The sequence below is a fragment of the Kitasatospora sp. NPDC087271 genome, assembly GCF_044744605.1.
Classification (GTDB): domain Bacteria; phylum Actinomycetota; class Actinomycetes; order Streptomycetales; family Streptomycetaceae; genus Kitasatospora.
This window is the reverse complement of record NZ_JBIUYQ010000005.1, coordinates 57,326-139,867: the sequence shown is the minus strand read 5'-3', so window position 1 is coordinate 139,867 and position 82,542 is coordinate 57,326. Positions and strand designations below refer to the sequence as shown.

Here is an 82,542-nt window from a genome sequence, read left to right as displayed (position 1 = left end):
CCCACCCCGCGTCACTGGCCGCCCCCCCCCCCCCCGGGCGGGGCGCCCCGGGGGGGGGGGCCCCCCCCCCGGGGGGCGCGCCCCCCCCCCCTTCCGCATGATCTCGCCCGAACCCCGAACCCCGAACCCCGAACTCCGGGAGCCGGCAGGCCGGGCCCCTCAGGCCTGCCGTCGTACGGCGATGACCGCCGCACCGAGGACGCACGCGCCGGCGGCGGTGAGGTAGGCGAGGTGGTAGCCGGCGAGCTGGTCCGTGCCGGTCGCGGCGACCAGGACCATCACCGCGACGCCCGCACTGGCGCCGATCTGCTGCGCCACGACGTTCACCGCCCCGGCGACGGCGTGCTGCCGCGCCGGGACTCCGGTGAGCCCGGCGGACGTCATCGAGGGGAAGTTCAGCCCCTGGCCGATGCCGCTGAGCACCAGGCCGGGCAGCACGTACTGCACGTAGCCGCCGTCGTGCGGTGTGCCCAGCCACAGTGCGGCACCCCCGCCGATCAGGACGAGGCCGACCGCCATCAGCGTGCGCGGGGTGTACCGGGCCAGCAGGCGTCCGGTGGCGAAGTTGGCGGTGAGGAACACGGCCAGGGACATCGGCACCAGCGCGAGACCGGACTCGAAGGGGGAGTAGTCCAGCATCCCCTGGAGGTACAGCGGCGCGAAGAACAGCAGCCCGACCGATCCCATGTACTGGAGGAAGGCGGCCAGGCTCGCGGCCCGGACCGACCTGATCCGGAAGAGGCCGAGCGGAAGCACCGGGTCGGCGGTGCGGTGCTCGCGCACGAGGAACAGCACCAGGAAGGCCACCGCGGCGCCGAGGACGATCCACGCCGTCGCGCCGTCGCTGCTCACGCCGACGACGAGCAGGGTGAGTCCGAGCGTGCCCGTGATCGCGCCGGGCAGGTCCAGCCGGCCGCTGTGCCCGGCGCCACCGGGCAGTCCGGCGCGGGTCGCGGCCAGCACGGTGAGCCCCAGCAGCACCGAGAACCACAGCACCGAACGCCAGCCGAAGAACTGGGTCAGTACGCCGCCCAGCAGCACCCCGCCGCTGAAGCTCGCGGCGCCGACCGCCGCGTACACGCTGAAGGCCCGGTTGCGCGCCGGACCGGCCGGAAACGTCTGGGTGAGCAGGGCCAGCGCGGCCGGCCCGGACAGGGCGGCGCCGATGCCCTGGGCGGCGCGCGCACCCAGCAGCACCGCGGTGTCCGGGGCCAGCGCCCCGACCAGCGCGGACACGGTGAACAGGGCGACCCCGACCTCGAACACCCGCCGCCGGCCGAGGACGTCGGCCAGTCGGCCGCCCACCAGCAGGAAGCCGGCGAACGTGACGGCGTAGGCGGTCATGACCCACTGGAGCGTGGTCTCGTCCAGGTCGAAGCGCGCTCCGACCGACGGCAGTGCGGCGTTGAGGACTCCGAGACCGCTCACGTCCAGGGCGAGCGCCCCGGCCAGGACGCCGAGTGCCAGTCCCGGCCGGAGCGCCGGCTTGACCGCGGTGTCGGTGCTGTCGGTGCTGTCGGTGGTATCGGTGGCGTCGGTCATGCGGGCCTGCCGTCGACGTCGCGGCCGGTGGGACCGGCTAAGGAACGGTCGGCATCGACTGACGCCGAATCAAGATTCTCAACTGCCATGGGGGTCAGCTTGCATGGGGCGCTCAGTCGCTGTCTACCCCAATCGCGTGCCGGTGGAGCGCGCCTTTCGCGGGGTCGTGCGCCTATCCCGGCCGGGGCGGGGTGACGCGGGGGCGCTGCTGAGTCGAGGCGCCATTTCGGACCGCCGACAGCTCCAACTCGAACCGGACACTTGGAGATCAAATCTCGCCACTGCCTCAACCGGCCCTCGAATGGCGCTTGTCTCACCATTAACAAACTGGCACTCTGCTGTCCGCCGGTCGGATTAGCACTGACGATCCATTTTGCCTCAATCAGCATACTCGTCGCGCTTGACCAAATGGACCTTGGAGCCCATCGACAGTAGCCGCGCAGGTGAAGAATCCGCGTACGCGATCCTGTCGTCGATGCACCCGCGGACCGATGTGACCCAGAGATGCCCGTGATTTCTCCCGCGGTGAGCGAGCTGCGCCGCCAGCCGAAACAGCGGTACACGAACGGGAGTTCTCACTCGCTGTGAACGCGGAGATCGGAAACGCCGATCCCATCCGCATGCCGACCGTCGGCTCCACCCAGGTACTTGATGCGGCGAAGGGGACCCTCCGCGTCATGAGCCGCCCCCGTGTCCGGCTGCCCGGGTGCGGACCGAACCCCCCCGACCGGTCGGCCGTGAAGCTCCACCCGTCCATTCCATCCGCCCTGTTGAGGGAGTCGCCGTGCCCCGAGAGCGCGCAGCGCGAGACATTTCCGCCGTAACGGATTTCCTGCTTTCCCGTGTTGTCGAGCTGTTGGACGTGTCCGCGAGCGCGGTGGACCGCTCGGCGCCGCTGCACCGGTACGGACTGGACTCGCTGAGATCGGTGACGCTCGCGGCCTCGCTGTCCGAGTTCCTCGGCTGGCAGGTCCCGGCCACCTGGATGTGGCAGTACCCGACCGTCGACGGGCTGGCGCGTGCGCTCGTCGACGGTCCGCGTGCCGCGGAGCCCGCCCCGAGTGCCGAGCGCCGCCGACCGCCCTCGCACGAGCCCGTCGCGATCGTGGGCATCGGCTGCCGGTTCCCCGGCGGGCCGGACCCGTCGTCGTTCTGGCAGCTGCTGGTCGAGGGCGGCGACGCCGTCGGGCCGGTACCGGCCGCGCGACGCGAGCTGCTGAACGACAGGGTGCGCTGGGGCGGCTTCATCGACGGCATCGACCGGTTCGATCCGCTGTTCTTCGGCATCTCGCCCCGCGAAGCCGTCCAGATGGACCCCCAGCAGCGCCTGATCCTGGAGCTGTCCTGGGAGGCGCTGGAGGACGCGGGCATCGCGCCCCACAGCCTGGTCGACAGCGACACCGGCGTGTTCATGGCCTCCTGTTGGGGCGACTACGCCGCCCTGGCGCACTACCGCGGCCCCGACAGCCAGATCACCCCGCACACCGCGACCGGCATGCACGACGGCATCATCGCCAACCGGGTCTCCTACGTCCTCGGCCTCCAGGGCCCGAGCATGGCCATCGACGCCGCCTGCGCCGGATCGCTGGTCTCGGTGCACGTGGGCTGCCAGTCGATCTGGCTGGGCGAGAGCGACCTGGTGCTGGCCGGCGGCGTGAACCTGAGCTTCGTCTCCGACTACTACACCGCCATGGACGCGATGGGCGCGCTCGCCCCGGACGGCCGCTGCAAGTCCTTCGACGCCCGCGCCAACGGCTACGTCCGCGGCGAGGGCGCCGGCGTCGTCGTGCTCGCCCCGCTGAGCGTGGCACTGGAACGCGACCTGCCGGTGTACTGCCTGATCAAGGGCAGCTCCTCCAACAACGACGGTCTGAGCAACGGCATGACGGCGCCGAACCCCCAGGCGCAGGAGAAGATGCTCCGCACCGCGTACCAGCGGGCGGGCATCGCCCCGCACCTCGTGGACTACGTCGAGTGCCACGGCTCCGCGACGCCCCTCGGCGACCCGATCGAGGCCAACGCCATCGGCGCGGTGCTGGGCGGCGGCCGTACGGAGCCGCTGCGGCTCGGGTCCGTCAAGTCCAACGTCGGGCACCTGGAGGCGGCCGCCGGCATCGTCGGCCTGGTCAAACTCGCGATGTCGATGCGCAACGGCGTGCTGCCGCCGAGCCTGCACTACAGCGCGCCGAACCCGCAGATCATGTTCGACGAGTACAACCTCACCGTCCAGGACCGGCTGGCGCCGTGGCCGCGACGCTCCGACGCCCGCCGGGGCGGCGTCAGCTCGTTCGGGTTCGGCGGCGCGATCTGTCACGTCGCCGTCGAGGAACTGCCGCGCCCCGAGAGCTCGCTGCTCCTGCTGGCCGCGGACTCCCGGGAGGCGCTGGCCGAGCGGGCCCGGGCGCTGCGCGACGAGAGCGACCTGCGCGCGCTCTGCCGCCGGACGCCCGGCGACGGCCCGTTCCGGCTCGCGGCCACCGCCCGCGACATGCCCGAACTCCGCTCCCAGCTGGACGCCTTCGGCAGCGGGGCGACGGCCGCCGGGCTGAGCGTCGGGGAGCGGACCGGACGCAGGCCGCGGGTGGCCTTCCTGTTCTCGGGCAACGGCTCGCAGTGGGTGGGCATGGGCCGGCAACTGCTCGCCGGAATGCCCGTGTTCCGCCGGTCCATGATGAAGTCCGACCGGCGGATGCGGGAACTGCTGGGCTTCTCGCTCGTCGAGCAGCTGATGTCCCCGGACGGCCGCATCGACGACATGGACGTCTTCCAGCCGCTGCTGTTCTCCCTCCAGGTCGCGCTGGCCGAAGCCTGGCGCTCGCTGGGGGTGGAGCCGGACGTCGTCGTGGGGCAGAGCGTCGGCGAGTTCGCCGCCTCCCACATCGCCGGCGCGCTCGACTTCGACGACGCCTCCCGCCTGGCCGCCCACCACGGCCGGCTCCTCCAGCAGCTCGCCGTGGGGCGCGGCGAGGGCATCGTGGTGATGACCGCCGCCGACGAGGTCGGGCCGTACCTGACCGGCCGGCTCACCGTCTCCGGCCACAACGGCCTGAACTCCACCCTGGTCACCGGCACACCGCAGGAGATCGACGACCTCGTCCGGCGGCTGACCGCGGCGGGCGTCACCAACCACCGGGTCCGGATGGGCCACGCCCCGCACTCCCCGCTGGTCGACCACGTCCTCGCCCCGCTGAAGGTCGAACTCGACGGCATCAGGCCCCGGACCACCCGCATCCCGATGATCTCGACGGTCACCGGCGAACGCGTCGACGGTGCCGAGCTCGGGCCGGACTACTGGGCGGACAACCTGCGCCGGGAGATCCGGGTGGTCGACGCCCTGACGAAGCTGCGCGACCACGACGTCGACGCGGTGATCGAGATCAGCCCGCACCCCGTCCTGCTCAAGTCGGTGTCGGAGATCCTGACGGCGACCACCCTGCCCTCGCTGCGCCGCGGCGCCGACGAGGCCTCGACCCTGCTCGGCTCGCTCGGCGCCCTGTACACCGCCGGCCTCCCCGTCGCGGCCCACCCCTTCCTCGCGGGCGACCGCGGGCGGCACGTCACGCCCGGCCGGAGCGACGCCGCCGCCGACGAGCAGGTGCACCTCGTCCCCGTCACCGCCCGTACGGCCGGCGCGCTGGCCGACACCTGCCGCGAGCTGTCCAACCACGTCGAACGCGACGCGGGCCTGCGGGTCTCCGACCTCGCCTACACGCTCGCCGCCAGGCGCACCCACCACAACCACCGGATCGCCCTGTTCGCCCGCAACCGGCAGGACGTCCTGGACGGCCTCGCCAGGGTCGCCGCCGGCCAGCCGCACCCCGACGTCGTCACGGGCACGGTCTCCGGCACCGTCGACCGGCGGGTCGCGCTGGTGTTCTCCGGCGGCGGCACCCAGTGGGTCGGCATGGGCCGCGAACTCCTGCGCTCGCACGCCGGCTTCCGCACCTGGATGAACGCCTGCGACGCCGCCGTGCGCGCGGCCGGCGGCTGCTCGGTGCTCGACCGGCTCGCCGCCCCGGCCGACGAGGCCGGGTACGAGGAGATGGACTTCCAGCAGCCGGTGCTGTTCGCCCTCCAGGTCTCGCTGGCGAAGGTCTGGCTCGGACTCGGCATCCAGCCGACCGCCGTCGTCGGGCACAGCCTGGGCGAGGTCGCGGCCGCCTGCGTGGCCGGCGCGCTGTCGCTGGAGGACGCCGCCCGCGTGGTGGTCGCCCGGTCGCACCTGCTGGAGCGCAAGGCCGCCGCGGGCGCCATGATCTCGGTCGACCTGCCGGAGGCGGAGCTGCTGCCGCGGCTCGCCCCCTACGCCGCGCACGCGGCCGTCGCCGTGGTCAACAGCCCCACCAGCGCGGCGGTCTCCGGCTCGCCCGAAGCCGTCGACGCCCTGGAGGCCGACCTCAAGCGGGACGGGATCTCGACCCGGCGGATCCGGGTCGAACGGCCGGTGCACAGCCCCGGCATGGACCCGCTGCTCCAGCCGCTGCGCGCGGGCATCGACGGCATCACCCCGCTGACGCCCGGCATCGACTTCCACTCCACGGCACTGGCCGACACGGTGAACCCGGTCGCCGACGTCGACTACTGGGTGCACAACCTGCGCAACCAGGTCCGGTTCGCCGAGACGATCGGCGCACTGGTCGACCAGGGCGTCGGCACCTTCATCGAGATCGGCCCGCACGAGACGCTGCGCGGCGCGGTCGAGGAGATCGCGCTGACCCGTGGCGCCCAGGTGCACGCGATCAACTCCCTGCGGCGCGACGAGAGCGACGTCCGCTGCCTGCTGGGCGCCGCCGCGTCGTTGTACGTCAGGGGCCTGCCGCTGACCTTCGACCCGCTGTTCGCCGACGACGTCGAGGTCGTGGAGACGCCGCTCGTCCAGTGGCAGAAGGACCGCTACTGGATCGACACCGAGCCCCGCCCCGTCCGGGCGCCGGCCCCGGCCGTCGAAGCCGCGGCCGTGCCCGTGGCCCGTGTGGTGGTGGAGGAGCAGCCGACGGAGATCCGGCCGGTGGCGGAGGTCGTCCTCGCCGAGCTCGCCGACGCGCTGGGCGTGCCGGTGAGCAGGTTCGACGTGAACGCCAGCATGCTCGACTTCGGCCTCGACTCGATGCTGGCGATCCGCCTCGTCAACAGGCTGCAGTCGCTGTTCGGGCACCGGGTGTCGCCGGTGGTGTTCCTGGACGGCCGGTCCATCTCCGAGGTCGTCGGCCACTTCGTCGAGCTCACCGCCGGACCGGCCGCGCCCGCGACGGCACCGCCCGTACCGCCGGCCGCCCCCGCCTCGGCCTCCGCCCCCGCCCCCGCCTCGGCCCCCGAGGCCGAGCCGGACCGGACGTACCTCGACGAGCTGTCCGAACTGGACGCCGAGGAGCTGGTGGACGAACTGGACGCGCGCGGACTGCTGGAGGCCACCGACGCACCGGCCCTGGACCAGCTGCGCGCCGACGGCCTCGGCCTCGCACTGGCACCGGCCTCGCACGGCCAGGCCTCGCTGTGGTTCATGCAGATGGTCGCGCCGGACGCCGTGCCCTACAACTTCATGGTGACCGCCCGGATCCGGGCCGCCGTCGACGAGAAGGCCCTGGACCGCGCCGTACGAGCCGTGATGGAGCGCCACCCCGCCCTGCGCACCCTCTTCGTGGAGGCGGGCGGCCGCCCCTACCAGGTCATCCTGGACGAACCGGTGTACGAGTTCGTCGTGGCGGACGGCACCGACCTGGACGACGAACAGGCCCGCGAGGAACTGGCCCGCTACGGGCACGAGCCGCTCGACCTGGACAACGGGCCGCTGGTGCGGATCGTCCTCATGACGCGCGGACCGGCGGACCACTACCTGCTGGTGCTCGTCCACCACATCGCGTCGGACGCGGCGTCGGCCGACGTCATGATCCGCGAACTCCAGGAGTACTACGAGGGCGCCGACCCCGCCGACAGCGCGCCGGTCGCCCCGTACACGGAGTTCGTCGCGTGGGAGCGGCAGTGGCTGGCCGGCCCGGCGGCCGGCGCGGCCCTGGACTGGTGGTCGCGGAAGCTGGCCGACCCGCCCGCCCACCTCGACCTGTCCACCAAGGAGCGGCCGCCGGGCGTCACCTACGAGGGCCGCGACCTCGCCTTCCGCTGGAGTGCCGAAGAGACCTGCCTGCTGAGGGAGTTCGCGGTGCGCGAAGGCGTGTCGATCAGCACCGTCGTGCTGGCCGGGTTCTTCGCCACGCTCAACCGCGCGGTCGGCACCGAGGACGCCGTACTGGCCACCGCCATCGCCCAACGCGCCGAACCCGGCTGGGAATCCGCCATCGGCTACTACCTCAACACCGTGCTGGTGCGGGCGAACCCCGCCGGTGACCGCAGCTTCCGCGAGCTGCTGCGCGAGGTCCACGCCTTCTCGCTCGGCCTCCTGGAGCACATGAACTACCCCCTCGACCTGCTGGCCTCCCAGCTGCGGCCGCCGAGGGCCGAGGGCCGCTCCCCGTGGTTCGACGTGGTCGTCAACTGGCTGTCCTCGGACGCGTTCCCCCGGTCCGTCAAGCTCTTCCACGGCATCGGCGACACCATCACGCCCGACGGCGCGCTGCCGCTCGAACCGCTTCAGGTGCGCAGGCACCTCGCCAAGTTCGACCTCGAGATCTCGATGGCCGACATCGACGGCGAGGTGGCCGGCCACGTCCAGTTCAAACCGAGCTACCTGGAAAGGCAGACCGTGACGGCACTGCTCGCGCTGTACCGCACCGTGCTCTTCGACGCGATCGCCCAACCCGACCGGGCCATCGGCGACTTCGCGCCGACCGGCCTCCCCGAGGAGACGGACCGGTGACCGAAACCCTGCACTCCGCGTTCGTCGAGCAGGCCCTCAAGAACCCCGACGCGACCGCCGTCTACTCCGACGCCGGCGTCCTGACCTACGGCGAACTGAACCAGCACTCCCGGGAGTTGGCCGAACGGCTGGTCGCCGACGGCGCGGGCCCCGGCGTCCCGGTCGGCATCTGCGTCGAGCGCACCCCCGACCTGCTCGTCGGCATCCTGGCGGCCCTGCGCGCCGGATCCTGCTACCTGCCGCTGGACCCGAACTACCCCGCCGACCGGCTGACCTTCATGGTCCAGGACAGCGGGACCCGCCTGCTGCTCACCACCCCCGCGTCCCGGGCCAGTTGCCCGCCCGGACCGACCGTGGTCGTGCTGGGGGAGAGCGTGACGACCGAGCCCGGCGCGAAGCCCGTCGCGGTCGTGCCCGGCGACACCGCGTACGTCATCTACACCTCGGGCTCCACCGGCAGGCCCAAGGGCGTGGCCGTCCGGCACGGCGGCTGCGTGGCGATGCTCGCCGAGATGGACCGGGTCCTCGACGGCTGCGACCTGAGCGGAGTCTCGGCGGCGAGCTCGGTCTGCTTCGACCTGTCCGTGATGGAGATCTTCAACGCGCTGTGCCGCGGCGGCGCCGTCGTGCTCGTCGAGAGCGCCGTGCACCTGCCGGAGAGCCGGTACGCCGACCGGATCACCCACCTGAACGTCGTCCCCTCGGTCATGAACAGCCTGCTCGACGCCGGTGCCCTGCCGCCGAACGTGCGCACGGTCGTGTTCGGCGGCGAGGCCCTGCGCCGCAAGCTGGTGGACCGCACCTACCGGGAGACCGGCGCCGACCGGGTGTTCAACGCCTACGGCCCCACCGAGGGCACGGTCTTCTGCTCGTTCGGGCCGGTGCCCGAGGACGGGACCGACGAACCGACGATCGGCCCGCCGACGACCAGCGACCGGGTCTACGTGCTCGACGAGCAGCTGAAGCCGCTCCCGGCCGGCGAGCCCGGCGAGCTCTACCTCGGCGGCGCCGGCCTCGCGCACGGCTACGTCAACCGGCCGCGCACCACGGCCGAACGCTTCGTGCCGGACCCGTTCCGCAACGGCGAGCGGATGTACCGCACCGGGGACGTCGTCAAGTTCACCGACGGCGGCGAACTCCGCTTCCTCGGCCGCACCGACCACCAGGTCAAGCTGCGCGGCTACCGCATCGAGCTGGAGGAGGTCGAGGCCCGGCTGACCGGCTGCCCCGAAGTCCGGGAGGCCGCCGCCGTCGTCCGGGGCAACCGGCTCGTCGGCTACGTCGTGCCCGCCGGCGACGACGCGCCGCAAGGCGGCCCCCGGCTGGACGCCGCGCTCCAGAGCGCCGTCACCGGCAGGCTCGCCGTCGAACTGCCCGACTACATGGTGCCCGCGACGCTCGTGGTCCTCGCCGCCCTGCCGCTGGGGCCGGGCGGGAAGCTCGACCGCAACGCGCTGCCCGAGCCGCCGGCCGCCGACAGCGGCGGGCCCCTGACGGCCGCCGGCACGCCGACCGAGGTGGCCCTGTCGGAGATCTGGGGCCAGCTGCTCGACCTCGAACCGTCGAGCATCGACGTGCAGTCCGCCTTCTACGACCTCGGCGGGGACTCCCTGCTGCTCATCCGCCTCGCCCGGCTGATGACCCGGCGCTTCGACCGCCGCGTCCGGGTGCCCGACCTCTTCAGCTTCCGCGACATCTCCTCCCTCGCCCGCTGGCTCGACGACGAGAGCGGCGCCACCCCCGAGGCGGTCCAGTCCGCCCGTGCGCGTGCCAACACCCGCCGGGCCGCGCTGCGCGGCCGCGGCGGCGCCACCGGCCGCTGAGCCGCCGGCGTCTGCGTACAGCGGCCGCTGAGTCACCCTCACTCGAAACGAAGCAGGAGCCTCCCCATGACCGACAACCCCGAGCAGGAGTACGACCCGGGCGACGTGGCCGTCATCGGCATGTCCCTGCGGGCGCCCGGAGCCCGCACCAAGGAGCAGTTCTGGGACAACCTCGTCCACGGCCGGGAGTCCGTGTCGTTCCTGGCCAAGGACGACATCCACGTCGACGAGACCCTGATCCACAGCCCGTTCTACGTGCGGGCCTGCGGCGTGCTCGACACGTACGACAAGTTCGACCCGTCGGTGTTCGGCATCAGCGACCGGATGGCGGCCGCGATGACCCCGGAGAACCGGCTGTTCCTGGAGAGCGCCTGGGAGACGCTGGAGGACGGCGGCTACGACCCGGACCGGCTCAGGGCCGAGATCGGCATGTACGGCGCCAACAACCCGCAGACCGCCGCGCTCTACAGCTCCCCGCCGGACCGGGTGTCGGTCGGCCCCGAGGCGATCGAGGCCAGCCTGGCGTGGTCGCCGGACACCATGACCTCCAACGCGCTGTACTACATGGGGCTCATCGGTGAGGCCGTCACCGTCGCCGCCGTCTGCGCGGGCTTCCACTACGCGGTGCACCTGGCCTGTCAGTCGCTGCTGCTCGGCCAGACCGACCTGGCGATCGCCGGCGGCGCGATGGTCCGCCTGCCGCACCCGCGCGGCCACCTGTGGGAGGAGAACCGCATCCTGTCGAAGGACGGCCACTGCCGCCCGTTCGACGCCAACGGCACCGGCACCGCGCTGTCCAGCGGGGTCGTCACCGTGCTGCTGAAGCCGCTGGGCCACGCCGTCGCCGACCGCGACCACATCTACGCCGTGGTCAAGGGTTCGGCCGTCAACAACAACGGCGTCAGCGCGATGGCGTACGGCCTGGCCCAGCCCGAGCGGCTGAGCGCCTGCATCGCCAACGCCATGGAGGTCGGCGGCGTCACCCCGGACACGGTGTCCATGTACGAGGCCAACGGCCTCGGCCTGCCGATGACCGACGAGCTCGAAGTGCACGCGGCGACCATGGCGTTCGGGAAGCAGACCGCGACCACCTCGATCGGCGGGGTCAAGGGCAACGTCGGCCACGGCGGCGTGGTCTCGGGCGGCTTCGGCGCGATCAAGGCCGCGCTGGCGCTGCACCACAAGACGCTCCCGGCGACGATCAACCTGACCGAGGTCAACCAGGACCTCGACTTCCCCAGCACCCCCTTCGTGCCGCAGGTCGAAGGGGCGCACTGGGAGCCGGAGGCCGGCATCCGCCGCGCGGGCATCACCTCGATCGGTGGCGGCGGCTACAACGCGCACCTGCTGCTGGAGGAGGCCCCGACGGCCGCCGGACGCGCCCCCGAGGACGAGGGCCGGCCGCGGCTGGCCACCCTGTCCGCCCTGGACGACGACGCGCTGGCCCGCCAGCGCGCGCGGCTCAAGGACCGGCTGGAGGCCGACCCCGACCTGCGCCTGGACGACGTCTGCTTCAGCCTCAACCTCGGCCGCAAGGTGATGGCCCGCCGCTGGGCGGCCGTGGTCCGCAGCCGCGCGGAGCTGATCGCGGCGCTGTCCGACGACGCCGCCCGTGGCCCCGCCACCACGACCGCCGCCGCCCCGCAGACCGACCCGGGCTCCTTCTCCCGCTTCTCACGCAACGACAACGGGATCGTGCCGTCCGGCCAGGACGCGCGGGCGCTGTCCGAGCTGGCCGCCGCCTGGGTGACCGGCCAGCAGGTGGACTTCGAGGCCCTGCACCTGGGGGAGGCCAGCCGCCGCGTTCCGCTGCCCACCTACCCGTTCCAGCCGCGCCGGTTCTGGCGCACGGACTGGTGACCATGAGCACGCCGGCACCGGACACCGTGGACCTGGGCGACCCGGCCACCTTCGCGGACCACGACCTCGACGGGTTCTGGCGCACCCTGCGGGACACCGCCCCGATGCACTGGAACCCGCCCGTCGACGGCCGCCGGGGGTTCTGGGTGCTCTCCCGCCACGACGACATCATGGCCACCTACCGGGACAACGCGAACTTCACGTCCGAGCGCGGCAACGTGCTCGTCACGCTCCTGGAGGGCGGCGACGCCGGGGCCGGCCGGATGCTGGCCGTCACCGACGGGCCCCGGCACCACGAACTGCGCAAGATCCTCCAGCGGGTGCTCTCGCCGAGGGTGCTCGACGAGGTCGCGCGGACGGTCCGGGTCAACACCCGGCAGTGGATCCGCGAGGCGGTCGAGTCCGGCGGCTGCGAGTTCGCCGAGGAGATCGCCGGCCGGATCCCGATGACCACGATCTCGAACCTGCTCGGCGTGCCCGAGCAGGACCGGGACTACCTGCTCAGCCTGACCAAGACCGCGCTGTCGGCCGAGGACGAGGAGGTCGACGAGGTCGACTCCGAGATGGCCCGCAACGAGATCCTGATGTACTTCCTGGACGTCGTCGAGGAGCGGCGTGAGTCCCCGGGCGACGACGTGATCAGCATGCTGATCGGCAGCTCCATCGACGGTGTGCCGCTGTCCGACGAGGACGTCGTGCTCAACTGCTACAGCCTGATCATCGGCGGCGACGAGACCAGCCGGCTGACGATGATCGACTGCGTCCACACGCTCGCCGCCCGGCCCGAGCAGTGGCGGCGGTTCAAGGACGGCGAGGTCGCGGTCGAGACCGCCGTGGACGAGGTGCTGCGCTGGGCCTCGCCCACGATGCACTTCGGGCGCAGCGCCGTACGGGAGACCGAACTGCACGGCGTACGGCTGCGCCCGGGCGACATCGTCACGCTCTGGCACGCCTCCGGCAACCGGGACGAACGGGTCTTCGCGCGGCCCGGGGTGTTCGACCTCGGCCGCACCCCCAACAAGCACCTGGCCTTCGGCTACGGTCCGCACTTCTGCGTCGGCTCGTACCTGGCCAAGGTGGAGATCGCCGAACTGCTCACGGCCCTGCGGGACTTCACCACCGGGTTCGAGCAGACCGAGGAGGCGCTGCGGATCCGGTCCAACTTCCTGACCGGGTTCTCCACGATGCCGGTGCGGTTCGAGCCCGACCACCGCGGACTGAAAGAGGTCGACTGATCCGGATGAACATCTACATGTCAGGACAAGGGGGATTCGCGGTCGCGGTCGCGGAAGCCCTGTCGGACGACGGGCACAAGATCGTCGGCGCAGCCGCCCCCCGGCTGCGCAAGGGGAAGTCCGACGAGGGCGACGCGATGTGCTGGGACCGCCTGCGCTCCTGGGCGTACCACAAGGACGTCCCGTGGACGGACTCGGCCGAACTGCGCGCGCGGCACATCCCGGACGGGGTGGACATCATCGTCGCCGCGCACTCGCACGCCTTCCTCGGCCGCCAGACCCGCGCCCGGGCCGCCGTCGCCACCATCGGCTACCACCCCAGCCTGCTGCCGCTGCACCGCGGCCGGGACGCCATCCGGTGGACGATCCGCGACGGCGACAAGGTGACGGGCGGAAGCGTCTACCACCTCACCGAGCGCACCGACGCGGGCCCGCTCGCCGCCCAGGAGCACCTGTTCGTGCCCCCGGGCTCGACCGCGCAGAGCCTCTGGCGCGACCACCTGGCGCCGCTCGGCGTGCGACTGCTCCTGAAGGTGGTCACCGACCTCACCGCGGACCGGCGGATCGAGGTTCCGCAGGACGAGAAGCTGGCCACCTGGGAGCCCGCGATGGGCGCGCCACCGCTGTTCAAGCCCGAACTCATCGCGCTGCCCGGAACGGTGCAGGTCGACAGCAGCAAGTGGGCCCTGCACGAAGGGTGACGGCCAAGTGGCCTCTGGAACCGGTGCCCCGCACACCACGCGTGTGCGGGGCACCGGGCCGGTGGGTGAACCCGGCACCGGACTGGCCGCCGAGCCCGTCGTCGGAACTCGACAGCGTGAACGTGTACACCAGGGACGGCGATTCCGAGTGCCCCCCCGCGTACCTCTGCACCTTCACCGCGAAGGAGTCCCGACCATGCGGAAGTTCATCATCGACCTGGCCGAACGCACCGTCGCCACCTACGCCGTGGCGTTCCTCGGCCTGCTGCTGGCCGACGGATTCGACCTGACGTCGATCGGCGCGTTCAAGGCGGCGGCCGTGGCGGCACTGCCGGCCGCGCTGGCCGTGGTCAAGGGAGTGGCCGCGACCTTCGTCGGCGACCCGAACTCGGCAGCCCTGCTGGCCCGCCCCCACGAGTGACCGGCCCGGCCGGGTGCGCTAAGCCGGGAACTCGCCCTCGCGAACGGCCGCGGCAAAGGCGCCCCATACGGCGGCGGGGAAGGCGACATAGCCTGCCCGCTCCAGGTGCTGGACGTCCTCGCCGCCGAGCGTGACGGTCATGAAATGCGGACTGGGCTGCTCGCTTCCCTGCACGGTCAACGACAGCATCCGCCGCTTGCGCGGGCGCTGGATCCGGGAGGCCACCGCTACCTCCACCGGGGACGGGACTTGAGCGTCACCGTGGTCATGCGACCACTGTCGGCGCGACGCTCTGCGCGAGACCACCGGTAAACTGACGCCCGATGCCGACAACCCGCCATACTTCACCGCTGCCCGCCGATGCAGACGAGGAGATCCTGAAAGGCGGTGCCTGGCTGCCGCACGGCTTTCAGCTCGATCCACACAGCCACGTCCACGGTCAGCTGGTCTACGCCGCCGCCGGCGCCTTGGTCACGGCGACGGAGCGCGGCACGTGGGTCGCCCCGGCGGACCGGATCACCTGGACGCCTCCGCGCTTTGCCCACTCGCACCGCTTCTACGGGCAGACCGACGTACGGCTGGTGTCCGTCCCACTCGACTTGTGCGCCGTGCTCATCGATCACCCCAGCGTCTTCGCGGTAAGCCCGTTGCTGCGCGAGGCCCTTCTGGCGCTCACCGACGAGCCAGAACGGCGGCCTGGCGCCCACCGGCGCCTGCTCGCCGTGATCGTGGACGAGTTGGCCGACGCCGCCGAGACCTCCCTCCACCTTCCCGAAGCGAGCGACGACCGGCTGCGCGCCGCCACCGACCTGCTGCGCGCGGACCCCGCCCGGCCTTGCACCCTGGCCGAGCTCGGCCAGGCGGTGGGAGCCAGCGAGCGCACGCTCAGCCGCCTGTTCCACGCCGAGCTGAGCATGAGCTTCCACCGCTGGCGGACCACGCTGCGCATCCACCACGCCTTGGCGCACCTGACCGACGGGATGACGGTGACGGAGACCACGGTCGCGTGCGGATGGTCCAATCCGTCCACCTTCATCGACGCCTTCACCGAAGTCGTCGGCCAGACCCCCGGCCGCTATCAGGCCGGCCTGCGCTTCCACGCGCGCTAGCCCCCACCCGGGCGGTTCGCGCTGGTCAGGTGCACAGCGCGCGACGCCAGAGCCAGCTTGGCGGGTTTCCGGTATCGGGTGTCGACTTACCAGTGGTTCGCGGCCCGCCGGGTCTTCCATAGTGGACAGCGAGCGAGCGCCGGCCCTCCGACCTCACGGCCGCCGCCGCGACGTACGCGCTCGGCGCGTACCGACCACTGCACGGATCATGAAGGGCTCGCACGCATGACTGAGACACACGACGACACGGCCGTCGTCATCATCGGGGCCGGCGTCGCCGGTCTGACTCTCGGCAACTTCCTGCTGCGCAACGGCGTCGACTGCGTCGTGCTGGAGAAGCACCCTCGCGCCTACGTCGAGAAGCGCCAGCGCGCCGGAACGATCGACACCTTCGGCGTGCGCCTCCTCCGCGAATGGGGCCTGGAGGAGGTCCTCGCAGGCGACCCCATCCCGTACAGCGAGGGCGGCTTCTACATCGACGGCCACGCGATGCCGATCGACGTGGACGAGGACAACAACGAGAGCCTGTACTGCCCGCAGCAGGTCCTGGTGCGCAACCTCACCGAGGTCTTCCTCCGCGAGGGCGGTGACCTGCGCTACGAAGCCGCAGACGTCACCCTGGAAAACCTCACCCAGGGCCACCCCGTGGTGCGCTACCGGGACGCCGACGGTGCGGCGCGAGCCGTCGACTGCGACTTCATCGCCGGCTGCGACGGCTTCCACGGCGTCTCCCGCCGCTCCATCCCCGCCTCCGCGCTGACCGAGTACTCCCACGAGTACGGCTACTCCTGGCTCAGCGTCCTGGCCGCCACCGAGACCAAGCCCTCGGGCATGGCGATCCACGAACTGGGACTGGCCGGGATGATCCCCCGCGGCCCCGAAGCCAGCCGGATCTACTTGCAGTGCGCGGTCGACGACACCCCCGAGCAGTGGCCGGACGAGCGGATCTGGAGCGAGCTGGAGGCCCGCTTCGGCACGCCGCCCTCGCGCGGGCAGATCCTGTCCAAGCAGATCGTTCCGCTGCGCAGTGTGGTGTTCGACCCGATGAGCTACGGCAGCCTCTACCTCCTGGGCGACGCCGCGCACATCGTGCCGCCGATGAGCGCCAAGGGCATCCACCTCGCTCTGCACGACACCGAGGTCTTCGCCCGCGCAGTGATCCGCCACGCCAAGGAGGGCGACTCCGGCCTCCTCGACAGCTACTCGCAGACCTGCCTGCCACACATCTGGAACTACCAGGCGTTCGCCACGTGGATCACCGACACCATGCACAACGCGGGCTTCACCGGCTACGAGGGCGAGTTCAAGAAGCAGATCGCCCGCGCCGAGCTCCAGCGCCAGTTCGCCTCCGAGTCGGCAAACAAACTGTTCAGCGAGCTGACCGCCGGCACCAACTAGGGCGTGAAGGTCCGGGTCGGGGCGCGGGGGAGGAGCCGCGCGCCCGCGACACGCAGGGAACGCTACGTCGACGAACGGGCCCTTCCCGATAATGCAGGGGCCGCGCCCCCGGGCCGCGCACGTCCCCGTTCCCAGGAAGGCGCACGACCATGGAAGGCTCCTCCTCGACCGTGCTCGCCGACATCGCGACCATCCTGCTGATCGGGCTCGCCCTGTCGCCGCTGCGCACCCGCCTGCGCCAACCGGTGGTGGTCGGCGAGATCGCGGTCGGGGTGATCCTGGGGCCGAGCGTCCTCGGGCTGCTGCCGGGCGACCTCCCGCACGTCCTCTTCCCGCCCCAGGTCCGTGAGCACCTCTCGGTGATCGCCCAACTGGGCATCGCGCTCTTCATGTTCGCCGTCGGGTGGGAGCTCGACCTGAAGCAGCTGAACGGGCGGGTCCGCACCGTGGTGGCGGTCACCGCGGCCTCCGTCGCCGTGCCCTTCGCCCTCGCGGTCGCCCTGGCGGTCGTCCTCGTGGCCAGGTGGCCCCGCCTCATCGGTACGGAGACGTCCCCCGTGCTGCTGGCCGTGTTCCTGGGCATCGCTCTGTCCGCCAGCGCGCTGTCGGTGCTCGCGCGCATCGTGGGGGAGAACCAGTTGCAGGCGACCCGCACCGGGGCTATGGCCACGGCCTGCGGGGCGCTCACCGAGATCACCGCCTGGTGCGGCGTCGCCTGCATCGCCTCCGTGGCCCGGAGCGGCGGCTCGGACCACGTCCTCCTCTCGCTCGCCGAACTCGCCTGCTACGCGGCGGCGATGGCCTTCGTGATCCGCCCGCTGCTGCGACGCCTGCTGCGCCGGCCGGCCCGCGCCGACGGACATCCCCTGCTCGTCCTGCTGACCCTCGGCAGCGGGATCCTGCTGTCCGCGTGGACCACCTCGTGGCTCGGCATGCACGCCGTGATCGGCGCCTTCGCCTTCGGGCTGGCCATGCCGCGCGACGCCGCCGAGGAACTGCGGCACGCCGTCGAGGCGCCGATGCGCCACGCGGGGGCGCTGCTGGTGCCGGTCTTCTTCGCGCTCACCGGGCTGTCCGTGGACATCGGCGGGCTGGGTTCCGGAAGCCTGGTCGCGGTGGTGGTGTTCCTGGCCGTCACGTGGGGCGGCAAGTTCGCCGGCGCCAGACTGGGTGCCCGGCTGATCGGCGTGCCGCGCGGTGAGGCCACGACGGTGGCGGTCCTGCTCAACACCAAGGGCCTCGGCGAGGTCCTCATCCTGACGCTGGGCCGTGACCTCGGCATCATCGGCGACCGGCTGTTCACCGTTCTCCTCGTCACCGCCTTCGCCGCGACCCTGCCCGTCAACCCGCTCGTGCGGCGCCTCATCCGTGCTCCTGATGCCCGTCCCGGGACCGGGCCAGTCGCTCTGCCCCGTCAACAGCAGGACGCCGCCGCGAGATCGGGCATCGAGGAGGCCAGCGGCGCGTGACGCGCCGTGAGACCCGGAGCACCGGCGGGGTGGAGACTTCCTGCGCCTGTTCGACCGGCATCACCGCTGAGATGACCTCCGGTGTCTCAATGAAGTCTCATTATTAGCCGTTGTCTGGCGGCCGTTCTCGTGTCTCCGGCTACGTCGGCAGGTGGCGGTAGACCGTCGCCCGGGAGACTCCGAGTGCCGCCGCGATCTGCTCGGCGGTGCGGCCGGCCGCGTGCAGGCGCCGGGCGGTGTCGACCATCGCCGGGCTCATCGCGCTCGGTCGGCCGCGCCGCTCACCGCCGACGCGGCCGGGGCCGGCGGCGGGCGGTTCGGGGCCGTCCAGCAGCCGGTGCACCCCGGCCAGGACGCAGGCGCGCAGGTCCTCGGGCGGGGCGTCGGCGAGCAGGATCACCGGGTCGGAGAGCATGGCGATCGTCTGGGCGGCGCGCACCCGGGCGACGAAGTCCGGGCGGGGCCCCGCCACCAGGACGTTCGCACGCATCATCCCGTCGCGGAACCGCGTGAAGCCCGGGCCCGAGAGGCCCGGCGCCGCGTCGTACAGGCTCATCCGCAGCAGGTCGCGGTGGCGCAGCCAGACGTCGAGCAGCCCCTCGATCGCCGCCCAGCGGGCTGCGGCCGGATCCGGCGGGTCGGTGGGTGCCAGCGCGGCGTCCAGGTCGTCCAGCATCGGTTCGATCAGCGCGCCGAGGATGTCCGCCTTGCTGGGGAAGTGGTACAGCACCGCGGCCTTCGTCACGTCCACCCGTTCGGCGATCCCGCGTACCGAGGTGGCGTGGTAGCCGTGCGCGGCGAACTCCTCCAGGGCCACCGCGAGGATCCGTGCCCGAGTGTCGGGGTTCTCGGCAGTCATGGGGGGAGCCTAGTCGCTGTCCCTTGCCTGACCGGCGGTCAGGGCGTAGCGTCGAATTACTGACCGATGGTCAGTCCGGGAGCGTCGGCGCGACCGCTGACCGGCGACGGCTGCCGCGAGTCGGCCTGACCGTGATCAGGCGATGACACGCGATCAGGCGATGACAGAAGGAGCGTCCATGAACGCCTCGACCAAGACGGCCGATCGCACCGTGCTGATCTCCGGGGCCGGCATCGCCGGACCGACGCTCGCCCACTGGTTGGCCCGCCACGGCTTCCAGCCGACCGTGGTCGAGCGGGCCGCGGCCGTACGCTCCAGCGGCAGCCCGGTCGATGTCGCCGGTCGCGCGATGGAGGTCGCCGAGCGGATGGGGATTAGGGACCGCCTCCGTGCGGCCGCCACCCAGGTGACCGGTGTGGGCTTCTACAACGGCGCGGGCCGCCGGGTGGGCAGGATCGACCTGCGGGGCCTGTCGGGCGCGGCCCGGGCCGACACGGTCGAGCTGCCGCGCGGCGATCTCGCCGCGATCGTCCACGAAGCGAGCCGGGACGACGCCGAGTTCGTGTTCGGCGACTCGATCGCGAGCCTGAGCCAGGACGAGGCGGGTGTCGACGTCACCTTCGAGTACGGCCGCCCCCGCCGCTTCGCCCTGGTGGTCGGCGCCGACGGCCTGCACTCCGCCGTCCGCCGGCTGGCCTTCGGCCCGGAACCCGGGTTCGTCCGCCACCTGGGGATGTACGTGGCCACCATGCCGTTGGCCGGGGCGGCGGGCGACCTGCGGGAAGTGGCGATCCACAACGCGCCGGGCCGCGCCCTCTGCGTGCATCCCGGATGCGGCAGGCCGCTGGCCGCGTTCATGGTCCGGTCCGCCGCCGTGCCGGACTTCGACCACCGCGACACCGAGCAGCACCGGCGACTGCTGACCGCCGCGTTCGCCCGGATGGGCTGGCGCGCGCCCGAGGTGCTGGCGCAGGTGCGCGAGAGCGAGGAACTGTACGTCGACGCGGTGAGCCAGGTCCGGCTGCCGCGGTGGTCGCGGGGCCGGGTCGCGCTGCTCGGCGACGCCGCGTCCTGCGTGTCGCTCTTCGGCGGCGGCTCCAGCCTGGCCATGGCGGGCGCCTACAGCCTGGCCGATGCCCTGGCCGCCGATCCCGCCGACCACCGCGCGGCCCTGGCCCGCTACGAGGCCGCGCACCGGGGACTGGTGGACCAGGCCCGGCAGTCCGTACGAGCGGCCTTCGCGCTGCTCGTCCCGGCCGGCCGCGGCGGCATCCTGGCCAGGAACCTGGCCACTCGGCTGTCGCCGGCCGTGCTCGCGACAGCCCGGGCCGGGAGTGTGCTCAAGCCCCGTGCCGAGCGCGGGGATTGCTCATGACTGGGCCCGGGCTTCCCTCGTTCGGCCGGCTGCGCGCAGGCGGCGTCGTACGAGTGGACATCTCCGGCCGCCTGGCCGTCGTCGACCACTTCGAGGACGCCGTCACCACCATGGCGGCAGCCGGTGTGAACCGTTCGTGGGGGACCGGCCGTATCCACCGGTGAGGTGGCGACCGGGCGATGTCGCCCAGTCAGCTCGGGCCTGGTGCCGCCGTGTTGGCGAGGGGCGGCGGTGTCACGGCGCGGGACCGTGCGGCACCGCGCGTCATGTCCCGGAAAGCTCGTCACCGGCCCTCGCCGCCCGTCGATTTCGGAGAAACTCCTTTGCGCAACAGCAGGTTCACCTCGGTCCTCCTGGCCGGCGTCACGACGCTGGCGGCCCTCGCCGTCGGCGTCGGCCCGGCGGTCGCCGCCCCGTCCGAGCCGGTCGCCGTCCCGTCCGACCCGGCCGCCGTCACCGCCTTCCCGGACGCCTTCCCGGACGCCTTCCCGGGCGACCAGGACGTCGAGGTCTTCGCCGAGGACGGCGCCATCAGCCGGACCAAGGTCCCTTCGGCGTCCCCCTTCGTCGCCGAGCAGTCCATGAGCGTGGACGCCGCCGGGGCCGCTGCCGGGGACGGCGCCGTCACGAAGGTCGTCAACAACGGGAGCACGGACAGCAAGCTGGACGTGGTCATGATCGGCGACGGCTACACGGCCTCGGAGCAGGACAAGTTCCGCAAGGACGCCGCGGCGAAGTGGAAGGACATCAGCGCCGTCGAGCCCTACGCCACCTACCGCAAGCTGTTCAACGTGTGGGCCGTGGGCGCGGTCTCCGCACAGTCGGGGGTCTCCGGGGACCCGAAGCAGAACACCGTCCGCAAGACCGCCCTCGGCTCGCACTTCTGGTGCAACTCCATCGAGCGGCTGCTGTGCGTGGACGTCAAGGCCGTCGACGCCTACGCCGCGAAGGCCCCGCAGGCCGACCTCGTGATCGTCGTCGCCAACACCGCCAAGTACGGCGGCGCCGGCTACGGCAGCACCCAGTCGCCGCTCGGGTACGAGGGCATCGCCACCGTGGCGGGCGGCAACGGCGCGTCCGGCCAGATAGCGGTGCACGAGACCGGCCACTCGCTGGGCAAGCTCGCGGACGAGTACTGGGCCGATGGGGCCGGGCCCTACCAGGGCGCGGAGCCCGGGCAGCCCAACATCACCACCCTGAGCGCCGACCGGATGCGCCAGGACAAGACCAAGTGGTACCGCTGGCTCGGCAAGACCTCGCCCGACGGCGGCAAGGTCGGTGCCTACCAGGGCGCCAGCAACTACCCGTCCGGCCTCAACCGGCCGACCGACAACTCGGTGATGCGCTCGCTCGGCCGCGAGTTCAACCTCCCCGGCCGCGAGGCGATGATCGCCGGCTTCTACCGGCGCGCCTCCACCCTCTCCAGCGCCACGCCCGTCACCACCCGGCTGACCGCGACCGACCGCCTCACCGTCGACCTCCCGGTCTCCGGCACCAAGCTGCGGTGGTACCTCGACGGCAAGGAGGTGACGGCCCTGCGCGACCGCAAGACGATCGCCGTCTCCGACCTCGGCCCCACCGGCCCCAAGCCCGCCGCGCACGAACTCAAGGCCGTCGCGAACGACCCCACCTCGGCCGTCATCGACCCGGCCCTGACCCCGGCGCTGACCCGCAGCCTGGTCTGGAGCGTCACCCGCTGACCACGGGGCGTGGCCCCTCGTGCCCGGCCGGGACGGGAGGGGCCGCGCCCACGGCGGAAGCCGCACCGGCCGGAGGTCGCCCCGGCCGGGCCCGCACCGGCAGGGGCCCGCGAGGCCCGGCCGGTGCTCGGCCCGGCCTTCATGCCGACGGCGATCTACCATGGCTGGGAAGGCTTCGTCTCCAAGCCCGCGCCACAGCGGCGGGGAGGTCGGCATGGCGTTCGACACGACGGGGTTCGAGCAGGCGGACAGCGGCCGGTACCTGCCGATCTCCGAGCACGGCCTGATCGGCGACCTCCGGACGACCGCCCTGGTCGGCACGAACGGCACCATCGACTGGTACTGCTGTCCGCGCTTCGACGCGCCCAGCGTGTTCGGGGCCATCCTCGACGCGGACCGGGGCGGATCGTTCGAGCTGGCCGCGGACGTCCCGACCCGCACCCGGCAGTTCTACTTCCCCGACACGAACGTGCTGATCACGCGCTTCTTCGCCGCGGACGGCGTGGCGGAGATCCAGGACTTCATGCCCGTGGCCGACGAGTCGCCCGAGGTCGCCCGGCACCGGCTGATCCGCCGGCTGGTCTGTGTCCGGGGAATCCTCCCGTTCCGGGCGCGGATCGCCCCGCGCTTCGGCTACGGCGCCGAGGCGCACACCGTGTCCCTCGAAGGCCACGTCGCGGTCTTCCGCTCCCCGTCGCTCACGCTCGCGCTGACCGCCACCGCGCCGCTGGAGACCGACGGACTGGACGTGTGGTCGCACTTCAAGCTCCTGGAGGGCGACTCCGTCGTGTTCGCCCTCGACCAGATCGGCGACGACGTCCCGGCCCGGTCGTGTCCGCGCGCCGAGGCGGAGGAGCAGTTCGAGGCGACCGTCCGGTTCTGGCGCCACTGGCTGGCCGGGTCGCGCTACCAGGGGCGGTGGCGGGAGATGGTCCACCGCTCCGCCCTGCTGCTCAAGCTGCTCACCTACGCGCCGACCGGCGCGATCGTCGCCGCACCCACCACCAGCCTGCCCGAACAGGTCGGCGGCGAGCGCAACTGGGACTACCGGTACATGTGGGTCCGCGACGCGGCCTTCTGCGTCTACGCGATGCTGCGCCTCGGGTTCACCTCGGAGGCCGAGGCGTTCATGGGCTTCCTCTTCGAGCGCATGCGCGACACCGCCGCGAACGGCCCGTTGCAGATCATGTACGGCATCGACGGGCGCACCGAGCTGCCCGAGTACGCGCTGCCGCACCTGGAGGGCCACCTGGGCTCCGCACCCGTGCGGGTCGGCAACGCCGCCACCGGCCAGCTCCAGCTGGACATCTACGGAGCCATGATCGACTCCATCTACCTGTACGACAAGTGGGGTCAGCCGATCAGCAGCGACGGCTGGGAGGACGTCGGCATGGTGGCGGACTGGCTCTGCGAGCACTGGGACCAGCCCGACGAGGGCATCTGGGAGACCCGCGGGGGCCGCAGGAACTACGTGTACTCGCGGCTGATGTGCTGGGTGGCGCTGGAGCGGGCGATCCGGATGGCGAACCGCCGCGGCCTGCCGGCCGACCTGCCCCGCTGGCGGCAGACCCGGGACGCGATCTACCACCAGATCATGCGGCGCGGCTGGTCGAGCGAGCTGGGCGCGTTCGTCCAGTCCCTGGACGACGGCGAGCTGGACGCCTCGCTGCTGATGATGCCGATGGCCAAGTTCATCTCGCCCACCGACCCCAAGTGGCTCTCCACCCTGGACGCGCTCACCAAGGGCCTGGTCTCCGACTCCCTGGTCTACCGCTACAACCCGGCCACCAGTCCGGACGGCCTGAGCGGCTCGGAGGGCACCTTCTCGATCTGCTCCTTCTGGTACGTGGAGGCACTGGCCCGCGCCGGTCGCCTGGAGGAGGCCCGGCTCGCCTTCGAGAAGATGCTCACCTACGCCAACCACCTCGGGCTGTTCGCCGAGGAGATCGGCCCGACCGGCGAGCAACTCGGCAACTTCCCGCAGGCCTTCACCCACCTGTCGCTGATCAGCGCGGCCTTCAACCTCGACCGCGCACTGGGCTGAGATTGCGTCAATTCGGCTGAATCCAGACCCTGTTCGGCTCCCTTTCTGCTCCTGTCCGGCTCCTGTCCGGCTCCCGTCCGGTTTCCGTTCGGCGGGAACGAGCAGGTCGCGGATGAGCTGAGGTGAATGGCGACATCTTGTCGGCCCACATCCGTTGACGGCCCCAGGCGGCACTGCAATGCTCATGACCAAACCTGCGCAACATCTGAGCAGTGCCATCACCCTGTCATCACGGAAAGGGCCCAACCCTCATGCGCCGTACCGCTGTTGTCATGATGACCACGCTGCTGGCCTCCGCCGCGGCACTCACCGTCCCCGCCGCCGCCCAGGCCGCATCCGCCGCCGCGCGCCAGGCCGCGCCCGCCACCGCCCAGGCGGAGCAGTCGAGTTCGGGTGCGTCGCTGGCCGGCGGGTGTAGCGCCATCGCCACCGGCGGCGGCCAGGTCATCGGAACCTGTGCGGACATCAGCCCCCTGCAGATCTGGCGCGTGCAGGCGCAGTGCCAGTACTACGTCAACCACACCGGCCCGTACATGCGCATGGCGATCGGCGGAGCCGTCGTCGGCAGCGGGATGAGCACCGCCATGTGCAACTTCGGCGACACCGTCATGTTCCCGCAGGTCGTCTTCCTCGGGACGGTGCCGCCGCCGGTCTCCGGGCCGCAGGGCCAGATCAGCGGCTACGCGAGCAAGTGCATCGACGTCCAGGGCGGCGAGAACAAGAACGGCACCGCGGTCCAGATCTACGACTGCAACGGCACGAACGCCCAGAAGTGGACCGTCGGAGTGGACGGGACACTGCGCGCCCTCGGCAAGTGCATGGACGTGCAGGGCGGCAACACCGCCAACCACACCATGGTCCAGCTCTACGACTGCAACGGCAGCGGCGCCCAGCAGTGGAAGGCCCAGTCCGACGGCTCGCTGCTCAACCCGCAGTCCGGCCGCTGCCTGGACGACCTGGGCTTCGCCACCAATAACGGTAACCAGCTCGGCATCTGGGACTGCAACGGCGCCGACAACCAGAAGTGGAACCTCCCGCACTGATCCCCCACCCCTCGGCCCGGCCGTGATCTCCCCCACGGCCGGCCCGACGGGGCCCCTCGAATCCCACCTCCGGAGCCACGGGGTCCGGAAGCTGGATTCCCGCCGGCAGCCCGGCTGCTGCTGGCCGGTGGTCCCGTTGTGCGGCATGCCGCACAACGGGACCACCTCTTGTCGGCCACAAATAGTCTCGCCTATAAGCCAGTTGCCCATGCTGGCGGCGGGGGTGTCATACCCCGACCTGGAGGTCGACACCTTTCCGAAGGAGGGATCCATGCGTTCGATTGAGTCCGTCGAACTGGGCAGTAGGGGAGCTTCGCGTGGGCATCATGGCGGTTTCCGAAGACCCGGATGTCTCCCCAGAGATCACCTCATGGGTCCGGATCCGGGCCCATGACTGACCGAGTACCAGAACCAGCGGGACGCGACGGAATGTTCCAAGGCCAACCGGACATTCCCGTCGACCAAGGGCCACGCGAACGTGGCACACGGGACGAAGGAGCAGCACCACAAAGTCCTGGCCTCCACCGACGACGGCATCCCCCTAAACTGCCGGGAGGGCCGGGAGCCGTCGCCCAGGTAGCGAGCCGACCAAGATCCCCCTGATGCCGACAACCCCCACCCGGAGGCGCGAGGCGGAAACGGCCTGCGGGCCGGGGAGCCGGGCCTGGAGCGATCCCCGCGAGCGCGGGGCCGACAACGGAGCCACCGTCATGACCAACCTGCTGCTGGAGCGATCCCCGCGAGCGCGGGGCCGACGGCCGCCACCTTGCCGGGCGTGATCTTGACCGAGAGCGATCCCCGCGAGCGCGGGGCCGACCATATGGAGTTGACCCACATCGGGTGACGACGAGAGCGATCCCCGCGAGCGCGGGGCCGACCCTCTGGTGTGCCAGTTGTCCTGCCAAGGGCATGAGCGATCCCCGCGAGCGCGGGGCCGACCAGAGCCGGGCCCTCGGGCTGGACAAGATCCAGGAGCGATCCCCGCGAGCGCGGGGCCGACGCCCCGACCGGAACGCCGGTCGGGGCCTTCGCGGAGCGATCCCCGCGAGCGCGGGGCCGACCACTTCCCGTCGTCCGACTTGAGCCGCATGGTGGAGCGATCCCCGCGAGCGCGGGGCCGACTCCACCTGTCGCGACCCAACGATGAACGGCCGGGAGCGATCCCCGCGAGCGCGGGGCCGACACGCCGGTCCGCTGCTGCCCGATCGCCGTGGCGGAGCGATCCCCGCGAGCGCGGGGCCGACCAGCTTCACAAATAGTGGCTGACTCTGCTATAGGAGCGATCCCCGCGAGCGCGGGGCCGACCTCGACGCGTGCGCGAGCGAGAGGCCGACCCGGGAGCGATCCCCGCGAGCGCGGGGCCGACCGCAGTCCGGTCTCCAGATACAGGCCGTACCGGGAGCGATCCCCGCGAGCGCGGGGCCGACGGTACCCCGGACCTTCCCGCGTCGATCCGGCGTGAGCGATCCCCGCGAGCGCGGGGCCGACCACCTGTTTCGGTCACGCGGCCCTCCCTGCCCCGAGCGATCCCCGCGAGCGCGGGGCCGACAAGAACGTCCGGTGCCGTTCCTGCGGTTCCATGGAGCGATCCCCGCGAGCGCGGGGCCGACCCCCTCCCCGAAGGAGCCAGTCATGACCAACCGGAGCGATCCCCGCGAGCGCGGGGCCGACCAGGCCGCCGGCGAGCGCGCCCGGACCCGTCAGGAGCGATCCCCGCGAGCGCGGGGCCGACACTTCCTGACCTGCGGCGATTCGTGTCAGGGACCGTCAGTTGATTCAGTTCGATTAGGCAGGCGGCGCGTGACGGACTTCATGCCTCTTCCTCTCGACGAGACCAGCTTCCGGTGGTCACCGGTGTGATGGGCTGGTCTCCCGAACCATCCCCGCGAGCGCGGGGCCGAGCTCTCCCAGGCCGTCCCCTTGGCCTTGTTCGGGGAACAATCCCCGCGTGTGCGGGGCCGACACCGCGGCCTTCGCCTTGATGGTGCCGAAGGTGGAGTAATCCCCGCGACAGTGGGGCCGACCCGTGCCACTGAACCGGCACTGATGCTAGCGGAGAGCAACCTCCGCGAGCGCGAGGCCGACTGCTGCTGAACGAGGAGGCGCGCCGCGTCACAGTTCTGCAGATCATCAGCCTCTCCTGACCGGCTGCGCAGCCGTGTCCCGGCCTACGCAGGGAGGGCTTGGGTGGACGCGTCCCCGAAGCAATGACGTGCGGCGTGGTCTGTACCAATGATTGCAGCGGCCATTGCCGATCTGGCTCGCCGCTGCGCCTGGCGGCGCCCAATCGCCGTGTGGCCGCGATTGCATCTCCACAGGTCAGGGTGCCTGTCGAGGCGTCGCCGTCAGTGCGCGCCGCGCACTCACTCAGGCGGGTGAACCCCAGGTCACAACCTGGTCATGTCGATTGCGAGAATCGCAACGCGACTGTACGGTCGCAGCATGGATGCCGGACTGATTGAACGCGTGCGTCAGGTCATCGGCTCAACGGGTGAGACCCAGGCCGTCATGGCGGAGCGCATCGGAATCTCCCCAGACAAGCTGTCGAAGTCGCTTGGCGGGAAACGCCGCTTCACCTCCCTCGAACTAGCGCTGATCGCCGATTTCGGCGGCAGAACCGTTGACTGGCTGCTGCGCGGCGTCGAGCCGCGCTCGGCGCTCGGCGCCGCCGCGCGGAAGGCGGGCGCCTGCGAGCACACCACCGACGAAGTGCGCACACTCCTGGGCCGGTACGAGCAGGTGATCGACGCCTTGGCGCGGATCGGGAGCGACCTGCCGAGGCGCGCCCACAACCGCCCAGAGGGAATCGAAGGCGCACAGCTCGCCCAGGCCGCCCTGGAAGCAGTGGGAACCGACCCCTGGACCCTCTCGACCCAGAACCTCGCCTCAAGCTTCGAGCAGGCCTTCGACGTGGAGATCGCGGGCGTCGATCTTCCCGACAAGCTGGACGGCCTGTCCTGGTCGACCGACAGCTTCGACCTCATCCTCGTTGCCAAAACCAATGTGTGGACACGCCAGCGGTTCACCCTTGCCCACGAACTCGGCCATATCCTCGCCGGCGACGCGCATGACGAGGCAGTCGTCGAGAAGGTGCAACCGGGCCGGTCGACCACCGCGATGGAAGTGCAGGCGAACGCGTTCGCCGCAGAGTTCCTCATGCCGCGTACCACTGTTCTGGCCGACGCCCGGGACCGAACGGCCGGCGGTGACCTGGTGGCGGAGCTGGCCTGGAAGTACCGCGTGTCGCCGAGCGCGATGGCAACCCGGTTGAAGGTGTTGGGAGTCCTGACTGCCGATCAGCGCAGGCAGTGGGGAGCGATGTTGACAGCCGACGGCGCCAGGATCGCCGGCGCCGCGGGGGCCCTGGAGCAACACATGGTCAACACCGAGCGCAGCCAACGTGGTTGGCATCCTCGACGACTAACAGAGCTGGCAATCAAGGCTTATGCTTCGGGTGATACGACAGTCCGGCCGCTGGCAGCCCTCCTGGACCTCGACCCGGACGTGCTCCTGGACCTCCTGGAGCCCGCCCAGCTCGAGCCTGAGCAGCAGCAGGCGGCACCGTCCGATCCCGGAACGGAGCTCGCGTTCAGCCCATGATCATCTGCTTTCCCGACAACACGGTCCTGTGCAACTTCGCGTCCGTCTCCAGGCTCGACATCCTGGAAAACGTACTGAGCGGCCGGGGTCGATGGACGGAAGCAGTGGCGTACGAAGCCAAGCGATCATCTCGATTTCTGCCGGCCCTGGACCCACCTGACGTCTCCCGCTGGCTGGGGGATCCGATCGAAGTCGACGACCCCGAGGCCGTGGAGCGGATTCGACAGGGTGTGTTCTTCGGCAGCCCGTCGGATCCGCTCAAGCATCTCGGGGAGTCCGAGACCCTGCACGTCATCAGCACCCGGGTGGAGTTCAAAGAGGCCACGTGGATCAGCGACGACAAGGCGTCGCTGGACCTCGCGCGACACAGAGGGATCCCGACGATGCGCACCAAGGACGTGATGGCGGTGGCGTGCGTCGGGTTCATCGTCTCGAAGCAGGAGGGGTTCGCCCTTCTCCAGCGAATGGTGACGAACGGTCGGTCCATACGCTTGCCCGCCACCGCAGACGATCTGATGCGCTGAACACGCCGCTGCGCCCCACCTCGAGTCTCCGGGGTGGGGCGCAGCGGTTTCCGGCGTCGCCACGCCGAACACCCCGATCGGATCGCACGACAGTGGCTTCTTGAAGCCCTCGCAGGTGCGGGGCCGGTTGGGCCGCCGAGATCACCGGCCGGGGGATGCCAAGGAGCAATCCCCGCGCGGGGCCGACCAGGTTGCGATCACGCCCGCCGAGACGACGTCGGAGCAATCCCCGCGTGTGCGGGGCCGATGATCTTGAAGTGCGAGGCCCCGTCCACCACCGCGAGCAATCCCCGCGTGTGCGGGGCCGATGTCGAAGGCGCGCTGCGCACCGCGCTGGAGGAAGAGCAATCCCCGCGTGTGCGGGGCCGATTGGCCGCCAGCCGCAGGTCGACCGCAGTGCGAGGAGCAATCCCCGCGTGTGCGGGGCCGATCAGGCCGAGGAGGCTCGGCGGATCGGAGAGGAGGAGCAATCCCCGCGTGTGCGGGGCCGATACTTTCTGACCTGCGGTGATTAGCGACTGAGGGGCTTGATTGATTCAGTTCGATTGGTAGAGTTCCCGTCGAACAGCCGATGTGCTGTTGTCATTTCTTCTTGTCCCAGGGCTGGTTGTCAGTGTCGTGGCCTGACTCCGCGAAGCGTACCCGCGCGTGGAGATCGAGACGATGATTGAGGACTGCCGGCATCGGTACCTGTCCGAGGTCAGGGGCTGGCTGGGTGCGCTGTGGGGTAAGTCCGCCGGTTGGGTTGGGGATCTGCCACGGATCAGTCCCCACAAATGTGGCGCCAACAGCGTGAGTTCGGCGATGGCGATGTGCCCCGCAGAGCAATTCCCGCGAGCGCGGGGCCGACGGAATGCGCTCCCACAGAGCTTCATCCGGGATGGAGTAATCCCCGCGAGCGCGGGGCCGATCAAGAAGAGGCCATCACGTGGGCCGCCGACGAGGAGCGATCCCCGCGAGCGCGGGGCCGATCGCATCGGCAAGTACCGGACGTTCAAGGAGATGGAGCGATCCCCGCCAGCGCGGGGCCGATCTGTCCGTCAGCTCCCCTCCGGCCGCTGGCAGGGAGCGATCCCCGCGAGCGCGGGGCCGATGAGCACGCGCACCCGTTGGACGACGACGCCCCGGAGCGATCCCCGCGAGCGCGGGGCCGATTTTGAGGGTACGACCCGGGTCGGGTACGGCCCAGAGCGATCCCCGCGAGCGCGGGGCCGATCCCACCGTCCCCGAGGACGATCCGCGTCGCACGGAGCGATCCCCGCGAGCGCGGGGCCGATATCGGCACGAGGCCCATGGGGTTCGGCTGCGGAGAGCGATCCCCGCGAGCGCGGGGCCGATACTTCCTGACCTGCGGTGATTAGCGGCTGAGGGGCTTGATTGGCTCAGTTCGATCGGTAGAAGTCCCGTCGAACGGCCGATGCGTTGTTGCCATCTTTCCTTGCCCCAGGGCTGATTGTCAGTGTCGTGGCCTGACTCCCCGAAGCGTACCCGCACGTGGAGATTGAGACGATGATTGAGGACTGCTGGCAGCGGTACCTGCCCGAGGTCAGGGGCTGGGTGCGCTGTGGGGTAAGTCCGCCGGGTGGGTTGGGGATCTGCCGCGGAGCAGCCCACGCAAGTGTGTTGCCAGCAGCGTGAGTTCGGCGATGGCAATGTGCGGAACAATCCCTGCGAGCGCTGGGCCGACGAGACTGTGAGCAGCTGGGTCCGGGTCAGGTCGGAGCAATCCCCGCGGGCGCGGGGCCGGTATGGCGTAGGTGGCGCTCAGAGTGTGCTCCCGGTTGGTCCCTTCGGGCTGCGGTGGGTCAATCCTGTCGAACGGACGCTCTATAAGTGGCGGCATATCGGTACAGACTTTTGATCACGATCCGGTCAGCATCAAGGGGTGCCTGCCCCGTACCAACCCGACGAACAGCAGATCCGTGACCGGCGAGACGTCGGGGCCCGGATTCTCTCGCTCAGGCGACAGGCGGACCCCATGCAGGAGCGGCTTGGGGAGCGCGCCGGACTTGACCGGCGCACGATTGGGCGGATCGAGAACGGCCTCGCACCTGCGACGCTCGACCAACTCGGCGGCATCGCGCGGGCAATCGGCGTGCCACTCTGGCGCCTGGTCCGCGACGAGTAGCCCTGGCCGGCCATCGGGCCGGTCAGGGCCTTGACCTGCTGCTACTCGCCTCGAAGCGGCTCCATGACGAACCCGAGCCGCGGGGGTACAGGCTCGCCGTCGGGACGTTCGAGCAATGGCCCGAAAGCTTCGAAGTCCTGCTGCCGGCAGCACGCGACCAGGTCTGCGTACCGCGGATCGATCCACTCCATCGGATGCCTCCTGCTCGTGTGCCGGCAGCCTACGCGTTCCGAGTCCGCTATTCAGCGGGCTTGGTGCAGGGCTTCTCCGGTTTCTTCATCGGCCTGATTGAACAGCTGGGCGAGTGCTGACAGCTCGCCGCTACGGTCACCAGGCTGTCGTCCGTCGGCGGCCGCCACAGTTCCTGGTCGACCTCGAAGCCCGCCTCCCGGATGGCAGCCTGGGTCTGCTCCATGATGTCCTGGTCGAAGTTGCCCGGGTCGAATCCCGGGCTGTGGTGCACGAACCGGCCCTCGCGCTCGCACAACTCGGCGTACGCCTCGGTGTGGACGAGGAGCGCGTGCCAGCCCTCGTCCACGATCCTGGACGGCGCCATGGCCAGGTGCGGGCGGCGGGCGCCCACGACCACGAACGCGATGGCCTCCCGGGTGATCCGGGTGGTCATCGCGACGTCCATGCCCTCGTTGTTGGAGAGCACGGTGGAGATGGCGGAGTCGAACGTCGCCGTGCTCACGAACTGGTCCGGAGCGGTCGGGGGCGGCGCCAGCGCCGGGGTGGGTTCGGGAATGATCATGGTAGTGCTCCTCTCGGTGTGTCGAGTGGTGCAACCTCCTGGGCCGACGTCGTCGTCAGGCTCGGGAGGGGACGGAGGGTTGATCAGGGCGTTTCGACCTGATCGCGAGGGGCTGGTTCGGGCCACGGGTGGGAGATCCGCTCGGCAGGTTGTGAACGCAGGGGCACCCCGATCGGCCGCAGAGGCATACCAGCACCCGAGCACCGCACTCGTCCCACAGGCCGCCGGGACACCCGTGGTGGACGCCGAGTTGGCACTCTGCGCTGACGTAGTGCCCGGCCCGGGCTGTGTCCAGAGTGATGACGATGCCGGACGGGACGTCCGGTCTGGCGATCATTGCGGCTCCTCCAGTTCGGCCCAAACGACCACCGCGCCAGTTGCGTCCGTGGATCCCCATGAGGTGCAGGACTGCACGATGGCCAGGACATCAGCCCAGCGTTCGACTGATTCGTCGACAGGCGCCGGGACGCTCAGGCGCACTACTCCAGCGTTGGGGCGCGTAACGCGTACGTGGGCGCCTGTGGCCTGACCGAGCGCAGCCTTCACGGCTCCTGCGCACATGCCGATCTGCACCGACCCCTCAGTACATGTAAGGTCTACATATACAGTAGGGCCTGGCCGCATACTCTGTCACCCACCGAGCACGGAACGTAGGAGGACATGTATGGCAGGCGACGCCGAATCCCCCTACCTCCGCATCGCAGACCACATCCGCGAACGGATCCTCACCGGCCAGCTCGCAGCCGGAGCCCAGTTGCCGTCTCTCGCTGCACTGCGTGAGGAATTCGGCTACTCCCACGGCGTCGGCCAGAACGCCTACCGGCTACTCGAATCCGAGGGCCTGGTCGTCGCCCGCCATGGCCGCGGCTACTACGTCCGCAGCCAGGAACCGCCCACCGTCCTGGTGCGCCGTCAACGCGTACCCCGCGGCGACGGCAGCCCGACGGAGGCCACCCTCGCCAGACAGGGTGTCGCCGGTACTTGGCGGCACGAATCTCAGCCGCGTGCCGCCGAGGCCCGCATCGCGGCCCGGCTGGAAATCCAGCCCGGCGATCCGGTGATGCACACGACCTACGTGTACCTGGCCGACGGAGACCCGGTGCAGCTCGCAGAGAGCTGGGAACCGATGGCCACCACTGGCGGCAGCTTGGTTGTCCTGCCCGAGGCCGGTCCACACGCTGGTATCGGCGTCGCCGACCGCATGGCGATCATCGGCATCGACGTGGGCGTGCCCGTTGAGCGCGTGAGTGCCAGGGCTGCCACGCGACCTGAGGCTCAGACCCTCGGCGTTGCACCCGCTGTCCCGGTGATGGCAATTGAACGGACCTACTACGACCAGGCCACCGGGCGCCCAGTTGAGACCGCAGACATCGTGCTCACCTCGCGCTGGGTTGCTGAGTACGGGCGCGCCCCACGTTCCTGACCTGAATGGTCCGATGCCGGTCGTACGGTGGCGGCATGGCCGGTACGCCGACGGACGGTCCTGGTATGAGCCGGACGCGGACGGCGTGTGGCAGTGGACGCACGACACCCCGTAACGACGAAGCGCCCCCGCCCGGCCGAAGCCGAGCGGGGGCGGAGCGATCCCCACGGGCGCGGGGCCGATTTTGCGTGGATGCAGCGCGAGATGCAGCGGGAGGAGCAATCCCCGCGGGCGCGGGGCCGATGCGGCAGAACGGAACTCGATCATGAACCCCGAGGAGCAATCCCCGCGGGCGCGGGGCCGATGCTTTTTGACCTGGGGTGATTAGCGGTCGAGGGGCCTGATTGGTTCAGTTCGATTGGTGGAGGATCCGTCGAACGGCCGATGTGTTGTTGCCATCTTTCCTTGCCTCAGGGGCGGCTGTCGGTGTCGTGGCCTGAGTTCTCGAAGCGTACTCGCACGTGGAGGTTGAGGACCGTCGGCAGTGATACCCGTCCGAGGTCAGGGGCAGCCTGTTGCTGTCGTAGATGCTGGACGCTGGGGCAGCGGCCGAGATTTTTCGGGGCCGCTGCCTGCCGATGGTGACGTGGCGGCGCCCGAATGGTCTTGCGGGGCCAGGTCTGTTCGCCTGGTTGTGCGGGATGCGTGGCTGAGGAGGTTGTCCGCCGGGTGGTGTTCATGTGGGACAGGTGCGCGGCGGGTGCTGCTGGGCGAAGCGAAGTGGGGCGGGGCAGGTCGCCGGTTGCCACGGTGAGTGTTGCTGGCCTTGGGGTAGTTGGCCCCGGGCATGGGGAAGGTCGTAGAGCTTCAGCGCCGCCGCAGTGAGGCCTGGAAGTCGGCGCGTGGGAGCACGGCTATCAGGGGGAGTTGCCACTTACCGCGGTGGAGACCGTTCTGGTGTGTGGAGTTGGTCCTCGACGGGGTGCGTCGGATGGGCGGGCCCGGACCGAGCAGGTGATGTGCTCGGCCCCCACCGGCGCTGGGCGGGTGGGGGCCTGCCGGCGTCAGTGCAGCAGTAGCCGCAGGCTGAGCAGCCCGCGGTGCCTCGGGTTGTCCTGCCACTGCGCGGTCTCGGCCGGTTCGGCCAGGCGCAGGGCGGGGAAGCGGCGCAGCAGTTCGGTGAACGCTACCTCGGCCTGGAGGCGGCCGAGTTGTGCGCCGAGGCAGTGGTGGATGCCGTGGCCGAACGCGAGGTGTCGGGTGGCGTCCGGGCGGGTGATGTCGAAGCGGTCGGGGTCGGTGAAGACGGCCGGGTCGCGGTTGGCGGCGAGCAGGGCGATCTGGACGAACTCGCCGGCCGGGATCGTGGTGCCCGCGATGGTCACCGGCTCGGTCGTGCGGCGCAGCGAGGCGATGCTGAACGGGCTCTCGTAGCGCAGGACTTCCTCGATCGCGCCGGGAAGCAGTGCCGGATCCGCGCGCAGAGCCGCGAGTTGCTCGGGGTGGCTGAGCAGCGCGTGGATGCCGTTCGCGATCAGGTTGACGGTGGTCTGGTGGCCGGCGATGGCGAGCAGGAACGCCATCGAGGTGATCTCGGCCTCGGTCAGCCGGTCGCCGTCCGCCTGGGCGGCGAGCAGTTCGGAGATCAGGTCGTCGCCCGGGTGGGTGCGCTTGTGGTCGACCAGGGCGCGCAGGTAGTCCGCCATGCCTTCGGCGGTCTCCACCGAGACTTCGCCGTCCGCTCCGCCGTCCGCCTTGCCGCCGTCCTCCGGGGCGGCATCGACCGCGTTGCCCCGCACTTGGAGGTTCTCCCGTTCGGCCTGCGGCGCGCCGAACAGCTCGAAGACCACCGCGAGTGGCAGCGGCAGCGCGAACTCGCTGATCAGCTCGATCGAGTCGGGGCCGTCCAGTTGGTCCAGCAGTGCGCCGACGTGGCGCTCGACCATCGGTCGCAGGGTTGCCACCTGCCGCGCGGTGTAAGCCTGTTGGACCAGCTTGCGCAGTCGGGTGTGCTCCGGGGGGTCGGAGTTGAGCATGTGCGACATCAGGTCGCGGCCCGGGCCGCCCTCGGAGTTCCCGATGTGTCGGGCGAACGCCTCGGTGACGGCCTTCTTGCTCAGCCGGGGGTCGGTGAGGGCGGCCCGGCACTCGGCGTGGCCGGTGACGACCCAGCCTTCGAGCCCGGCCGCGCCGCCGAACCGGACCTTGCGGGCGCCGCCCTCGGTGCGCCAGCGGCGGTACGCGGCGTGCGGGTCGGCGTAGAACTGGCCGTCGGCGAGCTCCGGTTCGGCGGCGCTGTGTTCGGTGGCGCTGTGTTCGGCGTGCATGTGATCAGTGTGTATCGCGTGGCTTCAGGACGCGGACCTCGCTGACGCCGAGCAGGCCGAGCAGCGGCACCTTGGCGGTCCGCTGCTCGGGGTCGACGACCAGGCCGGCCGTACGGATCTGGTCCAGCAGCAGCTCGGCGAGCGGCATCACCATGTGCCGGCCCCAGCAGCGTTCGGAGGAGTGCCCGAACGGCAGGTAGCCGGGAGTGCTGTCGGGGTCGAGGTGGTCCCAGCGCTCCGGGCGGAACTCGTGCGGGTCCTCCCACAGGGCCGGGTCGCGGTGCGAGAGCAGTGGCAGGACGAGGACGTCGTCGCCCGCGCCGATCCGCGGGTCGATCGCGGGGTACTCGGGCGAGGCGCGGCGCAGGATGTTCCAGGACGGCGGCAGCAGGCGCAGCGACTCGAAGATGATGTTCCGGTTCGGCATGCTGTCGTCGAACGGCGCGCCGAGCCAGAGCGCGTTCGCGACCAGGGTGGAGATGGTGAAGCAGACCGGTGCGGCGGCTCGGCGGTACATGCCGAGCGCGTACCGTCGGTCCTGGTAGTTGGCGGCCTTCGCGGTGAGCTTGCCGAGTTCGGTGAGGTCGTCGCCGGGCTTGGGCCTGCCGGGCAGTGCGGCGCCGGCCGAGATCACCAACCAGGTAAGCAGGGGCGTCAGTTCGAGGTTGCGGCTCATCAGGATCCGCAGCCGGCGCGGGTCCCGGCCGAGGATGAGGTCGCGCAGGAAGAGGTGTCCGGTGAGCGGCCACGGGCCGGACAGGTCGATGTTCGGCGGCAGCGGGGCCTTCAGTGCCTCGCGCACGTCGCTGCCGATCGTCCGCGTCACCGAGGACGCCTCGGTGCGGGTGATCGAACGTCCGTGCAGCGGTTTGAAGGTGGGCCGTTCGATCTCGGTGGCGCGCCGGGCGGCGAGGATCCGGTCGGTGAGCTCGGGCCCGGCGACCCCGATCGTGTCGGGTTCGAGCCGGACGGCGTCCTTGCCCAGATGGTCCCTGAGCAGGGCCTCAAGTCGGGGGGAGAGCACGGTGGTTCGCGAACGGGCGGAGGCGGGGGAGAGTGCCATGTGATGTCTCCGAGACTTTGCCGGGACCGGTCTCCGCCCCCGCCCCGGGCCCGATCTCCCGGCGGAGGCCGCGAGGGGGGCAGGGGCGGGGGCGGATCAGCTGTTCAGGTACCGGAGGTACCGATCAGCCGGCTTAGTACCAGATGTACCAAGCGCTGGCCTTCAGGCTCTTCTTGGCGAAGGACGCGTCACGGATGGCGAACAGGATCTTCATCTTTGGGTCTCCCTTTCGTTACCAGGTGGCTGAGCGAACGTAAGCCGACTCTGCAGTCGCCCTACAGACGTAGACACGCAGCCGGCTCCCCATCGGGTTCACTGTCGGGGGAGGTTCTTGTCGAGAGGCTCGGGGAGGTGGGGGGATTTGCCAGCGGATTTCCTGATTCGCCCCCCGGCTTTCCTGGTTCGCCCCCCCGGCGGCTGGCGGTGTCAGTCGCCGGAGCAGTCCGCGCACCGTCGCGGGCGCAGTCCGTCGAGGATGATGCCCAGGTAGCGGCGCCAGTCGGTGACCCCGGCCTGCACGACGTGGCAGAGGCCGATGTAGAGCGGTGACACGTCCGCGACGGTCAGGTCCTCTCGCACCGAACCCTCGGCCTGGGCGCGCTTGAGCACCTTGTCGGTGAGTTCGTTGAGTTCGGCGATCGCCGCTGCGTCGAACGTGCTGCCGCCGACCATCGCGGTGACCGTCTCCGCGTAGCCCCGGTCCTGTTCCTGCATGGTTCCGCAGAACTCCAGGGAGCGGGCGAGGCCGTGCCAGGGGTCGGGGTCGGGGAGCACCTCGTTCCTGAGGAAGTCCAGGGTCTGCTGGAACCGGTGCTCCACGATCGCTTCCGCCAGCGATTCCTTGGTCGGGAAGTGGCGGTACACCGTCCCGACGCCCACCCCGGCCCGGCGGGCGATGTCGCCCATCTGTGCGTCCCGCCCGGACTCGGAGAAGGCGGCTCGGGCGGCGTCGAGCACCTTGAGCCGGTTGCGGGCGGCGTCGGAGCGCAGCTTGCCGCCGGTGGGTGTGCTGGAACGGGAAGGGGGAGGGGAAGGGGTGTTTGACAAGGGGAACCGCGCCTCCGTATCGTCGCCATCCGGAACCGTGAGTCCGATTCCGGTTACCACTTTAACCCACAGGAGCGTATCCCTCCCATGGCCGTGCCTCCCACTTCCTCCTTATCGACCTCGACCTCGACCTCGACCTCCTCCCCGGATCCTCTCCGCTGGAAGGCGCTCGTCGTCCTGGCCGTCGCCCAGTTGACGGTGGTGCTCGACGCCTCGATCGTGAACGTCGCGCTGCCCTCGATCCAGCGGGACCTGCACTTCGCCGACTCCGACGTCCAGTGGATCGTCAACGCCTACGCACTCGCCTTCGGCGGCTTCCTGCTGCTCGGCGGCCGGACCGCCGATCTGCTCGGACGGCGGCGGGTGTTCATGACCGGACTCGGCCTGTTCGCCGCCACGTCGCTGCTCGGCGGTCTCGCACCGACCGCGGGCCTGCTGATCGCCGCGCGGGTGGGGCAGGGCCTCGGCGCCGCGATCATCGCGCCGGCCGCCCTGTCCATCGTCACCACGACCTTCACCGAAGGCGCCGAACGCAACAAGGCCCTCGGCATCTGGGGCGCGCTCGCCGGAGCGGGCGGTGCCATCGGCGTGCTGCTCGGCGGTGTGCTCACCCAGTGGGCGGGCTGGGAGTGGGTGATGTTCGTCAACGTGCCGATCTGCGTCGTGGCCGCCGTCCTCACGCCGGGGTTCGTCCGCGAGAGCCGCGGCCACGAGCGCACGGGCATCGACTTCGCCGGTGCCGCACTGGTCACCGGCGGTCTCAGCGTGCTGGTCTACGCGCTCGTGGACGCCGAGCGGGCGGGCTGGGGCTCGGCCAGGACCATCGGGCTGCTGGGCCTCGCGGCCGTCCTGCTGCTGGTCTTCGCCCTGGTCGAACTGCGCCTCGTCAAGCACCCGGTGATGCCGTTGCGGATCTTCCGCAACCGCAACCTCTCCAGCGCCAACGCGGTGTCCCTGCTGGTGGGCGCCGCGCTGCTGTCGATGTTCTTCTTCATCTCCCTCTACCTCCAGCAGGTGCTCGGCTTCTCCGCGCTGGAGGCCGGACTGTCCTATCTGCCCTTCTCGGTGGCGAGCATCGTCGCCGCCGGTGCGGCCTCGCAGCTGGTGACCAAGGTCGGGCCCAGGCCCGTCCTCGCCTGCGGTCTGGCGCTCACCGCGGTGGGACTCCTGCTGTTCACCCGCATCCCCGCCGACGGCACGTTCGCCGGGGACGTGCTCCTGCCCTCGGTGGTCGCGGCACTCGGACTCGGGTTCTCGTTCGTGCCCGTGACCATCGTCGCCGTCTCCGGTGTGACACCGCAGGAGTCGGGTCTCGCCTCCGGCCTCATCAACACCACCCAGCAGATCGGCGGCGCGCTCGGCCTCGCCGTGCTCTCCTCGGTGGCCAACGCCCGTATCAGGGAGCTCCTTGAGGGCAAGCAGGCCGGTGGCCCGGCCACGGCCGACGCGATGACGGAGGGCTTCCGGCTCGCGTTCGCCGTCGGGGCGGGCTTCGCCCTGCTCGGCGTGCTCATCACCCTGCTGGCCGTACCCAGGGGCGAGCGCTCCGTGCGCGACGACGTGCCGGTCACTCCGGTCTGACGAACGGCGGCTTCCGGACGCGCGACCGAACAACGGCGACCGAACAACGGCGACCGAACGGCGGCCTCCGGACGGCGGCTTCCGGACGCGCGAAGGCGCTCACCCTGCCCTCGACGGCTACGGGGTGAGCGCCCTCGCGTGCTCCCTGTACGACGGTGCGTGGCGGTGCGTGGCGGTACGCGGCGGTGTACGGCGGTGCCTCGGTAGGGACGGTGCCTCAGTAGGACAGCCCCGGGCAGTACACCCCCTGCTGCGGCGCCGTGTACGAGCCGCGCACCACCAGCGTCTCCAGCCGCTCCAGGGCGATGCCCCGGGTGCGGAACGCCCAGCTCAGGGTCTCGGGCAGCAGCCGGCCCGGGATCCGCAGCCGGGGCGGTGCGCCGTCGGGGAGGGCCCGGCGCATCAGCTCGCCGGCGCCCGTGTACAGCGCCCGTGCCGCGGCCTCCGAGGCCGCCGTCAGATGGCCCAGGTCGGACAGGCCCGTGGTGTAGCCGGCGAGCGTGCCGCTCGACCGGTCCACGACCACGTACGGCTGCGACCAGCCGAAGGCCCGCTTGGCCGCCATGTGGATCTCTCCGTCCCGCGCATGGCCGTTGACCGAGCGGTACAGCTCCTGGCACGCGGGCACGTCGTCCTCGGTCATCGCGCGCACCGTGAAGCCCGCCATGTTCGCCGGGGTGGGCGGTGCGTACCCGGCGACCAGGGACAGCTGCTCGTACGGGACGAAGCCGAGCGAGGAGTAGAGCCGGTACGCGCCCAGGTTGTTGGTCACCTGGACGGCCCGGACCGAGTCCCGGTCGTGCCGGGCGGCCGCGCCGATCACCTCGTCCATCAGCAGCCGGCCCACACCGCCGCCCTGCGCGCCGGGCGCGACGCTGAGCGGGCCGAAGGCGGCGACGGACTCGCCCAGGACCAGGAAGTTGGAGCCCGTCACGGAGCCCGCGCCGTCGACCGCCACGTAGGCGAGGCAGCCCGGGGCCGCGAGCCGGTCCCGGAACATCTCCGTCACCTCGTCCACCGACGACCACTCCGGAGCGAGACCGAGCGAGGCGTTCAGGGCGTTGAAGGCCTCGAAGCAGATGCCCGCCATCGCCGGAAGGTCCTCCCGCGCCGCCTTGCGGACCCGGAAGGCCTGTGCACCGCCGTCCACGGCGTCGCCGCCGGGAAGGTCGCCGGCGCCCGGTTCGGGGAAGTAGCTGGCGCCCGGCTCGGGGAAGCGGCCGACGCCCGGTTCGGGGAAGTAGCCGACGCGGACGAAGAACCCGACGTACTTCTCGAAGAGTTCACGCGTCATCGGCGGGCAGTCGACGCCGGTACCGGCCAGCAGCTCCCGGGTCTGCGAGGTGTCGACGGACAGGTAGTGGTTGCGTCCGCTGTAGATGGTCGATTCGAAGGCGTCGATCATCGGGACCATCGCGTTGTCGCGGTCGGCGCGGATGCGCCGCACCCAGGCGTCCCAGCGGAGTTCGTCCAGGTGGTAGCCGAGGGAGCGGAGGGATTCCGTCATCGCGGAGAACGGGAGGTGCGTCCCGTTGGCGAGGTGGTGGTTGCGGCCCGCCGCCCGGTCGTCGCGGGACAGCCGCAGGATCGCCGCGCTGACGTGGTCGACCGGCACCAGGTGGAAGATGCCGGCGGGATCCTGCGGTACGGCGCCGGCCTGCACGATGCCCTTCATGCTCAGCCAGACGAAGTCGTGGGTCTGGCAGAAGCCGCGCTCCGAGTCGCCGGAGATCTCGTCCACCCGGTAGACCGAGACCGGCAGCCCCCGCCCCCTGGCGAGTTCGATGATCTGCTCCGCCACCAGTTTCGTCTGCCGGTAGCCGGACGACAGCGCCTCGGCGGGGCCCGGCGGATCGGTCACCTGGAGGGCCTGCCCGGGAACTGCCTCCGCGGCGAACACGCCGGTGGACGAGACGTGGTGGACGGGCACGGTGCGGTGCCGTGCGGCCAGGCGCAGGATCTCCGCGGTGCCCGTGACGTTCGCGTCCTTCAACGCCGAGTACGGGTAGAGGCCGTTGACGGTCGCGGCGGCGTGGTAGACGCTGTCCACGCTGCGGGCGAGGGCGTCGAAGCGTTCGGGGGCCAGCCCCAGCAGCGGCCGGGCGAGATCGCCGACGACCACGGACAACCGGTCCGGGTCGATGCCGTCCCAGAACTCGTACCACTCCAGGTTCTCGCGCAGCCGCGCCCACGCGTCCGCCTCGTCGGCCCCGCGGACCAGGCAGTGCACGGTCGCACGGGTCGTCCGCAGCAGGTCGCGCAGCAGGTACGCGCCCAGGAACCCGGTCGCACCGGTGAGGAGCACCTCCCGCGGGTCGTCCGCGACCCGGATCACCTCGTCGGCGGGGGAGACGTCCGCCGCCAGGACGACCTCGGCGGCGAAGTCCACCGCGTCCTCGTCGACGCCCGGCGTGGCGGACACCGCGGCCAGCACCTTCGCGAGCAGGTGGTCGGCGAGCACCGCCGGGGTCGGGTGCTCGAAGACGAGCGTCGGGCGCAGGCTCACCCCGCAGAAGTCGCTGAACTGGTTGCGCATCTCCACGGCCATGAGGGAGTCGACGCCGAGTTCGAGGAACGGCACGTCGGGGTCGATGGCGTCCGCGCTGTCATGGCCGAGCACCGCCGCGATCCGGGTGGCGATCCGGTCGATCATGTGGAGCAGCTGCTTCTCCTCGTCCAGTCCGGCGAGCACGCCGGCCAGGCGGGCGGCGACCTCCGGGCGCTCACCCGGCTTGAGCACCCGCCCGGACGGGGCCGTCTTCTCGGCGGTCTCCCCGGCGGTCTCCCCAGCCGCCTCCCCGGCCGTATCCGCGGCCGCCGACTCCACGGCCACGGTCGGTACCGGTGACGCGGCGGGGGCGGCGAGTGCGGGCAGCCAGTAACGCTTGCGCTGGAAGGCGTAGGTCGGCAGCGTGACGTGGCGGGCGGCGGTGCCGTCGAAGAACGCCGCCCAGTCGACCGGGACGCCGGCGGTGTGGAGCGCGGCGGCAACACCGACGGCGGTCGCGGCACCGGGCCGGTCACGCCGGGAAACCGGCAGCGCACGGTGGCCGCCCGTGCGGCCACCCCCGTCACCCCCGTCACCCCTGTCGGCGTCGTCGGCGATCTGACGCACCAGGGCCGTCAGGGACGCGTCCGGGCCCAGTTCGACGAAGGTGTCGGTGCCCCGCTCCCGCAGGGTCCCCACCGCGGCGGCGAACCGGACGGCCGAGCGCAGCTGCCCGGTCCAGTACGCGGGTGTCAGCAGTTCCGCACCGGCGAGGTCGCCGGTGACCGTCGAGACGATCGGCACGTCCGGCGCACGGTAGGTGATGGTCCGGGCCACGGCCTCGAACTCCTCCAGCGCCGCGTCCATCCGGGGCGAATGGAAAGCGTGACTCACCGTCAGGCGCTTGGTCCTGCCGCCCCGTTCGGACACCGCCCGGGCGGCCTCCGCCACGGCGTCCTCGTCGCCCGAGACCACGACGGACCGGGGCGCGTTCACGGCGGCGATCGCCAGCCGGGACTCCCGGCCGACGAGCAGCGGCAGGACCTCGTCCTCCGTGGCCTCCAGCGCGATCATGGCACCGCCTTCGGGCAGCGCCTGCATCAGCTCGCCCCGGGCGGTGACCAGCCTGGCCGCGTCCGCCGGCGAGAACACCCCGGCGACGTGCGCGGCGGCCAGCTCGCCGAGGGAGTGGCCGGCGAGCGTGTCGGGACGCACCCCCCAGGACCGCAGCAGCGCGAACTGCGCGACCTCCAGTGCGAACAGGGCGGGTTGGGCGATACCGGTGCGATGGATGCGCCCGTCGTCCGCCGCGTCGCCGGCGCTGAGGAGCAACTGCCGTACCTGCGGCGCCAGATGGTCGCACACCGCGTCCAGCGCTTCGGCGAACACCGGGAACGCCTCGTACAGTTCACGGGCCATGCCGGCCCACTGGGAGCCCTGGCCCGTGAAGAGGAACGCCGTGGTCCGGGCGGCACCGGCGTGATCCGTGGTCAGCCCGGCCGCGGGCTCGCCCTCCGCGAGCGCGCGGAGGGCGCGCAGCAGGCCCTCCGCGCTGTCCGCCCCGTCCGCGCCGCGACCGAGGTCCGCGACGACGGCGGCCCGGTGTTCGAGCCCGGCCCGGGACAGTGCCAGGGTGCGCCCCACGTCCACGGCATCCCGCCCGGGCGCCGCGCGCAGGAACGACTCCAGCCGGCGGGCCTGGTCGCGCAGCGCGGCCGGGGACTTCGCGGACAGCAGCCACGGTACGGCGGTGAGCGCCCGGACCGGGGCCGGGGTCCCCTCGGCCGAGGGGGAGTGCGGCGCCTCCTCCAGGACGACATGGGCGTTGGTGCCGCTGATGGCGAAGGAGGACACCCCGGCGCGCCGGGGCCGTCCGTCGGCCGCCGTCCACGGCCGCGCCTCGTCGAGCAGCCGTACGTTCCCCGACGACCAGTCGACGTGCGGTGACGGCCGGTCCACGTGCAGGGTCGCCGGGAGTACGGCGTGCCGCATCGCCTCCACCAGCTTGATGACACCGGCCATGCCCGCGGCGGCCTGGGTGTGGGCGATGTTGGACTTCACCGAGCCGATCCACAGCGGCCGTTGAGGGTCCCGGCCGCGCCCGTACGCGGCGAGGATCGCCTCGGCCTCGATCGGGTCGCCGAGCGTGGTCCCCGTGCCGTGGGCCTCGACCAGGTCGACCTCGTGCGCGGCCACCCGGGCGTTGGCGAGCGCCCGGCGGATCACCCGCTGCTGCGCCCTGCCGTTGGGCGCGGTGAGCCCGTTGGACGCGCCGTCCTGGTTCACGGCGCTGCCCCGGATCACGGCGAGCACCCGGTGGCCCGCCCGCTGCGCGTCCGAGAGCCGTTCGAGCAGCAGCACCCCCGCGCCCTCGCCGAAGGCGGTGCCGTCCGCCGCGCCGGCGAAGGCCTTCACCCGGCCGTCCGGGGCGAGGCCCCGGTGCCTGCTGAAGGTGATCATGTCGTCCGGGGTGGACATCACCGTGACCCCGCCCGCGAGCGCGAGCCGCGACTCACCGGAGCGCAGGGAGCCGCAGGCCAGGTGGAGGGCCACCAGGGACGCGGAGCAGGCCGTGTCGACGGTGACGGCGGGGCCGTGCAGACCGAGGGTGTAGGCCACCCGGCCGGACATCACGCTGCCCGAGGTGGCGAAGCCGAGATGGCCCTCGAACTCGGACCCGGGCGCGGCGAGCGTGCTGTACGTCTGTCCCTTGGTGCCGACGAAGACGCCGGTCTCCGAGCCGGCCAGGCCGGTCGGATCGAGGCCCGCCCGTTCGAAGACCTCCCACGCGACCTCCAGCATCAGCCGCTGCTGCGGGTCCATCGCGGTCGCCTCGCGCGGGGCTATGCCGAAGAATCCGGCGTCGAACGCGGACGGGTCGGCCAGGAAGCCGCCGCGCGCGACGTAGCTGGTGCCGTGGTGGTCGGGGTCGGGGTCGAACAGGGTGTCCAGCGCCCAGCCCCGGTCGGCGGGGAAGTCCGAGGTGGCGTCCCGGCCTGCGGCGACGAGGTCCCACAGCTGCTCGGGCGACTCCACCCCGCCCGGGAAGCGGCAGGCCATGCCGATGATGGCGATCGGCTCGGCGCCGTCCGGGTCGGGCCCCGCGGGGGCCGTGCGCTCGGCCGGGAACGCTTCGGCGGCCGTGCGGGTGCCCGTCGGTGCCGTCAGCTCCGACGGTTCTGTCGGCTCCGACGGCTCCGTCAGCTCGGAGAGCAGCCGGTCCGCGAAGGCGGCGGGCGTCGGGTGGTCGAACACGGCGGTCGCCGGGAGCCGCAGCCCGACCAGCGCGCACAGTTGCCGCCCGACCGCCACGACGGCGAGGGAGCCGAGGCCGAGGTCCACGAACGGCCTTGTGGGCGTGACCCGTTCGGCTTCGACGCCGAGCGCGAGCGCCACCTCGGCGCGGACCAGGTCCAGCACCGTCCGGGCCCGCTCGGCCGCCGTGAGCGCCGCGAGACGGCCCGCCCACTCGCCCCGGTCGGGTTCGGCCCCGCGCTCCCCGTGCTCCCCGGGCGCGCCGGTGGACGCCGTACCGAGCAACCGGGCATCCGCGTCCGCCAGCAGATGCCGGGTGACCTTCCCGGACGCGGTGCGCGGAACGCGCTCGACGGCGTACACCTTCTCCGGCACCTTGAAGAAGGACAGCCGCGTCCGGCAGTGCTCGAACAGCGCCTGGACGTCGACGCCTTCGGGACCGGGCACCACGTACGCGACGGGCACCTCGCCGAGCACCTCGTGGGGCTCCCCGCCCACCGCCGCGTCGGCCACGCCCGGCGCCGTGCGCACCACGTCCTCGATCTCCACGGGGTGGATGTTCTCGCCGCCCCGGATGATCAGCTCCTTGAGACGGCCGGTCAGGGTCACCTGCCCGAGGGCGTCCCGGCGGGCCAGATCGCCCGTGCGGTACCAGCCGTCCCGCAGCACCTCCGCCGTGGCGTCGGGCTGCCCGTGGTAGCCCAGCATCAGGTTGGGGCCGCTGACCCAGACCTCGCCCTGCTCGCCGTCGGGCACCTCGGCACCGGAACCGCCGTCCACCAGGCGGATGTCCACCCCCGGAACGGGCGGCCCGGCCGCCCCGGCGACCCGGTCGCCCGTCGGCCGGTTCGAGGTGATCGCGCCGGTCTCGGTCGATCCGTACTGGTCCACCAGCGGGACCCCGAACGCCTCCTCGAAACGGCTGCCGAGGGAGGCGCCGCCGGCCGAACCGGCGACGAACCCCAGCCGCAGCGAAGGCAGCCGGGTGTGCTCCTGGCGGGCGCGGTCCAGCAGGTAGTGGTACGTCGTCGGTACCCCGGCGAGGAAGGTCACCCCGTCGTCGCGCAGGGCGTCCAGCACCTCGGAAGGGGCGAAGCCGCTCATCAGCCGGGCGCCGGCGCCCACGGCCACGACCGCCATGACGCACAGGTTCTGGCCCAGGCCGTGGAACAGCGGCATCGGCCACAGCAGCCGGTCGTCCTGCGTCATCCCGAGCACACCCACGTGGCAGGCCTCCACCAGCCACAGCGAGCTGCGCAGGGAGTAGAGCACCCCCTTGGGACGGCCGGTGGTGCCCGAGGTGTAGAGCATCCAGGCCGGAGCGTCGAGCGGGTTCTCCTCGGGCACCGGCCCGTCGTACGGGGTGGCCGCGAGCGTCTCGTACGCGGTGACGTCGTACCCGGCGGTGTCCGCGGTGTCGGAAGCGGCGGCGCCGGGGGAGTCGCCGGTGAGCACGATCGAGGGCCGGGACGGGCCGGACGCGGCCACCGCGCGCAGCAGCACGTCGAGCCGTGCCGGGTCGCACAGCACCACCGACGCCCCGGAGTCCCGCAGGAAGTGGACCAGTTCGGCCTCGGACGCCTGCGGATTCAGCGGCACGGTGATGCCGCCCGCCCGGATGACGGCGAGGCAGCTCTCCACCATCTCCACGCTGTTGCCCATGAGGACGGCGGCGCGGCCGTCCTTCTCCAGTCCCAGCGCGGCAAGCCGGCCGGCGAGCCGAGAGGTCCGCAGATCCAGTTCCCGGTAGCCGACGCCCCGCCGGGCGTCGGTGAAGGCCACCTTGTCCCCGATCCGGGCGGCGTGTCCGCCGAGCAGTTCGGACAGCGGACGGATCAGCGAAGGGGTCGTGTCAGGAGCCATGTCATCGCACCTCTCGGCTCTGTGTTCAGCGCTTGGTAGACGGTTGCGGTCGTGCCGTCAGCGAACGGCCAGCACGGTCCTGGTCGGGCAGGAGAACTCCAGGGAGCCGTCCGGCCCCGCGAGCACCCGCAGCGCCTCGCGCGCCTCGTCGGTCGCTTCGGCCACCCGCTCCGCGGGCACCAGGTCCCACTGCACGCGGGTGGTCACGGTCTTGGTCCACGCCAGGTAGTCGTCGATGGTCTCGAAGCGGGAGTCCGCCGGGACGTGGCGGATCCGCACATCGCTGAAGCCGGCGGTGAGGAAGGCGGCGGCCGTGGACTCCTCACCGGCCAGCGGGCCGCCGAGGCCCAGGACCACCTGCCACGGGTCGTCCACACCTTCGGGGAGGTGCTTGGCGAGCACTCCGGCGAGGATCTCGGCGGACTCCCAGCCGGCGGCCAGCCTGCCGTTCTCGGTGGGGAAGGTGGTCGCGGCGAACCTGCCCCCGGGGCGCAGCGCCGCGACGGCGCAGGACAGGGCCTTCTCCGCCTCCGGCAGCAGGAACAGGACCATCCCGGCGCTCGCCGCGTCGAACGGCTCGGCGAAGGCGAAGTCCTGGGCGTTGCCCAGCTCCGCGCGGGCCCAGCCGGACACCCCGCGGGCCGTGATGTCGGCCGTGCAGGCGTCGACCATGCCCTGGGCCTGGTCGATGCCGAGCACGAAGCCCTCCGGGCCCACCGCGTGGGCGATCGGGAACAGGCAGGCGCCGCGCCCGCAACCGATGTCGAGCACCCGCTCGCCCGGCGAGAGCTCCAGGGTGTCGGCGACCATCTTCCCCAGCGGGTGGAAGATCATCTGACCGGCGGACTCGTACTGCTCGGCGGCCTTGTCGTAAGCGTCCCTCACCAGTGAGGTGATGCGGAGGTCCTCGGTCATGACGCGCTCTCTTCCTGTTGTTCCGGGGTCGGCGGATTGTCGGACGTCACCGGCCGCACGATGCAGCCGAGACGGAATTCGGCACAATGCGTTTCGTCCGCCACGCGCCACCACAACTGGTCCGGGGTGGGCAGCATTTCGGACACGACGACTTCCCCTCCGGGAAGTCGCGCGATATCGATCACCGACAGCGGATCGGCGAAATCGACGTACAGCGGCTTGGGCTCGGCCGGATGCTTCACGTAGACGTGGCGCGGCATTCCCCGGGCGGCCCGCAGCCGCTGTACGGACAACCACTGGGTGACGGTGTCCGCGCTCTTCTCCGGAGCCCTTTCCGGAATGCTCAGCCGCCAGCGGGCCCGCTGGACCACGACACCGTCCACCACGATCCTGGGGGTGTACGCCCCGAGGTCGACCGGCACCGGGACCAGCGCGGGCCGGGACACCGCGCGGTGCAGCGTCGACGACAGGTCACCGGGGTAGAGCAGCCGCCGCCGGCCGTCCACCACCACCGCGTCGGCCGAAGCGGGCACGACGGCATCCGCGATCGGCACCACGTCGGCCCGGTCCTTGCCCGAGAGGCCGCTCAGTTCGATGGCGGCACCGGGGAGTTCGGGGGTCACGTGGGCGCTGCGCCGGCGCGAGACGATGGTCGCGGCGGTCCCGGACGGCACGGCTCGCGCCACCCGCTCGGTGAAGCCGGCCCACAGCCCGTCCGGGTCGCTGTGCAGCGGACGCTCCAGCCCCCCGAAGATCGAGCTGCAGTCGTCGTGCAGCTCCGAGAGCACCCAGTCGGCGGTGGCCGGGTCGGGGCCCGCCACCATCAGGTCGGGGCTCGGCAGGCACGCGTCGTCGGGGCCGTACGTCACGGTGTCCCACAGCGGCGCCAGCGCCTCGGCCAGTTCGCTACGGCTCAGCTCCACGACCGGGGGGCGGCCGTCGGGCGTTCCCGCGGCCTCCACGGCCCGCCCGACCAGCCGGCGCAGCACCGCGTCCAGCCGGTCCCGGCGCGGTGAACGAGCGGGTATCTCCCGTGCGGCCAGTTCGGCGAGCGGCGCCGGGGCGCCCGCCAGCTCGGCGCGCAGGGCGTCGCGGGCGTCCTCCCTGGCCAGCAGCGCCGCGAGGAACACCAGCGGGAACACCGCCTCGGTGACCTCCCGGATGCGCTCCACGACCGGCGCCCCGAAGCCGACCCGCTCGCTCAGCGGACTCGACCTGTCCTCGTGGAACAGCTCGCGGTCGGCGTAGTGCCGTCCGCTGTCCTGCGAGACCCGCCCGCCGTCCGCCGCGCGGGCCGCCCGCACGGCGAGGAGGTGCGCCGCCCGCTCGGGCCAGGGCGCCTGCGCGTACGTGTCGCGGACCTCCGCCAGGTCCACCACCGTGTCCGCGGGGTGCTCGGCCGCCAGCCTGGTCAGCGCGTGCAGCTCGGTCGCCGGCAGCCGCCAGGGGGAGACGACCAGCGCCGGTCCGAGTGCCTTCACCAGCCCGGCGGCGTACGCGCCGTCCGCCCCCGCCCGATGCGGGGGCGGCACGGGGCCGGCGGCGCCGACGAGCGAGTCGAGCCGGCTCCCGGGCGCCTCGGCGGCGGCACTCCACAGGGCCAGCGCGGGCGCCGCGACCCTGAACCTGCGCCCGTCCACGGCCCGTTCCAGCACCGGGGACGAGTCCGGCCGGCGGAACAGCGGGCTGGGCCACACGCGCTGCCGCGTCAGCGGCACCTCGCGGGCGGCCTGCTCCCGCAGCTCCTCCACCAGCCAGGCACTCGCCTCCACCACGACCTTCTCGCGGCCGGGCGCGCCGACCAGCAGGGTCTCCTCCTGCTCCGGCACCAGACGGCCGAACAGCACCGGGCCGAAGAACGAGACGGTCTCGCACTTGGTGGCGAACCGGCGCAGATAGCGGTGCAGGGTGTCGATCCGGCGGCGCAGGGTCTGCGGCAGGGCGCCGCCCCCGTCCCGCGCCTGCGCCCAGCCCGGGTGCGTCAGCGGCGGGGCCTCCAGGGCCGTGTGGTGGAACGAGGGGTTCGACACGAACACGGCGTGCCCGAAGTCGTCGCGGCCGGCGGCCCGTGCGGTGTGCAGCCGGGCCCGCAGCAGGGCCGCCGCCAGCTCGGTCCCGGCCGCCGCCAGCCGCTCGTCGAGCGCGGCGACCAGGGCGTTCCAGCGGGGCGCCCAGTCCGGCGCGCCGGTCGCCGCGAGGACCGCTGCGCACCGCTCGTCCAGGGGCGCGCCCCCGTCCACCAGCCGGCGGCAGCTCTGGAGGGCGCGCAGCGACCGCTGGCGCGGTTCGACCGTCCGTACGGCCTTGCGCAGCCCCGGCCACAGCAGGTCCAGGAAGTGCGCACGCTCGGCGGCGACCGCCTGCTCCGCCGCGAGCACCCCGGCGGCGGTGCCGAGCAGTTCCTCGGACGCCAGCCCGTCCAGGAGCCCGGCGGGGAAGCCGGTCGCGCGCAGCAGCGACCAGGGCATCATCTCGACCGAGAGTTCCCCGTCGCCCGCCCGCACCTTCCATGTCAGCGACGCCGTCAGTGATGTTGCCAGTGACGTTTTCAGTGACGCCATGTCAATTCTCCAGACTGGTCTCGCTTTTCGTCGGAGACTCCGGTAGGAAGGAAAAGGCCAGGGAATTGTCCGGCCATCCGGCCGGCGGCGATCCAGGCCATTCGGAGGGGAAAGAGAAGATGCGAATCTCGTCTCGGATCATGCGTGGTTGTCGCGAAAGCGTCGAACGCGCCGAACACGAACTGATCGCGCTGTCGAGGAGTATTCACGCCGAGCCGGAGACCGCGTTCGAGGAGCACCGCAGCGCCGCCAAGGTGAGCGGCCTGCTGCGGGACGAGGGGTTCGAGGTGGTGCCCGGCGCCGGCGGCCTGGACACCGCGTTCACCGCCCGCTACGGCAGCGGCCCGCTCACGGTCGGGCTGTGCGCGGAGTACGACGCGCTGCCGGGCCTCGGCCACGCCTGCGGCCACAACATCATCGCCGCCTCGTCGGTGGGCGCGGCCCTGGCGCTGAGGGACGTGGCCGACGACCTCGGCATCACCGTCATGGTGCTGGGCACCCCGGCCGAGGAGGAGGGCGGCGGCAAGATCGCCATGCTGGAGGCCGGGGTCTTCGACGAGGTGTCGATGGCGATGCTCGTCCACCCGGCCCCCGAGGACAACTGCGCTCCCCGCCCCCTCGCCCTGGTCGAGCTCGAAGTCCGTTACACCGGCCGCGAGTCGCACTCCGCCCTCGCCCCGCACCTGGGCGTCAACGCCGCCGACGCTCTGACCGTGGCGGAGGTCGCCGTCGGCGTGGGCCGTCAGCACTTCGAGCCGCGGCAGCAGGTGCACGGCATCGTGACCAGGGGCGGCGAGGTGCCCAACGTGGTCCCCGCGCACACCAGCGCGCTGTACAACCTGCGGGCCGCCGACATGGACTCCCTGGGGCGCCTGGAAGCACGCGTCAGGGCCTGCTTCGAGGGCGGCGCCGTCGCCACCGGCTGCACCCACGAGGTCCGCTCGACACCCGCGTACGCCGAACTGGCGCACGACCCGTTCCTGGTGGCGGCCTACCGGGCGGCGGCGACCGAACTGGGCCGCCCCCTGGTGTCCCCGGAGGAGGAGCGCGCGATGCCCACCGGCAGCACCGACATGGGCAACGTCAGCCGGGTCCTGCCCAGCGTGCACCCCAGCATCGGCATCGACAGCGGCGGCGCGGTCAACCACCAGCCGGAGTTCGCCCGGGCCTGCGTGACCCCGGCCGCCGACCGGGCGCTGCTCCAGGCGTCCGTCGCACTGGCCTGGACGGCGGCGCGGGCCGCCGAGGACGACCAGGCCCGGGAGCGGCTGCTCACGGCCCACGCGGCTCGTCGTGACGCGGGCCGCACGGCCGGCTGACCGCCGCCGTCCGGACCCGCCCGGCCGGGCGGGTCCGGACGCCCCGGCCGCGGCGGTGCTGCGGCGGAGGCCGCCCGGTGCCCCCGCGGGTGCGGGGCGTGCGGGGGTCACGGAAGCCGCACCACCGTCTCGCCCTCGGCGGTGTCGATGTGCACCGCCGAGATGCGGGGGCCCGCCGCGGGGTCGACGAGGACGTCGAGCGCGGCGAGTCCGGGCCACCGGTCCGCCCAGTCCCGCTCCGGCTCCGGCGCCGGGCCCGTCTCCAGGCGCCGCAGCGACGTCGGGCACACCCGGTGCCCGGCCGCCTTGAGATCGCCCGGCACCCGTGCCGCGCGCGCCTGCGGGTCGCCGTAGCTCAGGAAGAACGGCAGCACCCGGCTGCGCCACGACAGGTCGAACGCCGCCTCCGCCCACGGCACGCTCAGGCCGTCGGCCCGGACCGACTCGCCGCGGAAGAGGTCCGGATCCGCTCCGGTGACCGTCTCCACCTCGCGCGCGGTGGACTCGATGTCGTCGGTCAGCGCCGCCCAGTTGAGGAAGTCCGGCCCGTCCGCGGTCCGTTCCAGGAACAGCCGGCCGAAGTCCTCGCCCGCCAGCCGCCGTTCGTCGTGGGTGACGAGCAGTTCCAGGTACTGCACGTCGGGCGTGTCGAAGGGCACCACCCAGCTCGCCGTGCCGTCCGGGTTGGGGCTGCCGTCGGTGATGCCGAACCCGTACCGGTCCCACAGCAGTTCGCGCAGCGGCTCGATGGTCCGCGCGCCGAGGATCACGTGGTCGATGCGCATCAGGAGGCACCGCCCAGGGCGTGCGAGGGGCACATGCTGTACGGCAGGGCCTCCCAGTCGTCGCCGACCAGGCCGGCGGCCATGCCCTTGCCGGTGGCGCGCGCCGAGAGCAGCCCGTGCCCGGCGTGGCCGGCCGACAGGAAGATCCGCTCGTGGCCGGGCAGCGCGCCCGCCAGCGGCCGTCCGGTGCCGGACACCGGGCGCAGTCCGGCACGGAGCTCCACGGGCACCGAGTCCGCGAGCCCCGGCATGACGGTCGTGGCGAACCGCAGCAGGTGCGCGACGCCCTGGGTGGTCACGTGCTCGGCGAACCCCGTGTCCTCCTCCGTCGCACCGACGATCACGTCGTCACCGACCCCGGGCGCGAGGTAGTAGGCGGAGGACAGGATGCAGTTCAGCTCCTCGTCGGTCCGCAGGACCGCCATCTGCCCGCGCTGCGGCCGGACTCCGGTCGCCTCGGCCAGGCCCTTGCCCGAGCTCCAGGCGCCGGCCGTGATCACCACCCGGTCCGCGCGGAGCGTCCCGTCGGAGGTCACCACCGAGACGGCCGCGCCCTCCTCGCGCACCTCCCGGACCGTGACGCCCTGTCGCCAGTCGACGCCCCGGGCCAGGCACCGGCGCCGTACGGCGTCCAGGTAGCGGCGGCCGTCGACCATCAGCCCGTCCGGGTCGAGGAGGTAGCGCCTGCTGGTCGGCAGCTTGAGCCCGGGCGCGGCCTGCGCGAGGGCGCCGCCCTCCACCCAGTCGCCGACGCCGAGCCCGCTCAGCACGTCGCCGTGGGCCTCCACGTCCGTCTCGCGCAGGGCGCGCAGGATGGGCCTGGCCACGCTGAACGCGCCGTACTCCGGCTCCAGCCGGGCGACGTCGGCGTCCAGGTCCCGCTTGGCGGTCCGCAGCCAGTCGTAGAACTCCCGGTCGGTGAGGTAGCGCAGCGAGGGAACCGCCACCCCCGCCGCGCGGTTGGTCGCGTGCCCGGGTTCGACACCGGAGTCGAGCACCCGGACCGACGCCCCGCTGTCGCTCAACTCCTCGGCGAGGCAGGCGCCGACGATCCCTCCGCCGATGAGCGTGAAGTCAGGGGGTGATGACGGTGACGACGGCATGTCCTGCACCTTCCATTTCGGCCGCGCCGGCGAGTACCAGCGAGCGGGTGGTCACGTCGCTGTCGCTGTGGACAGCCATGGGTGGGCCGGCCAGGCCGCGGGCCTGGCGCAGCAGGTGGACGGGCTTGCCCCGCAGGGCGAGGCGGAACCAGCCGCCGGGCCGGTCCGCGACCCTGGCCAGGCACTGGAGCCGGACGGTGCCGTCGCCGTGGTAGCGCTGGAGGCCCTCCACGCACCAGACGAGTTCCACCGCGTCCGGGGGCACCTCGGCCCGGGGCCCGCCGAGTTCGAGCCGGGCCAGCGGCGGCGGGCCGAACCCGCCGGTGTCGTGGTCCCACACGGCCCGGCCGAGCGCGATGCCCTCGGCGAGCGGGGGCGGCGGGCAGATCCGGCCGCCGTGGACCAGGACGGTGGCCGCCGCCGGGTCGCCCCGGTCGTCCAGCCCCGACTCGGGCGGCGCCGACGGCAGATCGGTCAGGGTCAGCTGCGGCAGTATGCGCCGCCCCGCCAGCCGGGCAGCGGTCGCGCGACCCCCGCGCGAGGTCAGCGAGAAGGCCGCACCGGCCACCAGCACCGCCGCCGCGGAGGGCCGCAGCAGCAGTGGCCGCTCGCGCCAGTCGTCCGGCGGGTCGGCCGGCACGAACGGCTCCGAGAGCGCCCCGAGTTCGTCCCAGGGCAGCGCCTCCACGAGCCCGGCCGGATCCCCCTGGCCGCTGGTGCCGAGCAGCACCGGACCGCCGGGGGTCTCGACGCGGGCCAGCAGCTCGGCCCGCCTCGACACCGGCAGGCCGTCGCCGTCACGCCACTCGTGGACCTGCGCCACCGCGCTCTGGAGTCCGGCGACGGCCGACGCCGTCCGTTCGGCCGCCTCGGTGAGCAGCAGCCCGGTCTCCTTGCCCGCGTCCTGGTCCGGCGACCCGGCGACCCGGCGGGAGCCGGTGACCCGGCCCTTCGCGTCCCGTTCGAGGCGCAGGGTGTCGAGCGAGACGGTCAGCCGCGCCGCGCCGCGGGTGGGCGTGACGATTCCGGAGGCACGTGTCCTGGTCTCAGCCACGGGCCACCGCCCGCAGCCCGACGAGTCCGGCCGGCAGCCGGAATCCGGCGTTGGCGAACGACACCGGCACCGGGTACTGCCCCAGCTTCCCGCAGCCTCCGGTGGCCCGCAGGTAGGCGGCGACCCGGTGCTCGTAGGGCCGCAGGCCCGCGAGCACCCGCGCTCCGTCACCGGTCACCGTCAGCGGGCCCAGCCGGGCGGTGCTGCCGTCGGCGCGGTGCAGCAGGGAGAACGGGGCGTGGAAGACGAAGGCGCCCGAGGCGATGTTCATCATGTCCAGCCGCAGGCCGTACGGGGCGATCCAGTCGCCCGAGGGCGGCTCCGGCTCGGCCGCGGGCTCGATCAGGGCCACGGTGTGGGTCATCCGGGGGATCGCCGGATGCCGGTAGCTCTGTTTGCGCCCGTGGCCCGTGCCGGGGCCGCCGCCGAGCAGGGCGGCGAGCGCCCGGTCGGTCATCGGCCGCCCCACCGTGCCCCGGTCGATCAGCCGCAGGGTGCGGCACGCGGTGCCCTCGTCGTCGAACGGACTGCGGTAGCCCGGCCCGTCGTGCGCACCGCCGTCGACCACCGACAGCCACGCGGGTGCGACCGGCCGCCCGGCGCGCGCCCCGAGGTAGCTCGTTCCGGACGCGACCACGTCGGCTTCCATCGGGTGCCCGACGATCTCGTGGAAGAACGCCCCGGCGAGACCGGGCAGCAGCACGAGGTCGGCGCCGTCCGGGAGTTCGGTGGCGAGCGGCAGCGCGAGGCGTTCGCGCACCGCGTCGGCCGTCCGCACGGCCGCGTCCCTCAGCCCGTCCGGGGCGGAGCCCGCGGGGGCGCACAACAGCGACCGGGAGTGGACGGTGCCGTCGTCGCCGGTCAGCCTGGTCTCCAGGGTCGTGACGATCCGCTCCGTGGTGGCGACGCGGTCCGCGCTGCCGGCGGCGACGTGCTGCTGGGCCACACCCAGGGTCAGCTCCGCGCCGGTCTCGGCGGCGATCCCGGCGAGCTCGGCGCGCAGCTCGGGGGTCAGCTCGAACAGCGGCCGTTCCTGCACCTCGCGCAGCGCGTCGGCGGCCTCCGGGCCCGCTCCGGCGGCGCCCGAGGCCAGCAGGTCGTCGCCGTCGGCGAAGCGGTGCTCGGTGAAGCCCCGGTCGAGGTGCCGTTCGACGCTCATTCCGCGCACCGAGGTCCGCTCGGTGGAGACGGCGCCGTCCGGGCGCACGTCGGCCCGCATCCGCAGCGAGTGCTCGGCGAAGAGCGTGGTGTGCGTCATCGCGTGCTGCTCCCGTCGCTGCTGGTGCTGCCGTCGCTGTTCCTGCTGCCGCTGCTGCCGATGATCTGCATCCGCAGCTCGCTGGTGTAGCGCCGGCCCTCGCCGTCGCGCAGCCACAGCTCGTCCGGCCCCGGCGCCATCCGCTCCACGCCCAACTGCTCGGCGCCGCGCGCCACATGGCCGACCAGGTCGGCCGCGAGCGGTGAGGCCAGGTCGATCAGGTACGGCTTGCGCTCATGGGCGCTGCGGCAGAAGACGAACCGCGTTCCGGTCTCCCGGGCCAGCCTGCGCAGCGCGAGGAACCGCGCTTCGGGTTCCGGTGCCGCGAGCGCCGCGGTGGGCACCTGCCACCGGGACCGCTGCAGGACGACCGACCCCAGGGTCACTTCGGGCTGCGCGTCCTCGGTGGTGAAGGTGGGGTGGAGCACCTGCGGATGCGAGAGGGCGGCGATCGGGGCGTACTTGACGAAGTCGCTCAGCGGGACGTACGCGCTGACCGCCTTGCCGTCCGGATCGTGCAGGGTGACGTCGTGCGGCCCGATGCGGACGGTGAGGTCCTCCGGCTTCAGCAGCTCCGGCTGATCGTGGTCGGTCCAGGTCAGCGGGCGCATCGCGACCTCACGGCCGGGGAAGCGGTAGTAGCCCTTGTTGCGGCGCCCGAAGTCGAGGCCGACGACCGCGCCGTCCTGCGCCGCCGTCCAGGCGGCGGCGTCCGCGCCGAGCCGGTCCGGATCCGGGTGCATCGTGCCCAGCCAGCTGCGCACCAGCAGGTGGTGGTGGGCGCGGGAGAGGACGAGCGGGGCGGCGGCGCCGAGCCCGGAGGCGTCCGGCGCCGCGGGGCACAGGTCGATGACCGCGTACCGGTCGCCGTCCAGCGCCCCGGCCTCCTCGGTCAGCCGCTCGACCTCGGACCGCCAGTCGGCGCCGGGGTAGACGGGTGCGTGGGCCGCCTGGAAGGTGCTGGTCGAGTCGGACCGGCTCGTGGCCGCTCGGGTCGCGTACGTGAGGAGGTCCAACTCCGTGGCCGGCGCCCCGACCGGGACCACCGCTCCCGCAGTGCCGTCCGTGAAGGCGTCGCGCACCGCGGCCGCCGCCGCGCGCTGGGCGGCCTGCCCGTGCGCGGCGCACACCTCCATCACGGGGGCGAGCTGCCGCTCCCAGTCGCCGACCAGCCCGGCTCCGAGGGTCAGCGCGAAGGGCGACGCGCACTCCTCGAAGAACACGGCGCGGTCGGCGTACGCCGCACCGGCGCCCCGCCTGGCCGGCCTGCCGGTGAACTCGGTGAACCGCTCCTCCAGGGCGGCGACGGCGGCCGCCTTGCGCTCCAGCGGCACCTCCGCCAACTCGCCGATGAGGGAGGAGAGTTCGGCTGTCCGGTCGAGCCACAGCTCGCGGGCCGGCGAGGCGGGCAGCGCGGAGAGCTGGTCCCGCAGGGTCGCGAGGGGCTCCAGGTCGTAGTCGCCGCCGCCGAGGCCGATGGTGACGGCCTCCTCGGCCACCAGCCGCATCAGCGTCCTGGCCACGTCGCGGGCCGGCTGCCCGGCGGCGCGCACCACGTCGCGGAACACCGTTCCGTCCGGGGCCACGAGCGGCAGCAGCGGCTCCCGCGCCGGGTCACCACGTCCGGTGGAGTGGAACGCGAGATGCGGAAGGATCTTGGGGTCCCGGGCGATCGCCGTGGCCAGCGCACGCGCCGCCCAGTGCGAGAAGAACACCCGGCGGACGCGGGGCACGTCGTCGCGCAGTACGGCGCCCTCACCCTCGCCCACCGTGCCGTACGCCATGGGCCCGAAGAAGCTCACCGTCTCGTTCTTCGCGCAGAACCGCTGCACGTACGTGAACATCTGCCGGCGCACCCGGCGCCAGCGCGAGGTCAGCGGGCCTTCGTACGCCAGCAGCGGGAGCAGCATGTTGCGGTACGCGTCCGGGTTGGACAGGAACACGGCCTCGGAGACCCCCGGATCCGCCAGCAGGTCCCGCAGCCGCTTGCCGGCCTCGTCATCGGCCTGCCGGCAGGCGAGCGCGTAGCGTTCCCAGGCGTCGGCCCAGGCGCTCACCGCCCGGCTCCACTGCGCCCCGCCGGACGCCGGCAGCTGCCGCGCCCGTCCGCGCAGCACGTCGGAGCGCAGCGACTCGGCGCGGGGCCCGCTGAACTGCGCCTCCACCAGCTCCAGGACGGTCCGCTCGCGGTCGAGCAGCTCGTCCGCGAGTTCCAGCAGGGAGTGGGGCGCGCCCAGCTCCTCCAGCCAGTCGAACGGCATTCCCGCATGGCGCAGGATGAACTCCCGCCCGATGCGCCACTGTCGGCTCACTGGCTCCTCCGCATCACACCGGCCTGGACCAGCCGGTCGGTCAGTTTCCTTCGGGCACCGTCGCTGATCCGGTCCAGGACGGCGGTGTCGCCGGACGAGAGCCGCTCCACGACCGGCGTCAGCTTCGGATGCAGCCGGAACGCGCTGCCCGTCCGCAGGTTCACCACGAACGAACCCGGGCCCTGGCCGTCCGGGCCGGGCCCCTCCCCGGCCACGACGGTGGCCGACGGCTCCCACACCGCGGTCCCGTCCGGTGCGGCGAGCGCGCAGCAGGCGAACCGGCCGGGGAACAGGTCGGCCACGGCACCGAGTTCGGCGTTGAGTGCGCCGATCGCCGCGGTGCGCGCCGTTTCGTCGAGCGTCCCGGGCCCGCTGAACCGGTCCCAGCGGGGCAGATCGTGCCCCGGGGCCGGGTGCCGGATCAGCGGCACGCCGTTCCAGGCCTGCGGTGCCGCACCGCCACCGGCCGTCGGCAGTCGGAACGGGCTGAGCCCCGCGAGCCGGGGGCCGGGCCCGGACAGCAGGCTCCGCGCCGTGCCGGTCGTCTCCTCGGCACTCACCCCGGGCGCCCCGACGAGCAGTTCGACCCGGAGCAGGGCCCCGTCCGCCCCGTCCGCCGCGTCCGCAGCGTCCAGGACGGCCCGCAGATCGGTACGGCGGCCGTCCGCCCCCGTCACCTCGGCCCAGGACTCCAGCCGTGCCACGGTCAGCGCCGCGCCCCGGCACTCGCGCCACGCCCCGGCGGGCAGCGCCGCCGCCTCGTCCGGGGCCAGCCAGCCCGCCCAGGGGGCGCCGGCCCGCCAGTCGGCCGCGCGGCGGACCCAGCGGACCGGCGTGCCGTCCCCCGACCACTCCTCGCCCAGCCGCCAGGCCGGAGCCCAGTCGTCGAAGCCCGCCGCCGCCGAGAACGGGGCGAGCGCGCGCAGCGCCTCCCGGTGCGCGGTGGCGAAACGCCCGCACAGCACGACCCTTCCGGGGCCTAGCGCCTCCAGGAGCACCGCGGCCGCCGGGAGTTGCTGGTCGGTCTCGATCACCAGGTGCACCCGCCCGTCCGGGGCCGCCGCTCGTGTCCACCGCGCCTCGGGCCCCAGCAGCTCGGTCCGCTGCGCGGCCAGCACCACATCGGCCCCGCACTCGGTGGTGCCGTCGACGAGTTCCACGTCGTCCGCGGCGAGCCGCAGGGCCGGATCGGCCTCGCCCGCCAGCCGCAGCGCCATGCCCATGGCCCGCAGCCGGCCCGCGGCATGGCCGCCCCGCGCGGTGACCAGCGCGGTGACCCGTGCGGCGGCCCGCGCGAACAGCGCCCTGGTCCGGTTCTCCGCGGGGTCGCTCCCGCCGCGCCTGCCGAGGGCGTAGTCGTCGGCCAGCGCGGCGAGTGCCCCGGTGCCCGCGAGGCGTGCGACGAAGTGCGCGTTCACATCGATCAGTTCGTCGTCCGGCCCGAGTTCCGGTTCCAGACTCGGATCGAACAGGGGAGGGAGCACCACCCGGCGCGTCACCGCTCACCACCGCCCCGCAGATACACACAGCGCAGCTCGGAGGCGAAGCGCAACTCCCCGTCCCGCAGCCAGGCGTCCTCGGGTGCGGGCAGCGTCTCGGACAGCAGGAGCTGTTCCGCCGTGCCCGCCAGCCGGGCCATGCCCTTGAGGAGTTCGGGGCTCGCGGTGTCCACGTACACCGGTTTGCGTTCGGCCGGTGACTTCGCGAAGAAGCGGTCGGGCAGGCCCCGTTCCCGGAGCAGCCGGGCCGTGGCGAGCAGCCGCTCGGCCTCCCGCCGGCTGCCGTGCGCCTCCAGCAGCGCCGCGCTCGGCAGCGCCCAGCGGCGCCGCGAGAACACCACGTTGCCCCAGCGCAGCCGCGGCACGTGCGGCAGGTCCGGCAGCACCGGGCGGCGGATCCGGGGCAGTGCCAGCGCGGTGTGCACGGCGGTGTCGAGCTCGCCGTTGTGGAACAGCAGGCTCCGGCCGGGGTGGGTGTCGCCGCGCAGGACGACCCGTTCGCCGTCGCTCTCCAGCCACAGCTGGTCCAGGCCGATCCGCTCCCGGTCCGCGCCGGCCCTGCCGCCCAGTTCGAGCACCACACCGGGGAACTCCAACGGCGGCAGCCCGGTCGTACGGCGCGAGATCACGTTGACGGCCACCTGGTCGCCCAGGGCCCGGCGCACCCCGGCGTCCCGCTCGGCGAGCAGCGCCGCGGCGTCCGGATGGAACTGCAGCGCCCACGGGGTGAGCAGCGCCGCGTCGTGGATGTCGCCGAGCACGAGCGGGGTCACCCCCGGCTCGTACCCGGCCAGGTCGGGCGCCGCGATCAGGACGTCGATGGAGCACAGCACGGGGGCGGCCGGCGGTGGCGGTGCGGCGAGCAGCCCCGCCACGTCGAGTTCGGCCCGGTCCGCGCCTTCGGCCTCGATCACCCGGCTCAGCTCGGCGCCGAGCTCTCCGCCCGGCTCGATGGCGAGGTCCGCGCACTCCCGCAGCGCCCGCAGCAGCGGGATCCTTCCCGCTCCCAGCCGGGCCGCGACCGCCCGGTTGGTGCGTACGCGGGTCGCCTCGGCCTCGTGGGCCAGCAGGTCGAGCACCGGCGCGACGGCGTCGCACATGTCGCGGGCCAGCGGTCCACGGACCTCCAGCCCGGCCGTGCCGACGGCGGCCTCGTGGATGATGACCCGGTCGTTGTAGAAGCGGCCGCGTTCCGCCGAGCGGTCGGTGACGGGCAGCAGCGACTCCAGTTCGGCCTGGACGGTCAGTTTCCGCTCGGGCGGCGCCGACGGGTAGCCGTCGAGCAGTTCGAGCACCTTCACCAGCAGGGCCCGCACCCCGGCCGCGCGGGCGGCCGTCCCGGTGTCCGAGGCGTCGATGCGCTCCAGGGTCCAGCGCAGCGGGTCGACCACGGTCGCCGGCGGGCACAGGGTGTGCGTCAGCGTCCCCTTCGCCACGGCGGCCGCGAACGCCTCCACCGCCTCCAGGGCGCCGGCGCCGCACCCGGACGCGATCCCGACCACCGTCCGTACGCCGTCGGCCTCCCGCAGCAGCGCCGCGCCGACGCCCGTGCCGCGGGGCGGCCCCGTCATCGTCTTGCGCACCGGCGCCAGCCGCTCGGCCAGCGCCGGGTCGCCCAGCAGCAGGTCCTGCACGGCGTCGTTGACCCGGGCCGCGGTGTGCGCCTGGCGGACCCGGATCGCCGTGTGGCCCTCCCAGTCCAGCGCCGTGGCGGCGTCGGAGCCGGGGCTGAGCCTGCCGTAGTTGATGGGCCCGAAGAAGCTCATCGTCTCGCTCTTGGACGCCAGCCGCTGTGCGTAGGAGGCGAGTTGGCGCCGGATCCGGCCGCCGGTCGCACCCCGTGCGAGATCGCGGTGGACGGCGGGCGACGAGCAGACGATGGCGTCGTTGACCCGCGGATCGGTGCGGACGGCGGCGAGCGCCTCGTCGACCGCCGCCGTGTCGGCCTCGACGGTGGCGGCGAGCCGCTCCCGCACCGCGCTCACCCGCTCCGCCGCGGCGTTCCACTCGGCCAGCCAGTCGGCGGGCAGGTTGTCCGACGCGGGCAGCGGCCGCAGACCGCGCAACTTCGCCTGCTGGCCCCGGGACAGCCGCCCCGCCGGGTGCAGCCGTGACGCCACGTCGGCCGACCGGGCCTCCAGGGCGAACAGCTCCTCGACGAGCAGACGGGTCCGTTCGCAGGCCAGTCGCTCGACCATCTGCCAGGGGAACCCGGCGCTGCGCAGGACGACCGTGGGCAGCAGCTCCCAGCCGTGCCGCCGCGGCGCCGGCGCCGACTCCTGCGGCGACAGGTCGGATCGGTCGGGCCGGTCGGGCCGGTCGGATCGGTGGGATCGGTGGGTCATGACGATGCCCTCTTCATGGCGATCCGGAACTCCGAGGTCACGGGGGCCCCGCCGTGGCGCAGCCACAGCGCGTCCGGCGCCGGCCTCATCTCGGCCAGCGACACCGTCGCGCTGTCACCGGCCAGCACCATCGCCACCAGTGCGTCGACGGCCAGCGGACTGTCCAGGTCGATTCCGACCGGTTTCGGCTCGTGCGCGAGGGAGGCGAAGCAGAACCGGGGCACTCCGTGCCGGGCCCGCAGCGACTGGACGGCGAGGAAGGCGGCGGCGGGGTCGCGCGCCGCGTCGACCCCGAGGTCGGCCCGGTCGAACCACCAGCGCGCCCGCTGCACGAGCAGGTCCCCGACCACGATCCTGGGCGCGAAGTCCCCGATCCGCACCAGCGGCAGCCCCACTCCGGGTGCGGCGAACGCCCGCAGGTGCACGTGGTCGTCCTCGCCGGCGTACAGGGTCAGTTCCCCGTCCGGGGTGCGCAGCCGGGGTGTGCCGTCCACCAGGACGACGGTCAGATCGGTCAGCGGCACCGTCCGCTCCCGGTCGTCGGTGGCCACCGAGGTGATCTCGATGAAGCGGCCCGGGAACCAGTCGGCCACCAGGCCCTTGTGGCGCCTGCGGCGGATCACCGTGGCCAGCCGCTCGGGGCCGCCCCACGGTTCGAGACCCGCCGCGAAGTCGTCCAGCATCCGGTCCTGTTCGTCGCTGAACAGCCCCTGCGAACCCCAGGCGAAGACGTACGGGTGCAGCTCGCCCAGCACCAGCAGTCCGCCGCCGTCCTCCCGGCTCTCCAGCATCAGGTCAGGGCTGACGAAACGGGGCCGGCCGGGCTCGGGCGCGAACCCCGCGAGCTCGGCGGGGGAGAGCCGGGCCTCCTGGCCCCGCACGGCGGATTCCACCAGTGCCGCGTAGTCCCGCTTGAACCCGATCAGTGGCCCGGCGAGCCGGTCCAGACCGCCCGCCTCGACCGAGGCGCGCATCCGGCGGATCAGCTCGTCGTACGGCATGGCGCCGCCGCCCGCCTCGCGCAGGATCCCCGCGCACAGCTCGGCCGCCGCGTGCTGCTGGAGCTCGCCGTAGCGGGCGGCCACGTCCAGTACCGGGCTGAGCTCGGACTCCCAGCGCCCGGCCACGTCGCCACCGACCACCACCGGGCTCTGGTCGCCCTTGGCGTCCAGGGACACCACCAGCCGGTCCGCGTACATCCGGCCGCCGGCGCGACGTGCGTCGACTTCGGTGAGCCGGGTGAAGCACTCCTCGACGCGCTCCAGCGCGGCCGCCCGGGCGCGGTGGCCGTCGGCCGCCGCGTAGGCGTCGCCCAGGTCGCGCAGTTCCCGCAGCCGTACCGGCCAGGCGGTGCCCTCCGCGTAGCGGTCGGCCCAGGAGACCAGCCAGTCCAGCGGCCGCGCCGCCGTGGACGGCGGCTCGGGCCAGAGCCGGACGGCCCCCGCCTGCCGCAGCCGGTCCAGGACCCGGCGCGTCTCCGGGAGGCCGAGTCCCGCCAGCGCCGCCAGTTCGACGGGGGAACGCCGCCCGTCGACGGCCTCGGCGAGCTGCCACCGCACCCCGGACAGGGTGATCCGGCGGCCGTCGGCGGACTGGATCGTCCCCGACGCCGTCCCCGGCACCTCGCCCGGCCCCGGTGTCCCGCCCGGTGTCCCGCCCGGTGTCCCGCCCGGTGTCCCGCCCGGTGTCCTGCGGCAGGACGGCATCCAGGCCACGGGCGGGCGGTCCCGCACCTGCGGGTCCGTACCGATGAGCTTGGCCAGCTCGCACACCGCCCAGAACGCGGTCTGCGCCTCCAGGACGTGGTAGCCGCAGGCCGTCTCGGGGCCGAGGACGGTGCCCTGGGCCCCACGGTCGACCCGGCCGTGCACCAGCGGACCGAAGAAGCTGGTCGTCTCGTTCTTCGCGCCGAGCCGCTGGCCGTACAGGTAGACCCGGCGGTAGAAGGACCGGTCCTTGGCGCGGTTGCGGCCCGTCGCGCTGTCCTGCTGCTGCCAGCCGTCGACCCAGCGCACCGCCTCGGTGTGGAAGGACGGCGACAACTGGAGCAGGGCGTCGCACACCCGCTCGTCGCGGAGCAGGTCGCGGACCCGCTCCGGCCGCCGCAGCACCTCCTCACCCAGCGCGGCGGTCAGCCGCTCGCCCGCCTGCTGCTGAGCGGAGTGCGCCGCGCGGTAGCCGTCGACCGCCGATGTCACCGCCGACGCCACTGCCGATGCCACGTCGCCGCCGCGCGGGTCGGGCTCCACCGGCAGCCGACGGCCCACCCGGCCGCGCAGCTTCGACAGTTCGCGCAGTCCGGCCCGGTCCCGCTCGCGGTCGGCGCCGGTGACGGACTTGGCGATCGCCTCCTGGAGCCGGGCGCGGCTCCGCTCGAACCGCGCCACCGCCTCCCGGTACTCCGCGGCCGCGGCACCCGCCGGCCCGTCACCGAGAGCGGTCAGCAGGCCGATGCCGAAGCCCGCCCTCCGCAGCAGCAGCCGATCGTAGAGCTGCCACCTGGCCCGCTGTCCCGTCTCCCCCTGGGTCGCATGGTCGGTCATGGCCTCAGTCCTGAAAGTTGATCAGGTCGAACGGGCGGTTGAGCTTGGTCCGCGGCTTGGGCAGCAGCCCTTGCAGGTCACCGCCGTCGGCGACGGCCTTGGCGAGGGCGTCCGCCGCACCGGGACGGGTGAGGCTCAGCGGCGCCATGGCCGCCACCGACCCGGCCGCGGCCACGGAGCCGGTCGTCATCACCCGACCCGCCTGGGCCAGCGCGATGCGGTACGGGTCGCCCAGCAGCCGCGCCGCGGACTCGGCGCGCTCGTACTGCTCGGCGCCCGTCCTCGCGTCACCGCCGGAGGCGTGCAGCATGCCCAGTTCGAGACGCACCTCGGTCTCGTGGAAGCGGTCACCGAGCTCGGCCGCGTTCTCCAGCGTGGTGTCCAGGTCCGCCAGGGCGGCGTCCCGCTCGCCGACGAGCAGCCGCAGCCCGGCGCTGCGGTACGCGTGGTGCTTGCGGAAGCCCGCGTTCGACGAGCCGGCGGCCTGCTTGAACTTCTCCCAGGTCGCCAGGGCCGAGGCGTGCTTGCCCGCCTTCTCCTGGAGCACGCTGATGTTCGAGTACAGGTTGATCCGCAGATGCGCGGCACTGGCGTCGGTCAGACCCGCCATGCAGGCCAGCGCCTGCTTCTCGTGCTCGAAGGCCGCCCCGAGGCGCCGCTCCGCGAACAGGGTCAGCCCGCGCAGGTTGTGCAGCCAGCCGCGCTCGCGGCGTACGCTCTCGGCCTCGCCCGGACGTTCCCCGACGACCTCGAAGCCCTGCTCCACCTCGGCGACGGCCTCCGCCAGCCGGTTCTTGCGCTTGGACAGGGTGAGCGCGGAGTACAGGTGCGACTGGGCACGCAGCTCCGGGGAGAGGCCGGCGGCGTCCTCCCGGATGGCCCGGAAGCAGGCGAGGGCCGTGTCCTGGTCCCCGCGGAAGCCCGCCTGGATGCCGAGCACCTTGAGCAGGAAACCGCGTACGTCGGCGGTGCCGCGCAGGATCGCCGTCTCGAACTCGATGGCGTGGACGAGTTCCTCCTCGCGCTCCGCCTCGGCGAGCAGCCCGGGTATGCCCGACTCGGGGATGCCGGCGAGCAGCCCGATCGCCTCGTCGGCGACGACCGCCATGCCCTCCCAGTTCGTGGAGAAGAACGCCCGGCGGCAGTAGGCCAGTGCGGCGGCCACCCGGTCCACGGCGGAGCCCTCGGAGTCCCTTGCCCGCAGGAAGAGTTCGCCCTCCTCGGACACCGGCTCGAATCCGGCGTCCGGAGCCGTGCCCAGGTCCACGGCCAGGTCGCCCTCGGTGACCGGCAGCCCCATGCGGCGCAGACAGCGCACCCGCTCCCCGCGGTAGTCGGCGTACCGGCCCACCGGCACGCGCACGGACGTCGGCGCGTCCAGCAGCAGTTCGGCGCCCTCGACGAGCTGCGCGTGCTCGAAGGCCCGCATGAAACCGCGCAGCGAGGACAGGTCGGTGCCGCCCATCCCGCTGAGCAGCAGCGGCCTGCCCAACTGCGCGGTGCCCGTGCACAGGGCGGTCGCGGCCACCGTCAGCACGCGGTAGACCTGCTCGCTCTCCCGGTGCAGCCGCCGTTCGGAGGGCGCGAGCGCGATCTCCTCCAGTGGCGCGGTGCCGGGCGCGGTCTCGGCGGGAAAGAGCTCCGCCCATTCGGACGGGTGCCCGGCCGCGAGGGCGGTGAAGTCGGCGCCCTCGGCGCGCAGGGCGTCGATGCCCGCCCGCAGCCCCGTGTACGAGGCGGCCGGGCCGGTGTTCACGTCGACCAAGACGGAGTCGGTGGATGCGCGGCTCACCTCGGCCGCCCGCGTCACCATCGCGAGGGCTCGGTGGTGGCGAGGGCGAGCGGCGCGATCTTGTTCTCGACCTCGTCGAGGTCGAAGTCGACGTCGTCCAGCTCGTCCAGCGCGTCCAGTTCGGTGTCCTCGGCGGATTCCGTCCCGGCGGTCTCCGCCTGGGGGGTTTCCGTCCCGGCGGTTTCCACCTCGGGGGCTTGCGCTTCGGGGGCTTCCGCTTCGGGGGCGAGAGCCTCGGCGGTCCCCTCCGGCTCTGTGGACTTCGCGGTGGACTTCGCGGTGTCTTCCATGGCGCGCTCCATTCGGAATCACGGTCGGACGTGGGAATGCGGATGCGAGGGATCCGGTGTCAGGGCAGCCGGAACCAAAGGGGTGGGCGGGGATCGTGACGGCGGACGTACGGGGGCGGTAGCGGTCGGAGGCAAGCCCCCGGACGCTCAGCCGACCGGCGTGCGCATCCGGGCGAACTCGACCACTTGCCGTCCGACGGTGGCCAGTTGCGCGGTGAGATGCGGGTCGCCGGTGCTGCCGCCGGTGCTGTCGCCGGTGCTATCGCCGGACGCCAGGGTGACGCTCTCCGTGTTGATGGCCACGCCCAGGGGAGTGGGCCAGCCCCTCAGGGCGTGCACGACGGAGCGCAGCCCCGCCAGCGTCGAAGCGGCCTGCGTCCCGCGTGCGGTGACGACACAGCCGACGGCGCGGCCGTGCAGATAGGGACGCGCGTCCTCACGCAGGTCCTCCAGGTAGTCGAGGGCGTTCTTCACCAGACCGGAAACGCCCCCGTGGTACGCGGGCGTGCCGATCACCAGGCCGTCGGCGAGGGCGACGGCCTCGACCAGCCGTCGGGCCGCCGGGGTGCGCAGTGACTCCCCCGGGGCGTAGAGCGGCAGTTGAAGTTCCTCGGCACCCAGCAGCAGGGTCCGGGCCCCCGCCGCCGCGGAGGCCGCGAGAACCGCCCGGACCGCCCGTTCCGTCGAGGAACCGGAGCGCACGGTGCCCCCGATGCCGACGATCAGGGGCCCGGCATCGGCTGGGGCACCAACACCGGGATTCTCCACCGAAAGAACGGAACCCTGGTTCGTCTCCAGCACGGTTACACCAATCTCCTTGACCGGTCGCGGTTTTCGGAGTCTAGACAGGGTGGTTATGCGCTGGTTATGAGCTGGTTATGCGTGGGTTATGCATTGGTTACGCGTGGGCCGGAGGTCTGGTCCGCAGTGCGGGCGGGCGCGTCCTGGGTGCGCAGAACCCGGTCCAGAAGCCGCTGGGTGTCAGGGCTGACATCGATGTCCAGACCGTCCGACATCCGGGCCCGGCACAGCTTGTACCAGGACCTGGCCTGCGCTAACTGGCCCAGATCGCCGTGCACTTGGATCAGGGTCCGGTAGACGTCCTCCTGGTACGGGTCGATGTCCAGCGTGCGGCGACACATGTCGATGACCTTCGGCAGCTCGCCCCGGTCCAGTGCCTCCTGGAGGAGGAAGTCCGCCGCTCCCAGCGCGAGGGACCGCACCCAGTCCCGCTGCTCCCTGGCCCAGTCGGCGGTCTCACCGGGCAGGAAGTCCCCGGTGTGGAGATCCAGCGCGCTGCGGTAGTACTCCGCGGCCGCGCGCGGATCACTTCGGGCCGCCGCCCGGTGCCCTTCGTTGCACAGCCGCTCCAGCTCCTCGAAGTCCAGCCAGGCGTCGTGGAGTTTGAGGGAGTACCCGTACTCGCTGCAGACGATCTCCGCGGCCGGCTGCTCCTCCGCGGCCTGCTGCCCGCTGAGTATCTGGTGCACCGCGTGCTTGGCGACCTTGAGGGAACTGGAGCCCGCCGACCGGGTGCGGTCGGGCCACAGCGCGGCGTGCAGTTCGTCGCGGTCGACCGTGCGGCCCCGGTTGATGAGGAGGTAAAGGAACAGTGTGCGCGCTTTGCCGGCCCGCCAGCGTCTGACCGGGAGTCCCCCCAAGTCCAGTGAAAAGCCGCCGAGGCAGCGTACGACGGCAAGCGTGGAAATCTCGGTCATGTTGGAAACCCTCCTTCTTCGTGGGGGTAACAGGATGCGAACGCACTGGCGCGGTCGGTCGGGCCAGGCCTGTGGGGGAGGCAACCCGGTCGACCGGTGGCTACGACCGGGGTGAGGGCCGGTCGCCTTATCTGTGTTGACGTACGGGAACGTCGTGGCCGTTCGGAGAATGCCGGTCAGACGGACGGCGGGAAGCGGAGTCTCCGGTTCGGCTCGGGGAATCGGCGGACGGCTTCCGGGGTCGGTTCACGGCCCTTCACGCGCGCGGGTCGCCCCGATCGGCCTGGCGTCGGTGCTCCGCCTCGGCTGCGACGTGACGGGAAGCCCTCGTCTCACCGGAAGGCGCTGATGGTGTACTCGCTCATGGTGAGGTGCTGCGGCGATTCGGACACGCCCTCACGCGATTCGGCCGGTTTTCCGCGAACTTCGGCGCTCTTTCCGGCCTCGTCGATCGGCGGCTTCACGAAGTCGATTCCGAGAAGGCGCCGCCGGCCGCCGAACCCGGGTCGGTGTACGCACGATCGGCGCGCTGATTCCGTCGACACGTCCCACCCCATGGCGGCGGCGGAGGCTCGGGCCGGTGTGACGAGCGAGAGCCCGGCGGTCGCCGGAGCGGCGGCGACCGGGGCTCCAGGTAGCGTGCGCGGCATGATGTACGTTCTCCAGAGTTGCCTGCCGGGCACCGTCCGGCCGCCCGAGTCAGGAAGATCAGGAATGACTCTGGCTCCTGGCAATAAACAAGTAATGAACAGCAGATGCGGCCCCGGCACCCGTCCGTTTCGACTCGCCGGGTGAACGAACTACACCACCCCGAAGCCCGAATCGCCCTCGCCCATCGTTCGCCCCCGCACGATCACGCGCCACGACGCTCCAGCACACCCCCCGAAGGATGAACCCTCGCCGCCCCGCCCCGACACCCACACGCCGAAGCGGCCCCACACCCGCCCCTACCACCCCGCCCGCCTACGGCGTCGCGCCCCGCCCCGGGAACGGCCGCATGCCTGGCCTCCGTCACACCGGTCGGGCCATCCCCGCGGGTGCGGGGAGGAGTTCAGGGCGCCGGAGTTGACGGTGAAGCTCTGCGGCTGACCCCCGCGGGTGCGGGGAGGAGGCCCAGCAGGTGTCGGCGTGGGCCTGGGCGGCTGGCTGACCCCCGCAGGTGCGGGGAGGAGGTCCGTGCCTGCTGGCGGGAGTGCCCCGGACGCGGCTGACCCCCGCAGGTGCGGGGAGGAGTGCTTGAATTTGAGGGACAGCTCTCCGGCCCTCGGCTGACCCCCGCAGGTGCGGGGAGGAGTCGTGCAGCCGGATTGTCGGCAGGGCCTCGGTCGGCTGACCCCCGCGGGTGCGGGGAGGAGTTGAAAGCCGGGATGGATTCATTCGTCTGGTCCGGCTGACCCCCGCGGGTGCGGGGAGGAGGCCAGCGCACCGTCACCGGCGTAGCGGGCGTCCGGCTGACCCCCGCGGGTGCAGGGAGGAGACGCCCTCCCGGTAGGTCCAGTCCTCGGGGCACGGCTGACCCCCGCGGGTGCGGGGAGGAGGGTACCGGCCGGGTGGCCGACTCTGCCCGGTGCGGCTGACCCCCCGCGGGTGCGGGGAGGAGGCGATCAGGTCGGGGTGCTCGCGGCGGCGGATCGGCTGACCCCCGCGGGTGAGGGGAGGAGCGCCCACCCGCTACCGCGCGGGCGAGACGATCCGGCTGACCCCCGCGGGTGCGGGGAGGAGCCGCCGCGATGGTTTCCCATCCTGTCCGCAGAAGGCTGACCCCCGCGGGTGCGGGGAGGAGTCTCGCACCTCGCCGCCGTCCGTGGCGCGCACCGGCTGACCCCCGCGGGTGCGGGGAGGAGCTTGAAGCACCCCCATCCTCACTCGCAGTGCCCGGCTGACCCCCGCGGTTGCGGGGAGGAGCGGCGGGCGGCTTGCTTGAGCTTCATCTCGGCCGGCTGACCCCCGCGGGTGCGGGGAGGAGCGGCGCGGGCCTTGTCCAGGTCCACCACCACACGGCTGACCCCCGCGGGTGCGGGGAGGAGGCCGGCCGAAACGGCGCGAAGTCCTGGAACGCCGGCTGACCCCCGCGGGTGCGGGGAGGAGCAGAGCGGAGGCTCGGTGTGCTACCACCGGGCCGGCTGACCCCCGCGGGTGCGGGGAGGAGGGTTCGCTTAGCCATGACGCTACACCAGACCCCGGCTGACCCCCGCGGGTGCGGGGAGGAGGCCTTAGTGCGTCAGCAGAAACGTCACTCCGGCGGCTGACCCCCGCGGGTGCGGGGAGGAGACCTTGCCGCTGACCTGCGCACTTCCGGGCGCCGGCTGACCCCCGCGGGTGTGGGGAGGAGTCTGGTACGGCCATGACGTGGTCGAGTAGCTGCGGCTGACCCCCGCGGGTGCGGGGAGGAGGCGGTTTGACCGTCGCCGCCGCCGAGTTCGGCCGGCTGACCCCCGCGGGTGCGGGGAGGAGAGGTCCGTCAGCCCGGACAGGGTGTCCTTGACCGGCTGACCCCCGCGGGTGCGGGGAGGAGGGTCAGTAACAACGCGGGCGCGGCCATCGAGGCGGCTGACCCCCGCGGGTGCGGGGAGGAGGCGAGATCCTGCGCTCCGCGGGGCTGATCGGCCGGCTGACCCCCGCGGGTGCGGGGAGGAGAGCAGGGTGAACAGGTCGGCGAACCCCGCGTACGGCTGACCCCCGCGGGTGCGGGGAGGAGAGCCCGAACATTTCGCCGCACAGGGTCAGGTCCGGCTGACACCCGCGGGTGCGGGGAGGAGGTCCTTCCGACCGCGCCGTGTTCGTTGAGTTGCGGCTGACACCCGCGGGTGCGGGGAGGAGGGTTCTCAGGAATTGCCAGCCGGAGTCGAGGGCGGCTGACACCCGCGGGTGCGGGGAGGAGTACTCGCTGAGCATGTACTCGGCGACACCACGCGGCTGACACCCGCGGGTGCGGGGAGGAGTTGTTGACCAGGGCGACGCCGCCTCGGACGGTCGGCTGACACCCGCGGGTGCGGGGAGGAGGCTTCGTGACCTGCAGTGAAGCAGGGGCTTTGCCATTTCTTGACCATGTGGGGTGGAGTGCCGATTGCTCCGGTCGCCGTCGGGTTCTTGAGATGTCAAAGAGCCTTCACATGATGTCACGGGCAACCAGAACCCGAGTCCGTCCACCTGGTTCGTTTGGTGCGTTCGCTGTTGAGGCTCGCCCGCCCGTTCGCCGTGCGGGGATCCGCGCCATCAGTGGCTGTGCCCGGCGTGAGGGACCAGCTCGCTCGGGCCTTAAGGAGGCCAAAGGGTCCAACTTACGGTGCAGTTGATGCCGACTGGGGGTGTCGGAATCGTTACACGACTTGCCCGCGCGTGGCTCCGGCGCCAGCGGCCTCGACTGATACGCTGAGAGGGTCGCCGTTGGTTCCTGATGCTCCGTCGGCCCTGGTGTCGCGGCCGTCGGGTTTGTCAGTGGTAGCTGATAGCTATTCAGGCATGACTGACGGAACAGCCTTTGGTGATCCGGGATCCGTCGCTCCGGACTCCCGGATGTGGGGCAAGAGTGCAGGCCTGCCCGGCCCGTACCCCCTGATCTGCCATCTCCTGGACACCGCCGCCGTCGCGGGTGCCCTGTGGGACGCCGTCCTGAGCGAGCGCGTGCGGAATCGGATCGCCGAGGCCATGGGCTTCACGGACGGCGAGGCCCGGGGGATGGTGGCGCTGTGGGCTGGGTTGCACGACATCGGGAAGGTCTCGCTGCACTTCCAGCAGCAGGTCGCGGAGGAGTTCGCGAAGCTGGTGGGGGACCCGAAGTACGCGGTGGACAACCCGGCGGCGGAGCGCAGCGGGTACTTGAGGCACGAGACGGCGACGCACTGGGGCCTGGTCGAGTTCTTCGAACAGTGCGGCTACCCGCTCGGCAAGTGGGTCAGGCGGTCACCGGCCCACCAGATCGCTCAGCTGCTCGGCGGGCATCACGGCTGCTTCGCCGCTGCGCTGCTGCGCAAGGAGATCGCCACCCCGTCCGGCTACCAGCCCGGCCTCGGTACCGCGGAGGGGTGGCTGGAGCAGCGGCTGGCCCATGCGCACGCGGTCCGTCGGACGGTCGGAGCCACCAGGGCGCTGGAGTCGGTGCTGCCGGGGGAGTTGGCGGTGCTGGTCGCGGGGCTCGTCGTGGTGGCGGACTGGCTGGCCAGTCAGGTCGACGTGATCGAGCCGCGGATGCCCGGGGAGGGGTGGAAGGCCGGCGACGCCGAATTCGGCGAGCACTTCCGGGTGGCGGTGAAGGCCTCGCCGAGGTGGGTGCGCGAGGCCGGGCTCGGCTGTGCGGCGTTCCCGGACAAGCTGTTCGTCGAGCAGTTCCCGTTTCCTCCGAACGCGCTGCAGGCCGACGTCGCGAAGCACTTGCCCGGTGTGGTGAAGGGGCCCGGGCTGCTGTTGGTCACCGCCCCGACCGGGGACGGTAAGACCGAGACCGCCTTGCACGCGGCGTCCGTGATGGCGAGGGCTTCCGGCGCGTCCGGGGTCTACTTCGCATTGCCGACGATGGCCACGGCGGACGCGATGTTCACCCGGGTCCGCAGGTTCGCGGAGCAGAACGTCGAGGGTGACCGCGCGCTCACCCTGCTGCACAGCATGGCTTGGCTGAGTCCGGACTACGCCCTCGGCGAGGGTGCGGCGGACGGGACGGCCGTGCTCGCGGACACCGAGGCCGGGCAGTGGCTGCGGACCGGGCGGCGGGGCCTGCTCGCGCCGCTCGCCAACGGCACGATCGACCAGGCGCTCACCGGGGTGCTCCCGGTCCGGTACGGATTCCTGAGGTTGTTCGGCCTCTCGAACAAGGTGTTGGTGGTGGACGAGGCGCACGCCTACGGCCCGTGGATGCACAGTCTGCTGGTGCGGTTGCTGGAGTGGCTCGGGGCGTTCGGCGCCCCGGTCGTGCTGCTGTCGGCGACCCTGGGCGGGAAGGCGGCCTCGTCGCTCGTCGATGCGTACCGGCGCGGCGCCGGCTTTCCCGAGCCCACCACGGTGAAGCCCTGCTACCCGGGGTGGCTGTTCGTGGACGCGGACGGCGGATCGGTGTCCAAACCGCGCGAGGTCGGCAGCAGTCGGGCCCGCACCTTGCAGGTGGAGACCCGCCAGGTGCGTTGGGACGTTCAGGAAGAGGGCGTCGCGCAGAAGTCCGGACGGCAGGGGCGTCGCGCGGCCCTGCGCGAGATCCTGGCTTCCGTCACCACCGAGGGCGGCTGCGTCCTCGTCTGCTGCACCACCGTGGACGAGGCCCAGCGCACCTACCGCTACCTGCGGTCCGTCCTGCCCGAACTCGCCGCGCGTGAGGGAGGCCTGAGGCTGCTCCACTCCCGCTTCCCCGCCCACGAGCGGCAGCGCATCACCGCCGAGTGCGAGGTCGCCTACGGGAAGCCCGCGAACGACGCGGCGGCGGGCGCACCGCGCGAGGGGTCGATCCTGGTGGCCACTCAGATCGTCGAGCAGTCCCTCGACCTGGACTTCGACCTGATCGTCTCGGACCTCGCCCCGCTCGCACAGCTCCTCCAGCGGGCCGGCCGCGGCAAGCGCCACGAGCGCCCCAACCGCCCCGCGTGGACCGGCCAACCGACCGAGCCGCGCCTGATCGTGCTGGAACCGCTCGACGACAAGGGCCGCGTGGCCGCGCCCCGTACCTGGGGCACCGTTTACGACGCCTCCCTGTTGCGCCGCACCAGCCTCCTGCTCCAGAAGCTGTCCAGCGGCGTGGTCAGGGTGCCGGAGGACATTCAACGACTCGTGGACGAGGTCTACGCGGACGACTTCGGAGCCGATCTGGAAAAGGCCGCCTCGGCGGAGCTCGATCGAATGGACGCCGAGCGCATCGCCTCGGCCACCGCAGAGGAGCAGCTCGCGAAGCTGACTGGCATCGACCCGCCGTACGACGTGACCGGCGACCTCTCCCCGCTCAGCGACCGCGGCCTCGGCATCACCGAGGACCTGCTGACCACCCGACTGGGGGCGGACAGCGGACGGGCTGTGTGCGTCTTCGCGCGGGAGGGCGGGTGGAGCCTCGCTCCCGACCACGACGTGCCGCTGCCTACGGCCGCAGCGAACCGGGACGACATCGCGCTGATCATGCGACACGCCGTGCCGCTGCCCGGCCGCTGGCTCGCCGGCCGCACCGGCGATAACGCCGTGCCGAGGGCCTGGAGTGACCGGCCCCTGCTGGCCGGCCTGGCGCTGCTGCGCATGCGCCGTGACGGCGACTGGTGGACGGGCCTGATGGGGGAGAGGCAGCTCGTGTACTCGAACGTGGGAATTTCCGAGAAATGACGTCCTAGGCACCGCACTTGACACTAGGTTGGCTGTGCCAGTCCCGGACAGGCTTGTCGCCCGTCCGAGATCAGCGTGACCCCCGCTTGTGCGGGGACAGGACTGCCAACGCGGCCGTTTCCTAGGCACCGCACGGCTCACCCCCGCTCGCTGCGGGGACCGCGGCAGAGCCTACCCACTCTGTGATCACCCGTACCCGCCTCGCCGGAGGCCGCATGCCATCCGCACCACCCGCCTACAACCTCTTCGACGAGGCGTGGATCCCCGTCCGCTGGATCCCCCACAGGGAGGAGGGCGACGCGGACCACAACAAGGCCTACCCACCAGCGGTCGGCCTGCGCGAACTCCTGCTGCGCGCAAACGAGATCGAGCAGATCGCGATCGCGACCCCGCCGGCCCTCTCCGCGTTGTACCGCGTCCTGTACGCGATCACCGCCCGGGTGTCCGGCCTCGACGAAGCCGGACCGGGCGACTGGTCCGAGCGCCGCGCCGACCTGGTCGACCGGGTGGGCCTCGACCCGGAGCAGATCGCGACGTTCGTCGAACGCCACCGCCACCGCTTCGACCTGTTCGACTCCGCACGCCCGTTCCTCCAGGACCCGCGGCTGGCCGAGCAGTGCGACCCCGCGAACACCGCCGGCGTCGACAAACTCATCACCACCCGCCCTTCGGGCAACAACCACTCCTGGTTCCAGCACGTCAACAGCACTGCTCCTGACCTGCCGACCCCGGCCCAAGCAGTCCTGCACCTGCTGGTCTGGCACTACTACGGTCCCTCCGGCCGTTGCTCCAGCCGCACTGTCGGTGCCACCAAAGCAGCCGGAAGCAAGGCGGGCCCGCTGCGCAGCACGCTCTCCTACCACCCGGAGGGCGACACCCTCTTCGAGACCCTCCTGGCCGGACTGCCCCGGCCTGGCCGTGACGTCCGTCGTGACAGCGACCTGTGCCCGTGGGAACGCGAGGAACTGCCCGATCCTGAGGCCGTCCCGCCGCCGTTGAAGGGTCCGTGCTCCGCACTCACGGCCCGTTCCCAGCACGCGCTGCTGCTCATGCCCGACGCCACCGGCCAGTACGTCGAGGACGCGTTCATCACCTGGGCCAACCAGGTCAAGATCCCCCGCGAGGGCGATCCGTACCTGATCTGGCAGACCAGCAAGGAGGGCAACCCCTACCCGCGCCCTGCCGACTCCCGCCGTGCGCTGTGGCGCGATCTGGACGCACTGCTGCTCAAGAATCCTGCAGGCAGCACGAAACCACGTCGTCCCGAAGTGTTCGTCACCGCGCTGGAAGTCTCGGAGGAACTGAGGGTGCGCGCGCTCGGATTCGAACAGGACGGCCAGGCCAAAGACGTCCAGTTCGTCGACGCCGTCACCCCGCCCGTGCTCGGCCTCGCGGAGGACAGGGAACCCGCGATCGCCGTCGAGATCGGCCGCCTGCGTCTGCTGGGGGAGCGGTACGGCAAGCACCTCGACCGGGCCGTCAAGAAGGCCTGGGCCGACTTCACCGAGGCCCCCAGGATCCGCGACTGCACCTGGGCCGTCGACGCCGCCGCCCGCTACTGGCCCACCGCCGAGGCCGAGTTCTGGAAGCGCCTCGACGAACGGGGCTTCGACGGGGCCGCCGCGGCCTTCCGCAGCCTCGCCGAGCGGGCCTACGACACCGTCACCTACGGAGCCTTGGGAACCGTGCGCGGAGCCAAGGCCTGCACCACCGCCCGCCTTGAGCTGTACGGCGGGCCGGTGAAGCGCCCCGCCAAGACCGGCGGCACCGGCACCGGCACCGGAGGCCGCAGCACCAGCACGGAGGACACGTGAGCAACACCGCCGCTATCCCGGGCCCCGCCAAACCCGCGGACGACGAGGTCCGTTGGCCCAAGGAACCCGTCCTGATTCCCTCGCTGGGACGGGCACGTACCTTCACCGCTCGGATCGACCAGCGCAGCCACGACGACCCCGGCGTCCGCGCGGCCCTGCGCCGCGGTGTGGGTAAGGACCTGGACGCCGTGCCGTTCATGCACCGCTACGTGGCCTCCTGGCTCACCGACGAGCAGGCGCGCAGCCTCGACGTCCAGCGCGCGTTCTACACCGTCGCGTCGCTGATCGCCGCGCAGCGCCGCGACCAGTACGCCGCCGCGAAGGCCGAGACGTCGAAGAAGGCCGAGCCGAAGAACGAAGAGGGCAAGAACGAGGCGCCGAAGAACGAGGCGCCGAAGAGCGAAGAACCGAGGAACGACGCGGCGGCGCCGGACCTCCTCGGCGACCCGGTCGGCCGCGCGGAGGGCACGGAGCCCGCCACCGCCAAGCGGATCCCGTCGCGCAGTCTCGGCCACGCCTTCGCCGACGGCGTCCTCAAGGGAGGCCACGGAGCCGGCCTGCGGGAGTCCTCGGCCGAGACCCGCCTCAACCTGCTGACCCGTCAGAGCGTCGACGGACTGCACCGCCACCTGCCCGGAGCCGTTCGGCAACTGCGCGGCTGCGACGTGGAGATCGATTGGGCCCAGCTCCTTGTCGACCTCTGTCAGTGGCGGCACCGGTCCGGCGCCATCAAGCGGACCTGGCTCCAGGACTACTACCGGGCCCTGCAGGCGGACGGCGAGCGCAGGGCCCGCGAGCACGACGCGGACCAGGCCGATGCCGTCGGCCCGGACAGCGCTGAGCCCGAGCCCGAGCCCGAGCCCGAGGCCGAGGCCGAGGCCTGACCGGGCGGACCCCCTACCCCCCACCCCCACAACACACACCAACCCCAAGGAGCAGAGCATGCCCGGCCCCGACCGCACCACCGCCCGCTTCCTCGACATCCACGTCGTCCAGAGCGTCCCGTTCGCCAACCTCAACCGCGACGACAACAACTCCGTCAAAACCGTGTGCTACGGCGGCACCGAACGCACCCGCGTCAGCAGCCAGTCCTGGAAGCGCGCCGTTCGCGAGTACTTCCAGGACAGCTTCGGCGAGCAGGCCCTGCGCACCCGCCGCATCGGCGCCCGCGTCACCCGCCTCCTCCAGGAGGAGCGCGGCTGGCCCGCCGAGCTCGCCCAGCGCGCCGGCCAGCACGTCGCCGCCGGCAGCAGCATCAAGTTCGAGACCAAGGACTCGCCCGTCATCACCACCAACGCCATGGTCTACGTGCCCGAGACCGCCGTCGCCGAACTGGCAGACCTCGCGGAGGAGCACCGAACCGACCTCGAAAACGCGAAGGACATCAAGAAGACCAGCGACAAGAGCGTCCTGCCCAAGGACGCCATCGACGCGATCCTGCGCAGCCGCAACGGCGTCATCAACCTCTTCGGCCGTATGCTCGCCGAGGTCGACGACGCCGGCGTCGACGGCGCCGTCCAGGTCGCCCACGCCCTCACCACCCACGGCACCGACGTCGAACTCGACTACTTCTCCGCAGTGGACGACGTCACCTCCGCCTGGGGCGACACCACCGGCAGCGCCCACATGGGCCACGCCGAGTTCAGCGCCGGCGTCTTCTACCGCTACGCCACCGTCGACCTCGCAGACCTCGAACGCAACCTCGGCGGCGACCACGACGCCGCCCGCGAACTCGCAGCCGGATTCGCCGAGGCCTTCATCCTCTCCCTCCCGCGCGCCAAGAAGACCGCCACCGCCCCCCACACCATCCCCGACCTGGTCCACATCGCCGTCCGCAGCGACCGTCCCCTCTCCTACGCTGCGGCCTTCGAACAGCCCGTCCCCTCCCAGGAGAACGGCGGCTACGCCCCCGCCTCCCGCGCGGCCCTCGCCCGCTACGCCGCCGCCGCCAACAAGCTCCTCGGTAACCGCGGCACCGTCACCGCCGCCTGGGCCAGCCTGGAGGACAAGGATCTCGACGGCTTGGGCGCCCGCGTCGACTCCTTCCCGCAGCTCGTCGACACCGCCGTTGACGCCGCCTTCACCACCGCCCCCGCCGAGGCCGGCGTATGAACCCCGCGGCCACCGACACCTGCGGATTGCTGCTGCGTCTGGCCGCACCGCTGCAGTCCTGGGGCGAGACCAGCCAGTTCAACGAACGCGACACCGCGCCCTTCCCCACCCGTTCCGGCGTCATCGGACTGCTCGCGGCGGCCCTCGGCAGGAAGCGCGGCGACGACATCAGCGATCTCGCCACCCTCTCGCTCACCGTGCGCACCGACCGCGCGGGCGTCGTCCTGCGTGACCTGCACACCGTCGGTGGCGGGCTGCCTGCGGAGCGGACCGTCACCACCGCAGAGGGGAAGAAGCGCTCCGGCGCCACCGCCACGCTGCTGTCCCACCGCTACTACCTCGCCGACGCGGCCTTCACCGCCGTCATCACCGCGGACCCGGGGCAGCTCGCCGAGTGGGCGGAAGCACTCCGGAACCCGCACTGGCCCCCCTACCTCGGCCGACGCTCCTGCCCGCCCGAAGGGCCGCTGCTGCTCGGTCTCGTCGACGACCCCCTCTACCACCTCGTCCACCTGCCGATCGCCCGACGAGTCCCTACGGAAACCGAGACCGTCGACACCGTCTTCCACGGCGACCAGCCGCTCGACCGCCTCGGTGACCACTCCCAGCCCGGGGACGACGACGGCAGCGCCCCCGCCGGAGAGGTCACCGACGACCCGCTCACCTTCCACCCTCGGCGGCGGACCTACCGCGCCCGCCCCCGCTACCAGCGCACCCTCATCCTGCCGGCCAGCCGCTGCAAGGGCCTCGCCGCCGGCTACCTCACCGCCCTCGGCGACTACCTCGACCAGCACACCATCCGTCCCGAAAGCGTCCCCGCATGACCCTGTGGCTGACCCGCATCATCCCCGACCCGCGCAGCCGCGAGGCCCGTCGTGACAACGCCGGCGCCGTCGACCTGCACCACCGCATGATGTCGCTCTTCCCCGATCGCGTCGCCGCCGATGAACCGCGCCGCCGACTCGGGGTCCTCTTCCGTAGCGAGTCCACGCCCGTCGGCGACCAGATCCTCCTGCAGAGTGCGCAAGCGCCCGACCTCAACCGCCTCCCCACCGGATACGGCCAGGCCGCGGCCAAATCCCTCACACCACTCCTGGACGCTCTCCGGCCCGGCCTGCACCTCCGCTACCGCATCGCCGCCAACCCCATCCGCAAGCCCAGCCGCACCACCCGCGAGCTCTACCAGCTCAAGGCCGTCGTCCCCCTCCGGGGCGCGGCCGCCGACGACTGGTGGGCCCGCCAGGCGGAGTCCTCGGGCCTGAACCTCGGCACCCTCCACTCCACCCCCCTCGACGCCGCCCGGGGAGACCGGCGCAGCGACCAACGGCCCGTCAAACACGACCGCGTCCTGTTCGAAGGCACGGCCGTCATCACCGACGCCGACCGCCTGCGCACCCGCCTCACCGACGGCATCGGCAAGGGCAAGGCCTACGGCTGCGGCCTCCTCAGCATCGCCCCGCACCGGGGGCCGCAGTGACCGGCCGCCGACCCGACCCCGGCGCCGCGCGTCGCAAGCTGGCCGCCCCCACCGTCGCCATGCTGCCCCGGGTCGCCGACTCCCTCTCCTTCCTCTACCTCGGCATCGTCCGCATCGTCCAGGACGACACCGGAGTCTGCGCCGAAGTCACCAGCCCCCACCGCGGCACCGAGACCGTCTACCTCCCGACCGCCGCCCTCAGCTGTGTCCTCCTCGGTCCCGGCACCTCCATCACCGCCCGGGCCCTCGCCACCCTCGCCCGCCACGGCACCACCGTCGTCATCGCCGGATCCGGCGGCGTCCGCTGCTACGCCGCCACTCTCCCCGACTCGCTCACCACCACCTGGCTCGAACGCCAGGCCCGCACCTGGGCCGACGACAGCACCCGCCTCGCCGTCGCCACCGCCATGTACGAGCAACGCTTCGGCCGCGGCACCGTCCCGGCCGGCAGCAACCTCAACAAGCTCCGAGGCCTCGAAGGCCAACGCATCAAGGCCCACTACCGCCTCCTCGCCCAGCAACACCGCATCGGCCGCTTCCGCCGCAACTACGACCCGGACTCCTGGGACACCCAGGACCCCGTCAACCTCGCCCTCTCCTCCGCCAACACCTGCCTCTACGGCATCGTCCACGCGGCCATCCTCGCCCTCGGCTGCTCACCGGCCCTCGGCTTCGTCCACAGCGGCAACCAGCAGGCCTTCGTCTACGACGTCGCCGACCTCTACAAGGCCGAACTCACCATCCCGCTCGCCTTCTCCCTCCACGCCTCCCCACAACCGGAAGCCGACGCCCGCCGCGGCTTTCGCGACGGCCTGCGCCTGTTCCGCCTCCTGCCGCGCATCGTCACCGACATCCAGCGCCTGCTCGCTCCGGACCAGGACATCACCGTCCCGGACCCGGAGGAACAACTCGTCGACCTGTGGGACCCGGTCTCCGGCCCCATCCCCGGCGGGGTCAACTACGCGGGAGAGGAACTGCCGTGAAGCGCTTCCGTACTCTCCGCTCGCGCTTCGCCGAGGAGTGGCCATGGCGACCATGACCGTCCTGTCCGCCACTGCCGTCCCCGACCACGTACGAGGCGCTCTCACCCGCTGGCTCCTTGAGGTCACACCCCAGCTCTACGTCGGCACCATCTCTGCGAAGGTGCGCGAGGAACTGTGGCAGGCCGTCAGCGGATGCATCGGAACCGGCGTTGCCGTCCTGGTTCACCCCGCCGCCAACGAGCAGGGCTTCGAGCTGCGAACAGCCGGCGAGCAACGGAGGAAGCCCGTCGACTTCGACGGCATGACGCTGGTCGCGATGGTCCGCCCACAGCTCACGGACGGTCAGGAAGAGACAAGGCCGTAGGAACGTCGCAGTTCGGGCGGTGAGGGCCGGCCGTCGGGTCCTCCCCGGACAACGTCGTGCCCGGTTCTGCCCCGGGTGAACTGCTTCGGCCCGTGGTGGGCACTGGCACGGAGGTGGTGGGCGGGGCCGCGGCCAGCCCCGACGGCACGAGCGCGTGGAAGGACGGCTGGCACATGGCGGCACACAACAGCCTGCGACAACAGGCGGCACCCAGCTGTTCTGCACTGTCTGGTATCGGTGAGCAGAGTACCGATCACGCCGAAAAGAAGTCGATGACCGACGCAAGCAGCACCCCGGCGACGTCCAACGCCGTGTCGAGGTCCAACGCCGTGTCGACGAGGCCCGGGCCATGATGACCGAAGAGGTCTTCGAGGAGATGCTGCGGTCGAAGGCGGGAGCCGATCCCGCCGACCTGGCCGTCCTGCTGGACCTCCCGGCGATCGGCCTCACCAACGGTGCCTGGTGCAACGGCTGCGTCGAGAACTGGCATGCCGAAGGGCGCCTGTCCGACGGTGACATGATGCGGATCAACAGCCACACCACCCACGGGGTGCGGCAGCGGCTCCGCGGATGGGCCAGGGAACACGGCGTCAGGTCCGGCACCGGTGAAGGGCTGGCCGCACTCAC

At 72.3% G+C, this 82,542-nt stretch carries 53 protein-coding genes and 4 CRISPR repeat arrays (1 of these 57 running past the window's edge); of the genes, 29 read left to right on the top strand and 24 right to left on the bottom strand.

From position 1 onward, the window contains the following. Positions 1 to 159: 159 nt before the first annotated feature. Entirely contained in the window at positions 160 to 1,542 is a 1,383-nt protein-coding gene (locus tag ACIO9K_RS11160; protein WP_400328582.1) for an MFS transporter, read from the bottom strand. Positions 1,543 to 2,248: 706 nt separating this feature from the next. Here ACIO9K_RS11160 and ACIO9K_RS11155 point away from each other — a divergent pair. The 6 genes from ACIO9K_RS11155 (at position 2,249) to ACIO9K_RS11130 (ending at position 14,393) form a co-directional block, all read left to right on the top strand. Further along, a complete protein-coding gene (locus ACIO9K_RS11155; RefSeq protein ID WP_400328579.1) occupies positions 2,249 to 8,353 on the top strand; it encodes an acyltransferase domain-containing protein in 6,105 nt (2,034 codons plus the stop codon). Continuing rightward, on the top strand, positions 8,350 to 10,176 hold the full coding sequence (locus ACIO9K_RS11150) for an amino acid adenylation domain-containing protein (RefSeq protein ID WP_400328576.1): 1,827 nt from the start codon (positions 8,350 to 8,352) through the stop codon (positions 10,174 to 10,176). The genes ACIO9K_RS11155 and ACIO9K_RS11150 overlap by 4 nt, the downstream gene beginning before the upstream one ends. Positions 10,177 to 10,242: 66 nt before the next feature. After that, entirely contained in the window at positions 10,243 to 12,036 is a 1,794-nt protein-coding gene (locus tag ACIO9K_RS11145; RefSeq protein WP_400328573.1) for a beta-ketoacyl synthase N-terminal-like domain-containing protein, read from the top strand. Next, positions 12,033 to 13,271, top strand: coding sequence for a cytochrome P450 (locus ACIO9K_RS11140; RefSeq protein WP_400328570.1), 1,239 nt, complete (start codon positions 12,033 to 12,035; stop codon positions 13,269 to 13,271). Before ACIO9K_RS11145 ends, ACIO9K_RS11140 begins: the two co-directional genes overlap by 4 nt. Positions 13,272 to 13,276: 5 nt before the next feature. Further along, positions 13,277 to 13,972, top strand: a complete 696-nt coding sequence (locus ACIO9K_RS11135; RefSeq protein WP_363588788.1) for a formyltransferase family protein — start codon at positions 13,277 to 13,279, stop codon at positions 13,970 to 13,972. A 196-nt stretch (positions 13,973 to 14,168) separates the two neighbouring features. Next, positions 14,169 to 14,393: a holin gene (locus ACIO9K_RS11130; RefSeq protein ID WP_063346317.1), complete on the top strand. Its 225-nt coding sequence runs from the start codon at positions 14,169 to 14,171 to the stop codon at positions 14,391 to 14,393. 18 nt (positions 14,394 to 14,411) lie between these two features. Here the strand turns inward: ACIO9K_RS11130 and ACIO9K_RS11125 are convergent, their stop codons facing one another. Further along, positions 14,412 to 14,618: a hypothetical protein gene (locus ACIO9K_RS11125; RefSeq protein ID WP_400328566.1), complete on the bottom strand. Its 207-nt coding sequence runs from the start codon at positions 14,616 to 14,618 to the stop codon at positions 14,412 to 14,414. Positions 14,619 to 14,716: 98 nt separating this feature from the next. Here ACIO9K_RS11125 and ACIO9K_RS11120 point away from each other — a divergent pair, with 98 nt between their 5' ends. The 3 genes from ACIO9K_RS11120 (at position 14,717) to ACIO9K_RS11110 (ending at position 18,369) form a co-directional block, all read left to right on the top strand. Continuing rightward, positions 14,717 to 15,502, top strand: a complete 786-nt coding sequence (locus tag ACIO9K_RS11120) for a helix-turn-helix transcriptional regulator (protein ID WP_363588785.1) — start codon at positions 14,717 to 14,719, stop codon at positions 15,500 to 15,502. A 225-nt stretch (positions 15,503 to 15,727) separates the two neighbouring features. Next, complete coding sequence (locus tag ACIO9K_RS11115; RefSeq protein ID WP_363588783.1) at positions 15,728 to 16,900, top strand: 4-hydroxybenzoate 3-monooxygenase; 1,173 nt, start codon at positions 15,728 to 15,730, stop codon at positions 16,898 to 16,900. 149 nt (positions 16,901 to 17,049) lie between these two features. Then, a complete protein-coding gene (locus ACIO9K_RS11110) occupies positions 17,050 to 18,369 on the top strand; it encodes a cation:proton antiporter (protein WP_400328561.1) in 1,320 nt (439 codons plus the stop codon). A 139-nt stretch (positions 18,370 to 18,508) separates the two neighbouring features. Here ACIO9K_RS11110 and ACIO9K_RS11105 read toward each other — a convergent pair whose 3' ends face one another. Continuing rightward, positions 18,509 to 19,228, bottom strand: coding sequence for a TetR family transcriptional regulator (locus ACIO9K_RS11105; RefSeq protein ID WP_400328558.1), 720 nt, complete (start codon positions 19,226 to 19,228; stop codon positions 18,509 to 18,511). A gap of 178 nt (positions 19,229 to 19,406) precedes the next feature. Here ACIO9K_RS11105 and ACIO9K_RS11100 point away from each other — a divergent pair, with 178 nt between their 5' ends. The 8 genes from ACIO9K_RS11100 to ACIO9K_RS11065 all read left to right on the top strand — a co-directional run bounded on the left by ACIO9K_RS11100 (position 19,407) and on the right by ACIO9K_RS11065 (position 31,642). Then, on the top strand, positions 19,407 to 20,603 hold the full coding sequence (locus ACIO9K_RS11100) for an FAD-dependent monooxygenase (RefSeq protein ID WP_400328555.1): 1,197 nt from the start codon (positions 19,407 to 19,409) through the stop codon (positions 20,601 to 20,603). Beyond that, positions 20,600 to 20,767, top strand: a complete 168-nt coding sequence (locus ACIO9K_RS11095; RefSeq protein ID WP_363621529.1) for a hypothetical protein — start codon at positions 20,600 to 20,602, stop codon at positions 20,765 to 20,767. Before ACIO9K_RS11100 ends, ACIO9K_RS11095 begins: the two co-directional genes overlap by 4 nt. Before the next feature lie 159 nt (positions 20,768 to 20,926). Next, positions 20,927 to 22,303 (top strand): M64 family metallopeptidase, encoded by a 1,377-nt coding sequence (locus ACIO9K_RS11090; protein ID WP_400328552.1) that lies wholly within the window; start codon positions 20,927 to 20,929, stop codon positions 22,301 to 22,303. Positions 22,304 to 22,517: 214 nt separating this feature from the next. Continuing rightward, entirely contained in the window at positions 22,518 to 24,347 is a 1,830-nt protein-coding gene (locus ACIO9K_RS11085) for a glycoside hydrolase family 15 protein (protein WP_400328549.1), read from the top strand. A 272-nt stretch (positions 24,348 to 24,619) separates the two neighbouring features. Further along, on the top strand, positions 24,620 to 25,390 hold the full coding sequence (locus tag ACIO9K_RS11080; RefSeq protein WP_400328546.1) for a ricin-type beta-trefoil lectin domain protein: 771 nt from the start codon (positions 24,620 to 24,622) through the stop codon (positions 25,388 to 25,390). A 667-nt stretch (positions 25,391 to 26,057) separates the two neighbouring features. Then, positions 26,058 to 27,122: a CRISPR direct-repeat array (repeat unit 28 nt; unit sequence GAGCGATCCCCGCGAGCGCGGGGCCGAC). 710 nt (positions 27,123 to 27,832) lie between these two features. Then, the gene (locus tag ACIO9K_RS11075; protein ID WP_400328543.1) at positions 27,833 to 28,990 is read left to right on the top strand and encodes a helix-turn-helix domain-containing protein; all 1,158 of its coding nucleotides are present in this window, start codon (positions 27,833 to 27,835) and stop codon (positions 28,988 to 28,990) included. Continuing rightward, complete coding sequence (locus ACIO9K_RS11070) at positions 28,987 to 29,514, top strand: hypothetical protein (protein ID WP_363588672.1); 528 nt, start codon at positions 28,987 to 28,989, stop codon at positions 29,512 to 29,514. Before ACIO9K_RS11075 ends, ACIO9K_RS11070 begins: the two co-directional genes overlap by 4 nt. Positions 29,515 to 29,734: 220 nt before the next feature. After that, a CRISPR array of direct repeats spans positions 29,735 to 30,006; the repeat unit is 28 nt; unit sequence GAGCAATCCCCGCGTGTGCGGGGCCGAT. A gap of 330 nt (positions 30,007 to 30,336) precedes the next feature. Beyond that, positions 30,337 to 30,852: direct repeats of the CRISPR family, unit length 28 nt; unit sequence GAGCGATCCCCGCGAGCGCGGGGCCGAT. A 547-nt stretch (positions 30,853 to 31,399) separates the two neighbouring features. Next, positions 31,400 to 31,642, top strand: a complete 243-nt coding sequence (locus ACIO9K_RS11065) for a helix-turn-helix domain-containing protein (RefSeq protein ID WP_400328541.1) — start codon at positions 31,400 to 31,402, stop codon at positions 31,640 to 31,642. 238 nt (positions 31,643 to 31,880) lie between these two features. Here ACIO9K_RS11065 and ACIO9K_RS11060 read toward each other — a convergent pair whose 3' ends face one another. Further along, positions 31,881 to 32,396 carry a glycine-rich domain-containing protein gene (locus ACIO9K_RS11060; RefSeq protein ID WP_400328538.1) on the bottom strand — a complete coding sequence of 172 codons (516 nt, stop codon included), beginning with the start codon at positions 32,394 to 32,396 and terminating at the stop codon, positions 31,881 to 31,883. A 664-nt stretch (positions 32,397 to 33,060) separates the two neighbouring features. Here ACIO9K_RS11060 and ACIO9K_RS11055 point away from each other — a divergent pair. Further along, positions 33,061 to 33,819, top strand: coding sequence for a GntR family transcriptional regulator (locus ACIO9K_RS11055; RefSeq protein ID WP_363621546.1), 759 nt, complete (start codon positions 33,061 to 33,063; stop codon positions 33,817 to 33,819). A 1,004-nt stretch (positions 33,820 to 34,823) separates the two neighbouring features. Here the strand turns inward: ACIO9K_RS11055 and ACIO9K_RS11050 are convergent. The 4 genes from ACIO9K_RS11050 to ACIO9K_RS11035 form a co-directional block, all read right to left on the bottom strand. Next, a complete protein-coding gene (locus tag ACIO9K_RS11050) occupies positions 34,824 to 36,086 on the bottom strand; it encodes a cytochrome P450 (protein WP_400328535.1) in 1,263 nt (420 codons plus the stop codon). A 4-nt stretch (positions 36,087 to 36,090) separates the two neighbouring features. Then, entirely contained in the window at positions 36,091 to 37,149 is a 1,059-nt protein-coding gene (locus ACIO9K_RS11045; protein WP_400328532.1) for a cytochrome P450, read from the bottom strand. A gap of 133 nt (positions 37,150 to 37,282) precedes the next feature. Next, positions 37,283 to 37,363 carry a tryptorubin family RiPP precursor gene (locus ACIO9K_RS11040; protein ID WP_224285092.1) on the bottom strand — a complete coding sequence of 27 codons (81 nt, stop codon included), beginning with the start codon at positions 37,361 to 37,363 and terminating at the stop codon, positions 37,283 to 37,285. Between the two features lie 212 nt (positions 37,364 to 37,575). After that, the gene (locus ACIO9K_RS11035) at positions 37,576 to 38,196 is read right to left on the bottom strand and encodes a TetR/AcrR family transcriptional regulator (RefSeq protein WP_363588660.1); all 621 of its coding nucleotides are present in this window, start codon (positions 38,194 to 38,196) and stop codon (positions 37,576 to 37,578) included. Positions 38,197 to 38,283: 87 nt separating this feature from the next. On the opposite strand from ACIO9K_RS11035, the gene ACIO9K_RS11030 reads away from it, so the two are divergent. After that, positions 38,284 to 39,777, top strand: coding sequence for an MFS transporter (locus ACIO9K_RS11030; RefSeq protein ID WP_400328529.1), 1,494 nt, complete (start codon positions 38,284 to 38,286; stop codon positions 39,775 to 39,777). 217 nt (positions 39,778 to 39,994) lie between these two features. Here ACIO9K_RS11030 and ACIO9K_RS11025 read toward each other — a convergent pair whose 3' ends face one another. Genes ACIO9K_RS11025 through ACIO9K_RS11015 form a run of 3 tightly spaced genes read right to left on the bottom strand, consistent with a single transcriptional unit; the run spans position 39,995 to position 50,859 of the window. After that, entirely contained in the window at positions 39,995 to 47,383 is a 7,389-nt protein-coding gene (locus ACIO9K_RS11025) for a thioester reductase domain-containing protein (RefSeq protein ID WP_400328526.1), read from the bottom strand. Positions 47,384 to 47,440: 57 nt separating this feature from the next. After that, positions 47,441 to 48,298 carry a methyltransferase domain-containing protein gene (locus ACIO9K_RS11020; protein WP_363621554.1) on the bottom strand — a complete coding sequence of 286 codons (858 nt, stop codon included), beginning with the start codon at positions 48,296 to 48,298 and terminating at the stop codon, positions 47,441 to 47,443. Next, positions 48,295 to 50,859: a lantibiotic dehydratase gene (locus ACIO9K_RS11015; RefSeq protein WP_400328522.1), complete on the bottom strand. Its 2,565-nt coding sequence runs from the start codon at positions 50,857 to 50,859 to the stop codon at positions 48,295 to 48,297. The genes ACIO9K_RS11020 and ACIO9K_RS11015 overlap by 4 nt, the downstream gene beginning before the upstream one ends. Positions 50,860 to 50,999: 140 nt before the next feature. On the opposite strand from ACIO9K_RS11015, the gene ACIO9K_RS11010 reads away from it, so the two are divergent. Next, positions 51,000 to 52,178, top strand: a complete 1,179-nt coding sequence (locus tag ACIO9K_RS11010) for a M20 family metallopeptidase (protein ID WP_400328519.1) — start codon at positions 51,000 to 51,002, stop codon at positions 52,176 to 52,178. Positions 52,179 to 52,285: 107 nt separating this feature from the next. Here the strand turns inward: ACIO9K_RS11010 and ACIO9K_RS11005 are convergent, their stop codons facing one another. The 13 genes from ACIO9K_RS11005 to ACIO9K_RS10945 form a co-directional block, all read right to left on the bottom strand. Further along, a complete protein-coding gene (locus ACIO9K_RS11005; protein ID WP_400328516.1) occupies positions 52,286 to 52,963 on the bottom strand; it encodes a VOC family protein in 678 nt (225 codons plus the stop codon). Continuing rightward, positions 52,963 to 54,066 (bottom strand): NAD(P)/FAD-dependent oxidoreductase, encoded by a 1,104-nt coding sequence (locus ACIO9K_RS11000; protein ID WP_400328514.1) that lies wholly within the window; start codon positions 54,064 to 54,066, stop codon positions 52,963 to 52,965. The genes ACIO9K_RS11005 and ACIO9K_RS11000 overlap by 1 nt, the downstream gene beginning before the upstream one ends. Further along, entirely contained in the window at positions 54,038 to 55,120 is a 1,083-nt protein-coding gene (locus tag ACIO9K_RS10995) for a hypothetical protein (protein WP_400328511.1), read from the bottom strand. The genes ACIO9K_RS11000 and ACIO9K_RS10995 overlap by 29 nt, the downstream gene beginning before the upstream one ends. Further along, positions 55,113 to 56,378, bottom strand: a complete 1,266-nt coding sequence (locus ACIO9K_RS10990) for a metallopeptidase TldD-related protein (protein ID WP_400328509.1) — start codon at positions 56,376 to 56,378, stop codon at positions 55,113 to 55,115. Before ACIO9K_RS10990 ends, ACIO9K_RS10995 begins: the two co-directional genes overlap by 8 nt. After that, complete coding sequence (locus ACIO9K_RS10985) at positions 56,375 to 58,690, bottom strand: lantibiotic dehydratase (protein ID WP_400328506.1); 2,316 nt, start codon at positions 58,688 to 58,690, stop codon at positions 56,375 to 56,377. Before ACIO9K_RS10985 ends, ACIO9K_RS10990 begins: the two co-directional genes overlap by 4 nt. Next, positions 58,687 to 60,177, bottom strand: coding sequence for a hypothetical protein (locus ACIO9K_RS10980; RefSeq protein ID WP_400328503.1), 1,491 nt, complete (start codon positions 60,175 to 60,177; stop codon positions 58,687 to 58,689). The genes ACIO9K_RS10985 and ACIO9K_RS10980 overlap by 4 nt, the downstream gene beginning before the upstream one ends. Before the next feature lie 8 nt (positions 60,178 to 60,185). Continuing rightward, entirely contained in the window at positions 60,186 to 62,534 is a 2,349-nt protein-coding gene (locus ACIO9K_RS10975) for a lantibiotic dehydratase (protein ID WP_400328500.1), read from the bottom strand. Continuing rightward, positions 62,531 to 65,077 (bottom strand): hypothetical protein, encoded by a 2,547-nt coding sequence (locus ACIO9K_RS10970; RefSeq protein ID WP_400328497.1) that lies wholly within the window; start codon positions 65,075 to 65,077, stop codon positions 62,531 to 62,533. The genes ACIO9K_RS10975 and ACIO9K_RS10970 overlap by 4 nt, the downstream gene beginning before the upstream one ends. A gap of 4 nt (positions 65,078 to 65,081) precedes the next feature. Then, a complete protein-coding gene (locus tag ACIO9K_RS10965; RefSeq protein WP_400328958.1) occupies positions 65,082 to 66,833 on the bottom strand; it encodes a hypothetical protein in 1,752 nt (583 codons plus the stop codon). Between the two features lie 50 nt (positions 66,834 to 66,883). Beyond that, entirely contained in the window at positions 66,884 to 67,159 is a 276-nt protein-coding gene (locus ACIO9K_RS10960; protein ID WP_400328494.1) for an ammosamide/lymphostin RiPP family protein, read from the bottom strand. A 147-nt stretch (positions 67,160 to 67,306) separates the two neighbouring features. Beyond that, positions 67,307 to 67,927: an NADPH-dependent FMN reductase gene (locus ACIO9K_RS10955; RefSeq protein WP_400328955.1), complete on the bottom strand. Its 621-nt coding sequence runs from the start codon at positions 67,925 to 67,927 to the stop codon at positions 67,307 to 67,309. 119 nt (positions 67,928 to 68,046) lie between these two features. Continuing rightward, entirely contained in the window at positions 68,047 to 68,877 is an 831-nt protein-coding gene (locus ACIO9K_RS10950) for a BTAD domain-containing putative transcriptional regulator (RefSeq protein ID WP_363621582.1), read from the bottom strand. Positions 68,878 to 69,209: 332 nt separating this feature from the next. Next, positions 69,210 to 69,341: a hypothetical protein gene (locus tag ACIO9K_RS10945; protein WP_363621583.1), complete on the bottom strand. Its 132-nt coding sequence runs from the start codon at positions 69,339 to 69,341 to the stop codon at positions 69,210 to 69,212. Between the two features lie 566 nt (positions 69,342 to 69,907). Further along, positions 69,908 to 71,880: a CRISPR direct-repeat array (repeat unit 20 nt; unit sequence CCCGCGGGTGCGGGGAGGAG). Positions 71,881 to 72,339: 459 nt separating this feature from the next. Between ACIO9K_RS10945 and cas3 the strand changes: the two genes are divergently transcribed. The 9 genes from cas3 to ACIO9K_RS10900 all read left to right on the top strand — a co-directional run. Further along, positions 72,340 to 75,165 carry a CRISPR-associated helicase Cas3' gene (gene cas3, locus ACIO9K_RS10940; protein WP_400328490.1) on the top strand — a complete coding sequence of 942 codons (2,826 nt, stop codon included), beginning with the start codon at positions 72,340 to 72,342 and terminating at the stop codon, positions 75,163 to 75,165. A gap of 215 nt (positions 75,166 to 75,380) precedes the next feature. Next, a complete protein-coding gene (gene casA, locus ACIO9K_RS10935; RefSeq protein ID WP_400328487.1) occupies positions 75,381 to 76,979 on the top strand; it encodes a type I-E CRISPR-associated protein Cse1/CasA in 1,599 nt (532 codons plus the stop codon). Beyond that, positions 76,976 to 77,863, top strand: a complete 888-nt coding sequence (casB, locus tag ACIO9K_RS10930; RefSeq protein WP_400328484.1) for a type I-E CRISPR-associated protein Cse2/CasB — start codon at positions 76,976 to 76,978, stop codon at positions 77,861 to 77,863. Before casA ends, casB begins: the two co-directional genes overlap by 4 nt. A 58-nt stretch (positions 77,864 to 77,921) precedes the next feature. After that, entirely contained in the window at positions 77,922 to 79,091 is a 1,170-nt protein-coding gene (cas7e, locus tag ACIO9K_RS10925; protein WP_400328481.1) for a type I-E CRISPR-associated protein Cas7/Cse4/CasC, read from the top strand. Further along, positions 79,088 to 79,915, top strand: a complete 828-nt coding sequence (cas5e, locus tag ACIO9K_RS10920) for a type I-E CRISPR-associated protein Cas5/CasD (protein WP_400328479.1) — start codon at positions 79,088 to 79,090, stop codon at positions 79,913 to 79,915. The genes cas7e and cas5e overlap by 4 nt, the downstream gene beginning before the upstream one ends. Then, positions 79,912 to 80,568 carry a type I-E CRISPR-associated protein Cas6/Cse3/CasE gene (gene cas6e, locus ACIO9K_RS10915; protein ID WP_400328477.1) on the top strand — a complete coding sequence of 219 codons (657 nt, stop codon included), beginning with the start codon at positions 79,912 to 79,914 and terminating at the stop codon, positions 80,566 to 80,568. Before cas5e ends, cas6e begins: the two co-directional genes overlap by 4 nt. 59 nt (positions 80,569 to 80,627) lie before the next feature. Continuing rightward, positions 80,628 to 81,551, top strand: coding sequence for a type I-E CRISPR-associated endonuclease Cas1e (cas1e, locus tag ACIO9K_RS10910; RefSeq protein ID WP_400328952.1), 924 nt, complete (start codon positions 80,628 to 80,630; stop codon positions 81,549 to 81,551). 43 nt (positions 81,552 to 81,594) lie between these two features. After that, the gene (gene cas2e / locus ACIO9K_RS10905; protein WP_400328475.1) at positions 81,595 to 81,915 is read left to right on the top strand and encodes a type I-E CRISPR-associated endoribonuclease Cas2e; all 321 of its coding nucleotides are present in this window, start codon (positions 81,595 to 81,597) and stop codon (positions 81,913 to 81,915) included. Positions 81,916 to 82,264: 349 nt separating this feature from the next. Next, positions 82,265 to 82,542: the beginning of a hypothetical protein gene (locus ACIO9K_RS10900; protein WP_400328473.1), read on the top strand. 484 nt of this gene lie beyond the right edge of the window; only the first 278 of its 762 coding nucleotides appear in the window; it begins with the start codon at positions 82,265 to 82,267; its stop codon lies beyond the right edge, outside the window.

What these genes read in the sequence shown, in the direction of transcription:
- ACIO9K_RS11160 (WP_400328582.1), bottom strand. Translation starts at nt 1,542, where the DNA reads ATGACCGACGCCACCGATACCACCGACAGCACCGACAGCACCGACACC.
- ACIO9K_RS11145 (WP_400328573.1), top strand. Translation starts at nt 10,243, where the DNA reads ATGACCGACAACCCCGAGCAGGAGTACGACCCGGGCGACGTGGCCGTC.
- ACIO9K_RS11135 (WP_363588788.1), top strand. Translation starts at nt 13,277, where the DNA reads ATGAACATCTACATGTCAGGACAAGGGGGATTCGCGGTCGCGGTCGCG.
- ACIO9K_RS11130 (WP_063346317.1), top strand. Translation starts at nt 14,169, where the DNA reads ATGCGGAAGTTCATCATCGACCTGGCCGAACGCACCGTCGCCACCTAC.
- ACIO9K_RS11120 (WP_363588785.1), top strand. Translation starts at nt 14,717, where the DNA reads ATGCCGACAACCCGCCATACTTCACCGCTGCCCGCCGATGCAGACGAG.
- ACIO9K_RS11115 (WP_363588783.1), top strand. Translation starts at nt 15,728, where the DNA reads ATGACTGAGACACACGACGACACGGCCGTCGTCATCATCGGGGCCGGC.
- ACIO9K_RS11110 (WP_400328561.1), top strand. Translation starts at nt 17,050, where the DNA reads ATGGAAGGCTCCTCCTCGACCGTGCTCGCCGACATCGCGACCATCCTG.
- ACIO9K_RS11105 (WP_400328558.1), bottom strand. Translation starts at nt 19,228, where the DNA reads ATGACTGCCGAGAACCCCGACACTCGGGCACGGATCCTCGCGGTGGCC.
- ACIO9K_RS11100 (WP_400328555.1), top strand. Translation starts at nt 19,407, where the DNA reads ATGAACGCCTCGACCAAGACGGCCGATCGCACCGTGCTGATCTCCGGG.
- ACIO9K_RS11095 (WP_363621529.1), top strand. Translation starts at nt 20,600, where the DNA reads ATGACTGGGCCCGGGCTTCCCTCGTTCGGCCGGCTGCGCGCAGGCGGC.
- ACIO9K_RS11085 (WP_400328549.1), top strand. Translation starts at nt 22,518, where the DNA reads ATGGCGTTCGACACGACGGGGTTCGAGCAGGCGGACAGCGGCCGGTAC.
- ACIO9K_RS11080 (WP_400328546.1), top strand. Translation starts at nt 24,620, where the DNA reads ATGATGACCACGCTGCTGGCCTCCGCCGCGGCACTCACCGTCCCCGCC.
- ACIO9K_RS11075 (WP_400328543.1), top strand. Translation starts at nt 27,833, where the DNA reads ATGGATGCCGGACTGATTGAACGCGTGCGTCAGGTCATCGGCTCAACG.
- ACIO9K_RS11070 (WP_363588672.1), top strand. Translation starts at nt 28,987, where the DNA reads ATGATCATCTGCTTTCCCGACAACACGGTCCTGTGCAACTTCGCGTCC.
- ACIO9K_RS11060 (WP_400328538.1), bottom strand. Translation starts at nt 32,396, where the DNA reads ATGATCATTCCCGAACCCACCCCGGCGCTGGCGCCGCCCCCGACCGCT.
- ACIO9K_RS11055 (WP_363621546.1), top strand. Translation starts at nt 33,061, where the DNA reads ATGGCAGGCGACGCCGAATCCCCCTACCTCCGCATCGCAGACCACATC.
- ACIO9K_RS11050 (WP_400328535.1), bottom strand. Translation starts at nt 36,086, where the DNA reads ATGCACGCCGAACACAGCGCCACCGAACACAGCGCCGCCGAACCGGAG.
- ACIO9K_RS11045 (WP_400328532.1), bottom strand. Translation starts at nt 37,149, where the DNA reads ATGGCACTCTCCCCCGCCTCCGCCCGTTCGCGAACCACCGTGCTCTCC.
- ACIO9K_RS11040 (WP_224285092.1), bottom strand. Translation starts at nt 37,363, where the DNA reads ATGAAGATCCTGTTCGCCATCCGTGACGCGTCCTTCGCCAAGAAGAGC.
- ACIO9K_RS11030 (WP_400328529.1), top strand. Translation starts at nt 38,284, where the DNA reads ATGGCCGTGCCTCCCACTTCCTCCTTATCGACCTCGACCTCGACCTCG.
- ACIO9K_RS11025 (WP_400328526.1), bottom strand. Translation starts at nt 47,383, where the DNA reads ATGGCTCCTGACACGACCCCTTCGCTGATCCGTCCGCTGTCCGAACTG.
- ACIO9K_RS11020 (WP_363621554.1), bottom strand. Translation starts at nt 48,298, where the DNA reads ATGACCGAGGACCTCCGCATCACCTCACTGGTGAGGGACGCTTACGAC.
- ACIO9K_RS11015 (WP_400328522.1), bottom strand. Translation starts at nt 50,859, where the DNA reads ATGGCGTCACTGAAAACGTCACTGGCAACATCACTGACGGCGTCGCTG.
- ACIO9K_RS11010 (WP_400328519.1), top strand. Translation starts at nt 51,000, where the DNA reads ATGCGTGGTTGTCGCGAAAGCGTCGAACGCGCCGAACACGAACTGATC.
- ACIO9K_RS11005 (WP_400328516.1), bottom strand. Translation starts at nt 52,963, where the DNA reads ATGCGCATCGACCACGTGATCCTCGGCGCGCGGACCATCGAGCCGCTG.
- ACIO9K_RS11000 (WP_400328514.1), bottom strand. Translation starts at nt 54,066, where the DNA reads ATGCCGTCGTCACCGTCATCACCCCCTGACTTCACGCTCATCGGCGGA.
- ACIO9K_RS10990 (WP_400328509.1), bottom strand. Translation starts at nt 56,378, where the DNA reads ATGACGCACACCACGCTCTTCGCCGAGCACTCGCTGCGGATGCGGGCC.
- ACIO9K_RS10975 (WP_400328500.1), bottom strand. Translation starts at nt 62,534, where the DNA reads ATGACCCACCGATCCCACCGATCCGACCGGCCCGACCGGCCCGACCGA.
- ACIO9K_RS10970 (WP_400328497.1), bottom strand. Translation starts at nt 65,077, where the DNA reads ATGACCGACCATGCGACCCAGGGGGAGACGGGACAGCGGGCCAGGTGG.
- ACIO9K_RS10960 (WP_400328494.1), bottom strand. Translation starts at nt 67,159, where the DNA reads ATGGAAGACACCGCGAAGTCCACCGCGAAGTCCACAGAGCCGGAGGGG.
- ACIO9K_RS10950 (WP_363621582.1), bottom strand. Translation starts at nt 68,877, where the DNA reads ATGACCGAGATTTCCACGCTTGCCGTCGTACGCTGCCTCGGCGGCTTT.
- cas3 (WP_400328490.1), top strand. Translation starts at nt 72,340, where the DNA reads ATGACTGACGGAACAGCCTTTGGTGATCCGGGATCCGTCGCTCCGGAC.
- casA (WP_400328487.1), top strand. Translation starts at nt 75,381, where the DNA reads ATGCCATCCGCACCACCCGCCTACAACCTCTTCGACGAGGCGTGGATC.
- cas7e (WP_400328481.1), top strand. Translation starts at nt 77,922, where the DNA reads ATGCCCGGCCCCGACCGCACCACCGCCCGCTTCCTCGACATCCACGTC.
- cas5e (WP_400328479.1), top strand. Translation starts at nt 79,088, where the DNA reads ATGAACCCCGCGGCCACCGACACCTGCGGATTGCTGCTGCGTCTGGCC.
- cas6e (WP_400328477.1), top strand. Translation starts at nt 79,912, where the DNA reads ATGACCCTGTGGCTGACCCGCATCATCCCCGACCCGCGCAGCCGCGAG.
- cas1e (WP_400328952.1), top strand. Translation starts at nt 80,628, where the DNA reads ATGCTGCCCCGGGTCGCCGACTCCCTCTCCTTCCTCTACCTCGGCATC.
- cas2e (WP_400328475.1), top strand. Translation starts at nt 81,595, where the DNA reads ATGGCGACCATGACCGTCCTGTCCGCCACTGCCGTCCCCGACCACGTA.